The sequence below is a fragment of the Microvirgula curvata genome (assembly GCF_054781615.1).
Genome location: NZ_BAAGUB010000032.1, coordinates 1 through 112,068 on the forward strand (window position 1 = coordinate 1; position 112,068 = coordinate 112,068).

Consider the following 112,068-nt stretch of genomic DNA (forward strand, 5'->3'; position numbering starts at 1 on the left):
TCGACGGCGAGGTGCTGGACGGCCATTCCAGTGTCGACGAATCGCTGCTGACCGGCGAAAGCCTGCCGCAGCCGAAGCAGTCCGGCGACACGCTGATTGCCGGCTCGGTCAACGTCGCCAGCCCGCTGTATCTGCGCGCCACCCATACCGGCGAGTCGACCCGGCTGGCCGGCATCGTCCGTCTGCTCGATCAGGCAATGAGCGAACGGCCCCGGCTGGCGGTGCTGGCCGACCGGGTGTCGGCGTGGTTCGTCACCACCCTGCTGCTGGTCGCCGTGCTGACCTATGCCGGCTGGTATATGGTCGACCCGGAGCGCGCGCTGTGGATCATGGTCGCCGTGCTGGTGATTTCCTGCCCGTGCGCCCTGTCGCTGGCCACACCGGCTGCGCTGACAGCTGCCAGCGGCACACTGGCCGGACGCGGCGTACTGCTGGCCAGGGGCATGGCGCTGGAATCGCTGGCGCAGATTACCGATGCGGTCTTCGACAAGACCGGGACGCTGACCTGGGGTGACATGCAGCTGAAGGACCAGCTCGTGTTCGATGCCCGCGTCGACGCCCTGGCACTGGCGCAAGGGCTGGAAGCCGGCAGCGAGCACCCGCTGGCCCGCGCCCTGCTGGCAGCCGGCGGCGAGCCGCTGCGCTGCACCGGCCTGCACAGCGTGGCCGGTCAGGGGGTCGAGGGCGAGTTTGCCGGACACCGCTACCGGCTCGGCAAGCCCGCCTTCGTCGCCACCGTCGCCGGGGAGGCACCGGACGCGCTGGCCGGATTCGGCGGCAACGACAGCGTGATCGCGCTCGGTGACGCCGGCGGCTGGATCGCCGCCTTCGCCATTGGCGACCGGCTGCGCGACGACGCGGCCGCCGTTATCGCCGCGCTGCGCGCGCGCGGCATCCGTACCCACCTCGCCAGCGGCGACCGCGCCGAAACCGCCGCCGCCGTGGCGGCCACGCTGGGCATCGATCAGGCCCGTGGCGGCATGACCCCGGAGGACAAGCTGGCCTGTGTGACGGCACTGCAGCAGCAGGGACGCCATGTGCTGATGGTCGGTGACGGCGTCAACGACGCCCCGGTGCTGGCCCGCGCCGATGTGAGCGCTGCCATGGGCAGCGGCACCGACGTCGCCCGTCTCAGCGGAGATCTGGTGCTGGTCGGCAACGGCCTGTCGCCGCTGGTTGATGCACTCGGCATCGCCCGCCGCACCCGGCGCATCATCCGCCAGAATCTGGTCTGGGCGGTCGGTTACAACCTGGTTGCGCTGCCGCTGGCCATCGGCGGCTGGATCACGCCGTGGATCGCCAGCCTCGGCATGGCGCTGAGTTCGCTGCTGGTGGTCGGCAATGCGCTGAGATTGTCGGGACGGACGGTGGGCGGCAAAAAGGGGGAACGGGGCAGCGTGAATCAATAACCGGCTTATGGCAAATTGCCTTGCAATCACCGCCCCCGCCGCTGCCGATAACGCCACGGCGCCTGCGGGCGGGACTGCCGCCACAGGCCGAGGCGATGGCTGCGCGCGTAGTGTTGCGCGGACTGGTAGCGGGCAAAGCTGGCGCCGCCCTGTATGCGCTGCGCGTGATGCACATCGTGCCAGGCCAGCCCGGCGCCAAGCAGCGCGCAATTGATGTCGGACCGGGCCAGCCAGACCTGACCGAGGACCCGGCCGTAGCGGTCACCGCTCAGTGGCCGCACCTGCACCCGTCGACCGAGCACGCGTTCGGCCAGTCCGTCACGCGCCTGACGCCAGTGGGCCTGCCCGCGTTCCGGGGCATCGACAAAGGCCAGCCGTATCCGCAATGGCGGGTGCCCGGGACGCTGCAGCGTCAGTGTGTCGCCGTCGATCACGTCCACCACCCGGCCAGCCAGCGTGCCCGCCGCCGACGCCGCCAGACTGGCGACGACCAGCAACAGGCCGGCAAGCCGGGCGGCGGGCGGGGTCACGGCCGGATCACGGCGCGGTCTCGCCGGGCGCGGCGTCGCGTCCCGGCTGCCACAGCACGTCGCTGCCGCCAGCGTACCGGTTCAGATAGCGCGCCATGACGAACAGCGTGTCCGACAGCCGGTTCAGGTATGGCTGCAGATCCGGCGACAGCGTCTCGAACGTCGCCAGCGATACCAGCGTGCGTTCGGCACGGCGCGCCACGGCGCGGGCCACATGGGTCTGTGCCGCCGCCAGGCTGCCACCGGGCAGGATGAATTCCTTCAGCGGCGCCAGATCGGCATTCATCTGCGCGGTCATCGCTTCCAGCCGCGCGATATGCACCGGCTTGATGGCGACATGCCCGGGCACGGCCAGTTCGCCGCCGCAATCGAACAGATCGTGCTGGATGGTCAGCAGCCAGCCGCGCACCTCGTCCGGTACGCCTTCGCCGGCCAGCAGTACGCCGATCTGGCTGTTCAGTTCGTCGACATCACCCAGCGCATGAATGCGTGCATCGTCCTTGGCCACGCGACGACCGTCGCCGAGGCCGGTAGTGCCACCGTCGCCGGTGCGGGTAGTGATCTTGCTCAGTCGATAGCCCATCGGGGGGTTCCGTGATGTGCACGGCAGCCGGCTAGCGTCCTGCCATGTCGTGATAAGTGGTGTCCAGCCCGGCCCGCTTGTAGGCCCGGGCCACGTCGCGCGCGCGCGCCAGCTGCGCGTCGTCCTCGCCGACGATCTCCAGAATGCGCGGGTAGGCGGTGAAATTGGCCGGCTCGCCGAGCGACAGGTTCAGCAGTACGCCGGTGACCGGCGTCGCCGGCAGCGCGGTGGTCAGCAGCACCGGGGTTTCCGCCGCCAGCGGATCGTCGAGCCGGACGTGGGGGACGAAGCCCTGCGGCGGGAAACTCCACAGCCGGGTATCGAACCCGGCCAGCGCCGCCTCGTCGGCCAGCAGCACGGTCAGCCGCTCGCCATGCCGGATCACCGTCGCCGCCAGCCGGCAGGCAAACCCTGCCGGGTCGGCGACGTGGTGGTAGAAATCAATCTGCGTCATCGTCACTGACCACTTCGACCGGATCACGGCGCGGGCGACCGCGACGCACGGTCTGGCCGGTGGCCAGGTCGGCGCGATCGCGCAGGAACTGGGCCAGCAGCGACACCGGACGGCCGGTCGCCCCCTTTTCCTTGCCGCTCTTCCAGGCGGTGCCGGCAATGTCCAGGTGCGCCCAGTCGTACGGCTTGACGAAGCGGGACAGGAAGCAGGCGGCGGTGACCGACCCGGCCGGCCGGCCGCCGATATTGGCCATGTCGGCGAACGGGCTCTTCAGCTGCTCCTGGTAGTCCTCCCACAGCGGCATGTGCCAGGCGCGGTCACCGACCTCGTCGCCGGCGGCGATCAGGTCGCGCGCCAGCGAGTCCTGGTTGGAGAACAGCCCGGTAGCGACATGGCCCAGCGCGATGATGCAGGCGCCGGTCAGCGTGGCGACGTCGACGATCACTTCCGGCTCGAAGCGGGCGGCATAGGTCAGCGCATCGCACAGGATCAGCCGGCCTTCGGCGTCGGTATTGAGAATCTCGATGGTCTGGCCGGACAGGCTGGTGACTATGTCACCCGGCTTGCATGCATTGCCGGCCGGCATGTTTTCGCAGGTCGGCACCAGCGCAACGATATTGATCGGCAGCTTCATCCGCGCGGCGGCGACAAAAGCACCAATCACGGTACCGGCGCCCATCATGTCGTACTTCATCTCGTCCATGCTCTCGCCCGGCTTCAGCGAGATGCCGCCGGAGTCGAAAGTGACACCCTTGCCGACCAGTACCACCGGCCGGTCGTGTTCGTCCCCGCCCCGGTGCTGGAGGATGATGAAGCGCGGCGGTTCGGCGCTGCCTCGGGCCACGGCGAGGAAGGCGCCCATGCCGAGCGCGGCGATGTCGTCCTGTTCCAGCACCTGGCACAACCCGCCGGCGGCCTCGACCGCCACCCGCGCCTGCTCGGCCAGCCAGGTCGGAGTGCAGACATTGCCCGGGGTATTGCCGAGATCGCGCGCCAGCCTGATGCCGGCGCCGATCGCCTGCCCCTGCACCAGCCCCTTCTCGCCATCGGCGAGGTCGCTGCGGCGCGGAACCGACAGCACCAGCTTGCGCAGTTCGCGTTCGCGCTGCGGCGTCTCGTCCGGCTTGCGGCTCTTGTACTGCTCGAACTTGTACAGCACGTCGAGCGTGGCGACGGTCGCCTGCTCGATCATCCATTCGACATCACGCTTTTTCAGCGTCAGTTCGGTCAGATAGCTGACCGCCTCGACCGCCGCGGTCTGCGCCAGTGCCCGGACCGAGCTGCGCACCGCCTCGCGGTATTCCTTTTCGCGGAAGTCGCGCTCGCGCCCCAGCCCGACCAGCATCACCCGGTCGCACAGCGTGTGCGGCACATTGTGCAGCACCAGCGTGGTGCCCAGCTTGCCGTCCATGTCGCCGCGCTTGAGCACGTCGGACAGGAAGCCGTTGGAAATGCGGTCGAGCAGATCCGCAGCGAAAGTCAGCTTGCGGGACTCGAACACCCCGACCAGCACGCAGGCGACGCGCTGCTTTTCCGGGCTACCGCTTTTTATGCTAAATTCCATCGTCAGTCTCCTGAAGGGCGGCGTACGCCTGGCGGGTCGGAATGGTCGGAAAGACTGACGGCGTCAGCGTTTCGTTCCGGTTGCCGATATCGGTTAAACCTAGCCGACCAGCGCGAAAATTTCAAAAATTGTAAATTTTTCGTTTCATTTCGATTATCTCCATCTTTTCCGCAAAAAGTCAAAAAGGCCAGCAGCCATGATTTTTTACCGCAGCGTGTTACGCGAACTTACCGCTGTGGCCTTCGCCGTGTTTAGTGTCCTGCTCGCCATCATGACGGTGACGCAGGTCGTCAAGCTGTTCGACAAGGCCGCGGCGGGCGTGCTGCCCACCGACGCGATCGTTGCGATGATCGCCTTCTCCACGCTGAGCTATTTCGGCACCCTGCTGTCGATCACCCTGTTCATTTCGGTGCTGGTCGTGCTGACCCGCACCTGGCGCGATCACGAGATGGCGGTCTGGCTGACCTCCGGCCTGTCGCCGAATCGCTGGATACAGCCGATTCTGGCCTTCTCCGTGCCGCTGACCATCCTGATCACCATCGTCAGCCTGTATCTGGGACCATGGGCGGCGCGCAAGGGCAGCGAGTATTCGGACGTGCTGCGCCAGCGCGAGGAAGTCAGCGCACTGGCCCCGGGCGTATTCAAGGAATCGCGCAGCGGCGACAAGGTCTACTTCGTCGAAAATTATTCCGGCGAGGCCGGCGCGGCCTACAACATCTTTGTGCGCAGCGTGACCGACGGCAAGACCAGCATCGTCTTCGCCCGCGAGGGCACCGTGCGCACCGAGCCCAACGGCGAGCGCTACCTGCACCTGAAGAGCGGCCGCCGCTATGAGGGCGAGGCCGGTCATGCCGACTGGCGCGTGGTCGAGTTCGACCGCTACCGGGTCAAGATCACCCAGAACATCCGCAGCAACGAGGATTCGCGCACCAAGACCGCCGACATGTCCCGACTGGTCGGCAGCGACCGCAGCGAGGACAAGGCCGAGCTGGCCTGGCGCATCTCGCTGCCGATTGCCTCGCTGATCCTGGCGCTGATCGCCATCCCGCTGTCGTACTACAATCCGCGCAGCGGCCATACCTTCAACCTGCTGATTGCCCTGTTCGTGTACCAGCTCTACTACAACCTGATCAGCCTGATACAGAGCTGGATCGCCAAGGGCGTGCTCTCGTCCTACTGGGCACTGGCCCTGCTGCATCTGCTGATGGCCGGCGTATTCGTGCTGCTGATGCTGTGGCGCCGCAAGCCGCTGAAGCTCTGGCTGCGCAGCCTGGGCGGGAGCCGCGCATGAAAATCCTGACCCGTTACATTTCCGGCAACGTCATCATGGTGTCGTTCTTCGCCCTGCTGGCGCTGCTGTCGCTGTTTGCCTTCTTCGACGTGCTGGGCGAAGTGTCCGAGGTCGGCCATAACGGCTACACCTTCCGCGCCGCACTGATGGTGGTGGCATTCAAGGTCCCGCGCCATGCCTTCGAGCTGATGCCGCTGGCGGTGCTGATCGGCACCATGGTCGCCATGAGTCTGCTGTCCGGCACCTCCGAATACGCCGTCATGCGCGCATCCGGCCTGTCACTCGGCCAGCTGGCCCGCACCCTGGCCTGTATCGGTCTGGTGTTCGCCGCCGTGACCATGCTGCTCGGCGAGTATATCGCCCCGCTGGCCGAGCAGGCCGGCGAACGCACGCGGCTGCAGGCCACCAATTCGGCGGTGGCGCAGGACTTCCACTCCGGTTTGTGGATCAAGGATGACAACCACTTCATCAACGTCGGCGAGATGCTGCCGGACAACACGCTGCTCGGCATCCGCATCTACACCTACGACAAGGACCTGCGGCTGACCGACGAGCGCTATGCGCGCCGCGGGCTGTACCAGGTCAACGGGTCCTGGCAGCTCGAGGACGTGCAGCGCACGCGGATCTTCAGCAACCACACCGAAGTCGAGCACCTGAAGACCCAGCGCTGGGAGTCCATCCTGCAGCCGGAAATCCTGTCCACCCTGCTAGTGGTGCCGGAACGGATGTCGGCCGCGGCGCTGTCGCGCTACATCGAGCACCTGAAGACCAACAAGCAGAGCACCACGCGTTATGAAATCGCACTGTGGAGCAAGCTGTTCTATCCGCTCGCCTGTCTGACCATGGCCCTGGTGGCCCTGGCCTTCACCCCGGTCAGCCAGCGCCATGCCAGCCTCGGCATGCGCATTTTCACCGGCATCCTGATCGGGCTGGCGTTCTACTTCTTCAACCGCCTGTGCGGCCACCTCGGGCTGCTGTACGGCTGGTCGCCGCCGCTGGTCACGCTGGCGCCGACCCTGATCTTCCTGCTCGGTGGCGGCTGGTTCCTGATCCGCCAGGAGAAACGCTGACATGAATGCGCCCGCCCTGCCGTTTCCGGAACTTCGTGATGAACTGATCGCGCACCGCGCGGCACTGTGGGCCCATTACCGCGACGCGCGACAACCGTTCCCTGCCCTCGCCGCCCATGCCGGGCTGATCGACGGCATCATTGCCCGGGTCTGGCAGGCGCAGGGGCTGGAAGCCGAAGTGGCGGTCATCGCCGTCGGCGGCTACGGTCGCGGCGAGCTGTATCCGCACTCGGACATCGACCTGCTGATCCTGCTGCCGGACGAGCCGGTCGCCGCACTCGAATCCAGGCTGGAAGACACCATCAGCGCGTTCTGGGACCTGGGGCTGGAGGTCGGCCACAGCGTGCGCACCATCGACCAGTGCCTGGAGGAGGCCGGTCGCGACGTCACCGTCGAGACCACGCTGCTCGAACAGCGGCTGATTGCCGGCCCGGATGCGCTGCACGCCCGGCTGCTGGCCGCGCTGGAGCGGCGGCTGGACCCGGTGGCATTCTTCGAGGCCAAGCTGCTGGAGCAGCAGCAGCGGCACAACAAGTCGTTCGGCGTCGCCAACAACCTCGAGCCCAACGTCAAGGAAAGCCCCGGCGGTCTGCGCGACATCCAGACCATCCTGTGGATCGGCCATGCGCTCGGTCTTGGCGACAACTGGAATGCGCTGGCCAAGCGCGCCATCCTGACCCGGGCCGAAAGCCGGCTGATCCGCCATGCCGAGCGGCAGCTGGCACGCATCCGCCTCGACCTGCACCTGATCGCCAACCGGCGTGAAGACCGGCTGGTCTTCGACCTGCAGCAGCAGGCTGCCGCAGAATGGGGGCTGGTCGACACGCCGGCGCAGCGCGCCAGCGAGCAGCTGATGCAGATTTACTATCGGGCTGCGCGCACCATCATCCAGCTCAACGGCATCCTGCTGCCGAACTTCCGCACCCGGCTGTATTCGCAGACGCCGTATCTGAGCCGCCCGGTCAACGAGCGCTTCAAGGCCGTCAACGACATGCTGGCGCTGCGCGACTTCGACGAATTCGAGCACAACCCGTCCGCCATCTTCGAAGCTTTCATCCTGCTGGCACGCAATCCGGAACTGACCGGTCTGGCGCCGCGCACGCTGCGCGCGCTGTGGCATGCGCGCGGCAGGATCAACGACCGCTTCCGCCGCGACCCGGCCAATCACGCCCTGTTCATGACCCTGCTGCGCGAACCGAGCGGCGTGACCCGCGCCCTGCGGCGCATGCACCTGTATGGCGTGCTCGGCCGCTATATTCCGGCCTTCGGCCGCATCACCGGCCAGATGCAGCACGACCTGTTCCACGTCTATACCGTCGACGAACACATCCTGATGGTGGTGCGCAACCTGCGCCGCTTCGCCGTGCCGGCCTTCAACCACGAATATCCGCTGCAGAGCCAGATCATCGGCAAGTTCGACCAGCCTGACCTGCTGTACCTGGCCGGCCTGTTTCATGACATTGCCAAGGGACGCGGCGGCGACCACTCACAGCTCGGCACCGCCGACGCACGCGAGTTCTGTATCGAGCACGGGCTCGACGACGAGCAGACCGCGCTGGTGGTCTGGCTGGTGCGCGAGCACCTGACCATGTCCGCCGTCGCCCAGAAGGAAGACATCTACGACCCGGACACCGTGGTGCGCTTTGCCGCCTTCGTCGGCACGCCGCGCCGGCTGGCCGCGCTTTACCTGCTGACCGTCGCCGATATCCGCGGCACCAGCCCGAAGGTCTGGAACGCGTGGAAGGCCAAGCTGCTGGAGGACCTGTACCACGCCACGCTGCGCATCCTGCGCAGTGCCGACGATTTTGACGTCCGCACCCTGCTCGGCGAGCGCATGGACGAGGCACGCGCCCTGCTGCGGCTGGCCGCCGTACCGGAAGGCGTGGAAGAAAAACTCTGGCGCCATCTTGACGATGTGTACTTCATGCGCCACGAGCCGCGCGACATCGCCTGGCACGCACGGGTGCTGAACCGGATCACCGACACGCGCGAACCGGTCGTGCGGGCCCGGCTGTCGACCAGCCGCGAAGGCATCAAGGTGCTGGTCTACCTGCCCGACCAGCCGGACCTGTTTGCGCGCATCTGCAGTTTCTTCGGCAATACGACCTACAGCATCGCTGACGCCAAGGTCTACACCACGACCAATGGCTACGCGCTGGACACCTTCCATGTGTTCGTGCCCGAGCACTGCGACGAAGCCTACCGCGACATGATCAACTTCATCGAGTTCGAGCTGGCGGCCACGCTGGCGCGGCAGGATGCGATCTGTCCGCCGCGCACCGGCCGCATCGACCGCCATCTGAAATTCTTCCCGATCACGCCGCAGGTCAGCATCCGCTCCGACGACCGCAACGACTTCCATGTGCTGTCCATCGTCGCCGGCGACCGGCGCGGCCTGCTGGCAAACATCGCCTGCGTGCTGGCCCACTACCAGATTGCAGTCCACTCGGCCAAGATCATGACGCTGGGCAGCCGGGTCGAGGACTCGTTCCTGCTGACCGGCGCCGCGCTGAAGGACCCGCGCACCTCGCTGGCCATCGAGGGCGAACTGCTCGACATCCTGCAGGTGTGACGTCCGGCCGGCGCGTCAGTCGGCGCGCCGCAGCGTGACCCAGGTCGTCACCGCCAGAATCACGGCACCGCCGGCCAGCATGCGCAGGCCGGGGATCTCGCTGAACAGCAGCCAGGCCAGCGCAATGCCGTAGACCGGTTCCAGCGCGGCAATGACGGCAGCGGTACGCGCCGGCACCGTCTGCAGGCTGGCGATGAACAGGCAGTGCGCCAGCGCCGTGAACACCACCCCGAGCACGGCCACGATCAGCCACTGATCCGGCGATGCCGCCAGCAGCACCGGCAGGCCCAGCGGTGCCAGCATCAGCGCGGCCACCCCGTTCTGCCACAGCGCCACCCGTACCGCACCCAGTTGCGACAGCCGGCGGTTGGCGATGGCCAGCAGCGCGAACAGCGCGCCGGACAGGATCGCCCAGGCCAGGCCCTGGGTCGCCTGGTCGCGCCAGTCGAACGATGGCGTGACCAGCACCAGCCCCAGCGTGACCAGGGCCACCATCCAGCGCTCGGCCGGCGGCAGCGGTCGCCGGTCCAGCCAGGACTCCAGCCCGGCGACAAACAGCGGGAAGGACGCGAAGCCGAGCAGGCCGATGGCGACGCTGGACACGGCAATCGCATGGAAGAAGGTCCACCAGTGCACGGCCAGCAGCACGCCGCACAGCGCCAGCCCGCCGGCGCTGCGGGCATCGACGCGCAGGCTGCGCCGGGTCAGCACGGCGAACAGCAGCAGGGCCACCGCGGCGAACGACGTCCGGCCGAACACGGTCAGCGTCGCGCCGCCGACGATCAGCTTGCCGAACAGACCGGACGCGCCGAACAGCAGTACGGAAAAGTGAAGGAACAGGAAGTGTCGCTGGCTGGATTGCGGCATGGAGGCACCCGGGGAAAACGCGACCTTACCATGCCATCCGGCTGCGCTGCCTCAGTCGATATCGGTTTCTGCGTCGGCAATCTGCGGGAACAGCGTGTCGACAAAACCGAACTGCGCCATGTCCTTCATCCGCATCGGATACAGGAAGCCCCACAGGTGATCGCACTCGTGCTGGACCAGACGGGCATGAAAACCGTCGACGGTCCGGTCGATGCTGCCGCCATGCTGGTCGAAGCCCTGGTAGCGCACCTGTGCATAGCGCGGCACCAGCCCGCGCAGTCCGGGCACCGACAGGCACCCTTCCCAGCCGTCTTCCATCGTCGCGCCCATCGGCGTGATGGTCGGATTGATCAGCACCGTCGGCGGCACGATCTCGGCCTCCGGATAGCGCGGATTGAGCATGCCGGTGCCAAACACCACGGCCTGCAGCGGCACGCCGATCTGCGGTGCCGCGAGACCGGCGCCCGAGCGACTGTGCATGGTCTCCCACAAATCGGCGACCAGCAGTTCGAGCTCCGGCGTATTGAATGCCGTGACCGGTTCCGCCCTCGCCAGCAGGCCGGGTTCCCCCATCTTGAGTATCGAGTGCAAGGCCATTTTTCCTCCTCGTGGCAACAATGCATGACGCCTGAATAGTACGCCGTTGCCGGCGCGGACCACAAACTTTGACATGGAGCCAGTGACGGGCCAATTCAACACAAACCGCCATTATTGATTTGTATGACATCCCGGCGACGGTGCAAATCGGGAAATTTCCGTGCATTCATCCTGCAACCGGCACCCTGACGCCGGTTTTCCGCTTTCGCCATCCATCCTGTCCAGTTGCCCTACAAGCGGCAAGCGGGTACCGTTTACCTACCTAGCAGTTGCTTGAATTTTGTCCGCGCCGATGCGCGGCCACGACGGGTCGCCAGAACACCGCATGGAGGAGAAATCTATGAGTCACACGCTGCAAGCGTTTCACCGCCGGTCCATCGAGTCGCCGGATGCCTTCTGGGACGAGCAGGCACGCCGTATCGACTGGCACACGCCGTACCGGCAGGTACTCGACGACAGCCAGCCGCCGTTCCGGCGCTGGTTCGTCGATGGCACCACCAATCTGTGCCACAACGCGGTCGACCGCCATCTGGCCGAACGGGGCGACCAGGCAGCGCTGATCCATATCTCGACCGAGACCGGCGCCGAGCGCCAGTACAGCTACGCCGAACTGCACCGGGAAGTGAACCGTTGTGCCGCCGTGCTGAGCAAGCTCGGCGTCAGCAAGGGCGACCGCGTGCTGATCTACATGCCGATGATCCCGGAAGCGATCTTCGCCATGCTGGCGACCGTCCGTCTCGGCGCCATCCATTCGGTAGTCTTCGGCGGTTTTGCTTCGGCCAGCCTGGCGACACGCATCGATGATGCGCAGCCGAAGGTCATTTTCACCGCCGACGCCGGCATGCGCGGTGGCAAGCACATCCCGTACAAACCGCTGGTCGATGCCGCCATCGATCTGGCCGGGCACAAGCCCGAGCACGTGGTCATCGTCGAGCGCGGGCTGGACCCCGACATGCCGATCACCCAGTGCCGCGACCTGATCTACGCCACCCTGCTGGGTCGGCTGGAGCAGACCGAAGTCCCGTGCGAATGGGTCGAATCGAATCATCCGAGCTACATCCTGTACACCTCCGGCACCACCGGCAAGCCGAAGGGCGTCCAGCGCGACACCGGCGGCTACGCCGTCGCGCTGGCAGCGTCGATGGAAAACATCTACTGCGGCGCGCCGGGCGAAACCTTCTTCTGCACCTCGGACATCGGCTGGGTGGTCGGCCACTCGTATATCGTCTACGCGCCGTTGCTGCGCGGCATGACCACCATCGTCTACGAAGGCCTGCCAACCCGTCCCGACCCGGGCGTCTGGTGGTCCATCGTCGAGAAGTACCACGTCAGCGTGATGTTCTCGGCGCCGACCGCGCTGCGCGCGCTGAAAAAGCAGGACCCGGCCTGGCTGAAAAAATACGACCTGTCCTCGCTGCGCTACCTGTTCATGGCCGGCGAGCCGCTCGATCAGCCGACCGCGGACTGGATCACGGCCGAACTCGGCGTGCCGGTGGTCGACAACTACTGGCAGACCGAAACCGGCTGGCCGATGCTGTCCGCCATGCCGGGCATCGAGAAGACGCCGCTGAAGAACGGCAGCCCGAGCTTCCCCGTCTACGGCTACAACGTGCAGTTGCTGAATGAAGTCACCGGCCAGCCGGTTGCTCGCGGCGAGAAAGGCGTGATTGCCGTGCTGCCGCCTCTGCCGCCCGGCTGTCTGAGCACGATCTGGCAGCAGGACGAACGCTATGTGAACACTTATTTCCACAGCTTCGGCGGCACGCTGGCGTATTCGAGCTTCGACTGGGGCACCCAGGACGAAGACGGCTATTTCTATGTGCTTGGCCGCACCGATGACGTGATCAACGTCGCCGGCCACCGCCTAGGCACCCGCGAGATCGAGGAAGCGGCCAGCAATCACAGCGCCATTGCCGAAGTGGCCGTGGTCGGCGTTGCCGACGCACTCAAGGGTCAGGTGCCGGTAGCGTTCGCCGTGCTGAAGGACCCGTCGCTGATCCACGACGATGCCCAGCGCGAGGCACTGGCGCGCGACGTGATCGCCATGGTCGGCCGGGAGCTGGGCGCCATCGCCAATCCGTCCGACGTGATGTTCGTCACCCAGTTGCCGAAGACCCGCTCCGGCAAGGTGCTGCGCCGCTCGATCCAGGCCATTGCCGAGGGCCGCGATCCGGGCGATCTGACCACGCTGGATGACCCGACCGGCCTCGACCAGGTCAGGCAGGCCGTGGCCGCCAGGCACGGCACCGACTGACGGCCTTGCGCCGGGCGCCGTTCAGCGCCCGGCGGTCGCCGCGGCCAGCCACTGCCGGCAGGCGGCCGCCGTCTTCAGCGGCCGGATGTCATCGAACAGACGGCCGGCTTCATCCGGCCAGCCGCTCGGCAGTCGCAGCAGTTTCAGCCACTGCTTCAGCCGGGCCGGCAGGTACTGGCCATCGGGATCGGCCGCATACAGCCGCTCGGCAAAGGCGGCGATCCGCACCAGCATGTCCGCCCACGGCAAGGGCTCGACCGCCTCACCATTCGCCGCCGCGCGGATCTGCCGCGCCAGGTCCGGCCGGGCCACCAGCCCGCGCCCGATCATCACGTCCTCGCAGCCGCTGACGGCGCGGATACGCCGCCAGTCGTCAACCGTCCACACTTCGCCATTGGCAATCACCGGTACCGATACCCGCTCGCGGATCCGCGCAATCCATTCCCAGTGCGCCGGCGGACGGTAGCCGTCAAGCTTGGTGCGGGCATGGACCGTGATCGCTGCCGCTCCGCCGTCTTCCAGCGCCTGTGCGCAGTCGAAGGTCAGTGAGGTATCGGCGAAGCCGAGCCGCATCTTGGCCGTCAGCGGCACGTTGGCCGGCAGCGCCTGCCGTACCGTGCCGACGATGCGCTGCATCAGCGCCGGCTCCTGCAGCAACGCCGCCCCGCCCCGGTGCTTGTTGACCGTCGGCGCCGGACAGCCGAAGTTCAGGTCAATGACCGGCGCCCCGAGCGACACCGCCCGCAAGGCGTTTTCCGCCAGCCGCTCCGGGTCCGAGCCCAGCAGTTGCAGCCGCACCGGCACACCGGCCCGGGTACGCCAGTCACCGGCATGCTCGGGCGCCAGCCGGCGGAAGGTCGGCCACGGTAGCGCGGAATCGGTCACGCGGACAAACTCGGTCACGCACCAGTCGACCCCGCCCATATCGGTGATCAGTTCGCGCATCGGCGCGTCGACGAGCCCCTCCATCGGGGCGAGAGCAATCTGCATGGTGGACGATCTGCGAATAGAGTCTGGCGGCGCGCGATTGTAACAGGCGGCCCCCGCCCCCCGTTCTTCCCTTTCGCTATATCGGGAAAAGGACTATCCGTGTATGAAGCACCCTGCCATTGATGAGGAGACTGACATGAGTGAATCCCCCCTTGCCACCCTGGCCGGCGGCTGCTTCTGGTGTCTGGAAGCCGTGTTCGCCGAGCTCGACGGCGTGCTGGCGGTCCATTCCGGCTATACCGGCGGCGAGGTCGAATCGCCCGGCTATCACGCCGTCTGCAGCGGCAGCACCGGTCATGCCGAGGCGGTCCGGATCGAGTTCGACCCGGAGCGGATCGACTACCGCACCCTGCTCGACGTGTTTTTCGCCATCCACGACCCGACCACGCTGAACCGCCAGGGCTACGATATCGGCAGCCAGTACCGCTCGGCCATCTTCTGCCACGATGCCATTCAGCGCCGGGACGCCGAAGCCGCGATCGCCGAACTGGAAGCCAGCGGCAGTCTGGCCGATCCGGTGGTCACCGTCGTCGAAGCGGCCGGACCGTTCTGGCCGGCGGAAAGCGAGCACGACGGCTACTACGCCCGGCACCCGACCCAGCCGTACTGCCAGGCCATCATCGCGCCCAAGCTGGCGAAGCTGCGCCAGCACTTTACCGCCCGGCTGAAGCCGGGCAATCCGGACGGCGGACGGCACGCCACGTAACTATTGGCGGATTTCCCGCAACAAGGTATCATTCGCTTTCTATGGCGGGTCTCCCCGCATGGCTAAACGGTGAATCTGGTCAGGTCCGGAAGGAAGCAGCCACAGTCGTTGATGCCAGTGCCGGGGGTTAGGCTCGCCACCTTTACGCCTGCGAATATCAAGTTTTTCTAATATTGCGAAATGATTTTATGAATAAAGGAACTTTGCAGGCAGTACATTGTCTTTTTTTCATGACGTCGTCTATCATCTGGGACAGATGACGCAATACGTAGTTTTACTTAATCTGCGTCGACAGTCCGGACGACGCGATTCGTCACTGCCCCCACCCTCGCGCCATACAAACACAACCGGGGGGGCACGATAGTGAACACGAGAGGAAAATCATGAAATTGTTCGAAAAAATCCCGAACCCACGGGAAATCCGCCGCAAACTTGGTCTGAACCAGCAAGAGTTCTGGAGCCGCATCGGCGTCACCCAGTCCGGTGGCTCCCGCTACGAGTCGGGCCGCAACATGCCGAAGCCGGTGCGTGAACTGCTGCGCCTGGTCCATATCGAGCAAATCGATCTGACCAAGGTCAAGCGTGAAGATTTCGAAATCATTGAATATCTGAAGGAAACGCACCCTGACCTGTACAAGAGCCTGAAGAAGGCAGTCAAGGCCAAGGTTGAAGGCACCGAAGCGGTCGCCGCTCAGTAAGACAGTCGTTCAATGAAAAATCCCTCGGTGCAGACCGAGGGATTTTTACTTTACGGATGATGCCAGCACCCTATATTTCGCCGGACTACCGCCCATGAGGCACCTCGCCATCATGTCCGCTTGCTCACCTGCATTTCGACACGCAGGCCAGCCATCGAGGCCATATTCACTAGAGTATCGAGGCCGAACACATCAACCTTGCCGCGTGCGAGATCCGAGATGCGCGGTTGTGTCACGCCAAACACCCTGGCCGCTTGCGACTGGCTCAAATGAGCGCGCACGATGTAGTCCGCGAGCGCCGACATCAATACGGTGCGCAGCTTCACGCTTTCGGTTTCGGTCGCAGCCGTCACACCGGAATCGGCGGGCGCATCGAGAAGATCGCCTGGCGCCCCTGCTGCCGGCTCGTCCAGCAGAAGGCTGTCCTGGCTCAGCGCAGCAAGCTTTGCGGACAAGCCAATCTTTTCCTCGGCCTTGGCACGTGCGTGCTCCGACATGAAGTGAAGCAGATGATCGAGGCCGGATTTGTCACCGACGGTCACGAAGTCCTTGCTCCTGTTGACGAACACAACAGATTTCTTCCTTGCCTTCAGCAGCTCGATAACGTTGCTGAGTGTACCGGTGCTTTTGCAATCCCAGACCATCAGGCCGAAATCGCTGTTCCTGGCCATCTCCACGTCTTTCGCCGTGAAAAAGGCCCGCGTTCCAGCCCGGGCTTTCGACTGGACGCGATGCACAGGCCAGTCCGCGATGTTGTTGCGCGGTGCTTCTCCCGTGCAATAGACCGTGACCTTGCTAGCATGACAGGCGCGCAAGCATTCCTGGATGGACGTGTCGGCACCATCGGCATCACCCACGACAACATTGAGATCCGACGAAACAATCTTGAGGATTCGGCCCTGCACTTTTTCATGCAGCCGGCTGATGGAGATTGATCCGGCAATGAACACTGTTGTCATGGTCTATTTCCAGGTAATCGCGGCTGCATAGATGTTCTTGATCTTTCGATAGGTACGTAACGCCTGACACACGGCGTCCATTGTCGCGCCGGTATCAAAGAGGTCATCGAGCAACAAGGCGTTCCAGCAACCTTCGTTCGTGATGCACTCATTGATACTGATCCGGCCCGACAAAGCGGCGTCCTTCTGCTCTCTGGTGTACAGGTTCTTGAGTGCAGGGCTGCCGGGCAGGGCCGGAGCTTTCACGATCATCTCGTCAAACACCCGGATATCCGTCAGCCGGCCGAGCGCATGGGCCAGCTCGTACACAGGTTGTCTGGCACGCACGATCGAGGCCGGCATCGGGACGATCAGCCCAATCTTGCCGAACAGGGGCAGGAGCGTCTCCCTGACTTGCGCGGCCAGCAGTTCGACTTGCTTCCAGTCACTTTGATACTTGAGTTTATAGAGGGCTTCACCGGGTTCCGACCGCGTGTTGTCAAAGCGATCGTGCCCCCACTCGTCCACCCCGAGATAGACACTCGAAAGTGTGTGCTTGTGCAGCGCATAGCCCGCATCCCAGCTGCCTTCGATTTTCTTGACCTGGACGTCCATATTCGCGGGGCTTCCTTTGCCGTAGCCGCTGGACCTTCACTCGGGCCGGGCCAGAAATCTTTGCGAAAACCATACAAAATTTTGTATTGATTCGCAAGCCCTGCCCATTTCCCGTGCACCGTCAATGCAGGCTTCCGCGGCAAACCATCATCTCGGCCTCGCTCGTACCCAGTGATCATATCCAGCCCCGTGCGGAGCTGCCGTTGCATCAGCGCATCCAGTGTCCCGCAGACCCAGACATCCTTTTCGATTTCCTGAACCGCCGCGTCAAGCGGGCTGCGCTCTCCACTGAACAGAAGTCTGCTCAAACAAACAGGGCATGGCCCACTTCGAGTGGGCCATGGAGTTGAGTTGAGTTGCGGCGTGCCGTCATGCCTGCCTGGCGTTTTGAGGCCAACGAAACAGCAAGCAGCGTATCCACTCACACATGGGTTATCTGCACATGTTGCCCATTGCTCCAGTTCCCCGGAGTCAGAACAGCCGGGGCGCATGGTGCCCGTCCGGCAAAGCGGCCCGCGTCAGCCCGCCGGCTGCAGACAGCCGATGCACTGTTCGACGTAACGACGCACTTCGGCGTCGGTTTCCAGCAGCGCGTCGATCGACTCGCCATGGCGACCGGCAAAACGCGACATCGCCTGCGCATTCAGCCGCGGAATGTCGCCAAAGCCGATCCGCCGCGACAGGAAGGCATCGACCGCGATCTCATTGGCGGCATTCAGCACGGCGGACGCGTCACCGCCTTCCGCCAGTGCATCGAAAGCCAGTTGCAGGCACGGAAAGCTGTCGCGGTCCGGTTGTTCAAACGTCAAACCGCCCAGCGCCATGAAATCGAGCGGCGCCACACCGGCCTCGAAGCGGTCCGGCCAGGCCAGCGCATGGGCGATCGGCGTTTTCATGTCCGGCGTGCCAAGCTGGGCCACCACCGAACCGTCGCGGTAGCGCACCATCGAATGAATCACGCTCTGCGGGTGGACCACCACTTCGATGCGTGACGGATCGGCATTGAACAGCCAGCGCGCCTCGATGACTTCCAGCCCCTTGTTCATCAGCGAGGCCGAGTCGACCGAAATCTTGCGCCCCATCACCCAGTTCGGGTGGGCAACCGCCTGCTCCGGCGTCACGGCCTCCAGTGCCGCCGCCGTATAGCCGCGGAACGGCCCGCCGGAGGCGGTCAGCACGATGCGCTCGACCCCGACCGCGTCAAGATCGCCACGGAAGCTGGCCGGCAGCGACTGGAAAATCGCATTGTGTTCGCTGTCGATCGCCAGCAGCACGCTGCCCGACTTGCGGACCGCATCCATGAACAGGCGCCCTGCCACCACCAGGCTTTCCTTGTTCGCCAGCAGGATGCGCTTGCCGGCACGGACCGCTGCCAGCGTCGGCGGCAGGCCGGCAGCACCGACGATGGCCGCCATTACGGTATCGGTTTCCGGTGCGGCGGCGACCTCGGCCAGCGCGGCGGCGCCATGGCGGATATCGATCGGCAGCCCGTCCAGCAGACCAGCCAGCGCATCCGCGGCGGCAGCGTCCGCCACCACGGCGACTGCCGGCCGGAACTGCCGGCACTGTCCGGCCAGCAGTGCGATCTGTCGATGCCCGGTCAGGGCGTGGATGGCAAATCGCTCCGGATGGCGGGCGATGACATTGAGCGTGTTGACACCGATGGTGCCGGTCGAACCCAGAATGGTGAGGCGTTCAGTCATGTTCCTGCTGACTGCCGGTCAGACGCCGGCGAAATAACGCGCGGCACTGGCGACGGACAGTACCGCGATCAGGCTGTCGATCCGGTCGAGTACGCCGCCGTGTCCGGGCAGCAACTGGCTGGAGTCCTTGATGCCGGCGGCGCGCTTGAACCACGATTCCAGCAGGTCGCCGACAATGCTGACCGCCGTCAGCCCCCAGCCGATCAGCAGCCAGCACGGCAGCGACATCTCGATGTCGAACAGCCCGGACTGCCGGATCCACAGGGTATAAAGGGTAACGGCGACCACGGCGCCGGCCACGCCCTCCCAGCTCTTGCCGGGACTGATTGCCGGTGCCAGCTTGTGCCGGCCGAAGGCCTTGCCGCTGAAATAGGCGGCGGTATCGGCCAGCCAGACCAGCGCCATCAGCGCCAGCAACTGCCAGGCCGCATCGGCATTGGGTCGCCAGTCGAGAAACGCCAGCCAGGTCGGCATCAGCAGCGCCAGCCCGAGGGCGGCAGCCGCCAGCCGGTTTTTCAGCACCCAGCGTCGGGCCAGCCACAGCGGCGCCAGCACGAACCACAGCGCCAGCACGCCGGCATGCAGCGACGTGCCGATCATCGGCGTCGCCAGCCACACCCAGGCGGCCAGCACCAGCGCCGTGCCAAGCAGCAGCACATGCTGCCACGGCCGATAGGCGAACATGCGCCCCCATTCCCACAGGCCAAGCAGGGTGATCAGCAGCGTGAATGCCGCCCAGCCCGCCTCGCCAAGACCGAACAGCGCGCCCAGCATGACAGGCAGAAGCACGAGAGCGGTCAGAATCCGGGTGATAAGCATGAGTCAGGGGCGCTGCTGCGCGGGGGGAAGTTGCTCGCTGGTCCGGCCGAAGCGTCGTTCGCGGCGGTGATAGGACGCAATGGCAGCCTCGAACGCCAGGCGATCGAAGTCCGGCCACAGCGTGTCGGTAAAATAGAGTTCGGTGTAGGCAAGCTGCCACAGCAGGAAATTGCTGATCCGCCGCTCGCCGCCGGTGCGGATGAACAGATCGGGCTCCGGCGCGTACGACATGGACAGATACGGGGCCAGATCGGCCTCGGTCAGGGTCTGCGACGGATCGAAACCGGACTGCAGCAGTGCATTGGTGGCGCGCAGGATGTCCCAGCGGCCACCGTAGTCGGCACAGATGGTCAGTGTCAGGTCGCTGTTGCCGGCCGTCCGCGCCTCGGCCTGCTGGATGCGCTCCTGCAGGTCAGGGGAAAAGCGGGTCAGATTGCCGACGATGCGCAGCCGGATGCCGCGCTGGTGCAGCCGGTCGACCTCGCGTTCCAGCGCCTGAAGGAACAGGCCCATCAGGAAACTGACTTCTTCCGGCGGCCGGCGCCAATTCTCGCTCGAAAACGCGAACAGCGTCAGGAAATCGATACCGGATTCGCAGCAGAAGCGAACCGCCTCGCGTACGGCTTCCAGCCCGCGCTTGTGCCCCGCGACGCGGGGCAGCAGCCGTTTTTTCGCCCAGCGTCCGTTGCCATCCATGATGATGGCGACGTGGCGGGGCACGTCGCGGACTTCGGGAATCGTGAGGGTGCTGCTGTGCAAAGCCGTATCCTCAGATAGCCATCAGTTCTTTTTCTTTGTCGGCGAACGCCTTGTCGATCTCGGCGATGTACTTGTCGGTCAGCTTCTGGATTTCGTCCTGGGCGCGACGTTCCTCGTCTTCCGAAATCGACTTGTCCTTCAGCAGCGCCTTCAGGTCGTTGTTCGCGTCACGGCGGACATTGCGCACGGCAACGCGGGCGTCCTCGGCCTCGCCCTTGACCACCTTGGTCAGATCGCGACGGCGCTCTTCGGTCAGTGCCGGCATCGGTACGCGGATCAGTTCGCCGCTGGAAACCGGGTTCAGGCCCAGGTCCGAATCACGGATGGCCTTCTCAATCTTGGCGGCCATGTTCTTTTCCCACGGCTGCACGCCGAGGGTACGCGCATCGACCAGCGTCACGTTCGCGACCTGGCTGATCGAGGTGGCGGCGCCGTAGTAGTCGACGGTCACCTGGTCGAGGATGCCGGTGTGGGCACGGCCGGTACGGACCTTGCCCAGGTTGTTCTTGAACGCTTCCAGCGACTTCTGCATCTTGCTGTCTGCGGTTTTCTTGACGTCGTTGATCATGACAACTCCGGGGGGAAAGCGGTTTTTCGTTGCGTCAGAATGGAACGGCGGAACGGCGTCGAACGCCGTTCCGCCGTATCGGGCTGAATTTTGTCAGCAGTGTACCAGCGTGCCTTCGTCCTCGCCAAGCACCACGCGCTTCAGCGCGCCGCTCTTGAAGATGCTGAACACCTTGATATTGAGTTTCTGGTCACGGCACAGCGCCAGCGCCGTCGCGTCCATCACCTTGAGGTTCTTGATGATGGCTTCGTCGAAGGTCAGCGACTGGTAGCGCACCGCTTCCGGGTTCTTCTTCGGATCATCGGTATACACGCCGTCGACCTTGGTCGCCTTCAGCATGATGTCGACGTTCATTTCCATGCCGCGCAGCGCTGCAGCGGTGTCGGTGGTGAAGAACGGGTTGCCGGTGCCGGCGGCAAAGATGACGATCTTGGACTCTTCCAGATACTGCATGGCCTTGCCGCGCACGTACGGCTCGGCAATCTGCTGCATGGTCAGCGCCGACTGCACGCGGGCAGTCAGCCCGGCACGGGTCATCGCATCCTTCAGCGCCAGCGCGTTCATCACCGTGGCCAGCATGCCCATATAGTCGGCCGTGGCCCGGTCCATGCCGCTCGCCGCGCTCGACACGCCGCGGAAGATATTGCCGCCACCGATAACGATGCCGATCTGCACGCCGAGTTCGGCGATTTCCTTCACCTGCGCGACGATGCCGTCGATCACCCCGCGATTGATGCCGTAGGCATCATCCCCCATCAGGGCTTCCCCCGAGAGTTTCAACAGGATGCGTTTATAGGCAGTGGCTTGGGTCATCGGGGGTCCTTGGCGGGTTTCATCATCGAGCAAGATATATCCACTTGGGCATAAAGCCAAATGCACATAGCTTGGCAGACGGCGGTCGAAAAAAGGCGCCCCCTCGGGGGCGCTTGGCGGCGGTCGAACGACCGGCCGCAAACGGCCGGATCGTCACGACGTCACATTACGCCTTGGCAGCAGCGGCGGCAGCGGCCACTTCAGCAGCGTAATCTTCCTTCTTCTTCTCGATGCCTTCGCCAACCACGAACATGGTGAACGCATTGACTTCGGCCTTCTGCTCGGCGAGCAGCTTTTCGACGGTCTGGTCCGGGTTCTTCACGAACGGCTGACCCACCAGCGTCACTTCGGCCAGGTACTTGGTCACGCGGCCTTCAACCATCTTGGCGATGATGTCGGCCGGCTTGCCCGACTGGGCAGCCTGTTCGGTGTAGATGCGGCGTTCGGTTTCCAGCAGCTCGGCCGGCACCTGGGCCTTGCTGACGCAGACCGGCTTCGAGGCGGCGATGTGCATGGCGATGTCGCGACCCAGCGCTTCGCTGCCGTTCAGGTCAACGATCACGCCGATCTTGGTGCCGTGCAGGTAGGTTGCCAGCTGGCCGGCGGTGTTGAAGCGCACGAAGCGGCGAACGGTGATGTTCTCGCCCAGCTTCGAGATCAGTGCCTTGCGGACTTCCTCGAGCGAACCCTGGGCGGTCGCGACATTGCCCAGCGCGTCGACATCGGCGGCGTCGCTGTTGGCAGCGGCTTCGGCAGCCAGCCGGGTGAAGGCGACAAAGCCGTCATCCTTGGCGACGAAGTCGGTTTCGCAGTTCACTTCGACCAGCGCACCCTTTTTGCCATCGGCGGCAACGAAGGTCGCCACGGCGCCTTCGGCAGCCACGCGGCCAGCCAGCTTGCCGGCCTTCGCACCCGACTTGATGCGCAGGATTTCTTCAGCCTTGGCGGCATCGCCGTCGGCTTCCACGAGCGCCTTCTTGCATTCCATCATGCCCAGACCGGTGGCGGCACGCAGATCGGCAACCATCTTCGCGGTAATATCAGCCATTGTTGACTCCTGTATTCAGTACATGACGTCACAGCCCGGCTGTGGCGTCGATCATTCTTTGGACAGCCGGCACGGACTCGAAAAAAGGGGCAAGAGGCCCCTTTTTTCAGACGGTGCCGATATGAATTACTCGGCGGCCGGCACTTCGGCGGCAGCAACGATCTCCTGGATCGATTGCGCACGGCCTTCCAGCACGGCGTCAGCGATGCCGCGAGCATACAGGCGAATGGCGCGAGCCGAGTCGTCGTTGCCCGGAACCACGTAATCAACGCCATCCGGATTGTTGTTGGTGTCGACGATGCCGATGACCGGGATGCCCAGCTTCTGCGCTTCGACCAGGGTACCCTTCTGGTAGCCGGTGTCGATGATGAAGATTGCGTCCGGCAGACCCTTCATGTCCTTGATGCCGCCCAGGCTGCGTTCGAGCTTCTCGACTTCACGTTGCAGGTCGAGCAGTTCCTTCTTGTTGTAACCCGATTGCTCGGCGTCACCCAGCAGGGCCAGCTTGTCTTCCAGGCGCTTGATCGACTGCTTGACCGTCTTGTAGTTGGTCAGCATGCCGCCGAGCCAGCGGTAGTCGACGAACGGCATGCCGGCGCGGGAAGCTTCTTCACGCACGATTTCGCGGGCAGCGCGCTTGGTGCCGACGAACAGGACCTGGCCCTTGTTGGCGGCGAGGCGGCGAACGTAGTTCTGCGCTTCGACGAACAGCGGAAGGGTCTTTTCCAGGTTGATGATGTGGATCTTGTTGCGGCTGCCGAAAATGTACTGAGCCATCTTCGGGTTCCAGAAACGGGTCTGGTGGCCGAAGTGAACGCCGGCTTCCAGCATTTGGCGCATGGTGACTTGAGTCGACATGGTGCTGTGTTGTCCTTAAAGGGTTAGACCACGATTCGCGCGCTGTAACCGCCTGTGCGGCACCCTTATGGCGCGAATGTGCGAAATTTGCCCGAAATCGGGCAGGCCGAGACTATACAAGCTTTCCGCTTCCGGCCGCAAGCGAGCAAGTGGATTTAATCAGGCGCGCCGGCAATCACGGCCGGCGCCGGCGCGGCGCAATGAAGCCTTCGGCGCGCAGGCGCTGACGGCGCCGGATCACGAAAAACATCAGCAGGCTGGGCAGCACGCCGAGAAAGAACAGGATCAGTCCGCTGCGGACGAGCGAGTCCTGCCCGACCGCAATCATCAGCACCACATAGATCCAGCCTATCCAGACAACCAGCATGACACCCACCCCGCCTTGGCAGTTCGACCGGGCGGCATTGTAGAAGAAAACCACACCCGCCGGCTTGCCCGCCCCGTCCTTATTGGGGAAAATCGTCACCGCCCCGACGGGAAGCAAAAATCGTTGCGCACAAAAGTGGGACTGATTATCATTCTCAAATGCTCAAAACCGACTCGCCCCCCGCCCCTCCGGCCCCCGCCAGCCGTCCGGACCCGCTCCGGCTGCAAAGCCGGGAACTGTTCGGCTCCCGCAACGAAATCCTGATCGAGCACCAGGGCGAAACCTACCGCCTGCGCCTGACCCGCAACGACAAACTGATCCTCACCAAATAACCCGACCCTTCCCCTGCCCGCCAGCCCCTGCGTCACCGCAGGAATGCAAGCCAGCGAACCCCTTCCCCTTACAAGGAGTTGTTCCCGGCCATGCGTCCCCTGCTCTCCCCGTTCCTCGCCTGCGTCACCATCATCAGTCCGGCCCTCGCGCTGGCCGAAACCGTCCCGGCGGAACTGGACCCGGTCCAGGTCACCACCGACCGCAGCCGCAAGAAACTGTCCGAAACCGCGCCCAATACCACGGTCGTCGACCGTGACCGGCTCGATGCCGGCCCGGCCGGCAACATGGCCGACGCCATCCGCTACGAGCCTGGCGTGAGCGTAGCCAGCGACCCGAACCGGCGCGGCAACGCGGGCTTTACCATCCGCGGCATCGGCGGCAATCGCATCCTGATGCTGATCGACGGCATCCGCCTGCCCGACGCCTACCTTGGCGGCGGCACCGCCATCTCCTCCCGCGACTATGTCGACATGGCGTCGCTGCAGGCCATCGAAATCGTCAGGGGACCGCAATCCAGCCTGTACGGCTCCGATGCCCTTGGCGGCGTGGTCGGCTATCGCAGCAAGCGTGTCGACGATGTGCTGAAGCCCGGCGCCCGGATCGGCGGCGGCTTCAAGGGCTTCGGCGCCAGCGACGACGACTCGCACGGCGCCACCGCCAGCCTGGGCTTCCGCACCGGGCAGATCGACGGCCTGCTGGTCTACACCTACCGCAAGGGCCAGGCGACCGACACCATGGGCCGCAACGACAGCGACGGCTTCGCCCGCACTGCGGCCAATCCGCAGGACTGGCATCAGGACAATGTGCTGGCCCGGTTTGGCTGGCAGCCCGGCGAGCGGCACCGGCTGGAATTCACGGCCGAGGACTTCTCCCGCCTTGTCGATACCCGCCTGCTGGGCTCGCTCAACAATGCCCGCACCGGTCTCACCCCGCGTGCAGCGCAGGTCGACAGCCAGGACGCGAAAGACCGCCTTCGCCGCCAGCGTCTGTCGCTGGGCTGGCACGCGCACCAGCTCGGCCCGTTCCAGCGCCTCGCCGCGACGCTGTACCGGCAGACGCTGAGAGAGCGCGACAGCGACGTGGCACTGGGTACGGAAACCGCCTGGCAGGGTCGGCGGCCGGTATCCAGGCCGGGCACGCTGACGCGTTCGTCCCATGCCTTCACCCAGACCCAGACCGGCCTCAACCTGGAGCTGGAGCAGCAGTTCGACGCACTGGCCGCCTCGCACCGGCTGGTATGGGGGACCGATCTGAGCCGGACCGACAGCGCCCGTCCGCGCGACCGGTGGCGCACCTATGCCGACGGCAGCATGACCCGGCTGATCCCGTCGCCACGACCGGGCATGCAGGCGGAGCGCTATCCGAGCAAGACCTTCCCGGACAGTACGTCCGACCGGATCGGCCTGTTCGCCGAGGACGACATGCGCTTTGCCGGCGGGCTGGTCGTCTCACCCGGACTGCGCTGGGACTTCTACCGGATGCGGCCGCAGCCGGACCTCGCTTACCGCAATGCCAATACCACCGGCCAGACCGTCAACCGTTTCCGCGACAGCGCACTGTCGCCGAAGCTCGGCGTCGCCCTGCCCTTCGCCAGCCATTACACCGGCTTCCTGCAGCTCACGACCGGCTTTCGCGCCCCGCCGTTCGACGATGCGAACACCGCTTTCACCAATACCGCGCATGGCTACACCATCCTCAGCAATCCGGCACTGCAATCGGAAAAAAGCCGGGGAGCCGAACTGGGGCTGAAAGGCGCATGGCCGTCCTTCGATTTCGGCCTGACCGCCTTCCATACCCGCCACAGCGGCTTCATCGATTCGGTCTTCCTGCACGAGGACCACAACCGGGTCCAGTTCTACCAGTATCGCAACCTGTCGCGGGTCGACATCAGCGGCGCCGAAGCCCGCATGGCATGGCGCTTTGCCCCGGGCTGGCGGCTGGTCACCACACTGGCCCATGCACAGGGCGAGGACCGGGACAGCAAGCGGCCCATCGACACGGTGGCACCGACCACCGCCATCACCGGGCTGCGTTACGGCAACGACACGTATGGCGCCGAGGGCTTTGTCCGGGCCGTCGCACGCCAGGGCCGGGTCCGGGATCCCGGCGGCTTCAGGGCGCCGGGTCATGCCACGCTGGACCTGAGCACCTACTGGCGGCCGGGCAAGCACATGACGCTGCGTGCCGATGTGTTCAATCTGTTCGACCGCAAGTACTGGCACGCCAGCGACATCAGGGGGCGCAAGCCCGGTGACCGTGCGCTGGATCGCCATACCCGGCCCGGTCGCAATTTCAGTGCAAGTTTCGAACTTGCCATATAGAATGTAAATCATTCTCATTTATAAATTGAAAGTGCAGCTTGCGCGCTGACGGCTCCCCCCTCTGCCGTCGGCGCGGTTTTTTCACCAGCAACGGAATCGCTCACCATGGAACGCGCACCTTCTGCCTTGTGGGATGCCTACCGCACTCTGAAATCCGGCACGCCGATGCTGCGCGCCCGCGACGCCGCCAGAGCACTGGCCGTTACCGAGTGCGAGCTGGCCGCCGCCGACCCGTCCAGCACCTGGCTGCGTCCGGACTGGAACGCCTTGCTGACCTCGCTGGCACCGCTCGGCACCGTCATGGCCCTGGTCCGCAACGAGGCCTGCGTCCATGAACTGACCGGCAATTATGCGAATGTGACCCTCGCCGGCCAGACCGGGCTGGCGCTGCGCCCCAACCTGGACCTGCGACTGTTCCTGAACCACTGGTGCCACGCGTTCGCTACCCGGACCGACACCCCGCGTGGTCCGGTGCGCAATCTGCAGTTCTTCGACCGCCACGGCGAAGCGGTCCAGAAGGTCTATCTGCGCGCGGACAGCCATGCCGACGCCTTCGACGCCCTGGTCGAACGCTTCCGCGTCCCGCCGACGCTGCTCTGCATCGACCTGCCGCCCGCAGCCCCCGCGCCGTCCACTGGCATTGATGTCGAGGCTTTCCGTACCGAATGGCTGTCGCTGCGCGACATTCACCAGTTTCATCCGTTCCTGCGCCGCTGGGGGCTGCCGCGCCAGCAGGCATTCGAACTGGCGCCGCCGGGCCACGCATGCCGCGTCGATGCCGGCGCGGCCGAGCGTCTGCTGAATGGCGCGGCGGCTGACGGGGTGCCGATCATGGTCTTCGTCGGCAATCGCGGCGCGATCCAGATCCATACCGGCCAGGTGCATCGCATCAAGCGGCTTGGCGAATGGCTGAACGTGTTCGACCCGGGCTTCAACCTGCATCTGCGCACCGACCTGATTGCCGACGCCTGGGTGGTGCGCAAGCCGGGAGACTGCGGTCCGCTCGGCTCGCTGGAACTGCTGGACGCAAACGGCGACAGCATCGTGACCTTCTTTGGCGAACGGCAGCCGGGCCACCCGGAGCGACCGGAATGGACCGCCCTGCTCGCGTCACTGCTCCCGGAGGACCGTGCATGCGCCGGCTGATCTGCGCCCTGTCGCTGCTGCTCGTCATCGCGCCGGTCGCTGGCGCCGGGCGAGTGGTCGTGCTGACGCCGGATGTGGCCGACATCGTCGTCGCCATCGGCGCGGCGCGCGACGTGGTCGGCCGGGACAGGAGCACCACCCTGCCGGCGCTGCAGGCGGCACAGGAGATCGGCTTCTTCCGCAACCTGAATGCCGAGACCATCGCCCGCCTCAAGCCGACACTGGTCATCGGCAGTGCCACGGCACATCCGGTCAGCATCTGGCGCCAGCTGGACGGGCTGCAGATCCGCGCGGCCGAAGTGTCGTCACGGGAGGACGGCCGCGACTTCGCGACGGCCATCCGCCGCGTCGGCCAGTTGCTGGGCCGGGTCGACCAGGCCGACCGGCTGGCACGCGACTGGCAGGCCGGCATGCGCGAACGCCCCGCCACCGGCATCCGTTACGCAATCAGCTACGACGGCAGGCTGGTCGCCGGCAGGCATACCGCCGCCGATACGCTGATCCGCGCCGCAGGCGGCATCAATGCCGCGGCCGGGCTGTCCGGCACCAAAGTGCTGTCACGCGACGCCTGGCAATCACTGAAACCCGATGTCATCATCCTCTGCGCGCATACGGCCGCCGTCCACGGCGGCGTCGACGCCTTCCGCCAGCGCCCGGAAATCGCCGCGACACCGGCCGGCCGCGACGGCCGCATCCATCTGCTGCCGGCCAGCGACGCGATGATGATCTCGATCCGCAGCCCCGACGTGGTGCAGCGGCTGCGCGGGCTGTAACCGGCATGGCAGTCACGTCGTTGCTCCCTGCCCGCCATCCCGAACGTCTGGTCTGGTCACTGCTGCTGGCAGCCAGCCTGCTGCTGCCGCTGCTTGGTGCCAGCCTCGGCGGCGGCGAGTTCCGCTGGCCGGACCTGACCGACCCCATTTTCACCACCCTGCGCCTGCCACGCATCGCGGCGGCACTGCTGGTCGGCGCGTCGCTGGCGGCCAGCGGCGCCGCCCTGCAGGCGCTGTTCCGCAACCCACTGGCCGATCCGGGCCTGATCGGCACCTCGTCCGGCGCTGCGCTGGCCGTGGTGATCGTGCTCGCCACCGGCATTGCCGGCAGCATGCTGCCGTTCGCCGCCTTTGCCGGCGGGCTGGCGGCCACCTGGCTGATCGTGGCCCTGGCCAGGCTCAGTGGCGGCGGCATGGCCGGCCTGCTGCTGATGGGACTGGTGATCTCGGCCTTCTGCGGCGCGGTAACCAGTCTGGCGCTGTTCCTGTCCGATGACCTGACGCTGCGCGGTGCATCCACCTGGCTGGCCGGCAGCCTGTCGTCGGCCTCACCGTCGCTGCTGCTGACCTGTTCGCTGGTATCCGGACTCGGCCTGCTGCTGCTGTTTGGCATCGGCCGCGATCTCGACTGCCTGCTGCTTGGCGAGGATGCCGCGGCGTCACTTGGTGTCGACGTGGTCCGTACCCGCCGGCTGGCGGCAATCGGCGCGGCACTGGCCACCGGTGGCGCCGTCGCCCTGTCCGGCATCATCGGCTTTGTCGGCATGATGGTACCGAATGCGCTGGCCATTCTGGTCGGCGGCAGCCGGCGCCGGCTGATCGTGCTGTCGGCCTGGGTCGGCGCACTGTTCCTGCTCGGTGCCGACACGCTGGCGCGCAGCCTGGTCTGGCCGATTGACCTGCCGGTCGGCATCGTGGCGGCCTTTGCCGGCCCGCCCTTCTTCCTCTGGTTCTACCGTCGTCAAACAAGGAGTCTCCTCCATGGCTGATCCCATCGCCTTGTCCGCCCGTGATCTGGGCTACCGGATCAGCCGCAAGCCGATCCTGCAGGACATCAATCTGGACATTCCGGCCGGCAGCATCAGCGCGCTGCTCGGCCCCAACGGCGCCGGCAAGACCACGCTGCTGAAGCTGCTGGCCGGCCTGCGCTCGGCCAGCGCCGGCGTGGTCCGCATCGACGGCATCGCCGTGTCGTCGATTCCGCCGGCCGAACGGGCACGGACCCTGGCCTTCGTCCCGCAGCACATCCCGGATGGCATTCCACTGTCGGTATTCGAGTTCATTGCACTGGGACGCGTCCCGCACCTCGGTGCCTTCGGCCGGCTGGCGGCCGGGGACCGCGACGCCGTCTGTGATGCGCTGGAGACAGTCGAGTTGGGCGACAAGGCCGAAGTCCGCCTCGATACACTGTCCGGCGGCGAACGTCAGCGCGCGGCCATCGCCCGGGCGCTGGCGCAGTCGGCGCCGATCCTGCTGCTGGACGAACCGACCAACCACCTCGACCTGCGCCACCAGCACAAGCTGCAGCAGTTGCTGGTCCGGCTGGCGGAGTCCGGAAAAACCGTGATCGAAGTGCTGCACGACCTGGCCCTGGCCGCCAATTACGCCGACCATGTGGTCCTGATCGACCATGGCCGGCTGGTCGCCGACGGCAGCCCCGAGCAGGTCATGCGCGAAGACTGCCTGCGGGCCGTCTACGAGTGCCCGCTGCGGCTGGTTCGCCATGCGCCGCGTGGCTGGCATATGGAAATGCCGCAGGCAGCCTGAATACCCTGCAAAAACAACGCCTCCGGCAAAGGCCGGCACGGGAGGCGCGCGCGGCCGTCCGCGGGACCGGCTCGTGTGCCGGCCCCGAATCACGATATTGCTGCTGCCAAAACCACAAATTCATGACTCGCGAATAATTTCACTTGCGCAGAATCCAAACATTCGTTTGAATCATCGCTCCCGCGAGTGGCGGCACGCGCTGCGTTGCCGATCCGGACAACAGATCCGGCCCGCCATCTCGCGCCCTGTCACGAGGAGGAGGGACACACTATGACACTCGGCGAATGGTTCATTCCCGCCAGCGTCCGCCAGGACGCGGACCGGCTGATCAAGGCACGCACTGTCGTCAACGTCGCGCTGCTGGCGGCGGTGCTGACACCGCTGTTTTCCATTTCCTATTTCAAGCTCGGCCATCTGGCGATGGGCTACGGCATTCTGGCCGGCGGCATGGCCATGGCACTGGGCGCGCTGCTGCTGCGCCTCAGCGGCCTGGTCGGACTGACTGCCCAGTTCATCATCGCCGTCATGTTTGCCATGGTCAGCTGGATGGTATTCGTCAACGGCGGGCTGATGGGCACCAGCGTGGTCTGGTATGCGTCGATCCCGTTTACCGCCGTCTTTGTCGGCGGACGGCGCTCGGGGTATCTGTGGGCGGCGCTGACGCTGCTGGCGCTGATAGTGTTCCTGCTCGCCAATGGCGATCCCGGCACCCTGCCATCCACGCCGATTCCGGAAGCCGAGCACCCGCTGCTGCAGATGAAGTCGCTGGCCGGCCTGAGCATCGTCGTGCTGGTGCTGGCGCTGGCCTTCGACGGCGCCAAGCGCAAGGGCTTCAGCCAGCTGGAGCTGGCGCGCGAACAGGCCGAGACCGAACGCAACAACGTATCGACCATGCTCGACCACATCACCCAGTCGGTCCACGCCGCCAGCCAGGAAAGCCGCGATATCGCGGTCACCGCACGGCTGATGGTCGCCACCATGACCCAGCAGTCGGCACGCACCCAGGAAATGGTCGTGACCGTGCAGCAGATGAGCGCGCTGACCGAACACAACGCCGAGCAATCGTCGCAGGCCGCCGCCGTTGCCATTGATGCCCGCAAACAGGCGCACCAGGGCGGAGACATCATGAACAACGCCATGCAGCACCTCGACGAGGCCGGTACGGCCATGGCGCGCTCGTCAGAAGCGATCGAATCACTGGGACGCCGTTCGAGCGAGGTCAACGGCATCGTGCAGCTGATCGGCGAGATTGCCGACCAGACCAACATGCTGGCATTGAATGCCGCCATCGAAGCCGCCCGGGCCGGTGACGTCGGCCGCGGCTTTGCCGTGGTCGCCGACGAGGTACGCAAGCTGGCCGAGCGCACCCAGACCGCAACCAAGGATATCGAGACCAAGATCGGTCTGATCGTCAACGGCACCCAGGATGCGCTGGTGGCCATCCGTGAAGGCGTCGACCGCATGCAGGGCGGCGCCGGCAACTCGCGCGCCGCGCATTCCAGCCTGCGCGAACTGATCGGCGGCGCGCAGAACCTGGCCGAGGTACTGGAGCAGGTGGCGGGCGCGGAAAACAGCCAGTCGGCCGGTTTCAAGACCTTTGCCGGCGATATCGGCAATATCGGCCAGTCGACCCAGACGCTGTCGAACGAAACCGCTGCCATTGCCGAGGCGACGCGCCGGCTGGACGGGCTGATGGCGGAACTGGCGGAGCGAATTCACCATTTCGAGCAGTCCCGACGGCAACCGGTCGCGATGGCGGCATGAGCCGCCGCTTCCCATCCGCCGCCGCCTTGACCAATGATCTTGCAGGCCCTGGCATAAAAGGCTCTAATTCGCCCTTATGGAATGGCTTTTCAAAAAAATAGGTCTGGTCGCCCGGCACTCGAAACCGGAAGTGGTCCAGTCGCTGCTGGAACTTGCCCGCCACCTGGAGCAACAGGGGCTGCACGTTTTCATTGACCGCGACAGCGTGACCCGGGCCGAGGCCCAGGGGCTGACGCTGATCGACCGCAATGATTTCGGCAAGATTGTCGATGTCGCGATCGTGCTCGGCGGCGACGGCACCATGCTGTCGGTCGCCCGCCTGCTGGCGCCGTACCGCATCCCGCTGATCGGCATCAACCAGGGCCGGCTCGGCTTCATGACCGACATCCCGCTGCACACGATGATCGCCTCGGTCAGCAGCATCCTGCAGGGCGAGTTCCTGCCCGAGGAACGCATGCTGCTGCAATCGAGCGTCATGCGCGACAACGTCGAGGTCGCCCAGCACCTGGCACTCAACGATATCGTCATCAATCGTGGCGCCATGGGGCAGATGATCGAATTCGAGATCTTCGTCGACAACCAGTTCGTCTACAGCCAGCGCTCGGACGGCCTGATCGTCAGCACGCCGACCGGCTCGACCGCCTACGCGCTGGCCTCCGGCGGGCCGATCCTGCACCCGACCGTGCCGGCCATCGCCCTGGTGCCGATCTGCCCGCAGTCGATGAGCAATCGTCCCATCGCCATCAACGACTCCAGCGAAGTCGAATTCATGCTGACGCGCGGCGAGGATGCCCGCGTTCATTTCGACGGCCAGTCGCACTGCGACCTGATGGAACTCGATCGCGTGCTGATCCGCCGCTACCGCAATCCGCTGCGCCTGCTGCATCCACTCGGCTACAACTATTACGACATGCTCCGTCACAAGCTGCACTGGGGTGAGCGTCTGCTGTAACCCCTGCCGCACCCCGCCCTCTGCCCAATCGCTACCGGAATCCGCCCGCCGATGCTGCTATCGCTTTCAGTCCGCAACTTCGTCATCGTCGACCAGCTCGAACTCGACTTCCGTCCGGGCTTTACCGTACTGACCGGTGAAACCGGCGCGGGCAAATCCATCATCCTCGATGCCTTGTCGCTGCTGCTCGGCGGCCGTGGCGATGGCAGTCTGGTCCGGCATGGCGAGGAGCGCGCCGAACTGTCGGCCACCTTCGCCATCGGCGACATGGCCGACGTCCGCAGCTGGCTGGTCGGCCAGGAACTGGCCGACGACGGCAACGATGAACTGCTGGTGCGCCGCGTCGTCGATGCCGGCGGCCGCTCGCGCTGCTGGCTCAACGGCCGCCCGGCCACGCTGGCCCAGCTGCGCGAGGCCGGCGAGTGGCTGGTCGACATCCATGGCCAGCACGCCCATCAGTCACTGGTCAAACCGGATACCCAGCGCCGGCTGCTCGATGCCTATGCCGGCGCACTCGATATCGTCCAGGCGGTAAAGGGCGCGTTCGAGCAGTGGCAATCGGTCAAGCGCCAGCGGGTAGCCGCCGAACAGCACGTGGCCGAATTCGAACGCGAGCGCGAACGCCTGCAATGGCAGATCAGCGAACTGACCGAACTCGGCGTGCAGGCCGGCGAATGGGAAGACGTGTCCGCCAGTCATGGCCGGCTCGGCAATGCCCAGGAGCTGATCGAGGCCGCGCAGACCGCCATCGACACCCTGTCCGAGTCGGATCACGACATTCTGTCCGCCGTGGGCCAGGTGCAGAACCGCCTGTCACGGCTGGTCGACGTCGACAGCAAGCTCAAGGACACCGTGGCCCTGCTCGACTCCGCCGAGGCCGAGTTGCGCGAGGCGGTCTATGCGCTCCGCGATTACGCGGAGGGAATAGACCAGGACCCGGCCGAATTCGCGCGCATCGAGAAGCGCATTGACGCGCTGTATTCGATGGCGCGCAAATACCGCGTCCGTCCGGAAGAACTGCCGGAGAAACTCGCCGCCTGGCGCGAGGAACTGGAGCGGCTGTCGCAGTCGGCCGACGTCGACGAGCTGGTGCGCCAGGAAAGCGATGCCGAGCGCCTTTACCGCGACCTGGCCGACCAGCTGTCGCTGAAACGCCAGCAGGCGGCCGTCGAACTGGCCGACCGCATCAGCGAGGAAATGCAGGGGCTGGCGATGCAGGGCGCGCGCTTCGCCATCGAACTGGCCCCGCTGGCGGCACCGGCGGCCAGCGGCATGGAATCGGTCGAATACCTGGTCGCCGCCAATGCCGGCACCGCGCTGCGGCCGATGTCCAAGGTTGCGTCCGGGGGCGAGCTGTCGCGCATCAGCCTGGCGTTCCAGATCGTCGCCAGCCAGGTGGCGGCGGTACCGACGCTGATTTTCGACGAAGTCGACGTCGGCATCGGCGGCCGGGTGGCCGAAGTGGTCGGCCGGCTGCTGAAACGGCTCGGCCAGCGCTACCAGGTGCTGTGCATCACCCACCTGCCGCAGGTGGCCGCCTGCGGCGACAATCAGTGGCAGGTCGCCAAGCATCTGGAGGCCGGCCGCACGGTCAGCAGCATCCAGACCCTGTCCGACCGCGAGCGGGTGGAGGAAATCGCCCGCATGCTCGGTGGCGAGCAGATTACCGACACGACCCGGCAGCACGCGGCCGAGCTGCTGGCGCTGGTCGCCTGAGCGGCTACCGGATGCCCGTGCCCGCTCGCTGACGCCGGCCCGTCCTTCCCTGCCTGCGCCCGCCACCATGGCGGGCGTATGCCTGTCGGACCATTACTGTTTCATTTCTCTCAGCCCGTTCTAAGTCACACGGTTTTACCATCCATGGTGTGCTACAAAGGATATCCCATCCGGATACCAGTAGCGGCAAACATGAGGATGGACAAATGCGTGTGCTGTTGATTGAAGACGACCCGATGATCGGGGATGCCGTGATGCTGGCATTGCGGGATGCGACCTATGCCGTCGACTGGGCACGCGACGGTGAAGCAGGTCTGGCCCTGTTTGCCAACCAGCAATACGAAATGGTGCTGGTGGACCTGGGGCTGCCGAAAATGGACGGCTACGCCGTACTGACCCGGCTGCGGCAGAAGGACACCCAGGTACCGATTCTGGTCGTGACCGCCCGCGACGGGCTGGACGATATCGAAAAGGGGCTGGACCTCGGCGCCGACGACTATGTGTGCAAGCCGTTCGAATTCCGCGAACTGCTGGCCCGCATGCGCGCGGTGACCCGGCGCAAGGCCGGTTCGGCCGCCCCCATCCTGTCCAACGGCGAAATCGATCTCGACCCGGCCAGCCGCGAGGTCAGTTACCGCGGGCAATCGCTGCGCATGACCAGCCGCGAGTTCTCGCTGCTGCAGGCGCTGCTGCAGCGCCCGGGCGCAATCCTGTCCCGCAGCGACCTCGAGGAACGCATCTACAACTGGGATCAGGAAATCGACAGCAATGCAGTCGAGTTCCTGATCCATTCGATCCGCAAGAAACTCGGCTCCGACATCATCCGCAATGTGCGCGGCCTCGGCTGGATGGTGGCCAAGCGCCAATGAACTACTCTCTCCGCTTTCGCCTGTGCGCCTGGATTACCGCAGCCGTGCTGCTGGCGGCCGCTCTTGCCGGCTTTGCCTCTTTCGAAAGTGCGCGGACGGAAGCCAACGAGTTGCAGGATGCCCAGCTGACCCAGATCGGCACGCTGCTCGATGCACGCGACCTGTCGGTGCCACCGCCGCAGAACCTGGCGTCGACCACCACCGACCCGGACCTGTATATCGAGGTGCAGATCCTCGGCCGGCCGGATGTCGATGACAAGGTCGTGTTCCCGTCCAATCTGCTCGACGGTCTGCACACGCTGAGCATCAACCATGAGGAGTGGCGGCTGTACGTGATTTCGCTGGACAACGGTGACCGTATCGCCGTCGGCCAGCGCACGGCCGAGCGCGACGAGATCGCCAATATCGGCGCCATGTCGACCATCGTGCCGCTGCTGGTGCTGATCCCGGTCCTGCTGACCATGATCATCGGCGTGATCACGCTGGCGCTGCGGCCGGTCGCCCGCCTGAGCCAGCAGATCGACCATGATCCGAACCGCTGCCTGCAAAGCCCGCTGTCGATCGCACAGCTGCCGGACGAGGTGGCACCGCTGGTGCGGTCGATCAACCGGCTGCTGGCACGCCAGTCGCGACAGCTCGAGCAGCAGAAGCGCTTTATTTCCGACGCCGCGCACGAGCTGCGCTCGCCGATGACCGCGCTGATGCTGCAGGCGGAGAACCTGTCCGCCGCCGACATGTCCGAGACCGCCCGCGAGCGGCTGCAGCGGCTGCAGGCCGGGCTGGGTCGCAGCGCCGCGCTGATCGAGCAGTTGCTCAGCCTGTCGCGTGCGCAGGCGCAGACCGCCGCCGCCACCCAGTCGGTCAGACTGGTGGATGTGCTGCACAAAGTGCTGGAAGACCTGGTGCCGCAGGCACAGGCGCGCGATATCGATATCGGCGTCGTTGCCCACGATGACGTCGGCGTTGCCGCCTACGAGCTGGATGTCGCCACCCTGATGCGCAACCTGCTCGACAACGCCATCAAGTACACGCCGCCTGGCGGCACCATCGACATCGGCATCCACCATGTCGGCGACGAGGCGACTTTCGAAGTTCGTGACAGCGGGACGGGTGTGCCCGACAACCTGATCGACCAGTTGTGGCGGCCCTTCTTCCGCGTTCCCGGCACCACCGCGCCCGGCGCCGGCCTCGGCCTGTCCATCGTCAGCAATATCGTCGACAAGCTGTCCGGCCGCGTGTCGGTTCGCAATGTCGCCCCGGATGAAGGCAGCGGCCTGATCATCGCTGTCCACCTGCCCGCCCAACCCTGACCCCATCACAATGACTCTGAACCAGAAATTGCTTCGCCACTCCGGTGGCCTGGTGTTCTGGGCGTGCCTGGCCATCGTCTGGCTGGGTACGCTCGGCCAGCGCGCGCTGATCACACCGGACGAAGGCCGCTATGCGACCCTGTCGCTGGGCATGCTGCACAGCGGCGACTGGATTACTCCGCGGCTGAACAACCTGCTGTATTTCGAAAAGCCGGCCATGCAGTACTGGGCGGGCGCGATCGCGTTCAAGCTGTTCGGCATCAACGAATTCGCCGCCCGCTTCTGGCCCGGCCTGACCGGCCTGCTGACGGTGGCGCTGGTCGGCCTGACCGGACGCAAGCTGTGGTCGCCGGCCGCCGGCCGCAACGCCGCACTGGTTGCGGCCGGTTGCGCCTGGATCGTCGGCAACAGCCATTTCCTGACCCTGGATACCGGGGTGACCTTCTTCCTGACCGCCGCGCTGTCCGGCTTCCTGCTCGCCCAGCGCGACGGCGCCGATACACGCAAGCGCCTGTTCTGGAACCTGTTCATGTGGGCGGCCATGGCCGGGGCCACGCTGAGCAAGGGGCTGATCGGCATTCTGATTCCCGGCACCACGCTGGCGCTGTACTCGCTGCTGGCCCGCGATGTCCGGCCGTGGACGCGGATGAACTGGCTGCCCGGGCTGGCGCTGTTCCTGGTACTGAGTGTGCCGTGGTTCGTGCTGGTGTCGCAGCAGAATCCCGGCTTCGCCCGCTTCTTCTTCATTCACGAGCACTTCCAGCGCTTCCTGACCACCGAACACCGCCGCACCGGCCCGGTCTGGTATTTCGTGCCGCTGCTGCTGGCCGGCTTCCTGCCATGGACCTCCCTGCTGCCGGCCACGCTGCGTGCCGGCTGGCAACGGGAGCCGGGCCGGTTCCAGCCGCGTCGGCTGCTGCTGGCCTGGTCGCTGTTCGTGTTCGTGTTCTTCAGCGTGTCCGGTTCCAAGCTGCCGTCGTACATTCTGCCGATGTTCCCTGCGCTGGCGCTGCTGCTCGGCCGGGAGCTGGAAACGATGACGGCGCCGCGCCTGGCCCGCCACCTGATTGCCCCGGCCCTGCTGTGGCTGGCGGTGCTGGCGGCACTGCCGTTCCATGCCCGTTTCTCCTCGGCCGAGACGCCACCCGCCGCGCTGCACGCGCTTGCCGTCGGTCTGGGCATTGCCGCCATCCTGTTTCTGCTGTGCGCGTGGTTTGCCTGGCGCGCGCTGCGCCGTGACGAACGCGGTCTGGCACTGGCCGCCTGGGCGCTGGGCGGCTTCCTGGCCGTCACTGCCGGGGCACTGGGTCACAACACCTTCGGCCAGCTGAAAAGCAGCAAGGCCGTTGCCGTGGCCGCCGCGCCGCTGCTGACGCCGGCCACGCCGGTGTTCTCGGTGGCGATGTATGACCAGACACTGCCGTTCTATCTGCGCCGGCCGGTCACCCTGGTTGCCTACAGCGATGAGTTCGCCTTTGGCCAGGCCGCCGAGCCGGACAAGTCGCTGCCCGATATCGTCTCGTTCACCCGACGCTGGCGCGAGCTGCCCGCCGCGGCCGCCATGATGGGTCCCGGCACCTTCACCACCCTGAGCCAGGACGGCCTGCCGATGCGCGTGGTCTACCGCGACGCCCGCCGCCTGTTCGTCATCAAACCCACCCCACCGGCCAATGGAGCCAATTAGTGAAACCGCTTGAATTTCTGCTGATCCTGATCGGCGTGCTGCTGAATGCCGGCGCACAACTGCTGCTGAAGGCCGGCGTGCGCCAGATCGGGCACTTTGAATTTACCGCCGCCAATGTGTGGCCGATCGGCCTGTCGCTGGCCGGCAACCCGCCGATCCTGGCCGGACTCGGCTGTTACGTGATCAGTGTCGGCGTCTGGATCATGGCGCTGTCACGCGTGGACGTCAGCATCGCCTATCCGATGCTGTCGATCGGTTATGTCGTCAATGCACTGCTCGCCTGGTGGCTGTTTGGCGAAGCGGTGACCGTCATGCGTCTGATGGGGATCGCCATCATCATCGTCGGCGTGCTCGTCGTCGCACGCAGTTAGCATCAAGGAGTCGTCATACATGGATTTCCTGCCCTTCACCCGCCCCGATATCGACGAGGACACCATTGCCGACGTGGTCGGCGTGTTGCGCTCCGGCTGGCTGACCACCGGCCCGCGCTGCAGCGAATTCGAAGCCGCGCTGTCGGCCCATGTCGGCGGCCGGCCGGTACGGGTGGCCAATTCGGCCACTGCCACGCTGGAATTCGCATTGCGCATCGCCGGGGTCGGTCCCGGTGACGAAGTCATCACCACGCCGCTGACCTGGGTTGCTACCGCCAACGTCATTCTGGCCGTTGGCGCCACGCCGGTGCTGGTCGATGTCGATCCGGCCACCCGGCTGATCGATCTCGATCTGGCCGAAGCCGCGATCACCCCGCATACCCGGGCCATTATCGCCGTCGACCTGGCCGGCCTGCCGGTCGACCGCGACCGGCTGTATACGCTGGCCACCCGCCATGGCCTGCGCGTGGTCGAAGACGCCGCCCAGTCGATCGGCGCCAACTGGCGTGGCCGGCGCATCGGCAGCGACGGCGACCTGGTCAGTTTCAGCTTCCATCCGAACAAGAACATCACCAGCGGCGAAGGCGGCTGCCTGGTCATGAACAATGAAAACGAGGTGCGGCTGTTCGAGAAGCTGCGGCTGCAGGGTGTGACCCGCCATGACGACGGCACGATGGATGTCGACATGCTGGGCGGCAAGGCCAATCTGACCGATATCGCCGCCGCCATCGGCCTGGGCCAGCTCAAACGGCTGGACGCATTCAATGCCCGCCGCCAGGCACTGGCGCGACGCTATTTCGAACAACTGCCGGACGATCTGGGCCTGGTGCTGCCGCCGGAGGATTTCCAGCATGGCAACTGGCACATGTTCCAGCCGCTGCTGCCGCTGGCCGACATGCAGGGCACGCGTCACGACTTTATCGCCGGCATGCGCGAACACGGCATCGGCATCGGCGTCCATTACCCGGCGCTGCACCTGTTCTCGCTGTACCGCGGGCGCGGCTTTGCCGAGGGGGATTTCCCGCATGCCGAGGATATCGGCCGCCGCACCGTCACCCTGCCGCTGTTCCCGGCCATGCAGGATGACGACATCGACCGAGTCTGCACGGCGATCGCCCGCGTGCTCCCGCCCCTGCTGGGGAGAGCCGCGTGACCAGCCCGGCAATGCTTTCCGTGGTCATTCCGGTCTACAACGAGGAAGCCACCCTTCCTGCGCTGTTCGACCGGCTGTACCCGGCACTGGACGCACTGGATGTCCGCTACGAGATCATTTTCATCAATGACGGCAGCGTCGACCAGTCGACGTCACTGCTGGCCAGCCAGTTCCATGCCCGGCCGGACGTGACCCGCGTCATCCTGTTCAACGGCAACTTCGGCCAGCATCGCGCCATTCTGGCCGGCTTCGCCCATGCGCGCGGCGAACGCATCGTCACCCTGGACGCCGACCTGCAGAACCCGCCGGAAGACATCCATTTGCTGCTGGCCGAGATGGACAAGGGGCACGACTACGTCGGCACCATCCGCCGCAGTCGCCACGACAGCCTGTGGCGCCATGTCGCCTCGCGGATGATGAACCGGCTGCGCGAGCGCATCACCCGCATCCACATGACCGATCAGGGCTGCATGATGCGCGCCTACAGCCGGCGCATCATCGACACCATCAACCAGTGCAATGAACTGAATACCTTTATCCCGGCACTGGCCTACCAGTTCGCGCAGAACCCGGTCGAGACCGTGGTCGGCCATGAACAGCGCCATGCCGGCGAATCCAAGTATTCGCTGTACAGCCTGATCCGGCTGAACTTCGACCTGGTGACCGGGTTCTCGGTGGTGCCGCTGCAGATGTTCTCGCTGCTGGGCACGCTGATCTCGTTCGGTTCGGCCATCCTGGTGGTCTACCTGCTGCTGCGCCGGCTGATCGTCGGTCCCGAGGCCGCCGGGCTGTTCACGCTGTTCGCCATCAGCTTCCTGCTGATCGGCGTGGCGCTGTTCGGCATCGGCCTGCTCGGCGAATACGTCGGTCGCATCTACCAGGAAGTGCGCCAGCGGCCGCGCTACCTGATTGCCGGCATCCTGGAACACAAGGAAGACGCATCATGACCCGTGCCGTCGTTTTCGCTTATCACGACGTTGGCGTCCGTTGCCTGAAAACCCTGCTGTCGCACGGCATCGATGTGGCGCTGGTGGTGACCCACCGTGACCGGGCTGACGAGAACATCTGGTTCGCCAGCGTCGCCGATACCGCTGCCGACTACGGCATCGAGGTCATCACCCCGGACGATCCGGATACGCCCGAAGTGCTCGACCGCGTTCGCGCCGCGCATCCGGACCTGCTGTTCTCGTTCTACTACCGCCACCTGCTCGGCACGGCACTGCTCGACAGCGCGCCGCTGGGCGCCTTCAACATGCACGGCTCGCTGCTGCCGGCCTATCGCGGCCGCGTGCCGGTCAACTGGGCGCTGATCCACGGCGAGACGGAAACCGGCGCCACGCTGCACGCCATGACCAGCAAGCCGGACAACGGCGCCATCGTCGACCAGATGGCGGTGCCGATCCTGCGCGACGACGATGCGGCCGACGTGTTCGCCAAGATCACGGTCGCCGCCGAAATCGTGCTGTCGCGCAGCCTGCCCGCGCTGGCCGCCGGCCGCGCGACGCTGACGGCGCAGGACCTGTCGCGCGGCGGTTATTTCGGCGGTCGCCGGCCGGAAGACGGCCATCTCGACCCGGTCTGGGACGCCGCGCGCCTGCACAACTTCATCCGTGCCCTGACCCGCCCGTTCCCCGGCGCCTTCGCCAGTCTGGCGGGGCGACAGTTGCGGATCTGGCGCAGCTTCCGTGCCCCGTTCCCCGTCGGCGCCCCCCGGCCCGCACGCGCCAGCCTGATGGCGGCCGGCGGCACCCTGTGGCTGCTGGCGGCCGACGGCCAGGCACTGCGCCTCACCGACGCCGAACTCGATGACCAGCCGCTCGACGCGGCGGCCTTCCATACCCTTTTTGATCAACAGACCCTCGAGCTGGCCTGACGCCTGCCCCGGCCTCCACCTGCTGGAACCCACCATGAAAAAAGTCCTCATCCTCGGCGTCAACGGCTTTATCGGCCATCACCTGACCCGGCGCATCATCGACACCACCGACTGGCACATCTACGGCATGGACATGAACTGCGACCGGATCCAGCCGTGGCTCGACCATCCGCGCTTCCATTTCTTCGAGGGCGATATCGGCATCAACAAGGAGTGGATCGAATACCACGTCCGCAAGTGCGATGTGGTGCTGCCGCTGGTGGCCATCGCGACCCCGGCCACCTATGTGAAGGCACCGCTGCAAGTGTTCGAGCTCGATTTCGAGGCCAATCTGCCGATCGTTCGCCAGTGCGTGAAGTACAACAAGCGCGTGGTGTTCCCGTCGACCAGCGAGGTCTACGGCATGTGCGGTGACGCAGAATTCGACCCGGAGAACTCGCCGCTGGTCTACGGCCCGATCAACAAGCCGCGCTGGATCTACGCCTGCTCGAAGCAGCTGATGGACCGGGTCATTGCCGCCTACGGCCAGCAGGAAGGGCTCGACTACACGCTGTTCCGCCCGTTCAACTGGATCGGGCCGGGCCTGGACAGCATCCATACGCCGAAGGAAGGCTCGAGCCGGGTCATTACCCAGTTCCTCGGCCATATTGTTCGTGGCGAACCGATCAAACTGGTGGATGGTGGTCAGCAGAAACGCGCGTTCACCTTTGTCGACGACGGCATCTCGGCCCTGGTCAGGATCATCGACAACCCGGCAGGCCGCGCCAGCGGGCAGATCTACAATATCGGCAACCCGACCAACAATTTCTCGGTGCGCGAACTGGCGACCATGATGCTGGAACTGGCCGCCACCTATCCGGAGTATCGCGACAACGCGGCCAGGGTCGAACTGATCGACGTCAGCTCGGGCACGTATTACGGCGATGGCTATCAGGACGTACAGAACCGGGTACCGAAGATCGAGAATACCTGTGCCGATCTGGACTGGGCACCGCGCGTCAGCATGCTCAGCGCACTGAAGAGCCTGTTCGACTTCTATCGCGACGAAGTGGCCAGCCAGCGCGACCTGGTGAGCTGAGCGATGAGCACGCTGGCGCTGAAAATCGACGTCGACACCTGGCGTGGCACGCGTGAAGGCGTGCCACGCCTGGTCGAACTGCTGCAGCGGCACCGGGCCGGCGCGACCTTCCTGTTCAGCCTCGGCCCGGACCATACCGGCCGCGCCATCCGCCGGGTGTTCCGTCCCGGCTTCCTGTCCAAGGTATCGCGCACCTCGGTGCTCGAACACTACGGGCTGCGCACACTGCTGTACGGCACCGTGCTGCCCGGCCCGGATATCGGCCGGCGCGCGGCAGCCACCCTGCGCGCCGTGCGCGATGCCGGTTTCGAGGTCGGCGTGCATTGCTGGGACCACATCCGCTGGCAGGATCATGTCGCCGGCCTTGATGCGGCCTGGACCCGGCGCGAGATGGAGCGGGCCCGCGATCGCTTCAGCGATATCTTCGGTGAAACGCCGCGCGTTCACGGAGCCGCCGGCTGGCAGATGAACGACGCCGCCTATGCACTGGAACGCGAGCTGGGATTCGCCTACGCATCCGATGGCCGTGGCAGCGGGCCATTCCAGCCGGTTGACGCCAATGGCCGGCCATTCGGCGTGCCGCAGTTGCCGAGTACGCTGCCGACGCTGGACGAGCTGATCGGCATGGACGGACTGACGCCGGACAATGTGCACGCGCATCTGCTGGCGCTGACGGCCGACCCGCCAGCGCAGGGCCATGTCTATACGCTGCATGCCGAACTGGAAGGCATGAAACTGCTGCCGACCTTCGAACGCCTGCTGGACGGCTGGACGGCACAGGGCTACCAACTGGTGTCGACCGGCGAACAGTTCGCCCGGCTCGACCCGTTTGCCCTGCCGCACTGCAGGGTGTCGATGGGGGAAATCCCCGGCCGCAGCGGCGTGCTGTCGCTGCAGGGGGCGGCAGTCTGACACCGGCCGGGGAGCTAGCGTTCCCCGGCCGGCGCCACCCATGTCACCAGCAGCAGCGCCGCCAGCAGCGCACAGCTGCCGGAAAAGGCGAACGCCAGCAAGGGCGAGCCCAGGGTATACAACCAGCCGAACAGCAGGGATGCCGGCAGCAGCATGATGCCGGTCACCAGATTGAACCAGCCGAAGGCGGCCCCGCGCCCGCTGACCGGTGCCATGTCGGCCACCAGCGCCTTCTCCACGCCCTCGGTTGCGGCAATGAACAGCCCGTAACCGGCGAACAGCCCGAACAGCCAGGCGCCACTGTGCGTCGCCAGACCGAGCCCGGTGTAACACATCCCGTAGGCGGCATAACCGCAGACCAGCATGCGGATGCGGCCGACCCGGTCCGACAGCGCCGACAGCGGGGTCGAGAACAGCGTCGCCACCAGCGAGACTGCGGCCCACAGCAGCGGCACCTGCGCCTCCGGTACGCCCAGCTCCCGTGCGCGCAGCAGCAGGAACAGGTTCGACGCATTGCCCAGGGTGAACAGCGCAACCACCAGCAGGTAGCGGCGAAACGCCGGCGGCATGTCGCGCAGGCGCTGGCGACGGGCAAAGGCGGTTTTCAGCGCGCTGGCCGCATGCCGGGCGCCGATGCGCTCTGCAGTCACGACCGCCGGCTCGCGGATCGCGCACGCCAGCAGGATGCACAGCGCCGCCGGCAGGGCCGACCACAGGAACAGGTCGCGCAGCGGTACGCCGCGTGCCAGCAGCATGGCGGCCAGCAGCGGACCGATGACCGCACCGGCATTGTCCAGCGCCCGGTGCAGACCGAACACCAGCCCGCGGCGGTCGTCAGGCACGCTGGAAGCCAGCAGCGCGTCGCGCGGTGACGAGCGCAGCCCCTTGCCGACCCGGTCGCCGAAGCGGATCAGCAGCAGCCACGGCCACGAGCTCACGAAGGCGATCAGCGGCCGGCCAACGCCGGCCATGCCGTAGCCGACCAGTATCCACGGCCGCGCGCGGCGGGTGCTGTCCATGACGATGCCGGACAGCAGTTTCAGCAGGCTGGCGGTGGCTTCGGCTATGCCCTCGATCAGGCCGAGCACGCGCGGGCCGGCCATCAGCACCGATGACAGATACAGCGGCAGCAGCGGATAGAGCATCTCGCTGGCGCTGTCATTGACCAGACTGATCAGGCCGATCAGCCAGACCGTTCGCGGCAGGGCCCGCAACGCGGCGAACATATGCCGTCTCCGGTGAGGAATGGGAATGCGGGCAGTTTACCCCACAAGCATGGCCGTCTTGGCCAGCATGCCCAGCGCCACCGCCATCAGCACCAGGGCAAAACCCCGCTGGACCTGCGCCTGCGACCAGCGCCGCGACAGCCAGCGCCCGCCGAGCGCGCCCAGCGCCGTGGCAGCGGCAAAACCGAGCGTAATGCCGGCCGGCATGCTGACACCGTGTGCCAGTGCCGACAGCACGCTGCCGCTGCCGACCAGGGCGATGGTCAGCAGCGAGGTGGCAACGACCCCGTGCATGGACAGATTGGTGAACCGGCGCAATGCCGGCACGATGACAAAACCGCCGCCGACACCGAGCAGCCCGGTCAGCAGGCCGGTCAGCGCCCCGATGCTGCCGAGCAGGCCGGCGGTGGCCAGGTTCCAGTCGAAGCGCCCGGTTTCCGGATTGATCCGCGCCCAGCCCGGCGACGGGCGCTCCAGTTCATCATGGCGCCGCCACATCCGCCCCGCCGCCAGCAGCATGGCCACGGCGAACAGGCCGGTCAGCCAGACCTGTGATGCCTGATGGGCGATCCACAGCCCGAGCGACGAAAACGGCACCCCGGCCAGCGCCATCAGCAGTGACGCCCGGTAGCGTACCAGCCCGCGCCGCCAGCCCTCGAACGCGCCCACGGCGGAACTGCAGGCGACGGCGACCAGCGCGACCGGTGCCGCCTGCTGCATGCTCCAGCCAAGCCCGGCCACCAGTGCCGGCACGCCGAGAATGCCGCCGCCGGCACCGGTCAGACCAAGCACCACGCCGATCAGCACGCCCAGCAGCAGAACCATCAGCATGATCCGCCTCCGTCAGGGTGCCGGATGCCGGCGCGACCAGGCGGCAAACAGTGCCATGCCGGCCAGCATGGCCAGCGTAAACACGATGGCCTTGCCGACCCCTGCCCCGGTCAGCAGCAACGCCGGTCCCGGGCACAGGCCGGCCAGGCCCCAGCCGATGCCGAACAGCAGACTGCCGAGCCACAGCCGGCGATCGATCGCGGTCGCGGTCGGCAGCCGCATCGGCAAGCCCAGCCATGACACGGTCCGTCGGCGGGCCATGGCAAACGCCAGCAAGCCGACCACCACCGCACCGCCCATCACCAGTCCCAGCGACGGGTCCCAGTCGCCAGCCAGGTCGAGAAAGCCCAGCACCTTGGCCGGACTGGCCATGCCGGCCACGATCAGGCCCAGGCCAAAGACCAGGCCGGACAGCGCCGCAAACAGTATGTTCATCATTGTCTGTCTCACCCCGCCAGCAAATGGCGCATTACGTACACGGTGGCAAAGCCGGTGGCCATGAAGCCCAGCGTGGCGACCAGCGAGCGCGGCGACAGCCGTGACAGGCCACACACCCCGTGCCCGCTGGTACAGCCCGAGCCGAGCCGGGTGCCGAAGCCGACCAGGACGCCGGCCACGATCAGCAGCGGCCAGCCGGCATCGATCACGGCGGACGGCAGCGGCGCGGCAATCCGGTACAGCCACGGCGCCAGCATCAGCCCGGCCAGGAAAGCCACGCGCCAGCCGGTATCACCGCGCAGCGGGCGCAGCAGGCCACCGGCAATGCCGCTGATACCGGCGATGCGACCGTTGCACAATACCAACAGCGCAGCCCCGATACCGATCAGCGCACCGCCGGCCAGGGCGGTCCACGGGGTGAAATGCAGCCAGTCAATGGTCATGGCGTGTCGTCCTTCGGGCAGTACAGCAGGTACAGTGTGCCAAGCAGTGTCAGCACCTTGTCGTCGGCAACCGAGTAGAAAATGCGCTTGCCGTCGCGGCGGGTCGTGACCAGCCCTTCGGCGCGCAGCACGCCGAGTTGTTGCGACAGGGTCGGCTGCCGGATGCCGAGCAGGCTTTCCAGTTCGCTGACCGAGCGTTCGCCCTGCGACAGCTGGCACAGCAGCAGCAGGCGATCCTCGTTGGCCAGCGTGCGCAGCACGGTAGCGGTTTCAGCGGCGGCCAGACGCATGACGCTGATGTTCAGGTCCGGATGGGGTATGTCCATCTTGCTTCCTTGATGCGGATTGCCAATATTATATTGAATGATATTATGTATATCAACATATCGTTTACCTGCCCCCGGAGCCGCCATGTCGCCCAGCATCGAAGCCCTGCATGACAGCACGACCGCCACCGTCACCTATGTCGTCTACGACGCGCCGGGCGGCTACGCGGCCATTATCGATCCGGTACTCGACTACGACCCGAAAGCCAGCCGGACCGGCACGGCCTCGGCCGAACGCGTGCTCGACTGCCTGCGCCGGCACGACTTGCGCGTCGCCTGGATCCTGGAAACCCATGCCCACGCCGACCACCTGAGCGCGGCGCAGTGGCTGAAGGCGCGGGTCGGTGGCACGGTCGCCATCGGCGAGCATATCCGCAGCGTCCAGCGGACCTTCAGCGCCCTGTACCACCTTGGCGACGGGGCGCCGGCCGATGGCGCGCCGTTCGATCACCTGTTCCGGGACGGGGACACCTTCGCCATCGGCGCGCTGACGGCCTGCGCCCTGCACGTGCCGGGACACACACCGGCCGACATCGCCTACCGGATCGGCGACGCGGTCTTTGTCGGCGATACGCTGTTCATGCCCGATGTCGGCACCGCACGTTGCGACTTTCCCGGCGGTGACGCACGCCGGCTGTACCACTCGATCCGCAAGCTGCTCGCCCTGCCCGGCGACACGCGGCTGTTCATGTGCCATGACTACCCGCCGCCGGGCCGCGCCGCCGCCTGGGAAACGACGGTGAGCGCGCAGCGCCTCGGCAATATCCATGTCCGTGACGGCATCGGCGAGGACGACTTCGTCCACATGCGCACGGTGCGCGACCGGACGCTGGACATGCCGGCGCTGATCTGGCCGTCCGTCCAGGTCAACATCCGCGCCGGCCAGTTGCCGGCGGCGGAAAGCAACGGCATGCGCTACCTGAAGATCCCGCTCGACGCGTCATAGCTCAGAGACGGAAGAACAGCCAGGTCAGCACCAGGAACAGTGGCAGCAGGATCGCGCACGACCACAGCAGGAAGCCGAAGAAGCTCGGCATGGCGATGCCGCGCTGCTCGGCAATCGCCTTGACCATGAAGTTCGGCGCATTGCCGATATAGGTCAGCGCCCCCATGAATACGGCCCCCATCGAGATCGCCAGCAGGGTCTGCGGCAGTTGCGTCATCAGCGTGAACGCATCACCGGCGGCCAGGTTGAAGAACACCAGATAGGTCGGCGCATTGTCGAGGAAGCCGGACAGGAAGCCGGTCATCCAGAAGTACATGGCGTTGATCGGCAGGCCGTCCTCGCCGGACACCAGACTGACGATGGCCGCCAGATGGCCGTCACTGCCGGCGCGCAGGATGGCGATGGCCGGCGCGATGGTAATGAAGATGCCGGCGAACAGCTTGCCGACTTCCAGGATCGGGTCCCAGTTGAATTCGTTGCCGGCCCGCACCTGCTTCGGCGTCAGCAGCAGCGACAGCAGCGCCAGTCCGATCAGCAGCAGGTCGCGCACCAGGTTCTGCAGTTCCAGCGGGGTACCGAGCACATCGAAGGCGATGCCGGGTTTCCAGAAGCCGGACAGCAGCACGGCACCGATTACACCAGGCAGCAGCAACAGGTTCAGGCGGCCATACAGCTTCAGCGGCGTCGGCGGCGCGCCATCGTCCACGGCGACGCCATCGCGGCGGAAGTAATAGCTGTCGATCACGTAGAACACGGCCAGCAGCGCCAGCGACAGCAGCAGCACCGGCAGCGCCATGGCCTTGACGGTCCAGAAGAAGTCGACCCCCTTCAGGAAACCGAGGAACAGCGGCGGATCGCCCAGCGGCGTCAGGCCACCGCCGACGTTGGCGACCAGGAAGATGAAGAACACCACCACGTGCACGCTGCTGGCGCGGCCATGGTTGGCTTTCAGCACCGGCCGGATCAGCAGCATGGCCGCGCCGGTGGTGCCCATCAGCGAGGCCAGCAATGTGCCGATGGCCAGCAGCCCGGTGTTCAGCGCCGGCGTCGCACGCAGCGTGCCCCACACCAGGATGCCGCCGGACAGTGTATACAGAGAGAACAGCAGGACGATGAACGGGATGTACTCGGCCACCAGCGCATGCGCCAGCAGCGCCAGGGTGGTGGAACTGCCGAAGGTGATGGTGAACGGCAGCAGGAACAGCACGGTCCACAGGGCGGTGATCTTGCCGAAATGGTGATGCCAGATGCCCGGCGCAAAGATCGGGAACAGGGCAATCGACAGCAGGATGCCGCAGAACGGCAGGGTCCAGCCCAGACTCAGTGTGGTGCCATCGAGGTCGGCAGCACTCGCCACGCCGGGCAGCAGGAACAGAAACGGCAACAAGTGTTTCAGGATCGGCTTCATTCAGTCTCCAGCCCGGCTGGTACCGGGCATTCTGATGGGTCGAGGGAAATCGCAGGCGGAAAGCAGGCGGGAAACGCTAAAGTCGGCATAAAATATGCCGTTGAAAAAAAGCGAACGCACTGCACCATGCAGCAGCGAACAAGATAACGCCCTGTGACCACAAGACTCAAGTCGACGATCCATGCCGCCGCTCAGCCGGGTGCCGGTCGCCGGCCTGACACCGGACAAAACCATATCAAGTCATGAGTGAAGACAACAGCAACAGCAGTGGATACAACTATGCACTGGAAGTCAGGTTCGCCATCGGCGTCCAGCCGCGGGACGTCCGTATTCTCCACCGCTCGATGGCTTTCAAGTCGCATCTGGTCAGCGAATGGGCATTGATGCAGGAAGCCAAGGATTTTGCCCGCCGCCAGCTTGAGGATGAGGGTTTCCCGGCCAGCGAGGTCCGCATCCTCAATGTCACCGCCACGCTCGGCAAGAAGGTGATCGGCAACGAGAGTCGCTGAGCACCGCTTGCCGGTGCAGGCATGAAAAAACGGCGCGACAGATGTCGCGCCGTTTTTCACTTGATGACGCTCGCCAATCAGTGACCGCCGCCGATGGTTTCCAGCACGGTCCAGTTGCCGCCCTGGGCCTTGTAGACGGTGATGCCGCCTTCCTTCAGGTCGCCCTTGTCGTCATACGCCCAGGCCGACGAGGTCACGCCCGAGTAGTTGATCTTGGCCAGTTCCGGCAGGTACTTCGCCGGTTCGGCCGAGTTGGCCTTCTTCATGGCTTCGATCATTGCGCGGGTCGCGTCATAGCCGTACGGCGAGTAGGTCGCCACGTCCTGCTTGAAGCGGGCCTTGTAGCGGGTCTCGTAGTCCTTGCCCTTCGGCATCTGTTCCAGCGGCAGACCGGCCAGCGAGGCGATGGTGCCGTCGGCTTCGGCGCCAGCCAGCTTCAGGAAGGTCGGGGTCTTGGTCATTTCGCCGGAAACCAGCGGGGCCTTGATGCCCAGGCGCTTCATCTGCTTGGCCATCGGGGCCGATTGCGCATCGGCGCCACCGTAGTAGACCACGTCCGGGTTCACGCCCTTGATGGCGGTCAGGATGGCAGCGAAGTCGGTCGCCTTGTCGGTGGTGAACTCGCGCTTGAGGATTTCACCGCCGGCAGCCTTGGCCGCCTTCTCGAACTCGTCGGCCAGACCCTGGCCGTAAGCGGTGCGGTCGTCGATGACGACGATCTTCTTGCCGAGTTTTTCCACGACCCACTTGCCCATCACGCCACCCTGCTGGGTGTCGGACGTCATCGAACGGAAGGTGGTCTTGAAGCCCTGCTGGGTGTAGTTCGGTGCGGTCGCCATGGCGATGTTCGGAATGCCGGCATCGTCATAGATCTTCGACGCCGGGATCGCGGTGCCGGAGTTGAAGTGGCCGATCAGGCCGCTGATCTTCATGTCGGCGAACTTTTGCGCGATCTGCGTCGCGGTCTTCGGGTCGGCCTGGTCATCTTCAGCCACCAGTTCGAACGTCACCGGCTTGCCGTCGAGGGTCGGCTTTTCCGCGTTGGCATCTTCGATGGCCAGCGTGACGCCGTTCTTGTATTCCTCGCCGTAGTGGGCTTGCGGGCCGGTCAGCGGGGCGACGAAACCGATCTTCACCACGCTGGCGCCAGCGGCGGCAGCAGGTTGATCGGCAGCCGGCGCGGCCGCTTCATCCTTCTTGCCGCAGGCCACCAGGGCCAGGGCAGCTGCAACAGCAGCGGTAATCGTCAGCAGTTTGGTCTTGTTCATAGTCTTCCTCTCTACTTTGCAGGGCGAGCCCAAGAAAATATACGCCGTTTTGCCCGAGTGTCAGGCAAAGATGCCGTGCGGCATTCTAGCGAATTGTCATTGACCAAGGTATAGCCCTGGTTCTTCTTTTTTCGGGGTCGTGTTTTCGAGGGAGCGAGGGGCAAAGCCCCCCGCTCTCTCAGGCATCAGTCACCGATGCTCATCAGGCTGGCGTTGCCGCCGGCCGCCGTCGTGTTGATGCTGACGGCACGTTCGTGGACCAGGCGGAACACGTCGTAGCGGCCGTTGTCCCGCACCCGGTTCAGGCCGACGATTTCGCCGTCGCGACCGGCCAGTGCCGGCCGCAGCGAGGCGGCGACCTCGTCGTCATCGTACAGCGCAGCCTGTACCGGCGCCCGTTCGATACTGTCGGCCACGGCGATCTGCAGACCGGCCGGCAGGCGTGCAGCCAGCCCGGCGGCAGCCGATCCGGCCAGCACATAGGCCATGTTGCCGGTAGCAAAGACCGCGACCAGCTGGCGGACCAGTCCCGGCAGCGTCGTCGCCAGGCACAGCACATTGCCGCGCGGCACGAAGCGCAGGCGGTTGATTTCGCCGGTCGGGCCGGCAAACTCCATCGGCGTCAGCAGCGGCGAATGCTTGCGTTCATGACCGATCAGGCGGCTGATCGCCTCGCGATCGGCCTCGTCCAGTCCCAGCGTCGGCAGCAGGCCGGCCAGCGTTTCCAGCAGGGTCAGCCCGGCATCGCCGGCGGCAGTCCCCACCTTCGGCCGCTTGCCGGTCTCGCACAGGCGGTACAGATAGCACGGGCCGCCGGCTTTCGGACCGGTACCGGACAGACCCTCGCCACCGAACGGCTGCACGCCGACCACGGCACCGACAATATTGCGGTTCACGTACAGGTTGCCGACATGGGCCGTCTCGGCGATCAGGTCGATGGTTTCGTCGATGCGGCTGTGCACGCCCATGGTCAGGCCGTAGCCGGCGGCATTGATGTCGCGGATGACCTGGGCCATTTCGGCAGCGTGGTAGCGGACGATGTGCAGCACCGGGCCGAACACTTCGCGCTGCAGCTCGCCGATGGAACCGATCTCGCAGACGAACGGGGCGACGAAGGTACCGGTCGCCGGCACGTCCAGCGTGTGGAACCACCGGGCTTCGCGCTTCATCCGCTCGATATGTGCCAGCAGATTGCGCTGTGCCTCACCGTCGATGACCGGACCGACGTCGGTCGACAGCACGCGCGGATCGCCGACCACCAGTTCGTCCATCGCGCCACGGATCATGGCGATGACCTTGTCGGCCACGTCATGCTGCACATACAGCACGCGCAGCGCCGAGCAGCGCTGGCCGGCCGAGTCAAACGCACTGACCAGCACGTCGCCCACCACCTGTTCGGCCAGGGCCGAGCTGTCGACGATCATGGCGTTCATGCCGCCGGTTTCGGCGATCAGCGGGATGTCGCCGCCCCGGCGGGCCAGCGTACGGTTGATGATATGGGCGACATCGGTCGAACCGGTAAACAGCACGCCCTTGACGCGGCTGTCGGCGGTCAGGGCGGCACCGACGGTTTCGCCGCGGCCCGGCAGCAGTTGCAGCGCATCGCGCGGCACGCCGGCCTCGTGCAGCAGGCGCACGGCAAAGGCGGCGATCAGCGCGGTCTGCTCGGCCGGCTTGGCCAGTACCGGGTTGCCGGCAGCCAGGGCCGACACCACTTCGCCGCAGAAGATCGCCAGCGGGAAGTTCCACGGGCTGATCGCCACCACCGGCCCCAGCGGGCGATGGGTGTCATTGCTGAACTCGTTGCGGGCCTGCTGCGCGTAGTAGCGGCAGAAATCGACCGCCTCGCGCACTTCGGCAATCGCATTGGACAGGGTCTTGCCCGCCTCGCGCACGGCCAGCGCCATCAGCGCCGGCATGTTTTCTTCCATCAGGTCGGCGAAGCGCTCCAGGCAATCGGCGCGTTCGGCCGGCAGGCGATGCGGCCAGTCGGCCGCTGCGGCGGCCTCGAGGGCGACCGGCACGTCCTGCAGCCCGGCTTCGACCACGCTGCCGACGATATCGGCCGGATCGGCCGGGTTGCGCACCTCGGTGCGGAGCTCGCCGCTGTGGCTGCCGCCGGCCAGCAGCGGTTCGGCCAGCCACTGGCGGGCGCAGGCGTCATCCAGTCCGAGCTGCAGCGCGGCCAGCGTCTGCTCGTGGCTCAGATCGAGGCCGGACGAGTTGCGACGTCCGGCACCGTACAGGTCACGCGGCAACGGAATGCGGGCATGCGGCTCGCCACCGATGCGCGCCGCTTCGGCCACCGGATCGGCCACCAGCTCGTCGATGGACACCGCCTCGTCGACGATGCGGTTGACAAAGGAACTGTTGGCACCGTTTTCCAGCAGCCGGCGCACCAGATAGGCCAGCAGCGTTTCATGCGAGCCAACCGGCGCGTAGATGCGGCAGGCGCGGCCGAGCTTGTCGCCGCCGACCACCTGGTCGTACAGCGTTTCGCCCATGCCGTGCAGGCACTGGAATTCGAACTGCTTGCCTTCGCCAAGGTGATAGACCGCCGCCAGCGTAAAGGCGTTGTGGCTGGCGAACTGCGGGAAGATGCAGTCCTGCGCGGCCAGCAGGCGCTTGGCGCAGGCAAGGTAGGACACGTCGGTGTAGACCTTGCGGGTATAGACCGGATAGCCGGACTGGCCATCGACCTGGGCGCGCTTGATTTCGGCATCCCAGTACGCGCCCTTGACCAGCCGGACCATGAAGCGACGACCGGCGCGGCGGGCGAGATCGATCAGGTAGTCGATGATGAACGGACAGCGCTTCTGGTAGGCCTGCACCACGATGCCGATGCCGTCCCAGCCGGCCAGGTCGGCGTCGAACGCCAGTTTTTCGACCAGATCGAGCGACAGCTCCATCCGGTCCGCTTCCTCGGCGTCGATGTTGATGCCGATATCGTAGCGCCTGGCCAGCAGCATCAGCTGTTTCAGGCGGTCGTACAGTTCGCTCATCACCCGGTCGCGCTGGGCGCGGCTGTAGCGCGGGTGGATGGCGGACAGTTTTACCGAAATGCCCGGGCCCTCGATGATGCCGCGGCCATTGGACGCCTTGCCGATGGCGTGGATCGCCATCACGTAGTCATCCATATAGCGCTGGGCATCGGCTTCGGTCATCGCCGCTTCGCCGAGCATGTCGTAGCTGAAGCGATAGCCGCGCGATTCGCGCTCGCGACCATTGGCCAGCGCCTCGTCGATGGTTTCGCCGGTCACGAACTGCTTGCCGAGCATGCGCATCGCCATGTCGACGCCCTTGCGGATCAGCGGCTCGCCGCCCTTGGCGATCAGCTTGGTCAGCGCGTTCGACAGCCCGGCCTCGTTATGGGTGTTGACCAGCTTGCCGGTGATCACCAGCCCCCACGCTGCCGCATTGACGAACAGCGAGCGGCTGTTGCCGATATGGCTCGACCAGTCGCCACGGGCGATCTTGTCGCGGATCAGCTTGTCGGCGGTCGCCCGGTCGGGAATCCGCAGCAGCGCTTCGGCCAGACACATCAGCGCAATGCCTTCGTGGCTCGACAGCGAGAATTCGTGCATCAGTGCGTCGACACCGCTGGCCCGCGTACGCTTTTCCCGTACTTCGGTCACCAGCTTGCGTGCCAGCGACTGGACGCTCGCCAGCGTATCGGCACCCAGCGCCGCCTGCGGCAGCAGTGCCGATACGCACTCCTTTTCGTCGCGGCGCAAGGCGGCGGTAATCACGTCCATCAGCGGGCCCTGAGGGCGGGACAGCGTGGCGAAAGTCATTGCAGCTTCTCCTGATTTGCAGTTCTTCTACGTCTGTTGGTCTGTCCGACACGCGGTTTGCCAGATACTTGTAGCGCGCCAGTATTGGCTGCAATATTATGACAATGCATAGAAAACTACATTCTGATTACACGCGACATCGCAGAGTTTTGCTTGCCAAAAACACAAAAACACAGCATAAACCACGACAATCGCAGCAAAACAACAAAACATAAATACCAGCCAGCCCGTCACGCTGAGCGGGTAACAAAATACAGATCATTCATCTACAAAAACGGAGAAACAGAGGATGAAAAGAAGCAAGCCAAGGAAGACGCTTGACCTCATCGACCGGAAAATCCTCGCGCTTTTGCAGGACAACGCCAAGATATCGAACGTTGATCTGGCCGAACAGGTCCACCTGTCGCCCACCCCCTGTCTGGAGCGGGTAAAGCGTCTGGAATCAGATGGTTATATCCGCAAGTACGCCGCTCACCTGAATCCTCAGGTGCTGGACGCCGGCATGCTGGTCTATCTCGAGGTCAGCCTGCAGAACACGACCAGTGAAATCCTCGAAGAGTTCAACAGCGCGGTGCAGGGCATCCCGCAGATCCTCGAGTGCCACATGGTTGCCGGCGGCTTCGACTACCTGCTGAAGATCCGCGTGCGCGACATCCACGAGTTCCGCGACATGCTGGGCGAAATGCTGTCCCACCTGCCCTACGTAAGGGAAACCCATACCTACGTGGTGATGGAAGAGGTCAAGGAGTCGTCGCAGATTCCGCTGCGCCCCTGAGCAGGACCGGCAACAGCGGCTATAACGAGGCGGACGGGCGCGATACCGCACATGCGATTGTCCTCGACTTGATGTCGATCAAGACGACGGGATGGGCGCTGTATTCGAATGCCCCTCTTGCCGTCCGGTTTTGCCGGCCCCGGCCTGATTCATTCATCATGCACAGGAGATCATTCATGATCCGCAAACTCCTCGTTACCGCCCTGCTCTGCGCCGCCGCCACCCCGGTGCTCGCTGCCGCCCAGTGTTCGGTCGATATCGAAGCCAACGACGCGATGCAGTTCAACAAGAAAAGCATCGATGTCAGCAAGAGTTGCAAACAGTTCACCGTCAACCTGAAGCATGTCGGCAAGATGCCGAAGACCGCCATGGGTCACAACTGGGTGCTGACGGCCAAGGCCGACGAGCAGGCCGTGATCAGCGACGGCTCCAAGGCCGGCCCGGCAGCCGACTACATCAAGGCCGGCGACGCCCGCGTCATCGCCCACACCAAGCTGATCGGCGGCGGCGAATCCGCCACGGCCACCATCCCGGTCGCCAAGCTCAAGGCCGGCACCGACTACGTGTTCTTCTGCTCGTTCCCGGGCCACGCCGCCATCATGAAGGGCACGCTGAAGCTCAACTGAGCCAGCGCATCGTCAGGAACCCCCAGGCAGCAGACCTTCCCGGTCTGCTGCTTTTTCATGCCCTGCCGCCGGTCGAAGCGGTTGGGCCGCGCGAACATCAGGAGTAACATCACGTTCGCGCATCCCCATACATAATCGGGCGTGCTGCGCGCGCGGGTCGAGCGCGCGCAACCCCGGACTGCTCACCCCCATCCAGAAGCAAACAAAGGAAAGAGAAAGTGGAACTCTCGCACCGCGTGAACGCCATCAAGGAATCGCCGACGCTCGCCATCAACGCCAAGGCGCAGAAACTGAAGGCGGACGGCCGCGACGTCGTCATTCTGGCCGCCGGCGAACCCGATTTCGATACCCCGGACCACATCAAGGCCGCCGCGATCGAAGCGATCAACAAGGGCTTCACCAAGTACACGCCGGTTTCCGGTACCCCGGGTCTGAAAAAGGCCGTGGCCGCCAAGTTCAAGCGCGACAACGGGCTCGACTACGCCGTCAACCAGATCCTGGTGTCGGTCGGTGGCAAGCAGAGCTTCTACAATCTGTGCCAGGCCTACATCAACGACGGCGATGAAGTGATCATCCCGGCGCCGTACTGGGTGTCCTACCCGGACATGACCCTGCTCGCCGGTGGCGTGCCGGTCATCGTCGAATGCGGCATCGAGCAGGGCTTCAAGCTGACCGCCGCCCAGCTGGAAGCGGCCATTACGCCGAAAACCCGCCTGCTGGTGATCAACAGCCCGTCCAACCCGACCGGCGCCGTCTACACGCTGGACGAGCTGAAGGCACTGGGCGACGTGGTCCGCAAGCACCCGAACGTGCTGGTCGCCTCCGACGACATGTACGAACACGTGATGCTCGGCGACACCCGTTTCCACACGCTGCTGAACGCCTGCCCGGATCTGAAGGAACAGGTCATCGTGCTGAACGGCGTGTCCAAGGCCTACTCGATGACCGGCTGGCGCATCGGCTACGCAGCCGGCCCGCAGAAGCTGATCAAGGCGATGGAAAACATCCAGTCGCAAAGCACGTCCAACCCGACGTCGATCTCGCAGGTGGCCGCTGAAGCCGCGCTGAACGGCGATCAGGGCTGCATTGCGCCGATGCTGAAGGCCTTCAACGAACGTCACCAGTACGTGGTCGACTACTTCAACCGCATGCGCGGTCTGAAATGCCTGCGTGCCGGCGGTGCGTTCTATGCCTTCGTCGACGCCCGCGAAGCAATCCGCGTGCTGGCCGCCGAAGGCAAGCTGGCCGAGCAGACCGACATGGCGCTGGCCGCCTACCTGCTGGAAACGCAGGATGTCGCCGTGGTGCCGGGCTCGGCCTTCGGCGCGGAAGGTTACTTCCGCATCTCGTTCGCCACCAGCATGCAGAACCTGGAAAAGGCCCTGGGCCGGATCGAAAAGGCGCTTGCTGCCTGAGCGGTTTGTCCGCCGTCGATCAGAAAGGACCCCGAGGGGTCCTTTTTTTCGCCTGCCGTCCATGCGACGTCCGGCCGCCCGGTTTGGCGGCGGTCCGTCGCTTTTTTTCCGATAACAAGAATGCCATGACAAGAAAACTGCATGTATCCGACGACGCCGACAGCGTCGCCTGCGCCGCGGCCGAGGCGCTGATCGTCCATCTCGGCCATGCCATCCGCACCCATGGCCGCGCGCTGCTGGCGCTGGCCGGCGGCCGCACGCCGGAGGCGCTGTACCGGCGGCTGGCGGCGCCGGCCCAGTCTGCGCGCATCGACTGGCCACACGTGGTCCTGATTGTCGGTGACGAGCGCTGCGTGCCCGTCGACCACCCGGACAGCAACGAAGGCATGATTCGTCATCACCTGCTCGACCGACTGCCGACGGCACCGGCCGCGCTGCTCGGCTGGCACTACCACGGCGACCCGCAGGCAGCCGTGAACGCGTTCAGCCATGCCTTTGCCGCGCTGGACGGCGGTGTCGCGCCGCGACTCGACATCGCCCTGCTCGGACTGGGCCGTGACGGCCACACCGCATCGCTGTTCCCGCAGCAACCCTGCCCGCCCGGTATCGCCGCCGTGACGCATGCACCGGACGGCCAGCCGCGCATGACGCTCGGCCACGACACCCTGGCCGCCGCCCGCGCCCGGCTGTTCCTTGCCTGCGGCCGCGACAAGGCACACGCACTCGGCCTGGTCTGGCAGGGCACCGACCTGCCAGCCACCGCGCTGGCCAATGCCGAGTGGTTTGTCGACGAGGCCGCCGCCATTCACGCCGATGACGAGATGTAGGGCAACCGCAACAGGCGGCACCCGGAATGACAAATATGGCCATATATGGCTATATTCGGATCAGGCAGGATTCACAGGGCAAAGACCATGAGCACCACTGCACTCGCTGAAGCCAAGAATCATCTCTCCAGGCTGGTGGATGAGGCGGTTGCCGGCCGGGAAGTCATCATTTCCCGCCATGGGCGCCCGGTAGCCAGGCTGGTCGCGATAGATCATTGCACGGCGCCGCGTTTCGGTGCGCTCAAGGGCCGGCTCGACATCCCGGACGACTTCGACCAGCCACTGAGCGACGCGGAACTGGCCCTGTTTACCGGCACTGACTGATGCACCTTCTGCTGGATACGCACATTCTGCTGTGGGCCCTGGCAGATGATGACAGGCTGTCCCCGAGAGCACGGCGCGTCATTCAGGAAGCCAGTGACATTCATGTCAGTGCCGCAAGCTACTGGGAACTCGCCATCAAGATCGGACAAGGCAGGCTGCGGGCAGACCTGGCGGAAATTCGTCTTGCTGCCGGGCAAAGCGGCTTTGCCGAGATCGCCGTCAGTGGCGGGCACGCCCAGGCGACCCTGCATCTGGCAAACCACCACAAAGACCCGTTCGATCGCCTGATTGTGGCGACAGCCATGACCGAACCCATGCGACTGCTGACGGCAGACAGTCTGGTCGCGCAGTACACGGAACTGGCTCTGCTCTGCCCGTAGCAGCGACTCACTTTCCCGGACCGGCCGTCCGGTGCCAGCCGCCATTGCGCTGGATAAAACGGTTGGCCTCCTCCGGCCCCCAGCTGCCTGCCGCATACGGATAGACCGGACCGTGATCGGCCAGCACCGGGTCGACGATGCGCCAGGCCGCGTCCACCTCGTCCTCACGGGCAAACAGCCCGCCGTCGCCGCGCACCGCATCCAGCAGCAGCCGCTCGTACGGGCCGGCCGCGCCACTGCTCTGGTGGGTGGCAAACAGCTCGGTGGTCTCGCCCATCAGCGTGTCGCCACTGGCCTTGACCTGCACCCCCATCGCAATCACCACTTCCGGGCTGAGCCGGAAGCGCAGGTAATTGCCGTGCCCCGGGTGGTGCTCGCCGAATACCGCCTGCGGCGGGCCGCGAAACTCGACCAGTACCTCGGTCGCCGACAGCGGCAGCTGCTTGCCGGCGCGCAGATAGAACGGCACGCCGGCCCAGCGCCAGTTGGCAATCGACAGCCGGACGGCGGCAAAGGTTTCGACCCGGGAATCTGCGGCAACACCGGCTTCCTGCCGGTAGCCGAGATACTGGCCGCGCACCACGTTGCGGCTGTCCAGCGGCTCGATGGCACGCAGCAGGCGGGCTTTTTCGTCGCGGATGGCCTCGTCGTCGCTGCCGGTCGGCGGCTCCATGGCCAGGCAGGCCAGCACCTGCAGCAGGTGATTCTGGATCACGTCCCGAATGGCGCCGGCCTCCTCGTAGAAATGCCCGCGGCTGCCGACGCCAAAATTTTCCGCCAGTGTGATCTGCACATTGTCGATGTAGATCCGGTTCCAGACCGGTTCCAGAAAGCTGTTGGCAAAGCGGAAATACAGCAGGTTCTGCACCGCTTCCTTGCCGAGGTAGTGGTCGATGCGGAACACCTCGCGCTCGCGGAACACGCCATGCAGCACCCGGTTCAGCGCCCGCGCCCCGGCCAGGTCGCGCCCGAACGGTTTTTCCACCACGATGCGCGCGCCACGGGCCGCACCGGACTGCTCCAGCCCCTTGATCACCGCCGGGAACAGCGAGGGCGGAATGGCCAGGTAGTGCAGCGGGTGCGCACTGCGCGCCAGGGCGATCCGCAGTCGCTCATAGGTCGCCGGGTCACCGTAGTCGCCGGCGACGAAGTCCAGCCGGGCTTCCAGCCGCGCCAGCGCGGCAGCATCGGCACCCGGGTCGGCCGCCAGCGCCGCCTCGCGCACCCGGCGGGCGAATGCCTGCCGGTCCAGTGCGGTCCGGGCCACCCCTATCACCGGCAAGTCGATCTGGCGGCGAGCGAACAGCACCTGCAGCGCCGGAAAAATCTTGCGGAAGGCCAGGTCGCCGCTGGCCCCGAAAATCACCAGCGCGTCGGCGGCGGCGGACTTCATTTCTCCGGCACCGGGCCCGGGCCGGCAACGTGGCCGCCGAACTGGTAACGCAGTGCCGACAGCAACCGGCGGCCGAAGGCGTCCCGGTCACGCGAGCTGAAACGCTGGTACAGCGCCGCGGTCAGCACCGGGCTTGGCACGCCTTCGTCCAGGGCGGCACGCACCGTCCAGCGACCGGCACCGGAATCGGGCACCTGCTCGCTGAAGTCCGCCAGATCGCCATCCAGCAGCAGCGACATGGCCGACAAGTCCAGCAACCATGACGAAATCACGCTGCCGTGACGCCAGACTTCGGCAATATCGGCCAGATTGAAGTCATAGGCATAGTGCGCCGGGTCGATGCCGGGCCCCACCGTCTCGCGGCGGGCAAAACCGGCGCCACGCAGGATGTCGAAGCCCTCGGCCAGCGCCGCCATCACCCCGTATTCGATACCGTTGTGCACCATTTTCACGAAGTGGCCGGCTCCGGCCGGCCCGCAGTGCAGGAACCCGCGCTCGGCCCCCGCCGCGCCACTGTCATCGCCACTCGCCGGCGCCAGCGTCATGAACAGCGGTTCGAGCCGCTGCACGACCGCCTGCTCGCCACCGATCATCAGGCAATAGCCTCGCTCGCGGCCCCATACCCCGCCGCTGACCCCCACGTCGACAAAGGACAGACCGAGCAGGCCGAGGGTGCGGGCCCGCCGGATCGAATCCTGATAGAAGGTATTGCCGCCGTCGATCACGCAGTCGCCGGCACTCAGGAGCGGCGCCAGGGTGGACAGCGTATTGCTGATCTGGCTGGTCGGCAGCATCAGCCAGATCACGCGTGGCGCGACCAGTGCATGCACGAGCGCTTCCAGCGACGCGGCAGCCTTGCCACCATGGGACTGCAATACGCTCACTGCCTGCGGATCGGCGTCATACCCGGTAATCCGGTGGCCGCCATGCAGCAACCGCCGACTCATGTTTGCGCCCATCCGGCCAAGTCCGACCATGCCGATATCCATCTCCATCCCCTTGCTGCCGTGCGGCGTGCCCGATTGTCGTTATAGCAAGGCATGCAGGGAGCGCGGCGGGATCAAGGCAAAAGGTGATGTCAGAACGAAATCAGCAGGTCTTCGGTCACGGCAATATGACAGGCCAGGCGCGGCAGGTCCGGCGAGTCAATGAAGTCATCGTCAGCCAGTGCCGTCTTTGGCAGGTAGCCCTGACGGATCATGACGTTGCGTTCCTTGCGCCCGAGCCGGAACGGCACCGGCTGGCCGGCGTGCGACACCCGCACCAGGCAGGCACCGCAAGTGCCGTGACCACAGCGCCACCACAGCGGCAGTTCGGCGCGCCGGACCACCTCGAGCAGCAGCTCCCCGGCCGCGGCCTCGACGCTGACCGGCGCCGGCAGGCGGTCGGAAACAAAGGTCACGGTCGGCATGGCGGCGGCGCGTTCAGTCCTTCAGGACGGTATCGCGGCCATCGCGCACGCTGACATGGACCGGGACCCCGGCCGAGATGCTCTGCGAGACGGTGCAGAACGGCTCGAACTGGCCGAGGATGCGGTCGAGATGCTCGATTTCGGCCGCCACCTTGCCAAGACGCAGCACGACGTCGATCGACAGCACCCGCATCCGGCCTTCGGCATTGCGACCGACTTCGCAGCGGGCTTCGGCCGTCAGGCGACCCGCGTCCTGCTTGTACTTGGACAGGGAGAACAGGAAGCTGGCCAGCAGACAGTTGGCCGCGGCCGCCACCAGCAGGTGGGCCGGCGACGGACCGCTGTCCTCGCCCAGCGGCGGCGGTTCATCCGCCAGCAGCGTCGGCATGGCCGCACCGAAGTCGATCAGAAACTGGTAGCCCTGCTGCTGGGTCAAGGTGACGTGCACGATATCGCTCATGGTGGAGTCCTGCATGGTCAAAGGGAGGCCGGTGGGCACCCGGCCGGAAGCAGATCAGAGGGTGCGGCCGACCGCCTGGGCAATCAGGCGCAGCGAATCCATCAGCTCGGCCAGCTCGGCCGGCGACAGCGCCTGGTCGGCGTCGCACCAGGCATCGCACGGCGACGGATGCATTTCGATCAGCAGCCCGTCGGCGCCGGCGGCGATGGCGGCGCGCGCCAGTTGCGGCACCATCCACGCCTTGCCGCCGGCATGGCTCGGGTCGACGATGACCGGCAGGTGACTCTCGCGCTTGGCAACCATGACCGCCGTCAGGTCCAGCGTATTGCGGTAGGCGGTTTCAAAGGTACGGATGCCGCGCTCGCACAGGATGATGTGATGATTGCCGCCGGCGGCGATGTACTCGGCAGCCATCAGCCATTCCGACACGGTGTTGGCCAGTCCGCGCTTCAGGACCACCGGCTTGTTGATGCGGCCGACTTCCTTCAGCAGGTCGAAGTTCTGCATATTGCGCGCGCCGATCTGGATCACATCGACGTCATGCTCCATGAAGGTGTCGAGCATGCGCACATCCATCAGCTCGGTCACCACCGGCAGGCCGGCGGGCCGGGCCGCCGCCAGCAGCAGCTCCAGCCCTTCGACGCCAAGTCCCTGAAAGCTGTACGGACTGGTACGCGGCTTGAATGCCCCGCCGCGCATCATCCGGCAACCGGCAGCCCTGACGCCGGCGGCCGACAGTGCCATCTGTTCCGGCGTTTCCACAGAGCAGGGGCCGGCGATGACCTGCAGCTGCGGACCGCCGATCCTGACGCCATGGATGCTGACCACGGTGTCCTCGGGCTGGGTTTCGCGGCTGACCAGCCGGTACGGCTTGACCACATGCAGCGCACGCTCGACGCCGGGAAGGGGTTCGAAGTGGCGTGGCTCCAGCGGTCGTTCGTCTCCGATCGCGCCAATAATGGTGCGTTCGGAACCTTTTGACACATGTTCACTGAGGCCGTGCTCGCGAATCCGGGCCACGACAGCATCGATTTCGGCGTCACTGGCGCCGCGTTGCATGACGATGATCATGGGGTCACGTCGTTCCGTTGCAAAAGCGCTACCTTACCGCGTTTTGCGCCCCGCGTGCAGCGAGGCTGCCAGCGCGCATTGCCGGACAATCGCACCGACCGACCGGCTTACCCGGAAACCCGATTCCTGTTCAATGATCCACATCAATTCATGCAAATGTAGGGTTTTGTTGCCGTTCGTCGACACAATTTACATATTTTCGACATAAATTCAGTCTTTATCGAAAATCCGGCAAGAAAATTTGATACGAATTGAAAATTTCTTGTTCATAACAAAAAACCAATAGTTATACTGCGCGACCTTGGCACCAGTGCAGCCCGACACTGGAGAATGACAGCTAAATAACCCGAAGGGGTGGCCATCGGCAGTCTGCCGGTGGTCATGGAGAGCTTCTATGCAGTCAAAACGACTAACACAATACATTCTGCTTGCCCTGGTGCTCGGCATCGTCTGCGGCTACATCGTCAACCAGCATGGTGGCGAAGGCGGCTTCATCACCGAGTTCGCCAGCTACATCTCGCTGCTGACCGATATCTTCCTGCGCCTGATCAAGATGATCATCGCGCCGCTGGTCTTCACGACGCTGGTGGTCGGGATTGCCCGCATGGGCGATGGCGCGACCATCGGCCGCGTCGGCGCCAAGACTTTCGGCTGGTTCATCTGCATGTCGCTGATGTCGCTGCTGCTTGGCCTGATCATGGTCAACCTGCTGCAGCCCGGCGTCGGCCTCCATCTGCCACTGCCCGACGTCAATGCGGCCAGCGGGGTGGAAAAGGCGGCGATGTCACTGAAGGACTTCCTGCATCACGCGTTCCCGACCAGCATCATCGATGCCATGGGCAAGAATGAAATCCTGCAGATCGTCGTGTTCGCCATCTTCTTCGGCGTTGCCGCCGCAGCCCTCGGCCCGAAGGCCGAGCCGCTGATCAAGGACATGGACATGGTCGCCCACATCATGCTGAAGGTGACCACCTACATCATGAACTTCGCTCCGGTCGCGGTGTTCGCCGCCGTGGCGGCGGTGGTGGCCGAAAACGGGCTGCGCGTGCTCGCCACTTACGGCACCTTCATGCTGAGCTTCTACGGCTCCATCCTGCTGCTGTGGCTGGTCATCATGCTGCTGGGCTCGCTGTTCCTCGGCAAGAGCGTGTTCCGCCTGGCGCGCTCGATCCGCGAACCGGTGCTGCTGGCCTTCAGTACCGCCAGTTCGGAAGCGGCCTACCCGAAGACGCTGGAGAACCTCGAACGCTTCGGCTGCAACAACAAGATCGCCTCGTTCGTGCTGCCGATCGGTTACTCGTTCAATCTGGACGGGTCGATGATGTACTGCACGTTCGCGACCATCTTCATTGCCCAGGCCTATGGCATTGAGCTGACGCTGACCCAGGAAATCATGATGCTGCTGATCCTGATGGTCACGTCCAAGGGCATGGCCGGGGTGCCGCGTGCCTCGCTGGTGGTGATCGCGGCGACGCTGGGCCAGTTCAACATTCCGGAAGCCGGTCTGCTGCTGATCCTCGGCGTCGACCACTTCCTCGACATGGCCCGCTCCGCCACCAACGTGCTCGGCAATGCCGTTGCCACGGCAGTGGTGTCGAAGTGGGAAGGCGAGCTGGACACCAGCAAGCACGGAGACATGTAGCCCGCAGTGGGACCGGAGGCGGATCTGCATCCCCTCCGGCTGCGAGGCAGCAAAAACAATGGCCGGGCAATTGCCCGGCCATTGTCATCCATGGTGCCGAAACCTTCAGGCGGCCTCGCCGACGGCCGGTCCGGCCAGGGCATCGGCCGGCATCGACAGTGCCGCGACCCGTTGCCGGGTGGCGCGGAACGCCTCGCTGTCCAGGTGGGCGCGCCAGGTATCGACATCGCCCTGCCCGGCCATGGCATCCAGCCGTGCCGCCAGCGCCGGCAGTGCCGGTGCGCTGAAGCGCGAGAACAGCTCGTCGACCACGTCCGGCCGGTTGCAGACCAGCGCCATGTCGCAGCCGGCGGCAAAGGCCGCTTCGGCACGGGCGACGATGTCGCCAACGCCGGCGGCGCCTTCCATGCACAGGTCGTCGCTGAACAGGGTGCCGGTGAAGCCGAGCCGCTCGCGCAGCACGGTGCCGATCCAGAACGGCGAGAAGCCGGCCGGATTCGGGTCGACATGGTCGTAGACCACGTGGGCCGGCATCACGGCGTGCAGACCGGCACGCACCAGACGCGCAAACGGCACCAGGTCGTCGCGCTCGATCTCGGCGTAGTCGCGATGGTCGACCGGAATCTCGTGGTGCGAATCGCCGGCCACGAAACCGTGCCCGGGGAAATGCTTGCCGCAGGCGATCATGCCGCCAGCCGCCAGCCCCCCGATCAGCGCGGCAGCCAGTTCGGCCACCACTTGCGGGTCGCGGTGGAAGCTGCGGTTGCCGATCACCGCGCAGACGCCATGATCGAGGTCGAGCACCGGCGTGAAGCTCAGATCGACGCCGCTGGCGCGCAGCTCGGCCGCCAGCACTTCACCGACGGCGCGAGCGGTGTCACGGGCCTGATCCGGCGAGCGCGCCCACATCTCGCCCAGCACGCGCATTGGCGGCAGGCGGGTAAACCCGTCCAGGAAGCGCTGGACGCGCCCCCCTTCGTGGTCGACCGCAATCAGCAGGTGCGGGCTGCGCAGCGCACGGATCTCGCCGGTCAGCGCACGCAGTTGTGCGACCGATTCGAAGTTGCGCCGGAACAGGATCACCGCACCGACCAGCGGGTTGGACAGGCGGCGCTTTTCTTCGTCGGTCAGGCGGACGCCGGCGACGTCGATCATCACCGGGCCGCGAGGCAGTTGCAGGGTCATGACAGGGTCCAGGTGGATTGACGGGTCAGCCTTGCACGGAGGCGCGAAGGCGGGCCAGCACCGCGTCGCGACCGATCAGCGCCAGCACGGCATCGACCGACGGCGTCTGCGCGGTTCCGCATACGGCCACCCGCAGCGGCATGCCGAGCAGGCCCATCTTGATGCCCTCGTCGGCGCAGAACGGCTTGAACAGTTCATGGATCGCTTCCGCGTTCCACTCCGGCAGCGCCGCCAGGCGCTCGCCGAAGCGGCCGATGCGCGCCCGGGCGTCAGCGTCGAAATGCTTGGCCAGATCGGCGTCGACCGGCGTGCGGCGCACATAGAAGTAGTCGCACTGCGCAGCCAGTTCGTTCAGGTCGTGCGCACGTTCCTTGACCAGCGCGATCACGTCGGCCAGCGCCGGACCGTTTTCGGCCTTCACGCCCAGCTTGTTCAGCCGCGGCTCGACCAGTGCGGCCAGCCGGCCATTGTCGGCCACCTTCATGTGCTGCTGATTGACCCAGAGGAATTTTTCACGGTCGAAGCGGCTCGGGCCCGGATTGACGGCCTCGAGACTGAACCATTCGACGAACTGTTCCATGGTGAAGAACTCGTCGTCGCCATGGCCCCAGCCCAGCCGGGCCAGGTAGTTCAGCAGCGCTTCGGGCAGAATGCCCTGCTCGTCGTACTGCACCACGCTGACCGCATCGCGCCGCTTGGACATCTTGTGGCCGTCGGCGTTCAGGATCATCGGCAGGTGCGCATACTGCGGCAGCGGTGCATTCAGCGCCTTCAGGATGTTGATCTGGCGCGGCGTGTTGTTGACATGGTCGTCCCCGCGGATCACCTGGGTGATATTCATGTCCCAGTCGTCGATGACCACGCAGAAATTGTAGGTCGGGCTGCCGTCCGGGCGGGCAATGATCAGGTCGTCGAGTTCTTCATTGGCAAATTCGATACGGCCCTTGACCAGGTCGTCCCAGGCGACGGTGCCATCCAGCGGCGTGCGGAAGCGCACGACCGGTTCGACACCTTCCGGCACCGGCGGCAGCGTCTTGCCGGGTTCCGGACGCCAGCGGCGGTCATAGCGCGGCTTCTCGCCGCGGGCTTCCTGGCCGGCGCGCATTTCGTCCAGCTCTTCCTTGCTGCAGTAGCACAGGTAGGCATGGCCGGAAGCCAGCAGGTCTTTCACTACCGCCTTGTAGCGATCGAAGCGATGGGTCTGGTAGAACGGACCTTCGTCATAGTCGAGACCGACCCAGTGCATGCCGTCGAGGATCGCCTGCACCGACTCGGGCGTCGACCGCTCCAGGTCGGTGTCTTCGATGCGCAGCACGAAAGTGCCGCCATGCTTGCGGGCATAGGCCCAGGAAAACAGTGCGGTGCGGACACCGCCGATATGCAGGAAGCCGGTCGGGCTCGGAGCGAAACGGGTACGGATCATGTCGGAATGCATTCGGTAGGATCAGGCGAAGACCCGTATTCTACGCGGACCGCAGATTGTCCATAACCCTTGCGACGTACAACGGGTGCAGGAGTCCGGCAGGCTGACGGCACGCCCACCAGTTCCGCAATCAGTCGGGCCTGCTCCGACGCCACTGCAGCCGGCCGCGCCCACCGTCACGCCGTTCCACGGAGAACGGACGAGCGCAGCGAGGTCCCCTCGCGGCGGCGAGGGCGGAGGGTGTCGGAATCGGACAGGCTGACGGCGTGCCCACCAGTTTCGCAATCAGTCGGGCCTGCACCGACGCCACCGCAGCCGGCCGCGCCCGCCGCCACGTCGTTCCACGAAGAACGGACGAGCGCAGCGAGGTCCCCTCGCGGCGGCGAGGGCGGAGGGTGTCGGAATCGGACAGGCTGACGGCGTGCCCACCAGTTTCGCAATCAGTCGGGCCTGCACCGACGCCACTGCAGCCGGCCGCACCCACACCGTCACGCCGTTCCACGAAGAACGGACGAGCGCAGCGAGGTCCCCTCGCGGCGGCGAGGGCGGAGGGTGTCGGAATCAGACAGGCTGACGGCGTGCCCACCAGTTTCGCAATCAGTCGGGCCTGCACCAACGCCACTGCAGCCGTCGGTGCCCCCCCCCGTTGCCGTCAGAACAGCGGCGAAGGATCCGTCTGCGCCGAGCCGCTGAGCCAGTGCACCGGCGCCAGACCGGCCTGGGCCACTTCCGGCCGGCTGCCGCTGCAGGTCACGCAGACCGGCTGGCCGGTCCGCTTGCCGAGCACCGCCTTGACCAGCCTGCCGTCGACCTTGCGATTGTGCTCGCTGCCCCACTTCTCGGCAGCGGCGGTGACTTCCGCCGGGCCGGTGGTCGCGGTCTTGTAGATGTCCGGATAGGACGTCAGCCACAGGTCGCCGCGCGCGTCGGTATTCATGATCACCGACTGGTTGATGACCGAGACCGGCACATCGGTCGACACCGTCCGGGCCAGGGTCAGCACGTCGTCGTTGCGCATGCGCACGCAGCCGTGGCTGCGGAAACCCGGCACGCTGGACGGCGCATTGGTGCCGTGAATGCCGAGACCCAGCCGGGGCTCGCCAAAGCGGACAAACACCTTGCCGAGCGGATTGTTCGGCCCGGCCGGCACCACGGTCTGCACCGTCCTGCCGTTTTTCTTCATCTCGGCCTGGATCGACTTGGGCACATGCCAGGCCGGGTTGTGATAAATGCCGGTCACCCAGTATTCGCCGGCCGGTGTCTGGGTCAGCGTCTTGCCGACCGCAACCGGGTAAATCGTGTCCAGTTTGCCGTCGCGATACAGGAACAGCCGGGTCTGCGGCAGATTGATCACCACGTGATAACCGGTCTCGCTGACCTGCACGTCCGGCACCGGCGCCGCGCGCGACGGGGCCGCCACGGCGGATGCGCCGAGCAGGACCAGGGTGAAAAGAGAACGTCGGATCGGGGTGAACATGGGCATTAGATACTCGTGGCCTCAGGAAAGGTCTGAACGACTGCGCGTTTTTTGAGAAAATAGCGTTTTCGCGTGAATTGTAAACATATGTTACCCATCGCCACCATCGAATCGCTCGACCATGACGGCCACGGCGTGGCCCACGTCGACGGCAAGACGCTGTTCATCGACGGCGCGCTGCCTTTCGAGCGTGTCGAATACCAGTCCTACCGGAGCAAGGCCACCTACGAGAACGCCGACTGTACCCGGGTGCTGGAAGAAAGCTTCATGCGCGCCAGACCGCGCTGTCCGCATTTCAATGTCTGCGGCGGCTGCTCGATGCAGCACGTCGAGTTCAATGCCCAGGTCGCCGTCAAGCAGCGCGTGCTGGAAGACAACCTGATCCGGATCGGCAAGGTCACGCCGGAAGTCGTGCTGCCGGCCATCTATGGCCCGGAATGGGGCTACCGTCATCGCGGCCGCATGTCGGCACGCTGGGTCGCCCGCAAGGGCAGCGTGCTGGTCGGTTTCCATGAAAAGCGCTCCAGCTTTATCGCCGACATGACCGAGTGTCACATCCTGCCGCAGCGTATCTCGGTGCTGCTGGTGCCGCTGCGCGGGCTGATCGCCTCGCTGTCGATCTGCGAGCGCATGCCGCAGATCGAATATGCCGGCGGCGAGGATGTCGACGTGCTGGTGCTGCGCACCATGGACCCGCTGACCGCCGCCGACGAGGCGCTCGTGCGCGATTTCGCCGACCGCCACAATGCCGGTCGCGCCCTGCCGCTGCAATTCTGGCTGCAGCCGAAGGGCCCGGACACCGCCCACCCGTTCTACCCGCTCGACGCCCCGCGCCTGTGCTACCGCCTGCCGGAGTTCGGCATCGAGATGCCGTACAAGCCGACCGAATTCACCCAGGTCAACCCCGGCATCAACCGGGTGATGGTCCAGCGTGCAATGCGCCTGCTCGACCCGCAGCCGGGTGAACGCATCGCCGACATGTTCTGCGGACTGGGCAATTTCACGCTGCCGATCGCCCGCTCCGGCGCGACCGTGCTCGGCATGGAAGGCAGCGCACAGCTGATCGAGCGTGCCATCGAGAACGCTACCCACAACGGCCTCGATCATCGCGTCGACTACCGCATGGCCAATCTGTTCGACCTGACCGAGGCATCGCTGACCGCCCTCGGCAAGTTCGACAAGATGCTGATCGACCCGCCGCGCGACGGCGCCATCGATCTGGTCAAATCGCTGAACGAAGACGCGCCGTCACGCATCGTCTACGTGTCGTGCAACCCGGCCACCCTGGCACGCGATGCCGGCGTGCTGGTCAATATCAAGGGCTACACGCTGAAGGCAGCCGGCATCGTCAACATGTTCCCGCATACCGGCCACGTCGAGAGCATCGCCTGGTTCGAGAAGACCGGCCCGGGCCTGAGCCGCGAAGAAGTCGCCGCCCTCGATGCGGCTGAAGCCGAAGCGCGCGAGGCCGCCAAGGCCGCGAAAAAGGCCCGCAACGCCGCGGCTGCCAAGGCCAAGGCCGACGAGGAAGCGGCCCGCGTCGCCCGCAAGGCCGCGCGCCTCGCCCACTATCTGGCCAATCAGGCCGCGTACGACGCCCGCAGCGCGAAGAAGTAAGCCCCGGATGCCGTTGCCGGCGCATCAGGCCGGCAACGGCGTCGCCGCGCCCGGCGCCTGGGCGTAAAATGCCCGCCTCGGCCCATCCGGGCCCCGGCACTGACAGGAACATCACCATGGCACATTGCATCGAGAGCGGCCGTCTGGTCGCGCTGACCAAGGACCCGCTGTTTGCCGACGATCAGGACTGCGACGACGTCGAGGCCTATCTGCAACAGCTCGGCTTTACCCGGGTCGGTGCGGCCGAGGGCGTGGGCTCGGTGTGGAGCACGGCGTTCGCCGAGCAGCAGCCGGTGACGCTGGACGGTTTCGGCCCGGTCGCCTTTCTGCTCGACATCGAGATCGGCGGGCTGATCGAAACCATCCTGTGCCGTGATTTCAGCGAATACCTGCAGGCAATGAAGCTGAGCCAGGGCCACTTTGCCGCTGCACCGTTGCTGTTCGCCGATATCGATGCGGTCCACGATCATGAACACGATCATGAACACGATCATGAACACGATCACGACGACCACGGCTGCGGTGAAGGCTGCGGCTGCTCGCACTGAGCTCGCCCCGCCACGGCAATCGTCATCCATGAGCGCCGAGCGCAAGATCATCCATGTCGACTGCGACTGCTTCTACGCGTCGGTCGAGATGCGCGACAACCCGGCGCTGCGCGAGGTGCCGCTGGCCATCGGCGGCGCCTCCGACCAGCGCGGCGTCATTGCGACCAGCAATTACCTGGCCCGCCGTTTCGGCGTGCGTTCGGCCATGTCCACCCGCCGCGCGATGCTGGCCTGCCCCGACCTGGTGCTGCTGCCACCGGACTTCCCGCGCTACCGCGAGGCGTCGCAGGCCATCCGCCGCATTTTTCTCGAGTACACCGACCGGGTCGAGCCGCTGTCACTGGACGAAGCCTATCTCGATGTCAGCGGCCAGCCGCACTGCCTGGGCAGCGCGACACGGATGGCCGAGGAGATCCGGGCGCGGATCGCGCGCGAGGTCGGCATCACCGCCAGCGCCGGCATCGCCGGCAACAAGCTGCTGGCCAAGATCGCCAGCGACTGGAACAAGCCCGACGGCCAGTTCGTGGTACCGCCGTCCGCTGTCGACGCCTTTATCCGCCCGCTGCCGGTGTCAAAACTGTGGGGCGTTGGCCAGGCAACCGCCGCCCGGCTGGCCCGGCTCGGCGTCAGTGATTGCGCCAGCCTGCAGGCATGGACGCCGGAAGCGCTGGAGCAGCATTTCGGCAAGCTGGGCCGTTCGCTGTACCACCAGTGTCGCGGCATCGACAGCCGGCCGGTGGTCAGCGAGCGGGTGCGCAAGTCGCTGTCGGTCGAGTACACCTATGCCCAGGATCTGCCCGACCTGGCCGCCTGCCGGGCCGCACTGCCGGCGCTGTGCGACGATTTCTTCCGCCGCCTGGCCCGCGCTGCCGATCCGCGCACGCCGCACAAGGCCATCGTCAAGATCCGCTTCCACGACTTCCGCCAGACCAGCATGGAATGCCTGTGTGCACAGCCGGACCGCGAGGTGTTCTCGCTGCTGCTCGACAGCGCCTGGGCACGCGGCGGCAAGCCGGTGCGCCTGCTCGGCGTTGGCGTCCGCTTCGGGGACGACGACGATGCCGGCATCGGCATCACGCTGCCGCTGTGGGACGCGGCATGAATCACCACGCCCGCCAAATGTCTATACATATCAGGTAATGAATTCTGAAATATTCACTAATTCCCCATTATTTTGGGCGCAAACGGGAATAAATCGTCTTTCTGTCTGACAATATAGCCAGACGAATTGACTATACATTACACTCATCCGCACTCCGACCCGCTCACAGGATGACTGTATGCTCACGCTCACTCCCGGCGCCCTGACCCTGGCGCAACTGCGTCTTGTCGACCGTGACGCGCCCCCGCTGGAACTCGATCCGGCCGCCGCTGCCGCCATCGACGCCTGCGCCGATACCGTGGCACGCATTGCCGCCCGGGGTGCGCCGGCCTATGGCATCAACACCGGCTTCGGCCGGCTGGCCAGCACGCACATCCCGCACGATCAGCTCGAACTGCTGCAGCGCAATCTGGTGCTGTCGCATGCGGTCGGCGTCGGCGAGCCGATGCCGGCGCCGGTAGTCCGGCTGATGATCGCCCTGAAGCTGTCCAGCCTCGGCCGGGGACATTCCGGCGTCCGCCGCGTGGTCATGGACGCCCTGATTGCGCTGTACAACGCCGACGTGCTGCCGCTGATTCCGGTCAAGGGTTCGGTCGGCGCTTCCGGCGACCTGGCACCGCTGGCGCACCTGTCCGCCGCGCTGCTCGGTGTCGGCGAGGTATTCATCGCCGGCCGGCGCGCGCCGGCGGCGGAAGGGCTGACCGCGGCCGGCCTGCAACCGATGACCCTGGCGGCCAAGGAAGGGCTGGCCTTGCTGAACGGCACCCAGGCGTCGACGGCGCTGGCGCTGCACAATCTGTTCGCGATCGAGGATCTGTTCCGTACCGCGCTGGTGGCCGGCAGTCTGTCGGTGGATGCCGCCGCCGGCTCGACGGCGCCGTTCGATCCGCGCATCCACGCGCTGCGCGGCCAGGCCGGCCAGATCGACGCCGCCGCGGCTTACCGCACGCTGCTGGAAGGCTCGGCCATCAACCTGTCACACAGCGACTGCGGCAAGGTGCAGGACCCTTACAGCCTGCGCTGCCAGCCCCAGGTCATGGGCGCCTGCCTCGACCAGATGCGTCATGCCGCCTCGGTGCTGCTGATCGAGGCCAACGCCGTATCCGACAACCCGCTGATTTTCCCGGACAGCGACGAAGTGCTGTCCGGCGGCAATTTCCACGCCGAACCGGTCGCCTTCGCCGCCGACAACCTGGCGCTGGCCGTCGCCGAGATCGGCTCGATCGCCGAGCGGCGCATTGCGCTGCTGATCGACGCCACGCTGTCCGGCCTGCCACCGTTCCTGGTCAGGGATGGCGGCGTCAATTCCGGCTTCATGATTGCCCATGTCACCGCCGCCGCGCTGGCCAGCGAAAACAAGACCCTGGCCCATCCGGCCTCGGTCGACTCGCTGCCAACCTCGGCCAACCAGGAAGACCATGTGTCGATGGCGACTTTTGCCGCGCGCAAGCTGGCCGATCTGGCCGACAATACCGCGGCCATTCTCGCCATCGAGCTGCTGGCGGCGGCACAGGGCATCGACCTGCGCGGCCCGCACGTCACCAGCCCGCGCCTGCGCGAGGTCATGTCGCTGCTGCGCCGCCATGTGCCGCATTACGATATCGACCGCTATTTCGCCCCCGACATTGCCGCCGTGACCGCCCTGGTCCGCGAGGGCGCGTTCGCCGCGCACAGCCCGCTGGCTTTCGACTAGCGCCGGTCGACAAAGCGCCGCACGTAGTCGTCGACCGGCCGGTTGACGATATCGTCGGCGTCGCCGACCTGGACCAGCCGGCCATCGCGCAACACGGCGATGCGCTGGCCGAGCCGCAATGCCTCGTCGATATCGTGGGTGATAAAGACGATGGTCTTGTGCAGTGTCGCCTGCAGCTCAAGCAACTGGTCCTGCATTTCCCGCCGGATCAGCGGGTCCAGTGCGGAAAAGGCCTCGTCCATCAGCAGGATGTCGGTATCGGCGGTCAGCGCCCGCGCCAGCCCGACCCGCTGGCGCATGCCGCCGGACAGCGCATCCGGCCGCATGGCCTCGTAGCCGGCCAGGCCGACCTTGTCGATCCAGTGCCGCGCCGCCTGGCGCGCGCGCGCAGGTCTCTCGCCGCGCACCACCAGCCCGTAGGCCACGTTGTCGAGCACGCTCTTGTGCGGCAGCAGGCCAAAGTGCTGGAACACCATGCTGACCGAGCGCCGGCGCAAGGCGCGCAACCCGGCAGCATCCAGTTGCAGGATGTCTTCGCCATCGATCAGGATTTCACCGGCGGTCGGGTCGATCAGCCGGTTGAAATGGCGCACCAGCGTCGACTTGCCGGAACCGGACAGCCCCATGATCACGAACACCTGCCCGGCGTCGATCTCCAGCGACACGTCGTCGAGGCCGACCGTGCAGCCGGTCGCGGCCAGCACCTCGGCCTTGGCCGCCCCCTGGCGCAGCATGGCCAGTGCCCGCTCACTGCCGTGGCCGAAGATTTTGACAATGTGCCTGGCGACGATTCTGGGCATGTCGCTCACTCCCCGCATGACTGGATTCCCGACCAGCATACCGCAGCGTCCCGGCGCCGTCCGCCGCGCCCGGTTGGCTATACAAGCCATGCTATAGTGCCGGCCATTCCGTCGCCGGCCCTGCCCATGCCCAGCCCCGTCCAGCCCAAACCCGTTCCCGCCTATGCCCAGATCAAGGCCTATGTCCGCCGCCAGATCGAGCAGGGCATCTGGCAGACCGGCGAGCAGATTCCGTCCGAGCACGAACTGCTCAAGCAGTTCGCCGTGTCGCGGATGACCGTGCACCGTGCCTTGCGCGAGCTGACCGCAGAACAGGTACTGACCCGGATCCAGGGCGCCGGCACCTTTGTCGCCGGGCAGAAGTACCAGTCCACGCTGGTGCAGATCCGGAATATCGCCGACGAAATCGCCAGCCGCGGCCATCACCACCACTGCGAGGTGCTGCTGCTGGAACGGACCCGCGACCGCGCGGCACTGCAGGCGCTGGAACTCGATCTGGGCGACGAAGCATTCCACTCGCGCCTGCTCCACTTCGACAATGACGTGCCGATCCAGCTCGAGGACCGCTTCGTGAATCCGCAGCTGTATCCGCACTATCTGGAGCAGGACTTCCGCACCCTGACGCCGAACGCCTACATGACGCGCGAAGCGCCGATGCAGCGGGCCGAATACCTGATCATTGCGCGGATGCCGGATGCGACCGCGCGGCACCGGCTGCGGATGGACATCGGCGACCCGTGCCTGGTTCTGCAGCGTCGCACCTGGGCGCACGGGCGCATCGCCACCGATGTCACGCTGTGGCATCCGGGATCGCGCTTCCAGTTTGCCGGCGCATTCTGAGTAGGCACGATGGCCGGCCATGACATAAGCACATGACGTATCGGCTACAATGCGCCTTCGTCATAGCCATGGTCCCATCATGCACGTCAAGAAAACCACGATTGCCCTGTTCCTGTCCTGCGCTGCCAGCCTGATGCCGGCAGCCGCCTTCGCCAAGGGCGCATCCGAAACCGCCAGCCTGGGCGGGATGTCCGTTGCCGCCTCGCCGCTGCTGTCGGTAACCGGCCATCCGCTCCAGGGCTCGGTCGCCGGGGCGTTCGGTTCGGGCCTGGTCGTGGTGTCGCTGGTCGAAGGATCGGCCGACACCTTCCGCGTCGTGCTGGAAAAAGCGGCCGACGGCAGCAAGGCCACGGTGGCCATGTCCGCCTCCGCCGTGCGCGGCGCCGGGCTGTCCGTCGGCAAGACGGTCAATGTCGTGTCCGAGGCCACCGGTCACTCGCTGGTCTATATGGGCAAGCTGCTGGCCTTTATCCCGAACACGGCCGGCGAAGCGCTGCTGCACCGCAGCCGGGTCGACCAGGAAGCCGCACCGGCGCTGCAGCCATGAGCGCGCGCCGCCTTGCCTGCCTGCTGCCGCTGCTGACGGCGATGCTGGCTGCCCTGCCCGCCCATGCCGGCCAGACCTGCCACGAAACCCCGCTGGAACCGGCCACCGTGCGCAGCGCGTTCCGCAGCGGGCTGGCCCTGCAGCAACAGCTCGACCAGTTGTCGCCCGACGTGGCCGTGATTGCACGGGTCGGCCAGGATCTGTCCGAGTACGGGCTGCACTACTCCCACGCCGCCTTTGTCACCCGCGATGCCCCCGGCCAGCCGTGGCGGGTCAGCCACCTGCTGAACGACTGCGGCCAGGCCACCTCGGTGCTGTGGCGCGAGGGGCTGGCCAATTTCTTCCTCGACGACATGTTCTCGTACGAGTCGCTGGTCGTGATTCCCGACGCACAGACCCAGGCCCGCCTGCGCCTGCTGCTGCGCAATCCGGCCTCGCTGGAGCAGATGCACGCGTCCCGCTACAACATGCTGGCCTACCCGTACTCGACCCAGTACCAGAACTCCAACCAGTGGGTACTGGAAGTGCTGTCGGAAGCGCTGGCCGGTCGCCAGTTTGCCCGTCGTGCCGACGCGCAGGCCTGGCTGCAGTCGGCCGGCTATCAGCCCGGCACGCTGCAGATCGGCGCGATGAAGCGGCTGGGCGGGCGGATGTTCCGTGCCAATGTGGCGTTCGACGACCATCCGACCCAGCGCCGGATGGCCGGCCAGATCGACACCATCACCGTCGAGTCCGTGATCGAGATGCTGAAACGGAGCAGCCCGGGAACGCAGCTCAAACCGGTCCCGGCACCCGCCGCCTGATCTTCCGCTCCCTCGCCCGTGCTTTGTCGCGGGGAGCAGAGACAGTCCAGACCGCCCTCGTGGCGGTTTCTTTTTGCGGCGCACGTACGCCACAACTTGTCTATACAAATTCTCCGCACTACACTCGGTGACAGTTGCCGGCCACGGCGTGCGCGCCCCGCATGTCGGACAGCCTGACATGCACACACTGCGGAGATTTTCCCATGCCCCACTCGTCCCCGACCGACCCGCGCCTTGATCCGTCCCGCGAGATACACGCGCCGCGCGGCACCACGCTGTCGTGCAAGAACTGGCTGATCGAGGCCGCCTACCGGATGATCCAGAACAATCTCGACCCCGAGGTGGCGGAGCATCCGCAGGCGCTGGTCGTCTATGGCGGCATCGGCCGCGCCGCGCGCGACTGGGCGTGTTTCGACCAGATTCTCGCCTCACTGCGGGCGCTGGACGAGGACGAGACGCTGCTGATCCAGTCCGGCAAGCCGGTCGGCGTGTTCCGCACCCACGCCGATGCGCCGCGGGTGCTGATTGCCAACTCGAACCTGGTCCCGCACTGGGCCACCTGGGAGCACTTCAACGCGCTGGATCGCAAGGGGCTGATGATGTATGGCCAGATGACGGCCGGCAGCTGGATCTATATCGGTACCCAGGGCATCGTCCAGGGCACGTATGAAACCTTCTTTGCCGTCGCCCGCCAGCACTTCGACGGCCAGCCGGCCGGGCGCTGGATCCTGACCGGCGGGCTGGGCGGCATGGGCGGTGCGCAGCCGCTGGCCGCCACCATGGCCGGCTTTTCGATGATCGCGGTCGAATGCGACGCCTCGAGAATCGACTTCCGCCTGCGTACCCGCTACCTCGACCGCAAGGCCGACACGCTGGACCAGGCGCTGGAGATGATCGAAACCGCCCGCCGTAATGGCCGGCCACTGTCGATCGGCCTGCTTGGCAATGCCGCCGACGTCTTCAGCGAGCTGGTGGCGCGCGGCATCACCCCGGACGTGGTCACCGACCAGACCAGCGCCCATGACCCGGTCAACGGCTACCTGCCGCAGGGCTGGGATATCGACCGCTGGCACGAGGCCCGGCGCCGCGATCCGCAGTCGGTCATCCTGCCGGCCAGACAGTCGATGGCCGTTCAGGTCCGCGCCATGCTGGCGCTGCAGGCACGCGGTGCGGCAACGCTGGACTACGGCAACAACATCCGCCAGGTGGCGCTGGAGATGGGTGTCGACCGGGCGTTCGATTTCCCCGGCTTCGTGCCGGCCTATATCCGGCCGCTGTTCTGCGAGGGCAAGGGCCCGTTCCGCTGGGTCGCGCTGTCCGGCGACCCGGAGGACATCTACCGTACCGACAGCAAGGTCAGGGAGCTGATCCCGGACGATGCCCACCTGCACCACTGGCTGGACATGGCGCGCGAGCGCATCGCCTTCCAGGGGCTGCCGGCACGCATCTGCTGGGTCGGCGTCCACGACCGCTACCGGCTCGGCCTGGCTTTCAACGAGATGGTGCGCAACGGCGAACTGAAAGCGCCGGTGGTCATCGGTCGCGATCATCTCGATACCGGCTCGGTCGCCAGCCCGAACCGCGAGACCGAGGCCATGGCCGACGGCTCGGACGCGGTGTCGGACTGGCCATTGCTGAATGCGCTGCTGAGCACCGCCGGTGGTGCCACCTGGGTATCGCTGCATCACGGCGGCGGGGTCGGCATGGGCTTCAGCCAGCATGCCGGCATGGTCATCGTCTGCGATGGCAGCGAGGCGGCCGACCGCCGGCTGAAGCGGGTGCTGTTCAATGACCCGGCCAGCGGCGTGATGCGGCACGCGGATGCCGGCTATCCGCTGGCCCGGCAAACCGCGCGTGACGCCGGCCTGCAATTGCCTATGCTGGATCACTGACCTGATGGAGGCGCCATGCAAGCCGATCTGCTGATCCGCAGCGTACATCTCGCCGGTGTCGAAGGCGGCGCTGGCAGTTACGGCGAATGCCGGGATGCCGCGCTGAGCATCCGCGATGGCCGCATCGACTGGCTCGGCGCCGACAGCGCCGTGCCGGCCGGGCTGACCGCACTGCGGGAAATCGACGGCCATGGCGGCTGGCTGACGCCCGGGCTGATCGACTGCCACACCCACCTGGTATACGCCGGCAACCGTGCCCGCGAGTTCGACCTGCGCCTGAACGGCGCCAGCTATGCCGATATCGCCCGCGCCGGTGGCGGCATCCGCTCGACCGTGCGCGATACCCGTGCCGCCGACGACAACAGCCTGTATCTCAGCGCAAGAAAGCGGCTGGCTGCGCTGATCGGCGAGGGCACGACCACGGTCGAGATCAAGTCCGGTTACGGCCTCGATCTCGACACCGAACGCCGGATGCTGCACGTCGCCCGTCGCCTCGCCGCCGAAGGCGTCACCGTCCGCACCACTTTTCTCGGCGCGCACGCCGTGCCGCCGGAGTATGCCGACCGCGCCGACGACTATATCGACCATCTGGTCGAGGTCGTACTGCCGGCGCTGGACGACGAAGGACTGATCGACGCCGTCGATGCGTTCTGCGAGCAGGTCGGTTTCACCCCGGCCCAGGTCGGCCGGCTGTTCACGGCAGCACGCGAGCGCGGCATCGCCTGCAAGCTGCATGCCGAGCAGTTGTCCGACCAGGGCGGAGCGACGCTGGCCGCCGGGTTCGGCGCCCTGTCGGCCGATCATCTTGAATGGCTGTCGGCCGACGGCATCGCGGCCATGCGCCGCGCCGGCACCATCGCCGTGCTGCTGCCGGGCGCCTTTCACTTCCTGCGCGAAACCCGGCTGCCGCCGGTCGCCGCGCTGCGCGACGCCGGCGTGCCGATGGCACTGGCAACCGACTGCAATCCGGGCACCTCTCCGCTGACCTCGCTGCTGACCACCATGAATTTCGGCTGCACCCTGTTCCGCCTGACGCCGGCCGAGGCCCTGGCCGGCGTGACCCGCCATGCAGCGGCCGCGCTTGGCCTCGCCGACCGCGGCCGGCTGGCCATCGGCCTGCGTGCCGATCTGGCGCTGTGGGAGATCGGGCATCCGGCCGAGCTGTCCTACCATCTGGGCTACAACCCGCTGGCCCAGCGCATTTTCAACGGGATACCCGATCATGTTCCTTCCGTTTGACCCGTCCATCTGGCATGGCCGCATCGACAGCGAGGAAGGCCCGCTGGGCCGGCGCTGGCACCAGCAGGTTCTCTCCCCGCGCGCCGATGCCCCCGGCACGGCGCTGATCGGCTTCGCCTGCGATGCCGGCGTTGCCCGCAATCACGGCCGCATCGGTGCGGCCGGCGGGCCGGCAGCGATCCGCAGCGCGCTGGCCGGACTGGCCTGGCATGGCGAGCGGCCGCTGTACGACGCCGGCGACGTGCGCTGCGACGGTGACGCCCTGGAGGCCGCCCAGCAGGAGCTCGGCGAACAAGTGGCGACACTGCTCGATGCCGGACACCGCCCGCTGGTGCTCGGCGGCGGCCACGAGGTGGCTTTCGGTTCCTGGCAGGGGCTGGCGGCGCACTGCGCCCGCCAGTCGCGGCCACCGGTCATCGGCATCATCAATCTCGATGCCCACTTCGATCTGCGCGCCGGTGACCGCGCGACCTCCGGCACGCCGTTCCGCCAGATCGCCGACGACTGCGCCGCCCGGGGCTGGCCATTCCACTATGCATGCCTCGGTGTCGCCGCGCCGTCCAATACCGCCGCGCTGTTCGCCCGCGCCCGCGAACTCGGTGTGCAGTGGGTGGACGACCAGTCGATGCGGGACTGGCATCCGGCTATCCTCGGCGATTTCATCGACCGGGTGGACGTCATCCATTTGAGCATCGATCTGGACGTGCTGCCGGCCAGCGTCGCACCCGGCGTGTCGGCGCCGGCGGCGTTCGGGGTCGAGCTGGCGGTCATCGAGCGCATCGCAGCCCAGGTCCGCGCCAGTGGCAAGCTCCGGCTGGCCGAACTGGCCGAACTGAACCCGCGCCACGATACCGACAGCCACACCGCGCGGATTGCCGCCCGGCTGGCCTTCCAGTTGCTGTAACTCGCCGGGGCCAGGCGCTTGCGGGTATCCTTTCGCCCTCCGTATCCGAAAGGCTGCTGTGGCCTCGTCCTTTGCCTTCTTCCCGACCCGTCGTTTCCTGCCGCTTTTCTGCACCCAGTTTCTGGGCGCGCTGAACGACAACCTGCTGAAAACCGCCTTCCTGGTGCTGGTCAGCTATGCCGGGCTGTCCTTCGCCGGCCTGCCGCCGGCGCAGATCGTCAACATGGCCGCCGGCGTGTTCATCCTGCCGTTCTTCCTGTTTTCGGCCACGGCCGGCCGGCTGGCGGAGAAAATCGACAAATCGCGGGTCGCGCACTGGGTCAAGATTGCCGAAGTCGCCATCATGCTGCTGGCCGCCTGGGGCTTCTATACCCACACCGTCGGCGCCCTGCTGACCGCGCTGTTCCTGATGGGCGCCCATTCGACGTTCTTCGGCCCGGTCAAATACGCGGTCCTGCCGCAGCATCTGCGCGAGCACGAGCTGATCGGCGGTAACGGCCTGATCGAAATGGGAACCTTTGTCGCCATTCTGGTCGGCCAGATCGGCGGCGCGCTGATGGTCCAGTCCGGCTCGCACACCACGGTCGGGATTCTGGTCGCGGTCGCCCTCGCCGGCCTGCTGGCCAGCCTGCTGATTCCGGCCGCCCCGGCCCCCGCTCCGAAGCTGCGCCTGTCAGCCAATATCGCCGGCGATACCTGGGTGCTGCTGCGCCGGGTGCGCCGCTATCCGGATGTTGGCTCGGCCATCATGGGCATTTCCTGGTTCTGGCTGCTCGGCGCGGTCTATACCACCCAGTTGCCGACGTTTACCCGGCTGCACCTCGGCGGCGACGCCAATGTGTATACGCTGATTCTGGCGCTGTTCTCGATCGGCATTGCCAGCGGATCGATCCTGTGCGCAAAGCTGTCGGCCGGCCGGCTCCAGCTCGGTCTGGTGCTGCTGGGCGGCGCCGGCATGACCCTGTTCGGCATCGATCTGTTCCTGTCCACCCATGCCCCGTGGCAGGGCCCGCTGCTGTCGATGGCCACTTTCCTGACCAGCCCGGCACACTGGCGCGACATGGCCGACCTGTTTCTGCTCGGCGTGTCCGGCGGCTTCTTCACCGTGCCGCTGTACACCTGGCTGCAGACTGCCGCACCGGAGGATTTCCGTGCCCAGGCCATTGCGGCGAACAATATCGTCAACGGTCTGTACATGGTGGCCGCTACCGTCGCCAGCGCCGTGGTGCTGGCGCTGACCGACAGTATCTCGCTGCTGTTCCTGCTGGTGTCGCTCGGCAATCTGCTCGCCATGCTGCTGCTGTGCCGCCGGGCACCGAGGATCTGGCGCGAACGGCTGGCGTGGATTGGCGGGGCCAGGCAGGCGCCCTGACGCGGCAGGCACGGGTCAGCCGGCGCGCCCCGCCCCGTCGTCCGCGTCGGCATCCCGCGTTGCCGGCCGCACTTCCCACCAGGTGCGGATCACCCAGTCCAGCGGCTGGTAGTAGCGCGGCAGCGTCTTCGGGTAGCCAAAGCGGTTCCAGTAGGCAATGCGGTGCCTGGCCAGGTGCCAGTTCGGCACCATCAGGTAGTCGGCACGCAGCACGCGGTCGAGCGCATGGCTGGCCGTGACCAGCTGTTCGCGATTCTGGAAACGGGTGAACTCGCCAAGCAGGTGATCAACCACCGGGCTCTTCAGCCCGACGGTATTGGTCGACCCGCGCGATTCGGCGGTTTTCGAGCCGAAGAACTCGAACATCTCGTTGCCCGGCGACAGCGACATCGGATAGACGGCCACAGTCATGTCGAAATCGAAATCATCACTGCGCTGCTGGTAGATCGCCGGATCGACCGTCCGCACGCTGAGCAGGATGCCGAGCCGGGCCAGATTCCGCGCGTACGGCGCGATGATGCGCTCATAGGTCTTGGAAAAGGTCAGGAACTCCAGTTCCAGCGGCCGGCCGCGCGCATCGACCCGCTGCGCGCCGCGCATCGGGTAGCCGGCCTCGGTCAGCAGCGCCGCCGCCCGGCGCAGATTGGCGCGCAGCGCCGCCGGCGAGCCATTGTCCGGTGCCGTGACTGCCGGGCCAAAGACCGCTGGCGGCAGTTGCCCGCGATACGGTTCCAGCAGTTTCAGCTCGGCCGCCGACGGCATGCCCTGCGCCGCCAGCTCGCTGTTGGAAAAGTAGCTATTACTGCGCGAGTACTGGTCATAGAACAGCTTGTGGTTGGCCCACTCGAAATCGAAGGCCAGCACCATGGCCTCGCGCACGCGACGGTCCTGGAACGGCGCCCGGCGCAGATTCATCGCGAAGCCCTGCATTCCCTGCGGGTTCTGGTGCGGAAAGGTCGCCTTGACGATGCGGCCATCGTCGAAGCGCTCGCCACGGTAGCCGCGCGCCCACTGCTTGGCGATATTTTCCGACGACACATCGTATTCGCCAGCCTTGAACGATTCCAGTCGCACCGTGTCGTCACGCAGATAGCGGAACACCACCTGGTCGAAATTGAACATGCCGCGCCGGACCGGCAGGTCACGGGCCCAGTAGTCATCACGGCGCTCGAACACGCTCTGCCGGCCAAGCTGATAGCTTTTCAGCCGGTACGGACCGCTGCCGATCGGCGCGATCAGCGTCCGTTCGCCGAGTGGCTTGCCATTGCCCCACTTGCGCGAAAAAATCGGCAGCTCGGCAATGATCATGTGCAGCTCGGCATTGCGCTCGCGAAAGTCGAACCGCACCGTCAGCGGGCCGACCGCCACCGCGCGGGTAATGTCGGCCCAGTAGAAGCGGTAACGCGGGTGGGCCGACTTGTCACGGGTCAGGGCATTGAACGACGCGACCACATCGGCCGCCAGGACCGGGTCGCCATTGCTGAAGCGGGCGCGCGGATTCAGGTGAAAGGTCACCGACTTGCCGTCCGGCGCCAGCCGCATGTCGTCCGCAAGCAGCCCGTACAGCGAGAATGGCTCGTCCAGCGATTTTTCCGCCAGCGTATCGAACATCAGCGCGGCGACGCCAGCCTCCTTGTCGCCCTTCAGCGTAAACGGATTCAGCGTGTCGAAGCTGCCCAGCGCAGGCAGTCGCAGACGCCCTCCCCTGGGCGCGTCGCCGTTCACGTAATCGAACTGGCGGAAGCCGGCCGGGTATTTGGGCGTATAGCCGAGCGCCACCGATGAGGAGGCCATGGCGGCGGGTGCGACGCAGGCGAGAGCCACCGTCATCAGGACTGCAGGGAGTAGGCGCATCGGGACCAGGCAGCGGGTTGTGGTCTGACACGCTATAATCGCGCAATTCCAACCGAGAAGGATAGCCAAATGGGATTTCTGCAGGGCAAGAAGATCCTGATCACCGGACTGCTCTCCAACCGTTCCATCGCCTACGGCATCGCCGAAGCCTGTAAGCGTGAAGGCGCTGAACTGGCCTTTACCTATGTGAGCGACAAGCTCAAGGATCGCGTGGCCGATCTGGCGAAGAACGATTTCGGCAGCGAACTGGTGCTGAAGTGCGACGTCACCGTGGACGAGGACATCGACCAGCTGTTTGTCGAGCTCGGCCAGCACTGGGACGGCCTTGACGGTCTGGTCCATGCCATCGCCTTTGCACCGCGCGAATCGCTGGAAGGCAACTTCCTCGACAGCCTGTCGCGCGAGGCGTTCCGCGTCGCGCACGACGTGTCGTCGTACAGCTTCCCGGCGCTGGCCAAGGCCGCGCGTCCGATGATGCAGGGGCGCAATGGTGCACTGCTCGCACTGACCTACCTCGGCGCCGTGCGCGCCGTGCCGCACTACAATGTGATGGGCCTGGCCAAGGCCAGCCTGGAAGCCAGCGTGCGCTTTACCGCGTCGGCAGTCGGCCGTGACGGGATCCGTGCCAACGGCATTTCCGCCGGTCCGATCAAGACCCTCGCCGCTTCCGGCATTTCCGGCTTCTCCAAGTTGCTGAAAATGGCTGCATCCAACTCGCCGCTGCACCGCAATGTGACGATCGAGGAAGTCGGCAACACGGCCGCTTTCCTGCTGTCCGATCTGTCGTCGGGCATTACCGGCGAAATCACCTATGTGGATGCCGGCTATTCGATCAACGCGTTGAACGCGCCTGACGAAGAATAAGTCGCCAGCACCCGGAAAGGACGCCAGCCCCACAGGCTGGCGTCCTTTGTTTTGTCTGCGGCCGGCTTGAATCTCCATCCCGCCGGCAAAAACTGTTGTCCTTGTTTCAAGCGCGCGTTCCCTGTTTCGATGCCACTCCGGGCCGATATCATCGCGGGCATCGAATTTGCCCGTCAGCACCAAACAGAGGACCCTCCCTTGAACAGATTCAGGATTGGCCACCGCCTGGCCATCGCATTCGGCGCCATTACCTTGTTGCTGATCAGCATGGCCATGCTGGTTATTTTCGGCGTCAGACAAATCGAGCAGGATACGTTGGGCGTTTCCGACAACAGCCTGCCGATGCTGGAAAATGCCTCCCAGCTGGAGATTCTCCAGTTGCGGGAACGCATCCTGCTGCGTGACCTGGTATTGACCAGCGACCCGATATTAATGGTCAGCTACAGCCAGGAATTGAAGCAGTTGCAGGCGGACATGATGAGCCTGTTCAATAAACAGCAAAAACTGCTGGCCCGCTTCGACCGAAGCAGTCCCATTCATGCGCTGGCAGCCAGCATCCGCGACCGGTACCAGGCACTCAAGCCGGCCCAGCTGGACATTCTCAGGCTCGGGCTGGCCAATCGCCATGACGAGGCCACCGCGGCACTGATCAGGCAGAAGCCGCGCCATCTGGAATTGATGCAATTGCTCGAGCAGCTGAATCACCAGTCCTCCGTGCTCGCCAACCAGGGGGCGCTGAATGCCGAGCAGACGGCAGAAGGACTGTTCAGTATTGCCGCCGGCATCTCCGCATTCTGCCTGCTGCTGACGCTGATCATCGCCATCGCCATTACCCGTTCCATCACCCGGCCGCTGGCCCAGGCCGTTGCCAGTGCCGATCGTGTCGCGTCCGGCGACCTGCGCCCGACGGCTGTCGAGGCCGGCCATGATGAAATCGCCGTACTGCTGCACAGGCTGGACAGCATGCGCCTCTCGCTGGTCAAGGCGATCGGCAGCGTGCACCACGGCGTCAGCCGGACCAGCGAACTGGCCGGCAGCCTGTCCACCTCATCCACCCGGGTCGAAACCGCTTCCCATGCCCAGAACGAGGCGGCGGCGGCGGCGACAGCTTCCATCGAGCAACTGACCGTCAGCATCAGCCAGGTCGCGGATACCGCAGCCGACCTGTACCATCATGCACACTCCAGCCATGACACGGCCGGTATCGGCAAGATGCGCCTGCAGGCGCTGATCACGGAGATGGCCGGCGTCACCGGGTCGGTGGATGCGGTATCCAGCACGGTGCTGGCCTTTATCAGCGATACCCGCCGGATCGCCAGCATGACCGGAGAAGTTCGCGATATCGCCGACCAGACCAATCTGCTGGCGCTGAATGCGGCCATCGAGGCCGCACGCGCCGGGGAAAGTGGTCGCGGCTTCGCCGTGGTCGCCGATGAAGTGCGCAAGCTGGCGGAAAAGTCGGCCCACTCGGCCAATGCCATCGCCGCGGTCACGCAGCAACTGGAGCAGCGCTCCAGCCAGCTGGAATCCGCACTGGACAACAGCCGGAACGCGCTTGCCCGCAGTGTGCAGGGCATCGGCCAGGTCGAGACCGCGTTCGACGACTGCGAAGCCGCCGTCAGCGCCACCAGCCGCAGCGCCGATCTGATTGCCGCCTCGGTGCACGAGCAGAAAGTCGCCAGCACGGAGATCGCCCACCACATGGAGCAGGTCGCGCAGATGGCAGAAGAAAACACCGCCATCGTTCATACCGTATCGGGCAACACGCAGGATATGGAGCGTCTTGCCCTCGATCTGAACGAGGCGGTGGCCTGGTTTACCCTGCCGGGCAAGCCGGCATCGGCTTAGCGCTGCGCGTAGACGCGGGTCTTGCCATCAGCGGTAAAGGCAATTACCGCATACGGATGGTTGCCCGGCAGATCCATGCCGGGCGCGCTCTGCGGCATGCCGGGTGCAGCCAGCCCGGCCAGCTTCGGCTTTTCCTTCAGCACGCGGCTCACCAGATCGGCCGGTACGTGTCCTTCGAACACATAGCCGCCGATCTGCGCGGTGTGGCATGAACGCAATGCCACCGGCACATGGTTCTTTTCCTTGACCGGCGTGACGTCATCGAGGGCAACGCTCTTGACCCGGAAACCATTTTTTTCCAGATGCTGCGCCCATTTGTCGCAGCACAGGCAGCCCTGGTTCTTGTACATGGTCACATCGCGCACCGCGGCCTGGGTCAGCGGAGAGGCAAGCAGGAACAGCACCGCCAGCGTGGCGGCAGAGGAAGGGTATTTCATTGGGTGAACTCCTGTTCGGGCGGCATGGCCGGCCCGTTTGTGGCAAGCGCCGGCGCGGTCAGCTGACCGTCCGGCAATCGGCTGGCACGGGAATTCAGGCCCGGGGCGGGCGCTCGGGCGGTGCCCAGGTACGGCCGGCAGGCAGCGCCGCCACGGCCGCGACCACAGGTGGCAGCAGTGGCATGACCGTCCCCGGCATGGCGGCCGGCAAGGCCGGCAGTGAAGGCGAACAGCAGTCGGGCTGCGCCGGCGTACGATTCGGACAAGGGGCCGATCCGCATTTCCTGTCATCCATGCCGTCCATGCCGGCATGGGCCGACAGGCCGGCTGCCACGACCGGCATGCGCATCGATGCCGCGTGCACCGGCGCCAGCGCCAGGGCAACGATCAGGCAGAACATGCGCAGCAGGGTCGTCATGATCAGGCTTTTGCGGTATTCATTTCAGCCGCGCTCTGGTCGAGCAGGCTCTGTGCATCGAAGCCGACCCGCAGGGCGCCCCACGGGCGGCCACCAACCGTCACCGGCAGCGCCAGCTCGGACAGGATTTCGCCGGTGTCGCGCATGTAGGTCTGCAGCAGGAACGGCTGCCGGTTGCGCGCGGAACGCAGCCCGGTCGGGTCGTTGAACATGCGCTTGTCGCGACTGGCCTGCAGGTCGACGGCAGGGTCACCGGTCAGCGGTTGCGAGTTGCGGCTGATATGGGTCGGTGCATAGCCGTTTTCGTCGACCAGCAGCGCAAAGCGGCCACCAGCCACCTCGGCGGTCAGCGCATCGTAGACGACCTGCAGTTCCCGCTCGACGCGGGCGTCGTAGCTGGTGTGGAATTTCTGCGGATTGGTGCCGGCAATCGGCTGGTAGTGGCGGTCGAACAGGTTCAGGCCCTGGGCCTGCCATTCGTTCAGCCGCGCTTCCAGTGCGTCGCGCTGCTGGCGCGACAGCTGCAGGGTGCGGTCGAACTCGCCCTCGCCGATCACGAAGCGGCTGACCAGCTCCTGCACCTGCTCGGTTGCGCTCGACAGGTCGCGCGACACCGCCGCCGAATGCGTGAGCTTGTCGCGCACGCCGGACGACAGTTCGCGGATCTCGCACACATTGGCATTGACCTGGGAATTGTTGCCGGCAAACGTGTGCATGGTGCTGGCAATGTCGGCCAGGCTGGCCGACGTGTGCTCGAAATCGTCGACCATGGTGACGAAGTGATGCGATGCACGGTCGACCACTTCGGTCGCGAACTGGGTGTCGGCAGTGATTTCCAGCGTTTCCTGCTGCGTGGTGACCACCAGCCCGACCATGGTTTCGATATTGCCGGAGATTTCATCGGTGGCGCCGCGCACGCGCTCGGCCAGCTTGCGCACCTCGTCGGCGACCACGGCGAAACCGCGGCCGGATTCGCCGGCGCGCGCGGCCTCGATGGCGGCGTTCAGCGCCAGCAGATTGGTCTGCTCGGCAATTTCCTTGATCAGGTTGAGGATTTCCTTGATCGACGTCGAACGCTGGTTCAGTTCGCTGACGGTCACATTGAAGTGGGCGATGCGTTCGCTGACCGCACCGATCCGCCTGGCCACCTCGTCCAGTTCGACCCGGGTTTCGCGGGCCAGATTCAGGTTGGCCGCCGTGGTATCGGCAATGCGCAGCGTTTCGCCGGACACCTCGTTGATGCCGGAGGTGTTCTGCTCGCTGGCCGAACCGACCTGGGTGGCCAGCGTCTCCTGCTTTTCCGCCGAGCCGAGCGATTCGTTGACGTTCTTCAGCGAACGCGCCGATTCCATCGCGATGCGGACCGACATCAGCCGCACCTGGCTGATGATTTCGCGGATTTTCTTCAGGAAGCGGTTGTAGGCCTCGGACAGGTCGCGGATTTCGTCATAGGTCATGGCCGGAATGGTGCGCGACAGGTCACCGACGCCTTCGCCGATATCATTGAAGATGTCGATGATCATGCGGATCGGCCGTACGATCAGGAAGCGCAGGTACCAGAACATGAAGCCGATAAAGGCGAACGACATCACCCACAGTGCGACGGCGCCATACAGCGCCTGGTCCAGCAGCGACTGGACATCGGCACGGGTGGCGACGGACAGCTGTGCATCCTGCGTCAGCGCGGTACGAATGCCGTCACTGGTGTGCCACACCAGCAACACGAAGCCGAGTTGCAGCACCGAGATGAGGAACAGGCTGCCCAGTTTTCGCGACAGCGAATTCCAGAACGTCTTTTCGACAAAGCGGTATGCCTGCAGGAAACCGTCCATTCTTCCTCCCCCTGCTGTTTTTACTTTGAGAAGCTATTTGACGCATGAATATATAGGATTGTGCTGTTTGCCGCTCGCACAATCCATTCCGCATGGACAAAACTTGCGGGCGGGTTGACCGGCGGCAAGCCCGGCGGCAAGCTTCGGCCTTTTGCAGGGGTATTACATGCGGGCAACCGTTCTGGCAGGCATGGTACTGATGTTCTTCGGCGTGGCTTTCGGCGCATTTGGCGCCCATGCACTCGCCCCGCAGTTGTCGCCACAACAGGCCGGCTGGTGGCATACCGCGGTCCAGTACCAGTTCTGGCATGCCGCCGCCCTGATCGCGCTTGCCGGGCTCGGGCGGCCGCAACTGGCACAGGCGGCCGGCGTGCTGCTGATCGGTACGCTGCTGTTCTGCGGCACCCTGTACGCGATGGCGCTCGGCGCCCCGCTCTGGCTCGGCATGGTCACCCCGGTCGGCGGCACGCTGCTGCTGATCGGCTGGGCACTGGCGATCTGGACCTACCTGCGCTGCCGCTGATCCCGGAACGACAACGCCCCGCGCCAAAGCGCGGGGCGTGAAAAAAGACAGCCGGGGCTGTCTTTTCCGATCGGGGCGATCGCCGTCGATTACGAACGGGCGAACTTGCCGAACTTTTGCTTGAACTTGTCGATGCGGCCTGCCGTGTCCATCACCTTTTGCTTGCCGGTGTAGAACGGGTGGCATTCCGAGCAGACTTCAACGTGGAAGCTGTCTTTGCCCAGCGTGGAACGGGTCTTGAACTTGTTGCCGCAGGAGCAGTTCACTTCCAGGTCGGTGTAATCCGGGTGAATATCGGTCTTCATGATTTTTCCTTGGTGTCGGGTGCAGGGGTTTTGCCTGCACTGCTTTACGAAAGGGGCGCATTGTAGCGGTTTTCGGCCCGCCCGGATAGTCCCCTGGCCAGGCCGTCGCTGCACTGCCGGCCTATGCACGTCTCCATGTGGTGCCTTGCGGGCCATCTTCAAGCACGACATGGTCCGCCGCCAGCTGATCGCGGATACGGTCGGACTCGGCCCAGTTGCGTGCGGCACGGGCCTCGCGGCGCGCGGCGATCAGCGCGTCGATCTGCCCGGCGGACAGCGCGCCTTCCAGCGTCCCGCCCTGCAGGAACTCGCTCGGCTCGCGCTGCAGCAGGCCGAGCACGCCACCCAGCGCCCGCAGCAGGCCGGCATCGGCAGCCGATTTGCTGCGGTTCACCTCGTTGGCCAGCTCGAACAGCACCGCGCTGGCCTCGGCGGTATTGAAGTCGTCATCCATCGCCGCCTTGAAGCGTCGGGCGAAATCGTTGCCGGTCCAGTCGATGTCGACCTGGTCGGCGCCAACCAGCCGCAGCGCGGTATACAGCCGCGACAGCGCCCCTTTGGCGTCTTCCAGGTGGGCATCCGAGTAGTTCAGCGGGCTGCGGTAGTGTGCACGCAGGATGAAGAAGCGCACCACTTCGGCATCGAATTTCTGCAGCACTTCACGGATGGTGAAGAAATTGCCAAGCGACTTCGACATCTTCTCGTTGTCGACGCGGATAAAGCCGTTGTGCATCCAGTAGTTGACGAAGGTGTGATCGTGCGCGCCCTCGCTCTGGGCAATCTCGTTCTCGTGGTGCGGGAACTGCAGGTCGGCGCCGCCGCCATGAATGTCGAAATGGTCGCCGAAATAGTGCTCGTTCATCGCCGAGCACTCGATGTGCCAGCCCGGACGGCCCTGCCCCCACGGACTCGGCCAGGCCGGCTCGCCGGGTTTGGCCGCCTTCCACAGCACGAAGTCCATCGGATCGCGCTTGTTCGGATCGACTTCGACGCGCTCGCCGGCGCGCAGGTCGTCCAGCGACTTGCCGGACAGCTTGCCGTAGCCGGGAAACTCGCGCACCGCGTAGTACACGTCGCCATTCGGCGCCGGGTAGGCACGGCCCTTGTCGATCAGGGTCTCGATCATCGCCTGCATGTCCGGCACGAACTGGGTGGCACGCGGTTCGAAATCCGGCTTGCGCACGCCGAGTGCGGCGGCGTCCTCGTCCATCGCGTCGATAAAGCGCTGGGTCAGGACATTGATCGGTTCCTGGTTCTCGGCCGCGCGGCGGATGATCTTGTCGTCGATGTCGGTGATGTTGCGCACATAGGTCAGGTCATAGCCTTCGGCCCGCAGCCAGCGCGCCACCATGTCGAATACCACCATCACCCGCGCGTGCCCGAGGTGACAGTAGTCGTAGACGGTCATCCCGCAGACGTACATGTTGACCTTGCCCGGGTGGATCGGCTTGAAGACTTCCTTTTGACGGGAAAGGGTGTTGTAAAGGTGGAGCATGGTGGGTTCCATCACAGTCGATCGGATCATTGTAACAAAGCTGTCAAGCCCGGCCGGCGGCTAATAATGCGGCGGCACGTCGTCCAGCAGCGAACGCGCCGGGGCATCCGACGGCGATTGCGTGCGCATTTGCTGGTACAGCAGGCGCAGCTGTTGCTGCAGCTGGTCGATCTGCTGTTGCTGGCGGGCCACGCTCAGGTTGAGCGCATCGAGCAGCTCGTCCTGAAACGCGATCCGGACTTCGAGTTCGGACAGGCGGGATTCCATCGGGACACTCCTCGGGAACAGCGGCAGGGAGCGCGATTGTAACGCAGCGCGTCAGCCTGCTGGCAGGGCAGACCGCCGCCGGGTCGCGGCGGGAAGCGCACGGCCCCGCCCCTGCGTCAGTTGCCGGTCCCCGGCACGCCGCGCATCGCCCGTGGCGAATCCACCATGACCGCATCGACGCCAAGGGCGGCTGCGGCACGATAGTCGTCGGCCGTATTGACGCCGATGGCGAGAATCCGCACCGGCGCCACGCTGCGGAAGCAGGCCACCGAGGCCGGCGTCCACAGTGTGGCCCGTACCGGGCTGCGCCCTTCCCCCAGCGTGAACTTTTCCACCACGTCGAGCGCGCGCCGGTACTCGAATGCCGCCCATACCGGTCTGGCCGGTGCATCCACGCACTGCTGCTGCAGCGCGACCTGCGCCAGCCGGCCGCGCGTCGCGTCGCGCGACTCGAACAGCCTGGCCCGTGGATAGGCAGCGAAGGCCTGCTGATACGCGGCCTCGGTCGAGTACAGCGTGGCCCGGTCCCAGGCATGGGCGTGATCCAGCACCCGGGCCACCGCGTCGGCCTGCGGACCGGCCGGCAGTGCCTTCATGTCCAGCATGACCGGCATGCCGGGCGGCAGGCTGGCCAGCGCTTCGCGCAGCGTGGGGATCGGTACCGGCCGGTCACGATAAGGATAGGTGATGGCGCCCTGGCTGTCGGTGGCCCGGAACTGCCAGCCGGCATTCAGCTGCTGCAGCTGCTCGACGGTCTTGTCGGCCACCGGGCCACTGCCATCGGTATTGGCGGCCAGATCGGCCGGGCGATACAGTACCGGCACGCCATCACGGCTCAGCTGCACGCTCAGCCACATCGCGTCGGCGCCATTGCGCAATGCCGTGCGAATGGCGACCAGGGTGTTTTCCGGCGCGTCGGCCGCGCCGGCGCGGTGAGCCACCAGCAGCGGGCGGGAGCCGGCAGCAGCCGGCGGCGCTTGCGGCGAGCTGCAGGCGCCGAGGCCGATGGCGAGGGCACACAGGGCAATATTGCGATACATCGGGGCGTCCTTTTCATTCAGGATGATGAAGCCCCGAGTGTGACCCGTCCGGCATGCCGGCAACGACTGCAGTACGCTGCCGGCCGGCCGAACTGGCTTTTTTGCAACACCTCCCACCCGCACTTGCCAGCTACTGCATAGCCCGCCGGCGTATCAGAAGCGCAGTGCGGCGCCGATGTACGGGCCGTCAGCCAGCGTGCGGTTGTCACGGCCGTTGTCGAACTCGACCCGGTTGTAGCGATAACCGACGGTCAGTGCCAGCGGCTTGATCGGTACGAAGCGCGCGCCGATTTCGCTGTCGACATAGCTGTGCAGCGTGCCGGACGCCATGCCGCCGCTGGCGCCATAGGCCTGGGCAAAGACGCCGAACGAATTGCCGAGGCCGAGGTCGACCCGGCCACCGATCGGCAGCGCCCACTCGTCATGCCCGGCGACATCGATGTACTCGGCTTTGGCGCCGGCCGTCAGCAGCGCGCTGCCCAGCGGCAGGGAAAAGGTCAGGCCAAGCCCGGCCGTCTGGTCGTCGTCGTCGTGCCGCGAGCTGTGCAGCCAGTCGCCGGTCAGGCCAAAGCCGCCGCTGGTCGGCACGTAGTAGGCGGACTGGAACTCATTGCCGAACTGCGCACCCAATTCCGAAGCCTGGGCTGCGCCCCCGGCCAGGGCCGTACAGAGAATGGCCAGCGTGCTGATCCTGTTCATGACTGATTCCTCGTCGTTGTCGATTGTCGGTTTCCTGATGGATTGCCCGGGCGTCTGTGCACCCGGTGCGGTGGCAATTTTAACGTATCACAGTGTATGTATGTGTTTCCAGGCAGCAGGAAATGCTGCGGAAAATGTAACAAAGCGGATGGCATGCCACGTCCGGCACAAAACGGCATTGGCAACACCATCATGGCAATCCGGCTGTCCGACAGTTTGCGAACAAACCAAGCACTTGCTAGAATCACCCCCACACCAGTCACAGCAACGGTCCGGACAGACCGGTGCGCCAAGGAGAAACGACACTATGCCTACCCCCGGTCAACGCTTCCGCGACGCTGTCGCCAACGAGAAACCGCTGCAGGTCGTCGGCGCCATCAACGCCTACGCCGCGCGGCTGGCTGAACACAGCGGCTTCAAGGCGCTCTATCTGTCCGGCGGCGGGGTGGCAGCCGGCTCGTGCGGCATTCCCGACCTCGGCATCACCACACTGGAAGACGTGCTGATCGACGTCCGTCGCATCACCGACACCACGGATCTGCCGCTGCTGGTCGACATCGATACCGGCTGGGGCGGCGCGTTCAATATCGCCCGCGCCATCCGCTCGCTGGAAAAGGCCGGTGCCGCCGCCGTGCATATCGAAGACCAGGTGCAGCAGAAGCGCTGCGGCCACCGCCCGAACAAGGCCATCGTGCCGCAGGACGAGATGGTCGACCGCGTCAAGGCCGCCGTCGACGCCCGCATCGATCCGTCCTTCGTGATCATGGCCCGCACCGACGCCCTGGCAGTCGAGGGGCTGGAAGCAGCCATTGACCGTGCCCGCGCCTGCGTCGAAGCCGGCGCCGACATGATCTTCCCGGAAGCCATCACCGAGCTGTCGATGTACCGCCAGTTCGCCGAAGCGGTCGGCGTGCCGGTGCTCGCCAATATCACCGAATTCGGCGCCACGCCGCTGTACACCACCAGCGAACTTGCCGCCAATGGCGTCAGCATGGTGCTGTACCCGCTGTCGGCCTTCCGTGCCATGAGCCAGGCCGCCCTGTCGGTCTACGGTGCGATCCGCCGCGACGGCACCCAGCAGAATGTCGTCGACCTGATGCAGAGCCGTGCCGACCTGTACCAGCATCTCGGCTACCACAGCTACGAGCAGAAGCTCGACGCGCTGTTCGCCTCCGGCCGGCAATAACACTTCGCCCGGCGGGCGCCCCGTTCAAACAACATCCGCCCGCCCCGCCCGTCTACAAAGGAGAACCGTCATGTCCGAAGTCGTCATCACCGGCAAGCCGAAGAAGTCGGTCGCCCTGTCCGGCGTCGCCGCCGGCAATACCGCACTGTGCACCGTCGGCCGCAGCGGCAACGACCTGCACTATCGCGGCTACGACATCCTCGATATCGCCACGGCCTGCGAGTTCGAGGAAATCGCCTACCTGCTGGTCCACGGCAAGCTGCCGAACATCGCCGAGCTGGCCGGCTACAAGAAAAAACTGAAAGCCCTGCGCGGCCTGCCGGCCAGCGTCAAGGCCGTGCTCGAAGCCCTGCCGGCCGCCAGCCACCCGATGGACGTGATGCGTACCGCCGTGTCGGCGCTCGGCTGCACGCTGCCGGAAAAGGACGACCACAACGCCCCCGGCGCGCGTGATATCGCCGACCGCCTGATCGCCTCGCTCGGCTCCGCGCTGCTGTACTGGTACCACTTCGCCACCAACGGCAAGCGCATCGACGTGGAAACCGACGACGACACGGTTGGCGGCCACTTCCTGCACCTGCTGCACGGCGAGAAACCGTCGGCACTGTGGGTACGCGCAATGCACACCTCGCTGGTGCTGTACGCCGAGCACGAATTCAACGCCTCGACCTTTACCGGCCGCGTCATTGCCGGTACCGGGTCCGACATGTACTCGGCCATTACCGGTGCCATCGGCGCGCTGCGCGGTCCGAAGCACGGCGGCGCGAATGAAGTCGCCTTCGAGGTGCAGAAGCGCTACGAAAGCCCGGACGAGGCGGAAGCCGACATCCGCGCCCGCGTCGAACGCAAGGAAGTCGTCATCGGCTTCGGCCACCCGGTGTACACGCTGTCCGACCCGCGCAACAAGGTCATCAAGGAAGTCGCGCGCGAGCTGTCGGTCGAAGCCGGCGACCTGAAGATGTTCTCGATCGCCGAACGGCTCGAGAGCGTGATGTGGGACATCAAGAAGATGTTCCCGAACCTCGACTGGTTCAGCGCCGTCAGCTACCACATGATGGGCGTGCCGACCGCCATGTTCACCCCGCTGTTCGTCATCGCCCGCACGACCGGCTGGGCTGCACACGTGATCGAACAGCGTGAAGATGGCAAGATCATCCGTCCGAGCGCCAACTACTTCGGTCCGGAAGACCTCACCTTCGTACCGATCGAGCAGCGCTGAGCTGCTCCGGCCCCGCCCCCGTGGCGGGGTCTGCATACCGACACGACCGGCCCCCGCGCCGGCACCACGATTCACTGCAAGGGAAAAACATGTCCGCCCACATCTCCAACGTCCGCCCCGATCCGGATCAGGTCCTCGTCGACATCGCCAACTACGTCGCCGATGTGGCCATCGAATCGCCGGAAGCCTGGAACACTGCCCGCCTGTGTCTGATGGACACGCTCGGCTGCGGCCTCGAAGCCCTGTCCTACCCGGCCTGCACCAAGCTGATGGGCCCGATCGTTCCCGGCACGCTGGTGCCGAACGGCGCCAAGGTGCCGGGCACCCAGTTCCAGCTCGATCCGGTCCAGGCCGCGTTCAACATCGGCGCAATGATCCGCTGGCTGGACTTCAACGACACCTGGCTCGCTGCCGAGTGGGGCCACCCGTCCGACAACCTTGGCGGCATTCTTGCCACGGCCGACTGGGTGTCGCGTGAGCGCGTATCCCGTGGCCAGGCGCCGCTGACCATGCGCGACGTGCTCGAAGCCATGATCAAGGCGCATGAAATCCAGGGCTGCATCGCCATCGAGAACAGCTTCAACAAGGTCGGTCTCGACCACGTGGTACTGGTCAAGGTCGCATCCGCCGCCGTCTGCGCCAAGCTGATGGGCGCCAGCAAGGAAGAAATCGTCAATGCCGTGTCGCAGGCCTTCGTCGATGGCCAGAGCCTGCGCACCTATCGTCACGCCCCGAACACCGGTTCGCGCAAGAGCTGGGCCGCCGGCGACGCGACCAGCCGCGCCGTGCGCCTGGCCCTGTTCACCATGAAGGGCGAAATGGGCATCCCGGGCGTGCTGTCGGCCAAGACCTGGGGCTTCTACGACGTGCTGTTCAAGGGCAACCCGTTCAAGTTCCAGCGCGGCTATGGCAGCTACGTGATGGAAAAGGTGCTGTTCAAGATCTCGTTCCCGGCCGAATTCCACAGCCAGACCGCCGTCGAATGCGCGATGACGCTGAATGCCAGACTCGCTGCCGCCGGCAAGTCTGCCGCCGACATCCGGAAGGTCACCATCCGTACCCATGAAGCGTGCATCCGCATCATCGACAAGAAGGGCCCGCTGTCGAACCCGGCTGACCGCGACCATTGCATCCAGTACATGGTTGCCGTGCCGCTGCTGTTCGGTCGCCTGACCGCCGCCGACTACGAAGACGTGATCGCCGCCGATCCGCGCATCGACGTGCTGCGCGACAAGATCGTCTGCGTGGAAGACCCGCAATTCACCCGCGACTACCACGATCCGGAAAAGCGCAGCATCGCCAACGCGCTGACGGTCGAACTCAACGACGGCACCACGCTGGACGAAGTGGTCTGCGAATACCCGATCGGCCACCAGCGCCGCCGCACCGACGGCATCCCGCTGCTGGAAGCCAAGTTCCGCACCAACCTGGCCCGCCGCTTCCCGCAAAAGCAGCAGGAAGCGATCTTTGCCCTGTGCAATGACGCGAAGACCCTGCTCGACACGCCGGTGAATGCCTTCACCGACCTGTGGGTCATCTGACCTTCCTGTCTTCAGGCCAAAAACCCCGGATCTTGCGATCCGGGGTTTTTTGTTGGCCGGGTGCCTATGAGTGCTCGATCAGCATGACGGCCATGGTGTCCGCTTCCAGTGCCTCGAACACGTGCGCCGTGTCCGCCGAGTAACTGATGTAGTCACCGGCCGCCAGTTCGACCGGCTGTTCCACCGGGCCGATCCGCGCCCGCCCGGCGCCAACGATCACGTGCTCGATGGTGCCGGGCAGATGCGGACCGGACAGCCGGGGCGCACCGGGCTGGACCCTGATCCGGTAGAGATCGCGCTGCGTCCCGGCCGGGCACGCGGCCAGCAGCGTTGCCGCATAGTTGCCCTGCTCGGAGACGGTTGCCGCTCCCTCGCCGGCACGGATCACCTGCACATGCCGGCGCGGCTGGCCGATCAGCCGGGTGACCTGGACATCAAGCGCCATGGCCAGCGACCACAGCGTTTCCAGGCTCGGGTTGCCGATACCGGCTTCAAGCTGTGACAGCGTCGACTTGGCAATGCCGGCCCGTCTGGCCAGTTCGGTCACCGACAGACCCAGCCGCTCGCGCTCGCGGCGGATCGATGCAGACAGCAGTCCGATCGGGGTATGCGCTTTCAGCGCGGCAGCATCCGGGGAATCCTTCATTCGTTCACCATGTCATTCATTTGTTCGACTTGACGAACGATAGCCGATAATTCAGCATATCGGTCAATCGTTCGGTTTAACGGATTGTAGCCGCAGGCAGCACCGCGGCCAATCGTCGACAAAGGAATTCTGCATGAACCCCAGGACTCGTGGCGCACTGGAAATGACAGCGGCCATGACCATCTCCGGCACGGTCGGCTGGCTGGTCATCGAAACCGGGCAGACAGCCCCGACCGTGGTGTTCTGGCGCTGCGTATTCGGCGCCGTGGCCATGCTGGTTGCCTGTGCGCTGCGCGGCCAGCTGCGGCCGGGCATGCTCAGCGCACGCCAGCTGGGCATCGTGCTGCTCGGAGGGGTCGCGCTGGTGCTGAACTGGACGCTGCTGTTCGCTGCCTACCCGCTGGCTTCGATCTCGGTCGCCACGGTCACCTATCACACCCAGCCGTTCATGCTGACCGCACTGGGCGTGCTGCTGTTCGGTGAGCGGCTGACGGGAGACAAGGCTGGCTGGCTGCTGATCGCCTTTGCCGGCATGGTGCTGATCGTCACCGGCGGGCAGACCGCCGGCGGAACCGGCTCGAACTATCTCGCCGGCATCGGCATGGCGCTGGGGGCGGCATTCTTCTATGCCATTGCAGCAGCGATCGCCAAGCAGCTGAAAACCGTTTCGCCCTATCTGATCGTGCTGGTGCAGATGCTCGTCGGCTCGGTGCTGCTGGCGCCGTTCGCCGGTCTTGCCACCCTGCCGGCAGACAGCGGGGCCTGGGCGCTGCTGGTCACGATCGGCGTGGTCCATACCGGCCTGATGTCGACCCTGCTGTATGCCGCGATCCAGAAGATTCCGACCAGCCTGGTCGGGGCGCTGTCCTTCATCTATCCGGTGGTCGCCATCCTGGTGGACCGGGCGGTATTCGGCCACCGGCTGGACCTGATCCAGTGGCTCGGCACGGCCGCCATCCTGGCTGCGGCAGCAGGCATGAACTTCGGCTGGAAGCTGCTGCCGGGCAGGCGTTTCCCGCGTGACCGGCACCGGTCTCCCCCGGCCTGAAAACAGCTGCAACAATCTGCAACAGCCGGCCCTGTCCGCACGACAAGGGCCTACTATTCAGCGTGAAGGCACCGGCGCATGAACGGTGCCATGACCTCAAGGTCATCGTGCCCAGGCCCCCGGGACCCGATGACGCTCCCCCCGGCGGCACCTCATGAATCAAAGGAGAGCCGCTGATGCGCTATCTGCTTGTCGCCCTGTCACTGATGCTTGGCCCCGCTGCCTGTACCCAGGCCCGGATCGGCATCGGCGTTGCCACGCCAGGGCTTGCCATCGGCATCGACATCCCGGTGTACCCGGATCTGGTCCGGGTGCCGGGCTATCCGGTCTACTACTACCCGGACGCCGGCACCAACTACTTCTTCTACGACGGACTGTACTGGGTATTCCAGGGCGACAACTGGTACCGGAGCAACAGGTACAACGGCCCCTGGCAGTGGGTCGGGCCCGAATACGTGCCGCTGTATGTGCTGCAGGTACCGGTGCGCTACTACCGCTATCCGCCACCGTACTTCCGCGGCTGGCATGCCGACCAGCCGCCACGCTGGGGCGACCGCTGGGGACACGACTGGGAAGCCCGCCGTCCGGGACGGGATCACCGGGAGCCGTACGCAGCCCCGGCGCCGTTGCCATCCTATCCGCAGCCATACCAGGGGAACCGCGCTCCCCGCTCGACGGAACAACAGTACGGAATCCGGTCACAGCCCGCGCCGCGTCCGCCGGGGCCTCCGCAAGGCCGGTACCCGGATCAGCCGCGCGCAGCGGACGGCATGCCGCACGGCCCGCGGGGGCAGCAGGACGGAGAAGACGGGCGTCCGCATGACGGGCCGGACGGGCAGCGGCAGCAACATCAGAGGCCACGGCAGGACTACCCCGGGCATCAGCAGGGAGAATCGCATCAACGGGGCGCGAGGCAGTCGTTCCCCGACCCGCAGCCGTAAGGCCGATACCCTCTGTTCCGGCGCCAGCGGGTTGAGTGGAAGGCACACTGGCCAAGGCCGGTGTGCCGGGATCACCGGCGCGGCTACTGCGTCAGCGTGTCTGCCCACGCCGCCACCGCACGGATATCGTCCGGCGTGGTCCGGCAGCAACCGCCGATCAGCCGGGCGCCGGCCGCATGCCAGCCCCGCGCCGACTCGGCAAAGCGACTGGCGTCAGCCTGGCCGTGCCAGCACTTGTGTTCGGGATCATAGTCCTCGCCCGAGTTCGGATAGACCAGGACCGGCTTGCGGGTGGTGGCCGCCGCTGCGGCCACCAGTGACGGAATATGCGCCGGCGCGGTGCAGTTGATGCCGACCGCAACCACTTGCGCAAAGCCGTCCAGCGCCGCCACGCACTCGGCCAGCGGCGTGCCGTCGCTGACATGTGCGTCATCGCGGCAGCTGAAGCTGATCCATGCCCGTGCAGCGGGGAAGGATTCCGCCAGCAGGCGGGCAATGGCCAGCGCCTCGTCCAGGCATGGCAGGGTTTCGCAGGCCAGCAGGTCCGGTTCCGCCGCCAGCAGCTCGACCAGCCGCGGCCGGTGGAAAGCCATCAGCGCGTCGATATCCAGCCCGTAGTGGCCGCGGTACTCGGAGCCGTCGGCCAGCATGGCGCCGTACGGGCCGACCGACGCCGCCACCAGCGGCCGCGAACGGCCAGCATGGTGTTCTGCCCGGGCCCAGAATGCGTCACGCGCCTCGCGGGCCAGTTCGACCGAACGGCGCATCAGCGTGCCGGCAGCGGCAGCGTCCAGCCCGCGCCGGGCAAAGCCCTCGAACGTGGCCTGATAGCTGGCGGTGGTGGCGACATCGGCACCGGCAGCGTAATAGTCTTCATGCACCTGACGAATCAGCGCCGGTGCTTCCATCAGCACCCGGGCGGACCACAGCGGATCGTTCAGGTCACAACCGCGGCGTTCAAGTTCGGTGGCCAGGGCACCATCGAGAATCATCAGCGGTCGGGCAGCCAGCAGGGCCGCGATCGGGTCGGTCGTCATGGTCAAGCTTTCCTTAATGCGGAAACGGTACAAAGGGAGGGCTCCAGCATAACGGAGCGCCGCGCGCGACGCGATGCTTGCCGACAGCCCCCAGCGGCGTAAACTTCCGGGATGGCTACATCAGGCGGGCATGCATGATTGCCGTGGCGCCGAATGCGCCGACGGATACCCATTTTGTCCGGTGCGGTAATACGCTGCCGGAAAACAGACCGGTTTTTTCCATTGTCGACGGCAACGGACCGCACTCCGGTTGCCGCCAGCCCCACCCCCCTGCATAATCTCCCGCCATGAAATTCCTTTCCGACCTGCTTCCGGTCCTGCTGTTCTTCGTCGCCTACTACATTACGCGCGACATGTTTGTCGCGACCGGCGTGGCCATCGCCTCCACCGCCATCCAGGTCGGTCTGGCCTGGTACCGCCATCGCAAGATCGAAACCATGCAATGGGTATCGCTCGGTCTGATTGTCGTACTCGGCGGCCTGACGTTGCTGCTGCACGACAAGCGCTTCATCATGTGGAAGCCGACCGCGCTGTACTGGGCCATGGCCATCGGCATCGCCGTCAGTGAATGGATCTTCAGGAAGAGCCCGCTGAAAGCCATGATGGGCGCGCAGATGACGCTGCCCGAGCCGGTATGGCGCAAACTGGCGCTGGCCTGGGTTGCCTTTTTCGCCGCCATGGGCGCACTCAATCTTTTCGTCGCCTGGACCTTCAGCGAAGAAGTCTGGGTCAATTTCAAACTCTTTGGCGGGATGGGCCTGATGTTCGCCTTTGTGCTGGCACAGGGCTTCGCACTCTCCCGCTACATCGAGGACAAATCCTGATGCTATACGCCCTTATCGGCCAGGATCGCCCCGGCTCGCTCGACGCGCGCCTGGCCGCCCGCCCGGCTCATCTGGAACGCCTGCAGGCCCTGCAGAACGAAGGCCGTCTGGTGCTGGCCGGCCCCTGCCCGGCCATCGACAGCCCGGACCCGGGCCCGGCCGGCTTTACCGGCAGTGTCGTCGTCGCCGAGTTCCCGTCGCTGGCCGAGGCACGCGCCTGGGCCGATGCCGACCCGTATGTCGCCGCCGGCGTCTATGCGCAGGTCGACATCAAGCCGTTCAAGCGGGTGTTCTAGGCGTGAGCCTCGAACAACTGATCGCCGAGCGGCTCGCGTCGCTCGAACCGGAAAGCCTCATGCTGGATGATGAGTCCTCGCAGCACGCCGGCCATGCCGGCAACAGCGGCGGCGGACACTATCATCTGACTCTCGTCAGCGCGGCATTCACGGGCCTCAATGCCGTGGCCCGCCATCGTCTCGTCTACGGTCGCCTGAGCGACCTCATTCCGCACCGGATTCACGCCCTCTCGATCAAGGCTTACGCCCCGGACGAGTTGTGAACCGTCAACTGGAGAATCACCCCATGCGCATTCGTCATTCGCTTACCGCCATCGCCTTCTCGCTGCTCGCCGCCGGCGCCATTGCCGCCCCGGTCGCCGTCGTCAACGGCACCCAGATCCAGCAGTCGTCGCTGGACGAAGCCGCCACCGCCGTCGTCCGTGCCAGCAACGGCAAGGTCAAGGACACCCCGGAACTGCGCAATGAGCTGAAGCAGCAACTGATCAACCGCGAAATCATCCAGCAGGAAGCCACCCGCCGCGGTCTGGACAAGAGCGCGCAGTTCAAGCAACGCCTGGATGCCATCCGTGGCGACCTGCTGCAACAGTCGCTGTTCGAAGACATCGCCAAGCAAAGCCCGGTCAGCGACGCACAGATCCGCGCCGAATACGACAAGATCAAGGCCGCTGCCGCCGGCCAGAAGGAAGTCCACGCCCGCCAGATCACCGTGGGCACGGAAGCCGATGCGCAAGCCGTCATCGCCCAGCTGAAGAAGGGCGGCAGCTTCGAGGCACTGGCCAAGCAGAAGTCCAAGGACCCGGCTGCCAAGCAGAACGGTGGCGACATGGGCTGGGGCAACCTCGGCATGATGGCCAAGCCGCTGGCCGACGTGCTGAAGCCGCTGGGCAAGGGTCAGTACACCACGACCCCGTTCAAGACCGACCTCGGCTGGATGGTGTTCAAGGTTGAAGACACCCGCACCGCCAAGTTCCCGACCTTCGAAGAAGCGAAGGGCCAGCTGGGTCGCCAGATGCAGAATGCCGCAATCGAAAAGACCATTGCCGATCTGCGTGCCAAGGCCAAGATCCAGTAATATGGCTTTCCGGCGCCGCCGGTCTCCGGACCGGCGGCTTTTGACATCAGAAACTCTAAATCGACTGCACGACCATCACATGCGCAAACTTCTCACGCTGAGTCTGCTCGCCGCCACGCTCGCCGCGCCGGCCTTCTCCGCCCAGGGTATCCAGGTCAACGGCACGCTGGTGCCGCAGGCCCGTGTCGACGCCTTCGTCAAACAGATGACCGCCCAGGGCCAGCCGGACAGCCCCGAGCTGCGCAATGCCGCCCGTGACCGCGTGGTCATGACCGAGCTGCTGCGCCAGGAAGCCGTCAAGAAGGGCCTCGACAAGAGCCCCGAGTACAAGTCCGAGCTGGAAAACGTGCAGTCCGCGTTGCTGGCCAATCTGTATGTCCGCGATTTCATGAAGTCGCATCCGATCAGCGAGGCCGAACTCAAGGCCGAGTATGAGCAGATGAAGTCGCAGATGCACCAGAAGACCTACCACGCCCGTCATATCCTGGTGAAGACCGAAGCCGAAGCCAGGGCCGTCATCGACCAGCTGAAGAAAGGCAAGAAGTTCGAGGACCTGGCCCGCGCCAGGTCGCTGGACACCGGCAGCAAGGACAATGGCGGCGACCTCGGTTTTGTCGATCCGGCACAGCTGGTGCCCGAATTCGCCAATGTGATGACCAAGCTGGCCAAGGGCCAGATCACCCAGACCCCGGTCAAGAGCCAGTTCGGCTGGCACGTGATCCAGCTGGTCGACAGCAAGGACGCCGATTTCCCGCCGTTCGACCAGGTCAAGGCCCAGCTCGAACAGCAGGTGCAGGGCAAGCGCTTCGATGCGTTCCTGAACCAGCTCAAGACGCAGGCCAAGGTCCAGTAATCACGGCCCTGCTCCTGCATCCCGAAAAGCCGCCTCCGGGCGGTTTTTTCTTGCCCATCCTTGCCGCCCGCAGGAAAAATTTGCCGCCTGTGGCGACAGTGTGTATAGTGCGGCGCTTCGCTTAGCAAGCGCCTGATCACTGCAACTGGTGTGGTCAGGCTGCATCGAATCCCGGCCCCCGCCTGCTTCTGTTGATACGGCACCACGGTCTGTCTTCGATGTCTCGTGGTTTCCGTCGTCCCGCCGCCTCCTGCGAGCGGGTCTCAACGTCCGTATCCCGAACAGGCTGAGCGTCGTTTTGTTACCCAACAAGGATTCGCATGCAAGATCAAAACATTATCGCCGATACCGCCATCACCGCTGATACCGCCGCCGTTGACACCGTCAACGTCGCTGCTGCCGAAGCCGTTGAAGCCGTCACCGTCACCGTTGACAGCGCCGACGCCGGCAACGTGTTCGAGGCACTCGGCCTCGACGCCCGCCTGATCACGGCACTGGACAATCTGGGCATCAAGACCCCGACCCCGGTCCAGGCCGAAGCCATTCCCCTGCTGCTGAACAACCGTGACCTGATGGCCTCCGCCCAGACCGGTACCGGCAAGACCGCCGCCTTCCTGCTGCCGGCGCTGTCGCGTCTGCTGGAAGCCCCGGTCGGCCGCAGCCGTGGCCCGCGCATCCTGGTGCTGGCTCCGACCCGTGAACTGGTTCAGCAAGTGGCCAAGGCCGCTGAACAGTTCTCGACCAAGATTCCGCGCGTCAACGTCGTCAGCATCATCGGCGGCACCTCGTTCCGCATCCAGAACCAGATGCTGACCCGCCCGATCGAAGTGATGGTTGCCACCCCGGGCCGCCTGATCGACCAGATGAAGTCCGGCCGCATCGACTTCTCGCGCCTGGAAATGCTGATCCTCGACGAAGCCGACCGCATGCTGGACATGGGCTTCTCCGAAGACGTGCTGGAAATCTCCAGCCAGCTGCCGCGCAACCGTCAGACCGCCTTCTTCACCGCGACCATGACCCGCCGCGTGCTCGACTTCGCTGACGAATTGCTGCGCAATCCGGAAACGATCGAAATCGCCGCGCAAACCGCTCGCCACGAAAACATCGACCAGCAAGCGATCTACGTTGACGACCTCGACCACAAGCGTCGCATCGTCCGTCACCTGCTGGCCCAGGACAACGTGACCCAGGCCATCGTGTTCGTCGCCACCAAGCGCGACTGCGACACCCTGGCCGACGAACTGAACGTCGACGGCCTGCGCGCCGATCCGCTGCATGGCGACATGCAACAGCGCGACCGCAGCCGCACGCTGACCCGCCTGCGCAACGGCCAGACCGAAGTGCTGGTTGCCACCGACGTGGCCGCTCGCGGCATCGACGTCGCCGGCATCAGCCACGTGATCAACTTCGACCTGCCGCGCTTCGCCGAAGACTACGTTCACCGCGTGGGCCGTACCGGCCGCGCCGGCCAGACCGGCATCGCCGTGTCGCTGGTGGGCCGCAACGACCTGTTCCCGCTGAAGAAGATCGAACGCTTCACCGGCCAGAAACTGAACGTGACCGAAGTCGCCGGCATGGAAGCCCGCTTCAAGCCGCAAGACCGCCGCGAAGGCAGCGGTGGTGGCCGTGGCGGCTACGGTGGCAAGGGTGGCCGTCCGGGCCAGGGCCAGGGTCGCGGTGGTTACGGCGATCGCAACCGTGGTTTCGCTCCGCGTGACGGTGCTGCGCCGCAACGTCGCGAAGGCGGTTTCGCCCCGCGTGATGGTGGTGCCCCGCAACGTCGCGAAGGTGGCTTTGCCCCGCGTGACGGCGCCGCGCCGCAACGCCGCGAAGGTGGCTTTGCCCCGCGTGACGGTGGTGCCCCGCAACGTCGCGAAGGCGGCTACCCGCCGCGTGACGGCCAGGGCCAGCGCCGCGAAGGCGGTTTCGGCAACTCCCGTTTCGGCGGCCAGCGTGACGGCGAACCGCGTCGCGAAGGCGGCTTCAGCCAGGAAGGCCGTCGTGACGACAACCGCGAACGCCAGTGGGGTCAGCGTGATGACCGTCGCCCGAGCACCGGCAACACCGGTGGCAACGGCCGCCGCTACCCGGGCAACAGCGAGTATTGAGAGCTGCCGCGCGGGTTGATACCCGCCGACAGTCAAAAAATCCCGCTCCACCTTTACGGTGGGCGGGATTTTTCATTGCCGGCCGGCAGGACAGCTATTGCGGCTGCGGAACGGGGTGGCGGGAAAAGTGCCAGATGGCGCCGCCGCACAGGACCAGCCCGCCCACGGCCAGCAGCCCGCCGACAAGGCCGACATGGGCCAGCCCCAGCTGACGGCTGACCACGCTGCCGAGCAGGGCGCCGGCGCCGATGCCGATATTGTAGATACCGGAATACAGTGACATTGCCACATCGGTCGCATCCGGCGCCTGGGACATCACCTTTGACTGCATCACCAGACTGAAGCTCATGATGGCCACCCCCCATGCCGCACTCAGTCCGCCCAGCGCCACGGCGCTGCCGGACAGCGGCAGCAGCAACAGCAGGCACAGCGCCAGCCCGCCGATGCTCACCAGCACAAAGCCCTTCGGAAAGCGGTTGCTGTAGCGGCTGAACAGTACCGAGCCCAGAATGCCGGCACCACCGAACAGCAGCAGCAGGACCGTGGTCATGTCGCCGCTCAGCTGCGCCACGGTCTGCGCAAACGGTTCGACATAGCTGTAAGCGGTGAATTGTGCGCTGATGACCAGCACGGTCAGCAGATAGAACACGACCAGCCTTGGCCGGCGGAACAGGATCGGCAGGCTGGCGAGCGAACCCGCATTGCGACTGGGCAGCAGCGGCAGCGCTTTCATCAGGCACAGCAGGGTCAGCCCGGCCAGGGCCCCGATCAGCAGGAAGGTCGAGCGCCAGCCAAGCGCCTCGCCGATCACCCGCCCGAGCGGGATGCCGAGCACCATGGCCAGCGAAGTGCCGGTAGCCAGCAGCCCCAGCGCCTGGACCCGCTTGCCCTCCGGCGCCACGCGCACCGCAAGCGACGCGGTAATCGACCAGAACACGGCATGGGAAATGGCAATGCCGATCCGGCTCAGCAGCAGGATGGCAAAATTCCAGGCAATACCGGACAGCAGATGACTGCCGATAAACAGCAGGAAAACCAGCAGCAGCAGGCGACGACGTTCGATATTGCGGGTCAGCAGCATCAGCGGCAGCGAAGCCAGCGCCACCATCCACGCATAGATCGTCATCATCAGCCCGACCGTGGCGACCGGCATGTCGAAACTCCGGCCGATATCGCTCAATAGCGCGACCGGTACGAACTCGGTGGTGTTGAAGATAAAGGCGGCCAGCGCCAGGGCGACAACACCGAGCCAGCGACCGGCTCGCGCATCCACGGGAAGAGTCATTTAACGGCGTTCAGGGTAAAACGCCATTTTCGCGCGTCGTGTCCTTTCACGCCACGGCGGCAAGCTGGGCCAGATGCCCGCCCAGGTCCGTGCCACGGCCGCCGGCATTGACGGTATCGAAGTAGTCATGCCAGCCCGAGGCGGCAATGCCGCCCAGCAGCGCATCGAGCGCGGCCTGATCGGCCAGCCGCCACAGGGCGAAGAAACGCTGCGGTGCGGGATGCAGGCTGCCGGCCTCCACCTCGCCCATGGCGAGTACCTCGACCCCGAGGGCCATCAGCGCCCCCATGCCGGCGCCCACGCCGTCGAAGAACCGCTGTCGGCCAGCCGGGTCCAGTGCCAGCCAGGCCGGTTTCGGTGAATAGAGTTCAGCCAGATAGTGCGCCATGGGATTTTTCCTTGTTTCAGGTGGGTGAGAACGGGGTGGCCGGCGGCGGCTGGCCGTCACGGCCGGCATCGGTCCGCAGCCAGATACGCTGCAGCAGGCGGCTCAGCTGTTGCTGCTCCGCCGCGGTCACATCGGCGAACAGCGTCGCGATCCAGCGCGAATGCTCGTCGGCCAGCATGGCGGCCGTCTCCCGGCCGGCGGCCGTCAGCCGGACCGTGACCCGGCGCCGGTCAAGCGGATCGGCGGCACGGACGACAAAGCCGTCGCGCTCCAGCCCGTCGAGCAGGCCGGTAATGGTGGCGCGCGTCACCCCGGCCCGTTCGGCCAGTTGATGCGGCGACAGACCGTCCCCGGCGTCGAGCAGCAGAAACAGCAGCACGAACTTCCCTTCCGACAGCCGGTGACGCCCGAGCCGGGTCGCACAGTCGCGGTCAATGGCCGCGCCCAGCGCCAGCAGCTCGAAGCACAGCCGCACCTTGTCCAGATCCGGCTGTTGCCGGCGCCCCGCCCCGTCGAGCAGGGCCAGATGTTTTTGTTCAAGCCAGTTCATAAGCCGACTTATAATATGGCACCTAATCATTTGTCAAACCCGAACCGCCGCCGATCCCCTGCCCGGCCGGCAGGCATTTGCCCACCCGGCGCCCGCGCGCATTGCATCCTGCCCGCGTTCATAAGAAAATCGGGACGTTCACCGAAGCATGACAATGCCCGGCCATTACGCTGGGCATTGCTACTGCTACCCCAACTCAAGCGGTTTCACGACGGTTGCGAGACAAGCGTCCTGAAACCGCTGCAAATGAATACGAGACATGAAAGCCTCCGAAATCCGTCAGAAGTATCTCGACTTCTTCGCGAGCAAAGGTCACCAGGTGGTTGCTTCCAGTTCGCTGGTACCGTGGGAAGACCCGACGCTGCTGTTCACCAATGCCGGCATGAACCAGTTCAAGGACGTGTTCCTCGGCTTTGACAAGCGCCCGTACACCCGCGCCACCACGTCGCAGAAGTGTGTCCGCGCCGGCGGCAAGCACAACGACCTCGAAAACGTCGGCTACACCGCGCGTCACCACACTTTCTTCGAAATGCTGGGCAACTTCAGCTTCGGCGACTACTTCAAGCGCGACGCCATCCACTACGCGTGGGAATTCCTCACCTCGTCCGACTGGCTGAATCTGCCGAAGGACAAGCTGATGGTGACCGTGTACGCATCGGATGACGAAGCGTTCGACATCTGGAACGAGGACATCGGCGTCCCGGCCGACAAGATCGTCCGCATCGGCGACAACAAGGGTGCCCCGTACGCCTCGGACAACTTCTGGCAGATGGGCGACACCGGCCCGTGCGGCCCGTGTACCGAGATTTTCTATGACCACGGCGCCGATATCTGGGGTGGCCCTCCGGGAAGCCCGGAAGAAGACGGTGACCGCTTCATCGAGATCTGGAACAACGTGTTCATGCAGTTCAACCGCGATGAAAGCGGCACCATGAACCCGCTGCCGAAGCCGTCGGTCGACACCGGCATGGGCCTGGAACGCATCTCGGCCGTGCTGCAGCATGTGCACTCGAACTACGAGATCGACCTGTTCCAGAACCTGATCCATGCCGCCGCCCGTGAAACCGGCGTGCCGTTCAGCATGGAAGAGCCGTCGCTGAAGGTCATCGCCGACCATATCCGCGCCTGCAGCTTCCTGGTTGCCGACGGCGTGATGCCGAGCAATGACGGCCGCGGCTATGTGCTGCGCCGCATCATCCGCCGTGCCATCCGCCACGGCTACAAGCTCGGCCAGAAAGGCCTGTTCTTCCACAAGCTGGTGCAGGACCTGACCGACGAGATGGGCGATGCCTATCCGGAACTGCGCCAGAAGCAGAGCGTGATCGAAGACGCGCTGCGCCAGGAAGAAATCAAGTTCGCCGAAACGCTGGACAAGGGCATGGCGCTGCTGGAACAGGCGCTGGCCAATGGCGACAAGGTGCTGGACGGCAAGACCGCCTTCCAGCTGTACGATACCTTCGGTTTCCCGCTCGACCTGACCGCCGACATCTGCCGCGAGCGCGGACTGAGCGTCGACCAGGCCGGCTTCGATGCCGCCATGGACACCCAGCGCGCCCAGTCGCGGGCGGCCAGCACGTTCAAGATGGGCGGCAAGCTCGACTACGACGGCGCCGACACCTGCTTCGAAGGCTATACCGAGTCCAGCAGCGAAGGCCGCGTGCTGGCGCTGTACAAGGACGGTCATCCGGTTGACAGCCTGGTGGCCGGCGATGACGGCGTGGTCGTGCTCGACCGCACGCCGTTCTACGCCGAAGGCGGTGGCCAGGTTGGCGACGTCGGCACCCTGTCGGCCGGCGGCGGCGTGGCCGCGCTGTTCGACGTGCTCGAAACCAGCAAGATCACCGCGACCTCGTTCGGTCACCGCGGCAAGCTGGTGCGCGGCGGCCTGAAGGTCGGCGACAGCGTGACGGCGACCATCGACCTGCACGTGCGCCTCGCCACCCAGCGCAACCACTCGGCGACCCACCTGATGCATGCCGCGCTGCACGAAGTGCTGGGCAAGCATGTCGCCCAGAAGGGTTCGCTGGTCAATGCCGAACGTACCCGCTTCGACTTCTCGCACGGCCAGCCGGTCACGGCAGCGGAAATCGCCGAGATCGAACGCGTGGTCAATCATGTCATCGCGGCCAACTACGAAGTGACCGCGACGCTGATGCCGCACGACGAAGCGCTGAAGACCGGTGCCATGGCACTGTTTGGCGAGAAGTACGGCGATGTGGTCCGGGTACTGAAAATGGGCGACTTCTCGACCGAGCTGTGCGGCGGTACCCACGTCAAGCGTACCGGCGATATCGGCCTGTTCAAGATCGTGGCCGAATCCGGCGTCGCCGCCGGCATCCGCCGCATCGAGGCCTTTACCGGCGAAGGTGCGCTGCGCTACATCCAGGCCCAGGACGCACTGGTGCAACAGGCCAGCGCCGCGCTGAAGGCACAAAGCCA

General features: G+C 65.6%; 108 protein-coding genes and 1 other RNA gene (1 of these 109 only partly in view). 61 read left to right on the forward strand and 48 right to left on the reverse strand.

Translation table 11 applies throughout. From position 1 onward, the window contains the following. The coding region (locus tag ACYVG8_RS13925; RefSeq protein ID WP_460746106.1) for a heavy metal translocating P-type ATPase at positions 1–1,409 on the forward strand (1,409 nt) is incomplete at its 5' end. Between the two features lie 26 nt (positions 1,410–1,435). On the opposite strand, the gene ACYVG8_RS13930 is transcribed toward ACYVG8_RS13925, so the two are convergent. The 4 genes from ACYVG8_RS13930 to ACYVG8_RS13945 are packed head-to-tail and all read right to left on the reverse strand — an operon-like array spanning position 1,436 to position 4,540. After that, entirely contained in the window at positions 1,436–1,939 is a 504-nt protein-coding gene (locus tag ACYVG8_RS13930; RefSeq protein ID WP_107889739.1) for a thermonuclease family protein, read from the reverse strand. Between the two features lie 7 nt (positions 1,940–1,946). Continuing rightward, the gene (locus ACYVG8_RS13935; protein ID WP_112692394.1) at positions 1,947–2,522 is read right to left on the reverse strand and encodes a cob(I)yrinic acid a,c-diamide adenosyltransferase; all 576 of its coding nucleotides are present in this window, start codon (positions 2,520–2,522) and stop codon (positions 1,947–1,949) included. Positions 2,523–2,553: 31 nt separating this feature from the next. Continuing rightward, on the reverse strand, positions 2,554–2,976 hold the full coding sequence (locus ACYVG8_RS13940; RefSeq protein ID WP_028498786.1) for a DNA polymerase III subunit chi: 423 nt from the start codon (positions 2,974–2,976) through the stop codon (positions 2,554–2,556). Beyond that, positions 2,963–4,540, reverse strand: a complete 1,578-nt coding sequence (locus tag ACYVG8_RS13945; protein ID WP_028498787.1) for a leucyl aminopeptidase — start codon at positions 4,538–4,540, stop codon at positions 2,963–2,965. Before ACYVG8_RS13945 ends, ACYVG8_RS13940 begins: the two co-directional genes overlap by 14 nt. 196 nt (positions 4,541–4,736) lie before the next feature. Here ACYVG8_RS13945 and lptF point away from each other — a divergent pair, with 196 nt between their 5' ends. From lptF to ACYVG8_RS13960, 3 genes are read left to right on the forward strand one after another with little or no spacing between them, the layout of a single operon-like run. After that, positions 4,737–5,831, forward strand: coding sequence for an LPS export ABC transporter permease LptF (gene lptF / locus ACYVG8_RS13950; protein WP_460746108.1), 1,095 nt, complete (start codon positions 4,737–4,739; stop codon positions 5,829–5,831). Next, positions 5,828–6,901, forward strand: a complete 1,074-nt coding sequence (gene lptG, locus ACYVG8_RS13955; RefSeq protein ID WP_028498789.1) for an LPS export ABC transporter permease LptG — start codon at positions 5,828–5,830, stop codon at positions 6,899–6,901. Before lptF ends, lptG begins: the two co-directional genes overlap by 4 nt. 1 nt (position 6,902) lies before the next feature. Beyond that, complete coding sequence (locus ACYVG8_RS13960; RefSeq protein ID WP_112692393.1) at positions 6,903–9,473, forward strand: [protein-PII] uridylyltransferase; 2,571 nt, start codon at positions 6,903–6,905, stop codon at positions 9,471–9,473. 15 nt (positions 9,474–9,488) lie between these two features. Here ACYVG8_RS13960 and ACYVG8_RS13965 read toward each other — a convergent pair whose 3' ends face one another. After that, a complete protein-coding gene (locus tag ACYVG8_RS13965; protein WP_107889736.1) occupies positions 9,489–10,340 on the reverse strand; it encodes a DMT family transporter in 852 nt (283 codons plus the stop codon). A gap of 51 nt (positions 10,341–10,391) precedes the next feature. Next, the gene (locus tag ACYVG8_RS13970; RefSeq protein ID WP_460746109.1) at positions 10,392–10,937 is read right to left on the reverse strand and encodes a peptide deformylase; all 546 of its coding nucleotides are present in this window, start codon (positions 10,935–10,937) and stop codon (positions 10,392–10,394) included. Between the two features lie 340 nt (positions 10,938–11,277). Here ACYVG8_RS13970 and ACYVG8_RS13975 point away from each other — a divergent pair, with 340 nt between their 5' ends. Beyond that, positions 11,278–13,191, forward strand: coding sequence for a propionate--CoA ligase (locus ACYVG8_RS13975; RefSeq protein ID WP_460746111.1), 1,914 nt, complete (start codon positions 11,278–11,280; stop codon positions 13,189–13,191). Between the two features lie 21 nt (positions 13,192–13,212). On the opposite strand, the gene ACYVG8_RS13980 is transcribed toward ACYVG8_RS13975, so the two are convergent. Next, positions 13,213–14,181 carry a tRNA dihydrouridine synthase gene (locus tag ACYVG8_RS13980; RefSeq protein ID WP_028498793.1) on the reverse strand — a complete coding sequence of 323 codons (969 nt, stop codon included), beginning with the start codon at positions 14,179–14,181 and terminating at the stop codon, positions 13,213–13,215. A 136-nt stretch (positions 14,182–14,317) separates the two neighbouring features. Between ACYVG8_RS13980 and msrA the strand changes: the two genes are divergently transcribed. The 3 genes from msrA to ACYVG8_RS13995 all read left to right on the forward strand — a co-directional run bounded on the left by msrA (position 14,318) and on the right by ACYVG8_RS13995 (position 15,585). Beyond that, complete coding sequence (msrA, locus tag ACYVG8_RS13985; RefSeq protein ID WP_028498794.1) at positions 14,318–14,887, forward strand: peptide-methionine (S)-S-oxide reductase MsrA; 570 nt, start codon at positions 14,318–14,320, stop codon at positions 14,885–14,887. A 43-nt stretch (positions 14,888–14,930) separates the two neighbouring features. Continuing rightward, an RNA gene (gene ffs / locus ACYVG8_RS13990) (signal recognition particle sRNA small type) lies at positions 14,931–15,028 on the forward strand. 242 nt (positions 15,029–15,270) lie between these two features. Continuing rightward, positions 15,271–15,585, forward strand: a complete 315-nt coding sequence (locus ACYVG8_RS13995; protein ID WP_028498795.1) for a helix-turn-helix domain-containing protein — start codon at positions 15,271–15,273, stop codon at positions 15,583–15,585. 110 nt (positions 15,586–15,695) lie between these two features. Here ACYVG8_RS13995 and ACYVG8_RS14000 read toward each other — a convergent pair whose 3' ends face one another. From ACYVG8_RS14000 to ACYVG8_RS14045, 10 genes are all read right to left on the reverse strand, one after another. Then, positions 15,696–16,544, reverse strand: coding sequence for a helix-turn-helix domain-containing protein (locus ACYVG8_RS14000; protein ID WP_107889734.1), 849 nt, complete (start codon positions 16,542–16,544; stop codon positions 15,696–15,698). Between the two features lie 3 nt (positions 16,545–16,547). Further along, positions 16,548–17,138, reverse strand: coding sequence for a ComF family protein (locus ACYVG8_RS14005; protein WP_107889733.1), 591 nt, complete (start codon positions 17,136–17,138; stop codon positions 16,548–16,550). Between the two features lie 518 nt (positions 17,139–17,656). Continuing rightward, complete coding sequence (ispC, locus tag ACYVG8_RS14010) at positions 17,657–18,841, reverse strand: 1-deoxy-D-xylulose-5-phosphate reductoisomerase (RefSeq protein WP_028498798.1); 1,185 nt, start codon at positions 18,839–18,841, stop codon at positions 17,657–17,659. A gap of 18 nt (positions 18,842–18,859) precedes the next feature. Beyond that, positions 18,860–19,660: a phosphatidate cytidylyltransferase gene (locus ACYVG8_RS14015; protein ID WP_107889732.1), complete on the reverse strand. Its 801-nt coding sequence runs from the start codon at positions 19,658–19,660 to the stop codon at positions 18,860–18,862. A 3-nt stretch (positions 19,661–19,663) separates the two neighbouring features. Further along, complete coding sequence (uppS, locus tag ACYVG8_RS14020; protein ID WP_028498800.1) at positions 19,664–20,419, reverse strand: polyprenyl diphosphate synthase; 756 nt, start codon at positions 20,417–20,419, stop codon at positions 19,664–19,666. 10 nt (positions 20,420–20,429) lie between these two features. After that, positions 20,430–20,987, reverse strand: coding sequence for a ribosome recycling factor (frr, locus tag ACYVG8_RS14025; RefSeq protein ID WP_028498801.1), 558 nt, complete (start codon positions 20,985–20,987; stop codon positions 20,430–20,432). Positions 20,988–21,080: 93 nt separating this feature from the next. Next, the gene (gene pyrH, locus ACYVG8_RS14030) at positions 21,081–21,800 is read right to left on the reverse strand and encodes a UMP kinase (RefSeq protein ID WP_028498802.1); all 720 of its coding nucleotides are present in this window, start codon (positions 21,798–21,800) and stop codon (positions 21,081–21,083) included. 166 nt (positions 21,801–21,966) lie between these two features. Beyond that, entirely contained in the window at positions 21,967–22,848 is an 882-nt protein-coding gene (tsf, locus tag ACYVG8_RS14035) for a translation elongation factor Ts (protein ID WP_107889731.1), read from the reverse strand. Between the two features lie 126 nt (positions 22,849–22,974). Then, complete coding sequence (gene rpsB, locus ACYVG8_RS14040) at positions 22,975–23,706, reverse strand: 30S ribosomal protein S2 (RefSeq protein WP_028498804.1); 732 nt, start codon at positions 23,704–23,706, stop codon at positions 22,975–22,977. Positions 23,707–23,881: 175 nt separating this feature from the next. Then, the gene (locus ACYVG8_RS14045; RefSeq protein ID WP_233495229.1) at positions 23,882–24,172 is read right to left on the reverse strand and encodes a hypothetical protein; all 291 of its coding nucleotides are present in this window, start codon (positions 24,170–24,172) and stop codon (positions 23,882–23,884) included. 59 nt (positions 24,173–24,231) lie between these two features. Between ACYVG8_RS14045 and hemP the strand changes: the two genes are divergently transcribed. From hemP to ACYVG8_RS14135, 18 genes are all read left to right on the forward strand, one after another. Beyond that, positions 24,232–24,405, forward strand: coding sequence for a hemin uptake protein HemP (gene hemP / locus ACYVG8_RS14050; protein ID WP_084299951.1), 174 nt, complete (start codon positions 24,232–24,234; stop codon positions 24,403–24,405). A gap of 90 nt (positions 24,406–24,495) precedes the next feature. Continuing rightward, positions 24,496–26,727 (forward strand): TonB-dependent hemoglobin/transferrin/lactoferrin family receptor, encoded by a 2,232-nt coding sequence (locus ACYVG8_RS14055; RefSeq protein WP_460746115.1) that lies wholly within the window; start codon positions 24,496–24,498, stop codon positions 26,725–26,727. Between the two features lie 105 nt (positions 26,728–26,832). Next, entirely contained in the window at positions 26,833–27,873 is a 1,041-nt protein-coding gene (locus tag ACYVG8_RS14060) for a hemin-degrading factor (RefSeq protein WP_107889729.1), read from the forward strand. Beyond that, a complete protein-coding gene (locus tag ACYVG8_RS14065) occupies positions 27,861–28,646 on the forward strand; it encodes a heme/hemin ABC transporter substrate-binding protein (protein WP_107889728.1) in 786 nt (261 codons plus the stop codon). The genes ACYVG8_RS14060 and ACYVG8_RS14065 overlap by 13 nt, the downstream gene beginning before the upstream one ends. A gap of 5 nt (positions 28,647–28,651) precedes the next feature. Continuing rightward, positions 28,652–29,635: a FecCD family ABC transporter permease gene (locus tag ACYVG8_RS14070; protein WP_112692387.1), complete on the forward strand. Its 984-nt coding sequence runs from the start codon at positions 28,652–28,654 to the stop codon at positions 29,633–29,635. Further along, on the forward strand, positions 29,628–30,413 hold the full coding sequence (locus ACYVG8_RS14075) for an ABC transporter ATP-binding protein (protein WP_107889726.1): 786 nt from the start codon (positions 29,628–29,630) through the stop codon (positions 30,411–30,413). The genes ACYVG8_RS14070 and ACYVG8_RS14075 overlap by 8 nt, the downstream gene beginning before the upstream one ends. 270 nt (positions 30,414–30,683) lie before the next feature. After that, complete coding sequence (locus ACYVG8_RS14080) at positions 30,684–32,177, forward strand: methyl-accepting chemotaxis protein (protein WP_460746116.1); 1,494 nt, start codon at positions 30,684–30,686, stop codon at positions 32,175–32,177. A gap of 76 nt (positions 32,178–32,253) precedes the next feature. Then, positions 32,254–33,129 (forward strand): NAD kinase, encoded by an 876-nt coding sequence (locus ACYVG8_RS14085; protein WP_028498811.1) that lies wholly within the window; start codon positions 32,254–32,256, stop codon positions 33,127–33,129. Positions 33,130–33,180: 51 nt separating this feature from the next. Next, entirely contained in the window at positions 33,181–34,845 is a 1,665-nt protein-coding gene (gene recN, locus ACYVG8_RS14090; protein WP_028498812.1) for a DNA repair protein RecN, read from the forward strand. Positions 34,846–35,051: 206 nt separating this feature from the next. Further along, complete coding sequence (locus ACYVG8_RS14095) at positions 35,052–35,714, forward strand: response regulator transcription factor (RefSeq protein WP_281660493.1); 663 nt, start codon at positions 35,052–35,054, stop codon at positions 35,712–35,714. Next, positions 35,711–37,024 (forward strand): ATP-binding protein, encoded by a 1,314-nt coding sequence (locus tag ACYVG8_RS14100; protein ID WP_460746118.1) that lies wholly within the window; start codon positions 35,711–35,713, stop codon positions 37,022–37,024. Before ACYVG8_RS14095 ends, ACYVG8_RS14100 begins: the two co-directional genes overlap by 4 nt. Before the next feature lie 10 nt (positions 37,025–37,034). Then, a complete protein-coding gene (locus ACYVG8_RS14105; RefSeq protein ID WP_460746119.1) occupies positions 37,035–38,708 on the forward strand; it encodes a phospholipid carrier-dependent glycosyltransferase in 1,674 nt (557 codons plus the stop codon). Further along, positions 38,708–39,079 carry an SMR family transporter gene (locus ACYVG8_RS14110; protein ID WP_028498816.1) on the forward strand — a complete coding sequence of 124 codons (372 nt, stop codon included), beginning with the start codon at positions 38,708–38,710 and terminating at the stop codon, positions 39,077–39,079. The genes ACYVG8_RS14105 and ACYVG8_RS14110 overlap by 1 nt, the downstream gene beginning before the upstream one ends. 19 nt (positions 39,080–39,098) lie before the next feature. Next, complete coding sequence (locus tag ACYVG8_RS14115; RefSeq protein WP_028498817.1) at positions 39,099–40,232, forward strand: DegT/DnrJ/EryC1/StrS family aminotransferase; 1,134 nt, start codon at positions 39,099–39,101, stop codon at positions 40,230–40,232. Further along, positions 40,229–41,179 (forward strand): glycosyltransferase, encoded by a 951-nt coding sequence (locus tag ACYVG8_RS14120; protein ID WP_028498818.1) that lies wholly within the window; start codon positions 40,229–40,231, stop codon positions 41,177–41,179. Before ACYVG8_RS14115 ends, ACYVG8_RS14120 begins: the two co-directional genes overlap by 4 nt. Further along, positions 41,176–42,105, forward strand: a complete 930-nt coding sequence (locus ACYVG8_RS14125) for a formyltransferase (protein WP_028498819.1) — start codon at positions 41,176–41,178, stop codon at positions 42,103–42,105. The genes ACYVG8_RS14120 and ACYVG8_RS14125 overlap by 4 nt, the downstream gene beginning before the upstream one ends. A gap of 34 nt (positions 42,106–42,139) precedes the next feature. Continuing rightward, positions 42,140–43,183, forward strand: a complete 1,044-nt coding sequence (locus tag ACYVG8_RS14130) for a bifunctional UDP-4-keto-pentose/UDP-xylose synthase (protein WP_028498820.1) — start codon at positions 42,140–42,142, stop codon at positions 43,181–43,183. 3 nt (positions 43,184–43,186) lie between these two features. Continuing rightward, positions 43,187–44,095 (forward strand): polysaccharide deacetylase family protein, encoded by a 909-nt coding sequence (locus ACYVG8_RS14135; protein WP_107889719.1) that lies wholly within the window; start codon positions 43,187–43,189, stop codon positions 44,093–44,095. Between the two features lie 14 nt (positions 44,096–44,109). Here ACYVG8_RS14135 and ACYVG8_RS14140 read toward each other — a convergent pair whose 3' ends face one another. From ACYVG8_RS14140 to ACYVG8_RS14160, 5 genes are read right to left on the reverse strand one after another with little or no spacing between them, the layout of a single operon-like run. After that, complete coding sequence (locus ACYVG8_RS14140; protein ID WP_107889718.1) at positions 44,110–45,321, reverse strand: MFS transporter; 1,212 nt, start codon at positions 45,319–45,321, stop codon at positions 44,110–44,112. A 36-nt stretch (positions 45,322–45,357) separates the two neighbouring features. Next, positions 45,358–46,152: a sulfite exporter TauE/SafE family protein gene (locus ACYVG8_RS14145; protein ID WP_028498823.1), complete on the reverse strand. Its 795-nt coding sequence runs from the start codon at positions 46,150–46,152 to the stop codon at positions 45,358–45,360. A gap of 12 nt (positions 46,153–46,164) precedes the next feature. Continuing rightward, the gene (locus ACYVG8_RS14150; RefSeq protein WP_233495228.1) at positions 46,165–46,590 is read right to left on the reverse strand and encodes a DUF6691 family protein; all 426 of its coding nucleotides are present in this window, start codon (positions 46,588–46,590) and stop codon (positions 46,165–46,167) included. 8 nt (positions 46,591–46,598) lie between these two features. Then, positions 46,599–47,033, reverse strand: a complete 435-nt coding sequence (locus tag ACYVG8_RS14155; RefSeq protein WP_028498825.1) for a YeeE/YedE family protein — start codon at positions 47,031–47,033, stop codon at positions 46,599–46,601. Beyond that, positions 47,030–47,359: an ArsR/SmtB family transcription factor gene (locus ACYVG8_RS14160; protein ID WP_028498826.1), complete on the reverse strand. Its 330-nt coding sequence runs from the start codon at positions 47,357–47,359 to the stop codon at positions 47,030–47,032. The genes ACYVG8_RS14155 and ACYVG8_RS14160 overlap by 4 nt, the downstream gene beginning before the upstream one ends. Before the next feature lie 85 nt (positions 47,360–47,444). On the opposite strand from ACYVG8_RS14160, the gene ACYVG8_RS14165 reads away from it, so the two are divergent. After that, the gene (locus tag ACYVG8_RS14165; protein ID WP_112692383.1) at positions 47,445–48,305 is read left to right on the forward strand and encodes an MBL fold metallo-hydrolase; all 861 of its coding nucleotides are present in this window, start codon (positions 47,445–47,447) and stop codon (positions 48,303–48,305) included. Position 48,306: 1 nt separating this feature from the next. Here the strand turns inward: ACYVG8_RS14165 and ACYVG8_RS14170 are convergent, their stop codons facing one another. Further along, the gene (locus ACYVG8_RS14170) at positions 48,307–49,713 is read right to left on the reverse strand and encodes a sodium:proton antiporter (RefSeq protein WP_028498828.1); all 1,407 of its coding nucleotides are present in this window, start codon (positions 49,711–49,713) and stop codon (positions 48,307–48,309) included. A gap of 242 nt (positions 49,714–49,955) precedes the next feature. Between ACYVG8_RS14170 and ACYVG8_RS14175 the strand changes: the two genes are divergently transcribed. Next, on the forward strand, positions 49,956–50,222 hold the full coding sequence (locus tag ACYVG8_RS14175; RefSeq protein WP_028498829.1) for a hypothetical protein: 267 nt from the start codon (positions 49,956–49,958) through the stop codon (positions 50,220–50,222). Positions 50,223–50,299: 77 nt separating this feature from the next. On the opposite strand, the gene ACYVG8_RS14180 is transcribed toward ACYVG8_RS14175, so the two are convergent. Both ACYVG8_RS14180 and putA read right to left on the reverse strand, forming a co-directional pair. Next, positions 50,300–51,490 carry a branched-chain amino acid ABC transporter substrate-binding protein gene (locus ACYVG8_RS14180; RefSeq protein ID WP_028498830.1) on the reverse strand — a complete coding sequence of 397 codons (1,191 nt, stop codon included), beginning with the start codon at positions 51,488–51,490 and terminating at the stop codon, positions 50,300–50,302. Positions 51,491–51,675: 185 nt separating this feature from the next. Continuing rightward, positions 51,676–55,284 (reverse strand): trifunctional transcriptional regulator/proline dehydrogenase/L-glutamate gamma-semialdehyde dehydrogenase, encoded by a 3,609-nt coding sequence (gene putA / locus ACYVG8_RS14185; protein ID WP_112692382.1) that lies wholly within the window; start codon positions 55,282–55,284, stop codon positions 51,676–51,678. 289 nt (positions 55,285–55,573) lie between these two features. Here putA and ACYVG8_RS14190 point away from each other — a divergent pair, with 289 nt between their 5' ends. The 6 genes from ACYVG8_RS14190 (at position 55,574) to ACYVG8_RS14215 (ending at position 59,631) form a co-directional block, all read left to right on the forward strand. After that, positions 55,574–56,059, forward strand: a complete 486-nt coding sequence (locus ACYVG8_RS14190) for a winged helix-turn-helix transcriptional regulator (RefSeq protein WP_028498832.1) — start codon at positions 55,574–55,576, stop codon at positions 56,057–56,059. Positions 56,060–56,235: 176 nt separating this feature from the next. After that, positions 56,236–56,685: an azurin gene (gene azu, locus ACYVG8_RS14195; RefSeq protein ID WP_028498833.1), complete on the forward strand. Its 450-nt coding sequence runs from the start codon at positions 56,236–56,238 to the stop codon at positions 56,683–56,685. Between the two features lie 218 nt (positions 56,686–56,903). Further along, complete coding sequence (locus tag ACYVG8_RS14200) at positions 56,904–58,100, forward strand: pyridoxal phosphate-dependent aminotransferase (RefSeq protein WP_028498834.1); 1,197 nt, start codon at positions 56,904–56,906, stop codon at positions 58,098–58,100. 125 nt (positions 58,101–58,225) lie between these two features. Further along, a complete protein-coding gene (gene pgl, locus ACYVG8_RS14205; protein ID WP_146745039.1) occupies positions 58,226–58,927 on the forward strand; it encodes a 6-phosphogluconolactonase in 702 nt (233 codons plus the stop codon). Between the two features lie 87 nt (positions 58,928–59,014). Then, the gene (locus ACYVG8_RS14210; RefSeq protein WP_107889712.1) at positions 59,015–59,251 is read left to right on the forward strand and encodes a type II toxin-antitoxin system Phd/YefM family antitoxin; all 237 of its coding nucleotides are present in this window, start codon (positions 59,015–59,017) and stop codon (positions 59,249–59,251) included. Continuing rightward, complete coding sequence (locus ACYVG8_RS14215; protein ID WP_028498836.1) at positions 59,251–59,631, forward strand: type II toxin-antitoxin system VapC family toxin; 381 nt, start codon at positions 59,251–59,253, stop codon at positions 59,629–59,631. Before ACYVG8_RS14210 ends, ACYVG8_RS14215 begins: the two co-directional genes overlap by 1 nt. Positions 59,632–59,638: 7 nt before the next feature. Here the strand turns inward: ACYVG8_RS14215 and zwf are convergent, their stop codons facing one another. The 5 genes from zwf to aroF form a co-directional block, all read right to left on the reverse strand. Further along, positions 59,639–61,024, reverse strand: coding sequence for a glucose-6-phosphate dehydrogenase (zwf, locus tag ACYVG8_RS14220; RefSeq protein ID WP_028498837.1), 1,386 nt, complete (start codon positions 61,022–61,024; stop codon positions 59,639–59,641). After that, entirely contained in the window at positions 61,021–62,001 is a 981-nt protein-coding gene (gnd, locus tag ACYVG8_RS14225) for a phosphogluconate dehydrogenase (NAD(+)-dependent, decarboxylating) (RefSeq protein ID WP_244879563.1), read from the reverse strand. The genes zwf and gnd overlap by 4 nt, the downstream gene beginning before the upstream one ends. A gap of 101 nt (positions 62,002–62,102) precedes the next feature. Further along, positions 62,103–62,435, reverse strand: coding sequence for a 2Fe-2S iron-sulfur cluster-binding protein (locus tag ACYVG8_RS14230; protein ID WP_028498839.1), 333 nt, complete (start codon positions 62,433–62,435; stop codon positions 62,103–62,105). Between the two features lie 13 nt (positions 62,436–62,448). Next, positions 62,449–62,895, reverse strand: coding sequence for an OsmC family protein (locus ACYVG8_RS14235; protein ID WP_460746126.1), 447 nt, complete (start codon positions 62,893–62,895; stop codon positions 62,449–62,451). A 54-nt stretch (positions 62,896–62,949) separates the two neighbouring features. Beyond that, complete coding sequence (aroF, locus tag ACYVG8_RS14240; protein ID WP_028498841.1) at positions 62,950–63,966, reverse strand: 3-deoxy-7-phosphoheptulonate synthase; 1,017 nt, start codon at positions 63,964–63,966, stop codon at positions 62,950–62,952. A 394-nt stretch (positions 63,967–64,360) separates the two neighbouring features. On the opposite strand from aroF, the gene ACYVG8_RS14245 reads away from it, so the two are divergent. Continuing rightward, positions 64,361–65,608, forward strand: a complete 1,248-nt coding sequence (locus ACYVG8_RS14245) for a dicarboxylate/amino acid:cation symporter (RefSeq protein WP_028498842.1) — start codon at positions 64,361–64,363, stop codon at positions 65,606–65,608. Positions 65,609–65,713: 105 nt separating this feature from the next. Here ACYVG8_RS14245 and nagZ read toward each other — a convergent pair whose 3' ends face one another. From nagZ to ACYVG8_RS14260, 3 genes are all read right to left on the reverse strand, one after another. Beyond that, positions 65,714–66,793, reverse strand: coding sequence for a beta-N-acetylhexosaminidase (nagZ, locus tag ACYVG8_RS14250; protein ID WP_112692381.1), 1,080 nt, complete (start codon positions 66,791–66,793; stop codon positions 65,714–65,716). Positions 66,794–66,818: 25 nt separating this feature from the next. Further along, positions 66,819–68,216 (reverse strand): glutamate--tRNA ligase, encoded by a 1,398-nt coding sequence (gltX, locus tag ACYVG8_RS14255; RefSeq protein ID WP_028498844.1) that lies wholly within the window; start codon positions 68,214–68,216, stop codon positions 66,819–66,821. A gap of 652 nt (positions 68,217–68,868) precedes the next feature. Beyond that, complete coding sequence (locus ACYVG8_RS14260) at positions 68,869–69,693, reverse strand: L,D-transpeptidase (RefSeq protein ID WP_107890353.1); 825 nt, start codon at positions 69,691–69,693, stop codon at positions 68,869–68,871. An 87-nt stretch (positions 69,694–69,780) separates the two neighbouring features. Here ACYVG8_RS14260 and rlmD point away from each other — a divergent pair, with 87 nt between their 5' ends. From rlmD to hutH, 4 genes are all read left to right on the forward strand, one after another. Beyond that, positions 69,781–71,310, forward strand: coding sequence for a 23S rRNA (uracil(1939)-C(5))-methyltransferase RlmD (gene rlmD, locus ACYVG8_RS14265; RefSeq protein WP_107889709.1), 1,530 nt, complete (start codon positions 69,781–69,783; stop codon positions 71,308–71,310). A gap of 116 nt (positions 71,311–71,426) precedes the next feature. Further along, the gene (locus ACYVG8_RS14270; RefSeq protein WP_460746128.1) at positions 71,427–71,858 is read left to right on the forward strand and encodes a hypothetical protein; all 432 of its coding nucleotides are present in this window, start codon (positions 71,427–71,429) and stop codon (positions 71,856–71,858) included. After that, the gene (dinB, locus tag ACYVG8_RS14275) at positions 71,803–72,960 is read left to right on the forward strand and encodes a DNA polymerase IV (protein ID WP_460746129.1); all 1,158 of its coding nucleotides are present in this window, start codon (positions 71,803–71,805) and stop codon (positions 72,958–72,960) included. The genes ACYVG8_RS14270 and dinB overlap by 56 nt, the downstream gene beginning before the upstream one ends. 178 nt (positions 72,961–73,138) lie before the next feature. After that, positions 73,139–74,653: a histidine ammonia-lyase gene (gene hutH, locus ACYVG8_RS14280; protein WP_107889706.1), complete on the forward strand. Its 1,515-nt coding sequence runs from the start codon at positions 73,139–73,141 to the stop codon at positions 74,651–74,653. Here the strand turns inward: hutH and ACYVG8_RS14285 are convergent. Continuing rightward, positions 74,650–75,453 carry a quaternary amine ABC transporter ATP-binding protein gene (locus tag ACYVG8_RS14285; RefSeq protein WP_460746131.1) on the reverse strand — a complete coding sequence of 268 codons (804 nt, stop codon included), beginning with the start codon at positions 75,451–75,453 and terminating at the stop codon, positions 74,650–74,652. The genes hutH and ACYVG8_RS14285 overlap by 4 nt on opposite strands. A 126-nt stretch (positions 75,454–75,579) precedes the next feature. On the opposite strand from ACYVG8_RS14285, the gene hutC reads away from it, so the two are divergent. The 7 genes from hutC (at position 75,580) to ACYVG8_RS14320 (ending at position 83,050) form a co-directional block, all read left to right on the forward strand. Then, positions 75,580–76,293: a histidine utilization repressor gene (gene hutC / locus ACYVG8_RS14290; protein WP_112692427.1), complete on the forward strand. Its 714-nt coding sequence runs from the start codon at positions 75,580–75,582 to the stop codon at positions 76,291–76,293. A 79-nt stretch (positions 76,294–76,372) separates the two neighbouring features. Further along, the gene (locus tag ACYVG8_RS14295) at positions 76,373–76,840 is read left to right on the forward strand and encodes a hypothetical protein (protein WP_460746132.1); all 468 of its coding nucleotides are present in this window, start codon (positions 76,373–76,375) and stop codon (positions 76,838–76,840) included. Further along, positions 76,837–77,643, forward strand: a complete 807-nt coding sequence (locus tag ACYVG8_RS14300) for a DUF2145 domain-containing protein (RefSeq protein ID WP_112692377.1) — start codon at positions 76,837–76,839, stop codon at positions 77,641–77,643. The genes ACYVG8_RS14295 and ACYVG8_RS14300 overlap by 4 nt, the downstream gene beginning before the upstream one ends. A 203-nt stretch (positions 77,644–77,846) precedes the next feature. Beyond that, positions 77,847–79,535 (forward strand): urocanate hydratase, encoded by a 1,689-nt coding sequence (hutU, locus tag ACYVG8_RS14305; protein ID WP_460746135.1) that lies wholly within the window; start codon positions 77,847–77,849, stop codon positions 79,533–79,535. A 15-nt stretch (positions 79,536–79,550) separates the two neighbouring features. Then, positions 79,551–80,774, forward strand: a complete 1,224-nt coding sequence (hutI, locus tag ACYVG8_RS14310) for an imidazolonepropionase (RefSeq protein WP_460746136.1) — start codon at positions 79,551–79,553, stop codon at positions 80,772–80,774. Continuing rightward, complete coding sequence (hutG, locus tag ACYVG8_RS14315; protein WP_460746137.1) at positions 80,758–81,678, forward strand: formimidoylglutamase; 921 nt, start codon at positions 80,758–80,760, stop codon at positions 81,676–81,678. The genes hutI and hutG overlap by 17 nt, the downstream gene beginning before the upstream one ends. Positions 81,679–81,736: 58 nt before the next feature. Beyond that, positions 81,737–83,050 carry an MFS transporter gene (locus ACYVG8_RS14320; RefSeq protein WP_028498854.1) on the forward strand — a complete coding sequence of 438 codons (1,314 nt, stop codon included), beginning with the start codon at positions 81,737–81,739 and terminating at the stop codon, positions 83,048–83,050. Positions 83,051–83,065: 15 nt separating this feature from the next. Here ACYVG8_RS14320 and ACYVG8_RS14325 read toward each other — a convergent pair whose 3' ends face one another. After that, positions 83,066–84,880 carry an extracellular solute-binding protein gene (locus ACYVG8_RS14325; protein WP_460746139.1) on the reverse strand — a complete coding sequence of 605 codons (1,815 nt, stop codon included), beginning with the start codon at positions 84,878–84,880 and terminating at the stop codon, positions 83,066–83,068. Positions 84,881–84,973: 93 nt separating this feature from the next. Between ACYVG8_RS14325 and fabI the strand changes: the two genes are divergently transcribed. Beyond that, positions 84,974–85,768 (forward strand): enoyl-ACP reductase FabI, encoded by a 795-nt coding sequence (gene fabI, locus ACYVG8_RS14330; RefSeq protein WP_028498855.1) that lies wholly within the window; start codon positions 84,974–84,976, stop codon positions 85,766–85,768. A 198-nt stretch (positions 85,769–85,966) separates the two neighbouring features. Next, a complete protein-coding gene (locus ACYVG8_RS14335) occupies positions 85,967–87,616 on the forward strand; it encodes a methyl-accepting chemotaxis protein (protein WP_460746140.1) in 1,650 nt (549 codons plus the stop codon). On the opposite strand, the gene ACYVG8_RS14340 is transcribed toward ACYVG8_RS14335, so the two are convergent. The 3 genes from ACYVG8_RS14340 to ACYVG8_RS14350 all read right to left on the reverse strand — a co-directional run bounded on the left by ACYVG8_RS14340 (position 87,613) and on the right by ACYVG8_RS14350 (position 90,303). Continuing rightward, entirely contained in the window at positions 87,613–88,053 is a 441-nt protein-coding gene (locus tag ACYVG8_RS14340) for a DUF411 domain-containing protein (protein WP_051528763.1), read from the reverse strand. The genes ACYVG8_RS14335 and ACYVG8_RS14340 overlap by 4 nt on opposite strands. A gap of 94 nt (positions 88,054–88,147) precedes the next feature. Further along, positions 88,148–88,471, reverse strand: coding sequence for a hypothetical protein (locus ACYVG8_RS14345; RefSeq protein ID WP_112692371.1), 324 nt, complete (start codon positions 88,469–88,471; stop codon positions 88,148–88,150). Positions 88,472–88,473: 2 nt separating this feature from the next. Next, the gene (locus ACYVG8_RS14350) at positions 88,474–90,303 is read right to left on the reverse strand and encodes a methyl-accepting chemotaxis protein (RefSeq protein ID WP_460746142.1); all 1,830 of its coding nucleotides are present in this window, start codon (positions 90,301–90,303) and stop codon (positions 88,474–88,476) included. 166 nt (positions 90,304–90,469) lie between these two features. Between ACYVG8_RS14350 and ACYVG8_RS14355 the strand changes: the two genes are divergently transcribed. Next, the gene (locus ACYVG8_RS14355; RefSeq protein ID WP_028498859.1) at positions 90,470–90,826 is read left to right on the forward strand and encodes a DUF423 domain-containing protein; all 357 of its coding nucleotides are present in this window, start codon (positions 90,470–90,472) and stop codon (positions 90,824–90,826) included. Positions 90,827–90,915: 89 nt separating this feature from the next. Here ACYVG8_RS14355 and rpmE read toward each other — a convergent pair whose 3' ends face one another. From rpmE to ACYVG8_RS14380, 5 genes are all read right to left on the reverse strand, one after another. Beyond that, positions 90,916–91,131 carry a 50S ribosomal protein L31 gene (gene rpmE, locus ACYVG8_RS14360; RefSeq protein ID WP_028498860.1) on the reverse strand — a complete coding sequence of 72 codons (216 nt, stop codon included), beginning with the start codon at positions 91,129–91,131 and terminating at the stop codon, positions 90,916–90,918. A gap of 121 nt (positions 91,132–91,252) precedes the next feature. Next, on the reverse strand, positions 91,253–92,626 hold the full coding sequence (gene cysS, locus ACYVG8_RS14365; protein ID WP_028498861.1) for a cysteine--tRNA ligase: 1,374 nt from the start codon (positions 92,624–92,626) through the stop codon (positions 91,253–91,255). Between the two features lie 60 nt (positions 92,627–92,686). After that, complete coding sequence (locus ACYVG8_RS14370; protein ID WP_028498862.1) at positions 92,687–92,893, reverse strand: SlyX family protein; 207 nt, start codon at positions 92,891–92,893, stop codon at positions 92,687–92,689. Positions 92,894–93,009: 116 nt separating this feature from the next. Further along, positions 93,010–93,933, reverse strand: a complete 924-nt coding sequence (locus ACYVG8_RS14375; RefSeq protein WP_107889701.1) for a glycerophosphodiester phosphodiesterase family protein — start codon at positions 93,931–93,933, stop codon at positions 93,010–93,012. Between the two features lie 153 nt (positions 93,934–94,086). Next, positions 94,087–94,632 (reverse strand): YfaZ family outer membrane protein, encoded by a 546-nt coding sequence (locus ACYVG8_RS14380; RefSeq protein WP_051528764.1) that lies wholly within the window; start codon positions 94,630–94,632, stop codon positions 94,087–94,089. A 307-nt stretch (positions 94,633–94,939) separates the two neighbouring features. Between ACYVG8_RS14380 and prpB the strand changes: the two genes are divergently transcribed. The 3 genes from prpB (at position 94,940) to ACYVG8_RS14395 (ending at position 98,578) form a co-directional block, all read left to right on the forward strand. Continuing rightward, positions 94,940–95,818, forward strand: coding sequence for a methylisocitrate lyase (prpB, locus tag ACYVG8_RS14385; RefSeq protein WP_028498864.1), 879 nt, complete (start codon positions 94,940–94,942; stop codon positions 95,816–95,818). 70 nt (positions 95,819–95,888) lie between these two features. Continuing rightward, positions 95,889–97,037: a bifunctional 2-methylcitrate synthase/citrate synthase gene (gene prpC / locus ACYVG8_RS14390; protein WP_028498865.1), complete on the forward strand. Its 1,149-nt coding sequence runs from the start codon at positions 95,889–95,891 to the stop codon at positions 97,035–97,037. An 89-nt stretch (positions 97,038–97,126) separates the two neighbouring features. Beyond that, positions 97,127–98,578 (forward strand): bifunctional 2-methylcitrate dehydratase/aconitate hydratase, encoded by a 1,452-nt coding sequence (locus ACYVG8_RS14395; RefSeq protein WP_028498866.1) that lies wholly within the window; start codon positions 97,127–97,129, stop codon positions 98,576–98,578. Between the two features lie 64 nt (positions 98,579–98,642). Here ACYVG8_RS14395 and ACYVG8_RS14400 read toward each other — a convergent pair whose 3' ends face one another. Next, complete coding sequence (locus ACYVG8_RS14400; protein WP_028498867.1) at positions 98,643–99,224, reverse strand: helix-turn-helix domain-containing protein; 582 nt, start codon at positions 99,222–99,224, stop codon at positions 98,643–98,645. A gap of 133 nt (positions 99,225–99,357) precedes the next feature. Here ACYVG8_RS14400 and ACYVG8_RS14405 point away from each other — a divergent pair, with 133 nt between their 5' ends. Together ACYVG8_RS14405 and ACYVG8_RS14410 are read left to right on the forward strand one after the other, a co-directional pair. Continuing rightward, a complete protein-coding gene (locus ACYVG8_RS14405; RefSeq protein ID WP_028498868.1) occupies positions 99,358–100,272 on the forward strand; it encodes a DMT family transporter in 915 nt (304 codons plus the stop codon). Positions 100,273–100,448: 176 nt separating this feature from the next. Further along, a complete protein-coding gene (locus ACYVG8_RS14410) occupies positions 100,449–101,213 on the forward strand; it encodes a hypothetical protein (protein ID WP_199489787.1) in 765 nt (254 codons plus the stop codon). A gap of 83 nt (positions 101,214–101,296) precedes the next feature. Here ACYVG8_RS14410 and mmuM read toward each other — a convergent pair whose 3' ends face one another. After that, entirely contained in the window at positions 101,297–102,250 is a 954-nt protein-coding gene (gene mmuM / locus ACYVG8_RS14415) for a homocysteine S-methyltransferase (protein WP_036385624.1), read from the reverse strand. Positions 102,251–102,537: 287 nt separating this feature from the next. Here mmuM and ACYVG8_RS14420 point away from each other — a divergent pair, with 287 nt between their 5' ends. The 6 genes from ACYVG8_RS14420 (at position 102,538) to ACYVG8_RS14445 (ending at position 107,406) form a co-directional block, all read left to right on the forward strand. Next, entirely contained in the window at positions 102,538–103,074 is a 537-nt protein-coding gene (locus tag ACYVG8_RS14420) for a septation protein A (RefSeq protein ID WP_028498870.1), read from the forward strand. After that, entirely contained in the window at positions 103,074–103,370 is a 297-nt protein-coding gene (locus ACYVG8_RS14425; RefSeq protein ID WP_028498871.1) for a YciI family protein, read from the forward strand. The genes ACYVG8_RS14420 and ACYVG8_RS14425 overlap by 1 nt, the downstream gene beginning before the upstream one ends. A 2-nt stretch (positions 103,371–103,372) precedes the next feature. Further along, complete coding sequence (locus tag ACYVG8_RS14430) at positions 103,373–103,633, forward strand: BolA family protein (protein WP_028498872.1); 261 nt, start codon at positions 103,373–103,375, stop codon at positions 103,631–103,633. A gap of 23 nt (positions 103,634–103,656) precedes the next feature. Further along, the gene (locus ACYVG8_RS14435) at positions 103,657–104,445 is read left to right on the forward strand and encodes a peptidylprolyl isomerase (RefSeq protein ID WP_028498873.1); all 789 of its coding nucleotides are present in this window, start codon (positions 103,657–103,659) and stop codon (positions 104,443–104,445) included. Between the two features lie 79 nt (positions 104,446–104,524). Next, positions 104,525–105,298, forward strand: a complete 774-nt coding sequence (locus tag ACYVG8_RS14440; protein ID WP_460746145.1) for a peptidylprolyl isomerase — start codon at positions 104,525–104,527, stop codon at positions 105,296–105,298. Positions 105,299–105,618: 320 nt separating this feature from the next. Then, positions 105,619–107,406 (forward strand): DEAD/DEAH box helicase, encoded by a 1,788-nt coding sequence (locus tag ACYVG8_RS14445; RefSeq protein WP_107889700.1) that lies wholly within the window; start codon positions 105,619–105,621, stop codon positions 107,404–107,406. A gap of 94 nt (positions 107,407–107,500) precedes the next feature. Here the strand turns inward: ACYVG8_RS14445 and ACYVG8_RS14450 are convergent, their stop codons facing one another. Genes ACYVG8_RS14450 through ACYVG8_RS14460 form a run of 3 tightly spaced genes read right to left on the reverse strand, consistent with a single transcriptional unit; the run spans position 107,501 to position 109,629 of the window. After that, positions 107,501–108,691, reverse strand: coding sequence for a sugar transporter (locus ACYVG8_RS14450; RefSeq protein WP_107889699.1), 1,191 nt, complete (start codon positions 108,689–108,691; stop codon positions 107,501–107,503). 46 nt (positions 108,692–108,737) lie between these two features. Beyond that, entirely contained in the window at positions 108,738–109,079 is a 342-nt protein-coding gene (locus ACYVG8_RS14455) for a DUF6616 family protein (protein ID WP_028498877.1), read from the reverse strand. Between the two features lie 16 nt (positions 109,080–109,095). Further along, complete coding sequence (locus ACYVG8_RS14460; RefSeq protein WP_107889698.1) at positions 109,096–109,629, reverse strand: MarR family winged helix-turn-helix transcriptional regulator; 534 nt, start codon at positions 109,627–109,629, stop codon at positions 109,096–109,098. A 259-nt stretch (positions 109,630–109,888) separates the two neighbouring features. Between ACYVG8_RS14460 and alaS the strand changes: the two genes are divergently transcribed. Further along, a protein-coding gene (gene alaS, locus ACYVG8_RS14465; protein WP_460746146.1) for an alanine--tRNA ligase crosses the window boundary here: on the forward strand, positions 109,889–112,068 show its 5' portion. 454 nt of this gene lie beyond the right edge of the window; the window shows 2,180 of its 2,634 coding nt (coding positions 1–2,180); it begins with the start codon at positions 109,889–109,891; its stop codon lies beyond the right edge, outside the window.

Excerpts from the sequence above, each read along its gene's own strand:
- hutH (WP_107889706.1), top strand. The coding sequence starts at position 73,139 with ATGCTCACGCTCACTCCCGGCGCCCTGACCCTGGCGCAACTGCGTCTT.
- ACYVG8_RS14245 (WP_028498842.1), top strand. The coding sequence starts at position 64,361 with ATGCAGTCAAAACGACTAACACAATACATTCTGCTTGCCCTGGTGCTC.
- ACYVG8_RS14450 (WP_107889699.1), bottom strand. The coding sequence starts at position 108,691 with ATGACTCTTCCCGTGGATGCGCGAGCCGGTCGCTGGCTCGGTGTTGTC.
- ACYVG8_RS14095 (WP_281660493.1), top strand. The coding sequence starts at position 35,052 with ATGCGTGTGCTGTTGATTGAAGACGACCCGATGATCGGGGATGCCGTG.
- ACYVG8_RS14285 (WP_460746131.1), bottom strand. The coding sequence starts at position 75,453 with ATGCCCAGAATCGTCGCCAGGCACATTGTCAAAATCTTCGGCCACGGC.
- ACYVG8_RS14085 (WP_028498811.1), top strand. The coding sequence starts at position 32,254 with ATGGAATGGCTTTTCAAAAAAATAGGTCTGGTCGCCCGGCACTCGAAA.
- pgl (WP_146745039.1), top strand. The coding sequence starts at position 58,226 with ATGACAAGAAAACTGCATGTATCCGACGACGCCGACAGCGTCGCCTGC.
- ACYVG8_RS14135 (WP_107889719.1), top strand. The coding sequence starts at position 43,187 with ATGAGCACGCTGGCGCTGAAAATCGACGTCGACACCTGGCGTGGCACG.
- ACYVG8_RS14075 (WP_107889726.1), top strand. The coding sequence starts at position 29,628 with ATGGCTGATCCCATCGCCTTGTCCGCCCGTGATCTGGGCTACCGGATC.
- ACYVG8_RS14405 (WP_028498868.1), top strand. The coding sequence starts at position 99,358 with ATGAACCCCAGGACTCGTGGCGCACTGGAAATGACAGCGGCCATGACC.
- tsf (WP_107889731.1), bottom strand. The coding sequence starts at position 22,848 with ATGGCTGATATTACCGCGAAGATGGTTGCCGATCTGCGTGCCGCCACC.
- ACYVG8_RS14440 (WP_460746145.1), top strand. The coding sequence starts at position 104,525 with ATGCGCAAACTTCTCACGCTGAGTCTGCTCGCCGCCACGCTCGCCGCG.
- ACYVG8_RS14105 (WP_460746119.1), top strand. The coding sequence starts at position 37,035 with ATGACTCTGAACCAGAAATTGCTTCGCCACTCCGGTGGCCTGGTGTTC.
- ACYVG8_RS14140 (WP_107889718.1), bottom strand. The coding sequence starts at position 45,321 with ATGTTCGCCGCGTTGCGGGCCCTGCCGCGAACGGTCTGGCTGATCGGC.
- ACYVG8_RS14295 (WP_460746132.1), top strand. The coding sequence starts at position 76,373 with ATGCACGTCAAGAAAACCACGATTGCCCTGTTCCTGTCCTGCGCTGCC.
- ACYVG8_RS14145 (WP_028498823.1), bottom strand. The coding sequence starts at position 46,152 with ATGCTGATGGTTCTGCTGCTGGGCGTGCTGATCGGCGTGGTGCTTGGT.
- ACYVG8_RS14180 (WP_028498830.1), bottom strand. The coding sequence starts at position 51,490 with ATGAACAAGACCAAACTGCTGACGATTACCGCTGCTGTTGCAGCTGCC.
- ACYVG8_RS14175 (WP_028498829.1), top strand. The coding sequence starts at position 49,956 with ATGAGTGAAGACAACAGCAACAGCAGTGGATACAACTATGCACTGGAA.
- ACYVG8_RS14355 (WP_028498859.1), top strand. The coding sequence starts at position 90,470 with ATGCGGGCAACCGTTCTGGCAGGCATGGTACTGATGTTCTTCGGCGTG.
- ACYVG8_RS14165 (WP_112692383.1), top strand. The coding sequence starts at position 47,445 with ATGTCGCCCAGCATCGAAGCCCTGCATGACAGCACGACCGCCACCGTC.
- ACYVG8_RS14260 (WP_107890353.1), bottom strand. The coding sequence starts at position 69,693 with ATGTTCACCCCGATCCGACGTTCTCTTTTCACCCTGGTCCTGCTCGGC.
- ACYVG8_RS14210 (WP_107889712.1), top strand. The coding sequence starts at position 59,015 with ATGAGCACCACTGCACTCGCTGAAGCCAAGAATCATCTCTCCAGGCTG.
- ACYVG8_RS13945 (WP_028498787.1), bottom strand. The coding sequence starts at position 4,540 with ATGGAATTTAGCATAAAAAGCGGTAGCCCGGAAAAGCAGCGCGTCGCC.
- ispC (WP_028498798.1), bottom strand. The coding sequence starts at position 18,841 with ATGACTGAACGCCTCACCATTCTGGGTTCGACCGGCACCATCGGTGTC.
- ACYVG8_RS14005 (WP_107889733.1), bottom strand. The coding sequence starts at position 17,138 with ATGGACGTCCAGGTCAAGAAAATCGAAGGCAGCTGGGATGCGGGCTAT.
- hutG (WP_460746137.1), top strand. The coding sequence starts at position 80,758 with ATGTTCCTTCCGTTTGACCCGTCCATCTGGCATGGCCGCATCGACAGC.
- ACYVG8_RS14080 (WP_460746116.1), top strand. The coding sequence starts at position 30,684 with ATGACACTCGGCGAATGGTTCATTCCCGCCAGCGTCCGCCAGGACGCG.
- ACYVG8_RS14115 (WP_028498817.1), top strand. The coding sequence starts at position 39,099 with ATGGATTTCCTGCCCTTCACCCGCCCCGATATCGACGAGGACACCATT.
- ACYVG8_RS13980 (WP_028498793.1), bottom strand. The coding sequence starts at position 14,181 with ATGCAGATTGCTCTCGCCCCGATGGAGGGGCTCGTCGACGCGCCGATG.
- ACYVG8_RS14190 (WP_028498832.1), top strand. The coding sequence starts at position 55,574 with ATGAAAAGAAGCAAGCCAAGGAAGACGCTTGACCTCATCGACCGGAAA.
- gltX (WP_028498844.1), bottom strand. The coding sequence starts at position 68,216 with ATGATCCGTACCCGTTTCGCTCCGAGCCCGACCGGCTTCCTGCATATC.
- ACYVG8_RS14375 (WP_107889701.1), bottom strand. The coding sequence starts at position 93,933 with ATGTATCGCAATATTGCCCTGTGTGCCCTCGCCATCGGCCTCGGCGCC.
- hemP (WP_084299951.1), top strand. The coding sequence starts at position 24,232 with ATGCTCAAAACCGACTCGCCCCCCGCCCCTCCGGCCCCCGCCAGCCGT.
- ACYVG8_RS14345 (WP_112692371.1), bottom strand. The coding sequence starts at position 88,471 with ATGACGACCCTGCTGCGCATGTTCTGCCTGATCGTTGCCCTGGCGCTG.
- ACYVG8_RS14425 (WP_028498871.1), top strand. The coding sequence starts at position 103,074 with ATGCTATACGCCCTTATCGGCCAGGATCGCCCCGGCTCGCTCGACGCG.
- ACYVG8_RS14445 (WP_107889700.1), top strand. The coding sequence starts at position 105,619 with ATGCAAGATCAAAACATTATCGCCGATACCGCCATCACCGCTGATACC.
- hutI (WP_460746136.1), top strand. The coding sequence starts at position 79,551 with ATGCAAGCCGATCTGCTGATCCGCAGCGTACATCTCGCCGGTGTCGAA.
- ACYVG8_RS14420 (WP_028498870.1), top strand. The coding sequence starts at position 102,538 with ATGAAATTCCTTTCCGACCTGCTTCCGGTCCTGCTGTTCTTCGTCGCC.
- azu (WP_028498833.1), top strand. The coding sequence starts at position 56,236 with ATGATCCGCAAACTCCTCGTTACCGCCCTGCTCTGCGCCGCCGCCACC.
- gnd (WP_244879563.1), bottom strand. The coding sequence starts at position 62,001 with ATGGTCGGACTTGGCCGGATGGGCGCAAACATGAGTCGGCGGTTGCTG.
- ACYVG8_RS14125 (WP_028498819.1), top strand. The coding sequence starts at position 41,176 with ATGACCCGTGCCGTCGTTTTCGCTTATCACGACGTTGGCGTCCGTTGC.
- ACYVG8_RS14300 (WP_112692377.1), top strand. The coding sequence starts at position 76,837 with ATGAGCGCGCGCCGCCTTGCCTGCCTGCTGCCGCTGCTGACGGCGATG.
- lptF (WP_460746108.1), top strand. The coding sequence starts at position 4,737 with ATGATTTTTTACCGCAGCGTGTTACGCGAACTTACCGCTGTGGCCTTC.
- ACYVG8_RS14410 (WP_199489787.1), top strand. The coding sequence starts at position 100,449 with ATGCGCTATCTGCTTGTCGCCCTGTCACTGATGCTTGGCCCCGCTGCC.
- ACYVG8_RS14000 (WP_107889734.1), bottom strand. The coding sequence starts at position 16,544 with ATGACAACAGTGTTCATTGCCGGATCAATCTCCATCAGCCGGCTGCAT.
- ACYVG8_RS14455 (WP_028498877.1), bottom strand. The coding sequence starts at position 109,079 with ATGGCGCACTATCTGGCTGAACTCTATTCACCGAAACCGGCCTGGCTG.
- fabI (WP_028498855.1), top strand. The coding sequence starts at position 84,974 with ATGGGATTTCTGCAGGGCAAGAAGATCCTGATCACCGGACTGCTCTCC.
- ACYVG8_RS14015 (WP_107889732.1), bottom strand. The coding sequence starts at position 19,660 with ATGCTTATCACCCGGATTCTGACCGCTCTCGTGCTTCTGCCTGTCATG.
- ACYVG8_RS14370 (WP_028498862.1), bottom strand. The coding sequence starts at position 92,893 with ATGGAATCCCGCCTGTCCGAACTCGAAGTCCGGATCGCGTTTCAGGAC.
- ACYVG8_RS14160 (WP_028498826.1), bottom strand. The coding sequence starts at position 47,359 with ATGGACATACCCCATCCGGACCTGAACATCAGCGTCATGCGTCTGGCC.
- ACYVG8_RS14270 (WP_460746128.1), top strand. The coding sequence starts at position 71,427 with ATGGCACATTGCATCGAGAGCGGCCGTCTGGTCGCGCTGACCAAGGAC.
- prpB (WP_028498864.1), top strand. The coding sequence starts at position 94,940 with ATGCCTACCCCCGGTCAACGCTTCCGCGACGCTGTCGCCAACGAGAAA.
- ACYVG8_RS13965 (WP_107889736.1), bottom strand. The coding sequence starts at position 10,340 with ATGCCGCAATCCAGCCAGCGACACTTCCTGTTCCTTCACTTTTCCGTA.
- ACYVG8_RS14395 (WP_028498866.1), top strand. The coding sequence starts at position 97,127 with ATGTCCGCCCACATCTCCAACGTCCGCCCCGATCCGGATCAGGTCCTC.
- putA (WP_112692382.1), bottom strand. The coding sequence starts at position 55,284 with ATGACTTTCGCCACGCTGTCCCGCCCTCAGGGCCCGCTGATGGACGTG.
- ACYVG8_RS13935 (WP_112692394.1), bottom strand. The coding sequence starts at position 2,522 with ATGGGCTATCGACTGAGCAAGATCACTACCCGCACCGGCGACGGTGGC.
- ACYVG8_RS14155 (WP_028498825.1), bottom strand. The coding sequence starts at position 47,033 with ATGACCATTGACTGGCTGCATTTCACCCCGTGGACCGCCCTGGCCGGC.
- ACYVG8_RS14055 (WP_460746115.1), top strand. The coding sequence starts at position 24,496 with ATGCGTCCCCTGCTCTCCCCGTTCCTCGCCTGCGTCACCATCATCAGT.
- ACYVG8_RS14215 (WP_028498836.1), top strand. The coding sequence starts at position 59,251 with ATGCACCTTCTGCTGGATACGCACATTCTGCTGTGGGCCCTGGCAGAT.
- ACYVG8_RS14150 (WP_233495228.1), bottom strand. The coding sequence starts at position 46,590 with ATGATGAACATACTGTTTGCGGCGCTGTCCGGCCTGGTCTTTGGCCTG.
- msrA (WP_028498794.1), top strand. The coding sequence starts at position 14,318 with ATGAGTGAATCCCCCCTTGCCACCCTGGCCGGCGGCTGCTTCTGGTGT.
- frr (WP_028498801.1), bottom strand. The coding sequence starts at position 20,987 with ATGATCAACGACGTCAAGAAAACCGCAGACAGCAAGATGCAGAAGTCG.
- mmuM (WP_036385624.1), bottom strand. The coding sequence starts at position 102,250 with ATGACGACCGACCCGATCGCGGCCCTGCTGGCTGCCCGACCGCTGATG.
- ACYVG8_RS14380 (WP_051528764.1), bottom strand. The coding sequence starts at position 94,632 with ATGAACAGGATCAGCACGCTGGCCATTCTCTGTACGGCCCTGGCCGGG.
- ACYVG8_RS13995 (WP_028498795.1), top strand. The coding sequence starts at position 15,271 with ATGAAATTGTTCGAAAAAATCCCGAACCCACGGGAAATCCGCCGCAAA.
- prpC (WP_028498865.1), top strand. The coding sequence starts at position 95,889 with ATGTCCGAAGTCGTCATCACCGGCAAGCCGAAGAAGTCGGTCGCCCTG.
- ACYVG8_RS13970 (WP_460746109.1), bottom strand. The coding sequence starts at position 10,937 with ATGGCCTTGCACTCGATACTCAAGATGGGGGAACCCGGCCTGCTGGCG.
- pyrH (WP_028498802.1), bottom strand. The coding sequence starts at position 21,800 with ATGACCCAAGCCACTGCCTATAAACGCATCCTGTTGAAACTCTCGGGG.
- ACYVG8_RS14230 (WP_028498839.1), bottom strand. The coding sequence starts at position 62,435 with ATGCCGACCGTGACCTTTGTTTCCGACCGCCTGCCGGCGCCGGTCAGC.
- dinB (WP_460746129.1), top strand. The coding sequence starts at position 71,803 with ATGAACACGATCACGACGACCACGGCTGCGGTGAAGGCTGCGGCTGCT.
- hutC (WP_112692427.1), top strand. The coding sequence starts at position 75,580 with ATGCCCAGCCCCGTCCAGCCCAAACCCGTTCCCGCCTATGCCCAGATC.
- zwf (WP_028498837.1), bottom strand. The coding sequence starts at position 61,024 with ATGAAGTCCGCCGCCGCCGACGCGCTGGTGATTTTCGGGGCCAGCGGC.
- ACYVG8_RS14100 (WP_460746118.1), top strand. The coding sequence starts at position 35,711 with ATGAACTACTCTCTCCGCTTTCGCCTGTGCGCCTGGATTACCGCAGCC.
- lptG (WP_028498789.1), top strand. The coding sequence starts at position 5,828 with ATGAAAATCCTGACCCGTTACATTTCCGGCAACGTCATCATGGTGTCG.
- ACYVG8_RS14070 (WP_112692387.1), top strand. The coding sequence starts at position 28,652 with ATGGCAGTCACGTCGTTGCTCCCTGCCCGCCATCCCGAACGTCTGGTC.
- ACYVG8_RS14400 (WP_028498867.1), bottom strand. The coding sequence starts at position 99,224 with ATGAAGGATTCCCCGGATGCTGCCGCGCTGAAAGCGCATACCCCGATC.
- rpsB (WP_028498804.1), bottom strand. The coding sequence starts at position 23,706 with ATGTCGACTCAAGTCACCATGCGCCAAATGCTGGAAGCCGGCGTTCAC.
- ACYVG8_RS13975 (WP_460746111.1), top strand. The coding sequence starts at position 11,278 with ATGAGTCACACGCTGCAAGCGTTTCACCGCCGGTCCATCGAGTCGCCG.
- ACYVG8_RS14340 (WP_051528763.1), bottom strand. The coding sequence starts at position 88,053 with ATGAAATACCCTTCCTCTGCCGCCACGCTGGCGGTGCTGTTCCTGCTT.
- ACYVG8_RS14350 (WP_460746142.1), bottom strand. The coding sequence starts at position 90,303 with ATGGACGGTTTCCTGCAGGCATACCGCTTTGTCGAAAAGACGTTCTGG.
- rpmE (WP_028498860.1), bottom strand. The coding sequence starts at position 91,131 with ATGAAGACCGATATTCACCCGGATTACACCGACCTGGAAGTGAACTGC.
- recN (WP_028498812.1), top strand. The coding sequence starts at position 33,181 with ATGCTGCTATCGCTTTCAGTCCGCAACTTCGTCATCGTCGACCAGCTC.
- ACYVG8_RS14235 (WP_460746126.1), bottom strand. The coding sequence starts at position 62,895 with ATGAGCGATATCGTGCACGTCACCTTGACCCAGCAGCAGGGCTACCAG.
- ACYVG8_RS13960 (WP_112692393.1), top strand. The coding sequence starts at position 6,903 with ATGAATGCGCCCGCCCTGCCGTTTCCGGAACTTCGTGATGAACTGATC.
- hutU (WP_460746135.1), top strand. The coding sequence starts at position 77,847 with ATGCCCCACTCGTCCCCGACCGACCCGCGCCTTGATCCGTCCCGCGAG.
- ACYVG8_RS14435 (WP_028498873.1), top strand. The coding sequence starts at position 103,657 with ATGCGCATTCGTCATTCGCTTACCGCCATCGCCTTCTCGCTGCTCGCC.
- rlmD (WP_107889709.1), top strand. The coding sequence starts at position 69,781 with ATGTTACCCATCGCCACCATCGAATCGCTCGACCATGACGGCCACGGC.
- aroF (WP_028498841.1), bottom strand. The coding sequence starts at position 63,966 with ATGATCATCGTCATGCAACGCGGCGCCAGTGACGCCGAAATCGATGCT.
- cysS (WP_028498861.1), bottom strand. The coding sequence starts at position 92,626 with ATGCTCCACCTTTACAACACCCTTTCCCGTCAAAAGGAAGTCTTCAAG.
- nagZ (WP_112692381.1), bottom strand. The coding sequence starts at position 66,793 with ATGACCCTGCAACTGCCTCGCGGCCCGGTGATGATCGACGTCGCCGGC.
- ACYVG8_RS14460 (WP_107889698.1), bottom strand. The coding sequence starts at position 109,629 with ATGAACTGGCTTGAACAAAAACATCTGGCCCTGCTCGACGGGGCGGGG.
- ACYVG8_RS14060 (WP_107889729.1), top strand. The coding sequence starts at position 26,833 with ATGGAACGCGCACCTTCTGCCTTGTGGGATGCCTACCGCACTCTGAAA.
- ACYVG8_RS14130 (WP_028498820.1), top strand. The coding sequence starts at position 42,140 with ATGAAAAAAGTCCTCATCCTCGGCGTCAACGGCTTTATCGGCCATCAC.
- ACYVG8_RS14325 (WP_460746139.1), bottom strand. The coding sequence starts at position 84,880 with ATGACGGTGGCTCTCGCCTGCGTCGCACCCGCCGCCATGGCCTCCTCA.
- ACYVG8_RS14065 (WP_107889728.1), top strand. The coding sequence starts at position 27,861 with ATGCGCCGGCTGATCTGCGCCCTGTCGCTGCTGCTCGTCATCGCGCCG.
- ACYVG8_RS14170 (WP_028498828.1), bottom strand. The coding sequence starts at position 49,713 with ATGAAGCCGATCCTGAAACACTTGTTGCCGTTTCTGTTCCTGCTGCCC.
- ACYVG8_RS13940 (WP_028498786.1), bottom strand. The coding sequence starts at position 2,976 with ATGACGCAGATTGATTTCTACCACCACGTCGCCGACCCGGCAGGGTTT.